Source organism: Streptomyces sp. 3N207 (genome assembly GCF_052246355.1).
Taxonomy (GTDB): domain Bacteria; phylum Actinomycetota; class Actinomycetes; order Streptomycetales; family Streptomycetaceae; genus Streptomyces.
Map to the genome: position 1 here is coordinate 1 of NZ_JBQQBV010000013.1, position 113,427 is coordinate 113,427.

The 113,427-nt window shown below is 69.2% G+C and carries 97 protein-coding genes, 1 tRNA gene and 7 pseudogenes (1 of these 105 only partly in view); 60 read left to right on the plus strand and 45 right to left on the minus strand.

Annotated elements, in window-relative coordinates; genetic code table 11:
• A pseudogene (locus ACTWP9_RS20640) lies at positions 1-127 on the plus strand (IS630 family transposase); the annotation flags it as partial.
• Positions 128-249: 122 nt separating this feature from the next.
• Here the strand turns inward: ACTWP9_RS20640 and ACTWP9_RS20645 are convergent.
• Positions 250-990: a class I SAM-dependent methyltransferase gene (locus ACTWP9_RS20645; protein WP_443247708.1), complete on the minus strand. Its 741-nt coding sequence runs from the start codon at positions 988-990 to the stop codon at positions 250-252.
• A gap of 678 nt (positions 991-1,668) precedes the next feature.
• Between ACTWP9_RS20645 and ACTWP9_RS20650 the strand changes: the two genes are divergently transcribed.
• Positions 1,669-1,983: a hypothetical protein gene (locus tag ACTWP9_RS20650; RefSeq protein ID WP_443247709.1), complete on the plus strand. Its 315-nt coding sequence runs from the start codon at positions 1,669-1,671 to the stop codon at positions 1,981-1,983.
• Positions 1,983-3,713: a hypothetical protein gene (locus ACTWP9_RS20655; protein WP_443247710.1), complete on the plus strand. Its 1,731-nt coding sequence runs from the start codon at positions 1,983-1,985 to the stop codon at positions 3,711-3,713. Before ACTWP9_RS20650 ends, ACTWP9_RS20655 begins: the two co-directional genes overlap by 1 nt.
• A 115-nt stretch (positions 3,714-3,828) precedes the next feature.
• Here ACTWP9_RS20655 and ACTWP9_RS20660 read toward each other — a convergent pair whose 3' ends face one another.
• From ACTWP9_RS20660 to ACTWP9_RS20670, 3 genes are all read right to left on the minus strand, one after another.
• Positions 3,829-4,413: an AAA family ATPase gene (locus tag ACTWP9_RS20660; RefSeq protein WP_443247711.1), complete on the minus strand. Its 585-nt coding sequence runs from the start codon at positions 4,411-4,413 to the stop codon at positions 3,829-3,831.
• Positions 4,410-5,720, minus strand: coding sequence for an MFS transporter (locus ACTWP9_RS20665; RefSeq protein WP_443247712.1), 1,311 nt, complete (start codon positions 5,718-5,720; stop codon positions 4,410-4,412). The genes ACTWP9_RS20660 and ACTWP9_RS20665 overlap by 4 nt, the downstream gene beginning before the upstream one ends.
• A gap of 124 nt (positions 5,721-5,844) precedes the next feature.
• Positions 5,845-6,492, minus strand: a complete 648-nt coding sequence (locus ACTWP9_RS20670) for a bifunctional 4-hydroxy-2-oxoglutarate aldolase/2-dehydro-3-deoxy-phosphogluconate aldolase (protein ID WP_443247713.1) — start codon at positions 6,490-6,492, stop codon at positions 5,845-5,847.
• Between the two features lie 103 nt (positions 6,493-6,595).
• Here ACTWP9_RS20670 and ACTWP9_RS20675 point away from each other — a divergent pair, with 103 nt between their 5' ends.
• The 3 genes from ACTWP9_RS20675 (at position 6,596) to ACTWP9_RS20685 (ending at position 10,704) form a co-directional block, all read left to right on the plus strand.
• A complete protein-coding gene (locus ACTWP9_RS20675) occupies positions 6,596-7,402 on the plus strand; it encodes a DeoR/GlpR family DNA-binding transcription regulator (protein ID WP_443247714.1) in 807 nt (268 codons plus the stop codon).
• Between the two features lie 846 nt (positions 7,403-8,248).
• Complete coding sequence (locus ACTWP9_RS20680) at positions 8,249-9,598, plus strand: protein kinase domain-containing protein (RefSeq protein WP_443247715.1); 1,350 nt, start codon at positions 8,249-8,251, stop codon at positions 9,596-9,598.
• A gap of 317 nt (positions 9,599-9,915) precedes the next feature.
• On the plus strand, positions 9,916-10,704 hold the full coding sequence (locus ACTWP9_RS20685) for an alpha/beta fold hydrolase (RefSeq protein WP_443247716.1): 789 nt from the start codon (positions 9,916-9,918) through the stop codon (positions 10,702-10,704).
• A 57-nt stretch (positions 10,705-10,761) separates the two neighbouring features.
• Here the strand turns inward: ACTWP9_RS20685 and ACTWP9_RS20690 are convergent, their stop codons facing one another.
• The 3 genes from ACTWP9_RS20690 to ACTWP9_RS20700 are packed head-to-tail and all read right to left on the minus strand — an operon-like array spanning position 10,762 to position 15,253.
• Positions 10,762-11,958: a fumarylacetoacetate hydrolase family protein gene (locus tag ACTWP9_RS20690; protein ID WP_443247717.1), complete on the minus strand. Its 1,197-nt coding sequence runs from the start codon at positions 11,956-11,958 to the stop codon at positions 10,762-10,764.
• Positions 11,959-12,002: 44 nt separating this feature from the next.
• The gene (locus ACTWP9_RS20695) at positions 12,003-13,739 is read right to left on the minus strand and encodes an IlvD/Edd family dehydratase (protein ID WP_443247718.1); all 1,737 of its coding nucleotides are present in this window, start codon (positions 13,737-13,739) and stop codon (positions 12,003-12,005) included.
• A 53-nt stretch (positions 13,740-13,792) separates the two neighbouring features.
• Positions 13,793-15,253 (minus strand): Nramp family divalent metal transporter, encoded by a 1,461-nt coding sequence (locus ACTWP9_RS20700; protein ID WP_443247719.1) that lies wholly within the window; start codon positions 15,251-15,253, stop codon positions 13,793-13,795.
• A 118-nt stretch (positions 15,254-15,371) separates the two neighbouring features.
• Between ACTWP9_RS20700 and ACTWP9_RS20705 the strand changes: the two genes are divergently transcribed.
• The gene (locus ACTWP9_RS20705; protein WP_443247891.1) at positions 15,372-16,064 is read left to right on the plus strand and encodes a FadR/GntR family transcriptional regulator; all 693 of its coding nucleotides are present in this window, start codon (positions 15,372-15,374) and stop codon (positions 16,062-16,064) included.
• A gap of 192 nt (positions 16,065-16,256) precedes the next feature.
• Here the strand turns inward: ACTWP9_RS20705 and ACTWP9_RS20710 are convergent, their stop codons facing one another.
• Together ACTWP9_RS20710 and ACTWP9_RS20715 are read right to left on the minus strand one after the other, a co-directional pair.
• Positions 16,257-17,393 carry a PP2C family protein-serine/threonine phosphatase gene (locus tag ACTWP9_RS20710; protein ID WP_443247720.1) on the minus strand — a complete coding sequence of 379 codons (1,137 nt, stop codon included), beginning with the start codon at positions 17,391-17,393 and terminating at the stop codon, positions 16,257-16,259.
• Between the two features lie 319 nt (positions 17,394-17,712).
• Positions 17,713-18,171 carry a GNAT family N-acetyltransferase gene (locus ACTWP9_RS20715; protein ID WP_443247721.1) on the minus strand — a complete coding sequence of 153 codons (459 nt, stop codon included), beginning with the start codon at positions 18,169-18,171 and terminating at the stop codon, positions 17,713-17,715.
• Positions 18,172-18,173: 2 nt separating this feature from the next.
• Here ACTWP9_RS20715 and ACTWP9_RS20720 point away from each other — a divergent pair, with 2 nt between their 5' ends.
• On the plus strand, positions 18,174-18,404 hold the full coding sequence (locus ACTWP9_RS20720) for a hypothetical protein (protein WP_443247722.1): 231 nt from the start codon (positions 18,174-18,176) through the stop codon (positions 18,402-18,404).
• A 301-nt stretch (positions 18,405-18,705) separates the two neighbouring features.
• On the opposite strand, the gene ACTWP9_RS20725 is transcribed toward ACTWP9_RS20720, so the two are convergent.
• Positions 18,706-19,911 carry a SufS family cysteine desulfurase gene (locus tag ACTWP9_RS20725; RefSeq protein ID WP_443247723.1) on the minus strand — a complete coding sequence of 402 codons (1,206 nt, stop codon included), beginning with the start codon at positions 19,909-19,911 and terminating at the stop codon, positions 18,706-18,708.
• 172 nt (positions 19,912-20,083) lie between these two features.
• The gene (locus ACTWP9_RS20730) at positions 20,084-21,469 is read right to left on the minus strand and encodes a family 2B encapsulin nanocompartment shell protein (protein ID WP_443247724.1); all 1,386 of its coding nucleotides are present in this window, start codon (positions 21,467-21,469) and stop codon (positions 20,084-20,086) included.
• A gap of 855 nt (positions 21,470-22,324) precedes the next feature.
• Between ACTWP9_RS20730 and ACTWP9_RS20735 the strand changes: the two genes are divergently transcribed.
• From ACTWP9_RS20735 to ACTWP9_RS20750, 4 genes are all read left to right on the plus strand, one after another.
• On the plus strand, positions 22,325-23,629 hold the full coding sequence (locus ACTWP9_RS20735) for an extracellular solute-binding protein (RefSeq protein WP_443247892.1): 1,305 nt from the start codon (positions 22,325-22,327) through the stop codon (positions 23,627-23,629).
• 42 nt (positions 23,630-23,671) lie between these two features.
• Entirely contained in the window at positions 23,672-24,610 is a 939-nt protein-coding gene (locus ACTWP9_RS20740) for a carbohydrate ABC transporter permease (protein WP_443247893.1), read from the plus strand.
• Between the two features lie 104 nt (positions 24,611-24,714).
• On the plus strand, positions 24,715-25,500 hold the full coding sequence (locus tag ACTWP9_RS20745; RefSeq protein WP_443247894.1) for a carbohydrate ABC transporter permease: 786 nt from the start codon (positions 24,715-24,717) through the stop codon (positions 25,498-25,500).
• Positions 25,501-25,548: 48 nt separating this feature from the next.
• The gene (locus tag ACTWP9_RS20750) at positions 25,549-27,150 is read left to right on the plus strand and encodes a beta-N-acetylhexosaminidase (RefSeq protein ID WP_443247725.1); all 1,602 of its coding nucleotides are present in this window, start codon (positions 25,549-25,551) and stop codon (positions 27,148-27,150) included.
• A gap of 53 nt (positions 27,151-27,203) precedes the next feature.
• Here ACTWP9_RS20750 and ACTWP9_RS20755 read toward each other — a convergent pair whose 3' ends face one another.
• Entirely contained in the window at positions 27,204-27,821 is a 618-nt protein-coding gene (locus tag ACTWP9_RS20755; protein ID WP_443247726.1) for a lysophospholipid acyltransferase family protein, read from the minus strand.
• Between the two features lie 176 nt (positions 27,822-27,997).
• A pseudogene (locus ACTWP9_RS20760) lies at positions 27,998-28,528 on the minus strand (GNAT family N-acetyltransferase); the annotation flags it as partial.
• 84 nt (positions 28,529-28,612) lie between these two features.
• Here ACTWP9_RS20760 and ACTWP9_RS20765 point away from each other — a divergent pair.
• Entirely contained in the window at positions 28,613-28,819 is a 207-nt protein-coding gene (locus tag ACTWP9_RS20765) for a hypothetical protein (RefSeq protein ID WP_443247727.1), read from the plus strand.
• Between the two features lie 156 nt (positions 28,820-28,975).
• On the plus strand, positions 28,976-29,326 hold the full coding sequence (locus tag ACTWP9_RS20770) for a VOC family protein (protein ID WP_443247728.1): 351 nt from the start codon (positions 28,976-28,978) through the stop codon (positions 29,324-29,326).
• Between the two features lie 430 nt (positions 29,327-29,756).
• Here the strand turns inward: ACTWP9_RS20770 and ACTWP9_RS20775 are convergent, their stop codons facing one another.
• Entirely contained in the window at positions 29,757-30,089 is a 333-nt protein-coding gene (locus ACTWP9_RS20775; RefSeq protein WP_443247729.1) for an ArsR/SmtB family transcription factor, read from the minus strand.
• A gap of 145 nt (positions 30,090-30,234) precedes the next feature.
• Between ACTWP9_RS20775 and ACTWP9_RS20780 the strand changes: the two genes are divergently transcribed.
• Positions 30,235-31,431, plus strand: a complete 1,197-nt coding sequence (locus tag ACTWP9_RS20780; protein WP_443247730.1) for an MFS transporter — start codon at positions 30,235-30,237, stop codon at positions 31,429-31,431.
• A 17-nt stretch (positions 31,432-31,448) separates the two neighbouring features.
• On the opposite strand, the gene ACTWP9_RS20785 is transcribed toward ACTWP9_RS20780, so the two are convergent.
• Both ACTWP9_RS20785 and uppS read right to left on the minus strand, forming a co-directional pair.
• On the minus strand, positions 31,449-32,411 hold the full coding sequence (locus ACTWP9_RS20785; protein ID WP_443247731.1) for a squalene/phytoene synthase family protein: 963 nt from the start codon (positions 32,409-32,411) through the stop codon (positions 31,449-31,451).
• Positions 32,408-33,328, minus strand: coding sequence for a polyprenyl diphosphate synthase (gene uppS, locus ACTWP9_RS20790; protein WP_443247732.1), 921 nt, complete (start codon positions 33,326-33,328; stop codon positions 32,408-32,410). The genes ACTWP9_RS20785 and uppS overlap by 4 nt, the downstream gene beginning before the upstream one ends.
• A gap of 381 nt (positions 33,329-33,709) precedes the next feature.
• Here uppS and ACTWP9_RS20795 point away from each other — a divergent pair, with 381 nt between their 5' ends.
• From ACTWP9_RS20795 to ACTWP9_RS20805, 3 genes are all read left to right on the plus strand, one after another.
• Positions 33,710-35,086 carry an MFS transporter gene (locus ACTWP9_RS20795; protein ID WP_443247895.1) on the plus strand — a complete coding sequence of 459 codons (1,377 nt, stop codon included), beginning with the start codon at positions 33,710-33,712 and terminating at the stop codon, positions 35,084-35,086.
• 106 nt (positions 35,087-35,192) lie between these two features.
• On the plus strand, positions 35,193-35,894 hold the full coding sequence (locus ACTWP9_RS20800) for a response regulator transcription factor (RefSeq protein WP_443247733.1): 702 nt from the start codon (positions 35,193-35,195) through the stop codon (positions 35,892-35,894).
• Positions 35,891-37,267, plus strand: coding sequence for a HAMP domain-containing sensor histidine kinase (locus ACTWP9_RS20805; protein ID WP_443247734.1), 1,377 nt, complete (start codon positions 35,891-35,893; stop codon positions 37,265-37,267). Before ACTWP9_RS20800 ends, ACTWP9_RS20805 begins: the two co-directional genes overlap by 4 nt.
• A gap of 88 nt (positions 37,268-37,355) precedes the next feature.
• On the opposite strand, the gene ACTWP9_RS20810 is transcribed toward ACTWP9_RS20805, so the two are convergent.
• From ACTWP9_RS20810 to ACTWP9_RS20830, 5 genes are all read right to left on the minus strand, one after another.
• Complete coding sequence (locus ACTWP9_RS20810) at positions 37,356-38,327, minus strand: TAXI family TRAP transporter solute-binding subunit (protein WP_443247735.1); 972 nt, start codon at positions 38,325-38,327, stop codon at positions 37,356-37,358.
• Between the two features lie 94 nt (positions 38,328-38,421).
• Positions 38,422-39,558, minus strand: coding sequence for a substrate-binding domain-containing protein (locus ACTWP9_RS20815; RefSeq protein WP_443247736.1), 1,137 nt, complete (start codon positions 39,556-39,558; stop codon positions 38,422-38,424).
• Entirely contained in the window at positions 39,555-40,652 is a 1,098-nt protein-coding gene (locus ACTWP9_RS20820) for an ABC transporter permease (RefSeq protein ID WP_443247737.1), read from the minus strand. The genes ACTWP9_RS20815 and ACTWP9_RS20820 overlap by 4 nt, the downstream gene beginning before the upstream one ends.
• Positions 40,649-42,208, minus strand: coding sequence for a sugar ABC transporter ATP-binding protein (locus tag ACTWP9_RS20825; RefSeq protein ID WP_443247738.1), 1,560 nt, complete (start codon positions 42,206-42,208; stop codon positions 40,649-40,651). The genes ACTWP9_RS20820 and ACTWP9_RS20825 overlap by 4 nt, the downstream gene beginning before the upstream one ends.
• A 79-nt stretch (positions 42,209-42,287) precedes the next feature.
• On the minus strand, positions 42,288-45,134 hold the full coding sequence (locus ACTWP9_RS20830; protein ID WP_443247739.1) for a SpoIIE family protein phosphatase: 2,847 nt from the start codon (positions 45,132-45,134) through the stop codon (positions 42,288-42,290).
• 602 nt (positions 45,135-45,736) lie between these two features.
• Between ACTWP9_RS20830 and tgmA the strand changes: the two genes are divergently transcribed.
• The 3 genes from tgmA to ACTWP9_RS20845 all read left to right on the plus strand — a co-directional run bounded on the left by tgmA (position 45,737) and on the right by ACTWP9_RS20845 (position 48,002).
• Positions 45,737-45,928 carry a putative ATP-grasp-modified RiPP gene (tgmA, locus tag ACTWP9_RS20835; RefSeq protein ID WP_443247740.1) on the plus strand — a complete coding sequence of 64 codons (192 nt, stop codon included), beginning with the start codon at positions 45,737-45,739 and terminating at the stop codon, positions 45,926-45,928.
• Between the two features lie 11 nt (positions 45,929-45,939).
• Positions 45,940-46,875, plus strand: coding sequence for an ATP-grasp ribosomal peptide maturase (gene tgmB / locus ACTWP9_RS20840; protein ID WP_443247741.1), 936 nt, complete (start codon positions 45,940-45,942; stop codon positions 46,873-46,875).
• A 143-nt stretch (positions 46,876-47,018) separates the two neighbouring features.
• The gene (locus tag ACTWP9_RS20845) at positions 47,019-48,002 is read left to right on the plus strand and encodes a cyclase family protein (protein WP_443247742.1); all 984 of its coding nucleotides are present in this window, start codon (positions 47,019-47,021) and stop codon (positions 48,000-48,002) included.
• A gap of 116 nt (positions 48,003-48,118) precedes the next feature.
• Here the strand turns inward: ACTWP9_RS20845 and ACTWP9_RS20850 are convergent, their stop codons facing one another.
• The gene (locus tag ACTWP9_RS20850) at positions 48,119-49,111 is read right to left on the minus strand and encodes a D-2-hydroxyacid dehydrogenase (protein ID WP_443247743.1); all 993 of its coding nucleotides are present in this window, start codon (positions 49,109-49,111) and stop codon (positions 48,119-48,121) included.
• A 485-nt stretch (positions 49,112-49,596) separates the two neighbouring features.
• Between ACTWP9_RS20850 and ACTWP9_RS20855 the strand changes: the two genes are divergently transcribed.
• From ACTWP9_RS20855 to ACTWP9_RS20870, 4 genes are all read left to right on the plus strand, one after another.
• On the plus strand, positions 49,597-50,961 hold the full coding sequence (locus tag ACTWP9_RS20855) for an MFS transporter (protein ID WP_443247744.1): 1,365 nt from the start codon (positions 49,597-49,599) through the stop codon (positions 50,959-50,961).
• Between the two features lie 60 nt (positions 50,962-51,021).
• Positions 51,022-51,687, plus strand: coding sequence for an HAD-IA family hydrolase (locus tag ACTWP9_RS20860; protein WP_443247745.1), 666 nt, complete (start codon positions 51,022-51,024; stop codon positions 51,685-51,687).
• 43 nt (positions 51,688-51,730) lie between these two features.
• Positions 51,731-53,122 carry an NAD(P)/FAD-dependent oxidoreductase gene (locus tag ACTWP9_RS20865; protein WP_443247746.1) on the plus strand — a complete coding sequence of 464 codons (1,392 nt, stop codon included), beginning with the start codon at positions 51,731-51,733 and terminating at the stop codon, positions 53,120-53,122.
• Between the two features lie 131 nt (positions 53,123-53,253).
• A complete protein-coding gene (locus ACTWP9_RS20870; RefSeq protein ID WP_443247747.1) occupies positions 53,254-54,915 on the plus strand; it encodes a PucR family transcriptional regulator in 1,662 nt (553 codons plus the stop codon).
• 144 nt (positions 54,916-55,059) lie between these two features.
• Here ACTWP9_RS20870 and ACTWP9_RS20875 read toward each other — a convergent pair whose 3' ends face one another.
• Complete coding sequence (locus ACTWP9_RS20875; RefSeq protein ID WP_443247748.1) at positions 55,060-55,467, minus strand: RidA family protein; 408 nt, start codon at positions 55,465-55,467, stop codon at positions 55,060-55,062.
• A gap of 84 nt (positions 55,468-55,551) precedes the next feature.
• Here ACTWP9_RS20875 and ACTWP9_RS20880 point away from each other — a divergent pair, with 84 nt between their 5' ends.
• Positions 55,552-56,202: a TetR/AcrR family transcriptional regulator gene (locus tag ACTWP9_RS20880; RefSeq protein WP_443247749.1), complete on the plus strand. Its 651-nt coding sequence runs from the start codon at positions 55,552-55,554 to the stop codon at positions 56,200-56,202.
• A 143-nt stretch (positions 56,203-56,345) separates the two neighbouring features.
• Positions 56,346-57,680: an MFS transporter gene (locus ACTWP9_RS20885; RefSeq protein ID WP_443247750.1), complete on the plus strand. Its 1,335-nt coding sequence runs from the start codon at positions 56,346-56,348 to the stop codon at positions 57,678-57,680.
• Positions 57,681-57,788: 108 nt separating this feature from the next.
• On the opposite strand, the gene ACTWP9_RS20890 is transcribed toward ACTWP9_RS20885, so the two are convergent.
• Entirely contained in the window at positions 57,789-59,078 is a 1,290-nt protein-coding gene (locus ACTWP9_RS20890; RefSeq protein ID WP_443247751.1) for an MFS transporter, read from the minus strand.
• A 108-nt stretch (positions 59,079-59,186) separates the two neighbouring features.
• Between ACTWP9_RS20890 and ACTWP9_RS20895 the strand changes: the two genes are divergently transcribed.
• The 3 genes from ACTWP9_RS20895 (at position 59,187) to ACTWP9_RS20905 (ending at position 61,688) form a co-directional block, all read left to right on the plus strand.
• Positions 59,187-59,639 carry a winged helix-turn-helix transcriptional regulator gene (locus ACTWP9_RS20895; protein WP_443247752.1) on the plus strand — a complete coding sequence of 151 codons (453 nt, stop codon included), beginning with the start codon at positions 59,187-59,189 and terminating at the stop codon, positions 59,637-59,639.
• A 211-nt stretch (positions 59,640-59,850) separates the two neighbouring features.
• Positions 59,851-60,873, plus strand: a complete 1,023-nt coding sequence (locus ACTWP9_RS20900; protein ID WP_443247753.1) for an ATP-binding cassette domain-containing protein — start codon at positions 59,851-59,853, stop codon at positions 60,871-60,873.
• Positions 60,870-61,688, plus strand: coding sequence for an ABC transporter permease (locus ACTWP9_RS20905; protein ID WP_443247754.1), 819 nt, complete (start codon positions 60,870-60,872; stop codon positions 61,686-61,688). The genes ACTWP9_RS20900 and ACTWP9_RS20905 overlap by 4 nt, the downstream gene beginning before the upstream one ends.
• On the opposite strand, the gene ACTWP9_RS20910 is transcribed toward ACTWP9_RS20905, so the two are convergent.
• The 3 genes from ACTWP9_RS20910 to ACTWP9_RS20920 form a co-directional block, all read right to left on the minus strand.
• Positions 61,669-64,812 (minus strand): ATP-binding protein, encoded by a 3,144-nt coding sequence (locus tag ACTWP9_RS20910; RefSeq protein ID WP_443247755.1) that lies wholly within the window; start codon positions 64,810-64,812, stop codon positions 61,669-61,671. The two genes, ACTWP9_RS20905 and ACTWP9_RS20910, sit on opposite strands and share 20 nt — an antisense overlap.
• Before the next feature lie 131 nt (positions 64,813-64,943).
• Positions 64,944-65,780, minus strand: coding sequence for a hypothetical protein (locus ACTWP9_RS20915; protein ID WP_443247756.1), 837 nt, complete (start codon positions 65,778-65,780; stop codon positions 64,944-64,946).
• A 380-nt stretch (positions 65,781-66,160) separates the two neighbouring features.
• A complete protein-coding gene (locus ACTWP9_RS20920; protein WP_443247757.1) occupies positions 66,161-67,810 on the minus strand; it encodes an MFS transporter in 1,650 nt (549 codons plus the stop codon).
• A 189-nt stretch (positions 67,811-67,999) separates the two neighbouring features.
• On the opposite strand from ACTWP9_RS20920, the gene ACTWP9_RS20925 reads away from it, so the two are divergent.
• The 11 genes from ACTWP9_RS20925 to ACTWP9_RS20975 all read left to right on the plus strand — a co-directional run bounded on the left by ACTWP9_RS20925 (position 68,000) and on the right by ACTWP9_RS20975 (position 80,596).
• The gene (locus ACTWP9_RS20925) at positions 68,000-71,275 is read left to right on the plus strand and encodes an AfsR/SARP family transcriptional regulator (protein ID WP_443247758.1); all 3,276 of its coding nucleotides are present in this window, start codon (positions 68,000-68,002) and stop codon (positions 71,273-71,275) included.
• Positions 71,276-71,361: 86 nt separating this feature from the next.
• Positions 71,362-71,577: a hypothetical protein gene (locus tag ACTWP9_RS20930; protein WP_443247759.1), complete on the plus strand. Its 216-nt coding sequence runs from the start codon at positions 71,362-71,364 to the stop codon at positions 71,575-71,577.
• A gap of 557 nt (positions 71,578-72,134) precedes the next feature.
• Positions 72,135-72,458 carry a hypothetical protein gene (locus ACTWP9_RS20935; RefSeq protein WP_443247760.1) on the plus strand — a complete coding sequence of 108 codons (324 nt, stop codon included), beginning with the start codon at positions 72,135-72,137 and terminating at the stop codon, positions 72,456-72,458.
• Entirely contained in the window at positions 72,455-74,560 is a 2,106-nt protein-coding gene (locus tag ACTWP9_RS20940) for a bifunctional polysaccharide deacetylase/glycosyltransferase family 2 protein (RefSeq protein ID WP_443247761.1), read from the plus strand. Before ACTWP9_RS20935 ends, ACTWP9_RS20940 begins: the two co-directional genes overlap by 4 nt.
• Positions 74,557-75,792 (plus strand): LCP family protein, encoded by a 1,236-nt coding sequence (locus ACTWP9_RS20945; protein ID WP_443247762.1) that lies wholly within the window; start codon positions 74,557-74,559, stop codon positions 75,790-75,792. Before ACTWP9_RS20940 ends, ACTWP9_RS20945 begins: the two co-directional genes overlap by 4 nt.
• 95 nt (positions 75,793-75,887) lie before the next feature.
• On the plus strand, positions 75,888-76,457 hold the full coding sequence (locus ACTWP9_RS20950; protein ID WP_443247763.1) for a hypothetical protein: 570 nt from the start codon (positions 75,888-75,890) through the stop codon (positions 76,455-76,457).
• Between the two features lie 241 nt (positions 76,458-76,698).
• The gene (locus ACTWP9_RS20955) at positions 76,699-77,496 is read left to right on the plus strand and encodes a thymidylate synthase (RefSeq protein WP_443247764.1); all 798 of its coding nucleotides are present in this window, start codon (positions 76,699-76,701) and stop codon (positions 77,494-77,496) included.
• Positions 77,493-77,996: a dihydrofolate reductase gene (locus ACTWP9_RS20960; RefSeq protein WP_443247765.1), complete on the plus strand. Its 504-nt coding sequence runs from the start codon at positions 77,493-77,495 to the stop codon at positions 77,994-77,996. Before ACTWP9_RS20955 ends, ACTWP9_RS20960 begins: the two co-directional genes overlap by 4 nt.
• 345 nt (positions 77,997-78,341) lie before the next feature.
• The gene (locus ACTWP9_RS20965; RefSeq protein ID WP_443247896.1) at positions 78,342-79,340 is read left to right on the plus strand and encodes an inorganic phosphate transporter; all 999 of its coding nucleotides are present in this window, start codon (positions 78,342-78,344) and stop codon (positions 79,338-79,340) included.
• Positions 79,341-79,366: 26 nt separating this feature from the next.
• On the plus strand, positions 79,367-80,005 hold the full coding sequence (locus tag ACTWP9_RS20970; protein ID WP_443247766.1) for a hypothetical protein: 639 nt from the start codon (positions 79,367-79,369) through the stop codon (positions 80,003-80,005).
• An 87-nt stretch (positions 80,006-80,092) separates the two neighbouring features.
• On the plus strand, positions 80,093-80,596 hold the full coding sequence (locus ACTWP9_RS20975; RefSeq protein WP_443247767.1) for a hypothetical protein: 504 nt from the start codon (positions 80,093-80,095) through the stop codon (positions 80,594-80,596).
• 157 nt (positions 80,597-80,753) lie between these two features.
• On the opposite strand, the gene ACTWP9_RS20980 is transcribed toward ACTWP9_RS20975, so the two are convergent.
• The 3 genes from ACTWP9_RS20980 to ACTWP9_RS20990 form a co-directional block, all read right to left on the minus strand.
• Positions 80,754-81,827: a polyprenyl synthetase family protein gene (locus tag ACTWP9_RS20980; protein ID WP_443247768.1), complete on the minus strand. Its 1,074-nt coding sequence runs from the start codon at positions 81,825-81,827 to the stop codon at positions 80,754-80,756.
• Positions 81,828-81,918: 91 nt separating this feature from the next.
• Positions 81,919-83,013, minus strand: coding sequence for a terpene synthase family protein (locus tag ACTWP9_RS20985; RefSeq protein WP_443247769.1), 1,095 nt, complete (start codon positions 83,011-83,013; stop codon positions 81,919-81,921).
• A 155-nt stretch (positions 83,014-83,168) separates the two neighbouring features.
• Positions 83,169-84,551 carry a cytochrome P450 gene (locus tag ACTWP9_RS20990; RefSeq protein ID WP_443247770.1) on the minus strand — a complete coding sequence of 461 codons (1,383 nt, stop codon included), beginning with the start codon at positions 84,549-84,551 and terminating at the stop codon, positions 83,169-83,171.
• 539 nt (positions 84,552-85,090) lie between these two features.
• On the opposite strand from ACTWP9_RS20990, the gene ACTWP9_RS20995 reads away from it, so the two are divergent.
• Together ACTWP9_RS20995 and ACTWP9_RS21000 are read left to right on the plus strand one after the other, a co-directional pair.
• Positions 85,091-86,521, plus strand: coding sequence for an SWIM zinc finger family protein (locus ACTWP9_RS20995; protein ID WP_443247771.1), 1,431 nt, complete (start codon positions 85,091-85,093; stop codon positions 86,519-86,521).
• Positions 86,522-86,711: 190 nt separating this feature from the next.
• Positions 86,712-89,141: a DUF7824 domain-containing protein gene (locus tag ACTWP9_RS21000; RefSeq protein WP_443247772.1), complete on the plus strand. Its 2,430-nt coding sequence runs from the start codon at positions 86,712-86,714 to the stop codon at positions 89,139-89,141.
• Between the two features lie 244 nt (positions 89,142-89,385).
• On the opposite strand, the gene ACTWP9_RS21005 is transcribed toward ACTWP9_RS21000, so the two are convergent.
• From ACTWP9_RS21005 to ACTWP9_RS21015, 3 genes and pseudogenes are all read right to left on the minus strand, one after another.
• Positions 89,386-90,186 carry an SAM-dependent methyltransferase gene (locus tag ACTWP9_RS21005; protein ID WP_443247773.1) on the minus strand — a complete coding sequence of 267 codons (801 nt, stop codon included), beginning with the start codon at positions 90,184-90,186 and terminating at the stop codon, positions 89,386-89,388.
• A 648-nt stretch (positions 90,187-90,834) separates the two neighbouring features.
• Positions 90,835-90,978 (minus strand): annotated as a pseudogene (locus ACTWP9_RS21010) (IS5/IS1182 family transposase); the annotation flags it as partial.
• Between the two features lie 263 nt (positions 90,979-91,241).
• Entirely contained in the window at positions 91,242-91,424 is a 183-nt protein-coding gene (locus ACTWP9_RS21015; protein WP_443247774.1) for a hypothetical protein, read from the minus strand.
• A 457-nt stretch (positions 91,425-91,881) separates the two neighbouring features.
• Here ACTWP9_RS21015 and ACTWP9_RS21020 point away from each other — a divergent pair, with 457 nt between their 5' ends.
• Positions 91,882-94,074, plus strand: a complete 2,193-nt coding sequence (locus ACTWP9_RS21020; RefSeq protein ID WP_443247775.1) for a tetratricopeptide repeat protein — start codon at positions 91,882-91,884, stop codon at positions 94,072-94,074.
• A gap of 216 nt (positions 94,075-94,290) precedes the next feature.
• On the plus strand, positions 94,291-94,869 hold the full coding sequence (locus ACTWP9_RS21025) for a MepB family protein (protein WP_443247776.1): 579 nt from the start codon (positions 94,291-94,293) through the stop codon (positions 94,867-94,869).
• Positions 94,870-95,218: 349 nt separating this feature from the next.
• Here the strand turns inward: ACTWP9_RS21025 and ACTWP9_RS21030 are convergent, their stop codons facing one another.
• Entirely contained in the window at positions 95,219-95,383 is a 165-nt protein-coding gene (locus tag ACTWP9_RS21030; protein ID WP_443247777.1) for a hypothetical protein, read from the minus strand.
• Between the two features lie 541 nt (positions 95,384-95,924).
• On the opposite strand from ACTWP9_RS21030, the gene ACTWP9_RS21035 reads away from it, so the two are divergent.
• Complete coding sequence (locus tag ACTWP9_RS21035) at positions 95,925-96,671, plus strand: DUF1838 family protein (RefSeq protein ID WP_443247897.1); 747 nt, start codon at positions 95,925-95,927, stop codon at positions 96,669-96,671.
• 96 nt (positions 96,672-96,767) lie between these two features.
• A complete protein-coding gene (locus ACTWP9_RS21040; RefSeq protein WP_443247778.1) occupies positions 96,768-97,142 on the plus strand; it encodes a hypothetical protein in 375 nt (124 codons plus the stop codon).
• Here the strand turns inward: ACTWP9_RS21040 and ACTWP9_RS21045 are convergent.
• Positions 97,093-97,509 (minus strand): DUF6069 family protein, encoded by a 417-nt coding sequence (locus tag ACTWP9_RS21045; RefSeq protein WP_443247779.1) that lies wholly within the window; start codon positions 97,507-97,509, stop codon positions 97,093-97,095. The two genes, ACTWP9_RS21040 and ACTWP9_RS21045, sit on opposite strands and share 50 nt — an antisense overlap.
• On the minus strand, positions 97,506-98,126 hold the full coding sequence (locus ACTWP9_RS21050; protein ID WP_443247780.1) for a TetR/AcrR family transcriptional regulator: 621 nt from the start codon (positions 98,124-98,126) through the stop codon (positions 97,506-97,508). The genes ACTWP9_RS21045 and ACTWP9_RS21050 overlap by 4 nt, the downstream gene beginning before the upstream one ends.
• A gap of 301 nt (positions 98,127-98,427) precedes the next feature.
• Between ACTWP9_RS21050 and ACTWP9_RS21055 the strand changes: the two genes are divergently transcribed.
• Entirely contained in the window at positions 98,428-98,910 is a 483-nt protein-coding gene (locus ACTWP9_RS21055) for a hypothetical protein (protein WP_443247781.1), read from the plus strand.
• Positions 98,911-98,947: 37 nt separating this feature from the next.
• Positions 98,948-99,132 (plus strand): annotated as a pseudogene (locus tag ACTWP9_RS21060) (response regulator); the annotation flags it as partial.
• Positions 99,133-99,176: 44 nt separating this feature from the next.
• Here ACTWP9_RS21060 and ACTWP9_RS21065 read toward each other — a convergent pair.
• Positions 99,177-99,347: a hypothetical protein gene (locus tag ACTWP9_RS21065; RefSeq protein ID WP_443247907.1), complete on the minus strand. Its 171-nt coding sequence runs from the start codon at positions 99,345-99,347 to the stop codon at positions 99,177-99,179.
• A gap of 76 nt (positions 99,348-99,423) precedes the next feature.
• Here ACTWP9_RS21065 and ACTWP9_RS21070 point away from each other — a divergent pair, with 76 nt between their 5' ends.
• Positions 99,424-99,762, plus strand: coding sequence for a hypothetical protein (locus tag ACTWP9_RS21070; protein ID WP_443247782.1), 339 nt, complete (start codon positions 99,424-99,426; stop codon positions 99,760-99,762).
• A 238-nt stretch (positions 99,763-100,000) separates the two neighbouring features.
• Here ACTWP9_RS21070 and ACTWP9_RS21075 read toward each other — a convergent pair whose 3' ends face one another.
• Complete coding sequence (locus ACTWP9_RS21075; protein ID WP_443247783.1) at positions 100,001-100,810, minus strand: hypothetical protein; 810 nt, start codon at positions 100,808-100,810, stop codon at positions 100,001-100,003.
• 286 nt (positions 100,811-101,096) lie between these two features.
• On the opposite strand from ACTWP9_RS21075, the pseudogene ACTWP9_RS21080 reads away from it, so the two are divergent.
• Positions 101,097-101,437 (plus strand): annotated as a pseudogene (locus ACTWP9_RS21080) (helix-turn-helix domain-containing protein); the annotation flags it as partial.
• A 680-nt stretch (positions 101,438-102,117) separates the two neighbouring features.
• Positions 102,118-102,441 (plus strand): hypothetical protein, encoded by a 324-nt coding sequence (locus ACTWP9_RS21085; RefSeq protein ID WP_443247784.1) that lies wholly within the window; start codon positions 102,118-102,120, stop codon positions 102,439-102,441.
• 466 nt (positions 102,442-102,907) lie between these two features.
• Here the strand turns inward: ACTWP9_RS21085 and ACTWP9_RS21090 are convergent.
• Both ACTWP9_RS21090 and ACTWP9_RS21095 read right to left on the minus strand, forming a co-directional pair.
• Positions 102,908-102,993 (minus strand) — tRNA-Trp (locus tag ACTWP9_RS21090).
• A 77-nt stretch (positions 102,994-103,070) separates the two neighbouring features.
• Positions 103,071-103,362 (minus strand): annotated as a pseudogene (locus ACTWP9_RS21095) (transposase); the annotation flags it as partial.
• 129 nt (positions 103,363-103,491) lie between these two features.
• Between ACTWP9_RS21095 and ACTWP9_RS21100 the strand changes: the two are divergent.
• From ACTWP9_RS21100 to ACTWP9_RS21110, 3 genes are read left to right on the plus strand one after another with little or no spacing between them, the layout of a single operon-like run.
• On the plus strand, positions 103,492-104,292 hold the full coding sequence (locus tag ACTWP9_RS21100; RefSeq protein ID WP_443247785.1) for a helix-turn-helix domain-containing protein: 801 nt from the start codon (positions 103,492-103,494) through the stop codon (positions 104,290-104,292).
• A gap of 10 nt (positions 104,293-104,302) precedes the next feature.
• Entirely contained in the window at positions 104,303-104,704 is a 402-nt protein-coding gene (locus ACTWP9_RS21105) for a VOC family protein (protein ID WP_443247786.1), read from the plus strand.
• Positions 104,676-105,119: an integrase core domain-containing protein gene (locus ACTWP9_RS21110; protein WP_443247898.1), complete on the plus strand. Its 444-nt coding sequence runs from the start codon at positions 104,676-104,678 to the stop codon at positions 105,117-105,119. Before ACTWP9_RS21105 ends, ACTWP9_RS21110 begins: the two co-directional genes overlap by 29 nt.
• A gap of 595 nt (positions 105,120-105,714) precedes the next feature.
• On the opposite strand, the gene ACTWP9_RS21115 is transcribed toward ACTWP9_RS21110, so the two are convergent.
• Together ACTWP9_RS21115 and ACTWP9_RS21120 are read right to left on the minus strand one after the other, a co-directional pair.
• Positions 105,715-106,044 (minus strand): Imm49 family immunity protein, encoded by a 330-nt coding sequence (locus tag ACTWP9_RS21115; protein WP_443247787.1) that lies wholly within the window; start codon positions 106,042-106,044, stop codon positions 105,715-105,717.
• An 854-nt stretch (positions 106,045-106,898) separates the two neighbouring features.
• Positions 106,899-107,131 (minus strand): annotated as a pseudogene (locus ACTWP9_RS21120) (NF041680 family putative transposase); the annotation flags it as partial.
• A gap of 170 nt (positions 107,132-107,301) precedes the next feature.
• Here ACTWP9_RS21120 and ACTWP9_RS21125 point away from each other — a divergent pair.
• The 3 genes from ACTWP9_RS21125 to ACTWP9_RS21135 all read left to right on the plus strand — a co-directional run bounded on the left by ACTWP9_RS21125 (position 107,302) and on the right by ACTWP9_RS21135 (position 109,189).
• Complete coding sequence (locus ACTWP9_RS21125) at positions 107,302-107,832, plus strand: hypothetical protein (RefSeq protein WP_443247788.1); 531 nt, start codon at positions 107,302-107,304, stop codon at positions 107,830-107,832.
• A 36-nt stretch (positions 107,833-107,868) separates the two neighbouring features.
• The gene (locus tag ACTWP9_RS21130) at positions 107,869-108,393 is read left to right on the plus strand and encodes a hypothetical protein (protein ID WP_443247789.1); all 525 of its coding nucleotides are present in this window, start codon (positions 107,869-107,871) and stop codon (positions 108,391-108,393) included.
• 583 nt (positions 108,394-108,976) lie between these two features.
• Positions 108,977-109,189: a hypothetical protein gene (locus ACTWP9_RS21135; RefSeq protein ID WP_443247790.1), complete on the plus strand. Its 213-nt coding sequence runs from the start codon at positions 108,977-108,979 to the stop codon at positions 109,187-109,189.
• Between the two features lie 92 nt (positions 109,190-109,281).
• Here ACTWP9_RS21135 and ACTWP9_RS21140 read toward each other — a convergent pair whose 3' ends face one another.
• Positions 109,282-109,539 carry a hypothetical protein gene (locus ACTWP9_RS21140; protein WP_443247791.1) on the minus strand — a complete coding sequence of 86 codons (258 nt, stop codon included), beginning with the start codon at positions 109,537-109,539 and terminating at the stop codon, positions 109,282-109,284.
• A gap of 484 nt (positions 109,540-110,023) precedes the next feature.
• Here ACTWP9_RS21140 and ACTWP9_RS21145 point away from each other — a divergent pair, with 484 nt between their 5' ends.
• Entirely contained in the window at positions 110,024-110,230 is a 207-nt protein-coding gene (locus tag ACTWP9_RS21145; protein ID WP_443247792.1) for a hypothetical protein, read from the plus strand.
• Between the two features lie 59 nt (positions 110,231-110,289).
• Here the strand turns inward: ACTWP9_RS21145 and ACTWP9_RS21150 are convergent, their stop codons facing one another.
• Complete coding sequence (locus ACTWP9_RS21150; protein WP_443247793.1) at positions 110,290-110,880, minus strand: peptidase inhibitor family I36 protein; 591 nt, start codon at positions 110,878-110,880, stop codon at positions 110,290-110,292.
• 622 nt (positions 110,881-111,502) lie between these two features.
• Between ACTWP9_RS21150 and ACTWP9_RS21155 the strand changes: the two genes are divergently transcribed.
• Positions 111,503-113,101 (plus strand): ISL3 family transposase, encoded by a 1,599-nt coding sequence (locus ACTWP9_RS21155; RefSeq protein WP_443247794.1) that lies wholly within the window; start codon positions 111,503-111,505, stop codon positions 113,099-113,101.
• A gap of 74 nt (positions 113,102-113,175) precedes the next feature.
• On the opposite strand, the gene ACTWP9_RS21160 is transcribed toward ACTWP9_RS21155, so the two are convergent.
• A protein-coding gene (locus ACTWP9_RS21160) for a hypothetical protein (RefSeq protein ID WP_443247795.1) crosses the window boundary here: on the minus strand, positions 113,176-113,427 show its 3' end. It continues 1,725 nt past the right edge of the window; only the last 252 of its 1,977 coding nucleotides appear in the window; its start codon lies off the right edge, out of view — the gene reads right to left on this strand; its stop codon occupies positions 113,176-113,178.

A 113,427-nucleotide genomic window follows, 5' to 3' on the forward strand; every position in this document is an offset into this window, starting at 1 on the left:
GGACATCCGCGGCTGGCTCGCCGACTGGAACGAACACCCCAGGCCGTTCATCTGGACGAAGACCGCCGACGAGATCCTCGACAAAGTAGCCGCCTACTGCCGACGAATCTCTGACTCAGGTCACTAGAGATAACCGAGGCGGTCGATCAGGCGCACGCGATTCTCTTCTGACGTGCCGCCTCCTTCGCTCGAAGAAGGCGGCACGCGCGCCTCGTAGGGCAGGCCGCTCAGGGGGAGTCCGGTCCGTTGTCAGGCGCGGCAGCGCAGCATCTCCAGCGGGGGATTGGCGCGGAAGTCCGCCCAGAAGTCCGCACCGAACTTGCGCACGCCGGCGTCGGACACCTCCAGCGGGACCCAGGTCAACTCCCCGAATCCCGCCGCCTGCAGGCACTTTTCGTAGACCTCGCGGCGTGGGCGGTTGGCGACGAATGAGACCGGCGGGTCGAGCAGCGCCGTGGTCAGGACCTGCGGTCCGGTCTCGGCCTCCTCGCCGGTGAGCTCGCTGCGGAAGCCGTACCTTTCCGGGGTCGGCCCGTCGAAACGGAAGTCGGGCGACTGGTTGAGCAGGAAGAACTCGGCACCGGGCTTCAGGCTTCGGTGCACGTTGCGGCACATCCGCTCCGTGGTGGGGGTGTCCTCCGCATAGTTGAGCAGCTGGACCGCCAAGCCGATATCGAAACGCTGCTCAAAGGGCCGCAGTTCGGCCACGTCGCCCACTTCGTAGCGCACACCCAGCGGATCGGACTCCTCCAACTGCTGTGCCACAGCGACCATTTCACCGGAGATGTCGATTTCGAGTACCTCGGTGGCGCCGCGCCGCCTGAACTCCCTGCTGTAGAAGCCCGTGCCGGAGGCCAGATCGAGGACCGACTTGCCGCGCACGTCCCCGACCATGGCGAGGAAGCTGGGAACCACCGCGTACTGCTCCAGCGGCAGGGCCTTGAAGCCCTCGTACGCCTCACCGATCTCGTCATACTGCTGCACGCTCATCGTGCCGTCCTTCCGGTGCTCGGTCACGTTCTGGCCCGGGCCTCCCGTCCCCGGGGCACGCCACGGCCTGTGACGGGCAGTCTCTCCACATCCCGGCAGACCCTCGTACTGGCAGAAGCCACAAAGATGCGGACACCGTCCCGGCCTCCTCTACGGGCAGGCGTACGCGCCTGCCGGCCGCCGCAGTGATCGTCCACGCGATCCGGCGGACCCCAAGCCCCACCGCCCGGGGACAAGATGGCGTTGGAGGTCCACTCCCGGCTCTGCTACGGGGCGACCTCGGCGAGCCTGCTGTGGCCGTCCGGCGTCGGCCGACTGGAGCATCGAGCTGGGGCCGAGACGGGCTTCGCCTTCGACTCCCGCGCCGCCGCAGTCACAGCCGGCAGCCGACCAGCATCAAGGCCGTGAAAGTGACACCGCGGGAGCGGGTGAACGGAAGGACCCCATTTTGGCGCTCCGTGCTAAGGCGTCGCGGAGGGTTTCCGGGAAGGCTGAGGGGTGTTCGGGCCGGCGGACAGTACTGCCATGGATGGGGAGACCCTTGAACGCTGTGCAAAGGACGGCTGCCATGGCCGCCCGTGCGGCCACAACTGCAGCCGAGGGATCACCCACAGCGGACGGGAGATCGCTGTTGAGGTGTGCGGGGCGTGCGGGGCGTGCGTCGAAGAGGGGGCGGATATGGGGACGATGAGGCCGGGGGAGACACCGGAGCAGGCGCGGGCACGTGCGGGGCGGCTGCGGCAGCGCGCGGCGCAGGCCCGCAGCATGGCGGGTTCGTTGGGTTCCGCACTGGATACGGGGGTGGCCAGGGCGACTGCCGACGGGGTGTGGTCGGGCCCGTACGCCGAGCGCGTCACGGGTGAGCTGCGCAAGCGGCAGCGTGCGCTGGAGGGCTTGGCGAACGGGGTACGTGGCACTGCCAGGCGCTGGGACCAGGAGGCCGAACTGCTCGACCGAGAGGCGGCTGCGGCAGCCCCGACCGGAGGTAACTGATGGGCGGCTTCCAGGGCTTCGACCCGGCGCGCGTACGGGAGCTGGCAGGGCATCTGGACTCGGTGGCGGGCTCCATCGTGCCGATGCACCGTCAGCTGTCGCAGATTCTGGAGGCGGCAGCCGCCGATATGGCGCCGCAGGAGGCGAGTACGAGTCCGGAGCTGCAGCCGCTGATGGACCGCCCGGGGGTGCCGATGGCCACGGGCGCGATGCCGATCTCGAAGGTGTACGGCATCCCGACGGGGTACCTTCCGGGGCCCAGGACGCAGGGTGAGGCGCTGGCGGGCGGGCCGCTGCCGGGCTCCGTCGATCCGTTCCTGAGACAGACCGCAGCCGACATCCGGGCCCGGTGCGATCGGCTGGAGCAGGTCCGGAAGGCAGCTCCGCCCTCCGTCAAGCTGGACGCGGGTGCCCTCCTGGCCGCCGACCCGGTCGACCTCAACGCCGTACCGAAGCCGAACGCAGGTGAGCAGGCGATCGCCATGTGGTGGGCCGGACTGAACCCCGCGCAGCGCGAGCAGTTCCTGTATCTGAAACCCGAGGCGCTGCAAACCCTCAAGGGGCTTCCCGCAGACGTGCTGCAGCGGGCGACGCAGCTCGCCTACTTCAAGGTGGTGCCCTACAAGACCTCCAGCCATGAGAGCGGGGGCGGCACCAAACTCTCGATCGGCATCTTCGAGATCGGTGACGGCTACGCCCTCCGCACCGAGCAGATGAGCGACGGCACCTACCGCGTCACCATGATCGACAACGAGCAGCTCGGAGCCAAGGCCGCCAGACCCGACAAGAAGGGGATCTCGATCGGCGGCACGGTGAAGTTCGAACTCGGCGACACCTGGGTGTTCAAGAACAAAGCGGAGGCGGAGAAGCTGCAGAAAGACATCGACGAGGCGTACTTTCTGCACAGGCAGCTGAACGGCACAAACCTCATCGGCGTCATGTTTGCCAAGGCCCGGCTCCCGGATGTGCTGAAGCGGATCGGCCAGCCGAAAATCAAGGCCACGACGGTAGGCATCGAAGTGGACGGGTCGATCGGCATCGGAAACGTCACCCCTGGGATCAAGTTCGGCGGCAACCTCTCCAGCATCACCAGCACGATGGACCCCCAGCGGCCCTCGGTGACGCTGAGCAGGGACTTCACCGTGGAACCCTCGCTCGCCCGGGGGAAAGTGGTGAAGACCGAGTTCGGTCAGGTCGTCAACGGCACGATTCAGGTGGTCCGGGACAAGAACAACCCGGACCCCAACACCAACATCACCACCGTCCGGCTCATCCAGACAGTGGAAGGGAAGTTCGGCGGAACGTTCGGCGGTGAAATCGGGGGCGACAAGGCAGGCGTCTCCGGCTCGTACAAAGAAGGGCGCACCCGCACCCATGTGGTGACGGTCAATGTGCCGATCGGTACGAACCCCGAGGAACAGTCCGCCGCCCGGAAATGGCTGAAGGCGCCGCCCCCTGCTGCCCTGGCCGCCCCCGCCGTGCCTACCAATCCGCCTGCTCCCGACGGGGACCTCTTCTCCAGGCTGGCACACAACCGTGGGCAGGTCAGCGCCGTCTCCTACAAGGGGAAAGCATCCGAGCTGAAGCTGGGCGGCAAGCTCACGATCGACGGCATTCCCTTCGGCTTGGAGGCCAAGGCGGAAGAAAAGGGCGACCGCGTCGTCGACCAGCAGTACCTCGGAGCACCCGACCCGAAAACCGGCAAGCGTAACTTCGTACCCATCAACTGACCTGCCCGTCCCACAGGTCGACCGTCGACCGGCACGAGGTCCCGCGCGGGGCGGACCGACCGGGCCGGTTGCCGGGTCGTGGGTCGGTGGCCTCGGCAGCCCGTACGGTTCCTCGTCAGGTCAGGCCGTCCAGGGCGTGTGCTACCGCCGCCGCCGTCACGGCGCCGTCGGCCCGGTTGTCGAACACCAGCCGACGCGCGCCCGTCCACTCGCACTCGTTGTCCTGCGCCTTCTTCCAGAAGGCGTCCCAGTCGGCGAGCTTGGACAGGTCCCTGGTGTAGCCGCGGGCACGGACCCGCTCGCGGGCGGTCTCGGAGTCCACATGGACCTGCACGACGACGGGTTCGACATGCTGTGGCCAGGAGTGCCGTTCGGCCGCCTCCTCCAGATATCCGGGCCGGGGGTAGTAGCGGCCGAACGGGGCGTCCAGCACGACCGGGCGGCCTACCGCCAGATTGTCCCGGGCCAGGTCCAGGAGCGTCAGATATTCGAGGTCCATCGCCTTGGACTGGTAGTACGGGTTGAGGTCGCGCTGGGCAGGGTCCGTGCCGGCGAGTTCGAGCAGCGCTTCGGTGAGCCTCGTACAGACGGTGTCCTTGTCGAGGTAGGCAGCACCGGACATTTCCGCCAGCAGCCTGGCCACGCTGGTCTTCCCGGAGCCGGCCGGCCCGATCACGAAGAAGGCACGGAGAGTGCTCATGCCCGGCGCTCCTTGACGAAGAACTGGTAGGAGAGGGCGCCGACGAGCAGCAGCGCGCCGCCGACCAGGAAGACCAGGGTGTAGTTGTTGCCCGTGGCGTCGAGGATAGCGCCGGTGACCATCGGCGCCAGCGCGGCGCCGAGGAAGCCGCCGAAGTTCTGGATGGCGCCCAGCGAAGCCACCTGGTGCGGCTCCGCGATGTCCGAGGCGAGCGTCCACAGGCAACCGGTCGGCACCTGCGCGGCGAAGTAGCCGAGGGACAGCAGGGCGATGGCGAGCGGGGTGCTCTCGACGTACGCCACAGGCAGCACCGCCGCAGCCGCCAGCACCGCGCCCCCGACGATGGGCACCTTGCGCGAGGAGACCGCGGAGAATCCCCGGCGGATCAGGCGCCCGGACAGGAGACCGCCGAAGAGGACGCCGACGATGCCGCAGAGGTAGGGCAGGGACGACAGCCAGCCGGTCTCCGAGAGGCTGAAACCGCGCGAGGTTTCCAGGTAGCTCGGCAGCCAGGTCAGGTAGACCCAGACCGTGTAGAAGATGCCGAAAGCACCGAGCATCATGAAGTAGGTGTTGGGCTGCCGGAACAGCGTTCCCCAACCCGCCTTCTTTTCACCGGACGCGTCGCGGGCCTCGGCTGCCGCCTGCGCCGCCTCCTCGCCCTTGATCAGCGCCTGCTCGCGCAGGGTGGGATCCCGGTAGACGCGCAGCCACACCAGCATGACGACGATGCCCAGTGCGCCCACGGTGACGAACATGCCACGCCACCCGAACGTCAGCAGCAGGGCGGTGAGCAGGGGTGGGGCGATGGCGTTGGCTATCTGTGACCCTGTGTTGACGATCGAGACCGGCAGGGCGCGCTCGTTCTTGGCGAACCACCGCTCGTTGACCTTCAGACTGGCGGTGAAGAACGGGGACTCGGCGACACCGAGAGCGACCCGGCCCGCGTAGAGCAGGCCGAAGTTGTGTGCGGCTGCCGTGACCATCGTCATCAGCGACCAGAGCCCGGCCGCCCAGGCGTACATGCGCTTGGGGCCGAAGCGGTCGACGAGGTAGCCGGCCGGGAGGTTGGCGATGGCGTACGGCCAGGAGAAGGCCGCGAGCAGCAGGCCCATCTCGGTGGCGCTCAGGCCGAACTCGTCGGCGATGGTCGTATTGGCGACGCTCAGGGTGGCGCGGTCGAGGTAGTTGACGACCCCTCCGATCACCAGGAGGGCCACCAGGACCCAGCGGATGCGGATCGACTTCCACGGAGCGACGCCGTCGGCGGGGTCGAGCGAGGGGGACGTGAGGGACTGCTGGGCCATGGGGAGCTCCTTGAAATGACCACCGTGCAGGTTGGGGAGGTGAGCGGAGAGGGGGTGAGCGGAGGGGCGAGCCAATGGGGGGGGGGAGCAGGGAGCGAGCGGAGAGGTCCGGCGGCCCGGAGGGTCAGGCACGTGCCCCTTCGATGGCGCGCAGCGTGGTGGCGGCGGCCTCGGTGACCCGTCCGTAGTTGCCGTCGACCCGGGCGGCCTTCGTCACGAAGCTGCCTACTCCGACGGCGACGACGCCGGCGTCGAACCACTCCTTGACGTTGTCGGGAGTGACGCCCCCTGTGGGCATCAGGGGTGCCTGCGGGAGTGGGGCCCGGACTGTGCGGACGTAGTCAGGCCCGACGAACTCGGCCGGGAAGAGCTTCACGATGTCGGCGCCCGCCTGCATCGTGTCGACGATCTCCGACGGAGTGAAGGCCCCGCTGATGGTGACGGCCTGGTAGCGGTTGGCCGTCTCGATCATCGCCGGGTTGAGGTTGGGGCTGACCAGCAACCGTGCCCCCGCCAAGATGCAGGTCCGGGCCGTCTGCTCGTCCAGCACCGTGCCGGCGCCGACGACGACCCCGTCGTCGCCGTAGCGGTCGGCGAGCGTCGAGATCACCCCCAGCGCGCCCGGCACCGAGAGGGTGATCTCCAGCGCCTGGATACCGCCCTCGATCGCCGCTTCCGAGACGGCCAGCGCCTCCTCGGCGCTGTCCAGGCGGACGATCAGCAGGGCGCCCGTACGGTTGATCGTATCCAGGGCGTTAAACTTTGTTACCATAGCGGCACACCGTAGAACACGGATTCACATGTTGTCACGCCCCGCGTTGTACGAAGTTAGGCTGGCGCCGATCCGCACCGAGGCTTCGAGGAGACGAGACGCAGTGAGCAGGGCCGACCGGGCACCCTTGATCCCCGAGCAACGCCATCAGGAACTGCTGCGCCTGCTGCGGAGCAGCGGAGTGCTCAGCATCCGCGACCTGACCACCGCGCTGAACGTCTCGCATATGACGGTGCGCCGGGACATCGCCGCGCTGGAGAAGAGCGGCCGGGTGGTCTCGGTGCAGGGCGGGGTACGACTCGCCGACGGGACCGGCCACGCACCGCCCCGCGAGCGCGCTTCGCGGGCGGCGCTGGAGATGCCCCGTAAGCGCGCCATCGCCGGGACAGCCGCTGGGCTCGTCGAGGACGGCATGGTCATCTTCCTCGACGCGGGGACGACCTGTCAGTCGGTGGTGCCGCTCCTCGCCGCCCACCAGGACCTCACCGTCGTCACCAACGACTTCCACGCCGCGCTGGCGCTGTGCGACCTGCCGTCCGCGCACGCCGTCCACACCGGTGGCGAGGTGGATGCGGCGAGCGGTTCGAGCAGCGGGCCGCTCGCCGCCCGGACGATCAGCACGCTCAACATCGACCTCTGCTTCCTCAGCGCCGGCTCCTGGGACCTGACCCACGGCGTCACCAGCCACTCCACCGAGAAGGTGCTGCTCAAGCAGACGGTGATGGAGGCCGCCTCCTCCGTCGCGCTGCTCGCCGACAGTACGAAGTGGGGCACCGTCGAGCGGTTCAGGGTCACCGCCCTCGACCGGCTCGACACCGTGGTGACCGACGCAGGTCTGCCCACCGAGGTGGCCGACCGGATCATGGAAGAGGGCCCGTCCGTGCTGCGGCCGGATGTGGCAGCCGGTTGACGGCGGAGACCGGCCGTGCAGCCGTATGACGACGTGTCCCGGCGGACGTATGGGGACGGGACCAGCCTGTGCGGGCTCGTTGTGAGCAGCATCGCGTGGCGGTGCCAGGTGGTATGCAGGGCTGACCGAGTGCCTGATGCGAGTTGTGGGGGCATCGTAGGGACGAATCCCGGCGTGGTGGCACAGGATCGGTTTCTGCTGCGCATAAGGCTTTCTCGCAGCCCGGCGAAGGGGCCCGCATCGCTGAGTGCTTGGAGGTCCGGGATGTTTGGAAAGGCTCTGTTCTGTGCCGCTGTAGTGGTGGTGGCGTCCGCTGGTTCGGCCCTTGCGGCCCAGCCGACGCTCCCTCAAAGTGCCTCGTGCGCCCCACAGACGGGGTTCACTCACTGTCAGCAAACGGTGTCCCAAGGCGCCGTGCACTTCCGGGCCGCCTTGGGAGGCGGCGGCGGGGCCCTGTGACGCACACGAGCCGGAAACCGGCACGGTGCCCCCCTGACCCGTGCCGAGGGGTGCACCGGGAGTTGTCCGCGGCCGAGTACCGGGTCGGCATGGTGGACTTGGCGCTCTCTCCTCACGTTGAGCCGCATGTACGCGTGCGGCCCGTCTCGGAGTTGCGTCGGTCACCGATCAGCGAGGGTGTGACGATCAGCGGACCGGTGGCGCTGTGGAGGGTGAGCCGACTGGTCATCGGCGAGCCGGATCCGCAGGTTCCCCGTGCGTGCGGATCTGCCCCCGGCGCGGGCGAGGTTGAGCCTCGTCCGCGCCGGGTCTTGTGGTGGTAGTACGCCGTCGAACCGCCCGCGGGGGAGTTGCTGGCGTAGGGGAGCAGAGGAACGGTGTGAGGTCATGCTGGAGTCAGGGCGGTATCGGCTGGTCGAGGTGCTCGGCCGTAGCGGTACGGGCGAGATCTGGCGCGCCGAGGACACGACGCTGGGCCGACAGGTCGCCATCCAGCTGCTGCTGGACGAGGCCGCCCCTCCCGAGGCCAGGGAACGCTTCCGGCAGGAGGCATGGAGCGCTGCAGCGCTGATCCATCCGAACATTCTGGCGGTCTACGACTTCGGCGAGGTGCAGGGCCGCTGCTACCTGGTGACGGAACTTGTGCACGGACGCAGCCTCCGGGCCGAACTCGCCGAGCGCAGCGGGCTGTTGCCGATGGAAGACGCGTGCCGGTATGTGCGGCAGGCTGCAGCGGGCCTCGCGGCGGCACACAGCGCCGGGGTCGTGCACCGAAACGTCAGGCCCGGCAATCTCCTGCTCGCCGAGAGCGGTGTGAAGGTTGCCGACTTCGTGAGCACCCGCGCCGTCGGCCAGGCCGACGCAGCCCCGACCTCGACCGGGGAACTGCTCGGCACCAGCTCCTACCTGGCGCCGGAGCACGGCATGGGCGCACCCGTCGGCCCCGCGGCGGACGTGTACGGGCTGGGCTGCGTGCTGTACGAGCTGCTGTGCGGGCAGCCGCCCTTCACCGGGGAGGCAGGCGCCGTTGCTTCCCAGCACATCGAGGCCGCCCCCGTTCCTCCCCGGCGGCTGCGCCCGGAGATACCCGCCGGGGTGTCCGCGCTGGTCCTGGAGATGCTCGCCAAGGACGGGACCGCGCGTCCGACCGCGGCACAGGTCGCCGAGCGTCTGGAGGCCGGGTACCTGCGCGTTGCCGTCCAGGGTGTCCGGAGCCAGGAGGTCCCGAGCGAGCCGCCCACCGTCCGGAGGGCCGAGCAGTCGTCGACCAGTGGGCGGCAGCCTCGGCGCACCGTTGCTCTCCTCGCGACCTCGGTTGCCGTTGTCCTCGGCGCCTCGGCCGCCCTGGGCTACGTCCTCTTCGACGGCGATGAGCCACCACCGTCCTCCCGGCCCGCCCCCGGCACGCCTGATTCCTCGCCCCCCGAATCCAGTACCCCACCGAAGCGCGAGGCACCCCGGCCCGCCACTTCACCGACGACGCCGGAGCAGGCCGAGGGTGCCGGAACGGCCGAGGATACGAAAGAGGCAGCGGTAGCCCGGAAGGAGACGGCAGAAGAGCGGCGGCCGGAATCGACCGAGGAAGCACGGAATCCGCAGACGGAAGCGGGGGAAATGACTGTCGAAGAGCGCAAGAAGGCCGCGAAGGAGACACCAAAGCGGCGCGGAAAGGGCGCGAAAAAGGCGGCCGAGGGTACGGCGAAACAGGGCGAGGGCGCCGCAAAGAACACCCCGTAGCACCGGTTCAGGCAGCAGGACTGACGGCTGGTCAAGTGATCTAGATGCTCGGAAAGTTGGGTCCCGTGTTCACACTCGGTCGCGGGCGAATGTCGAGGGTGCCGTGCCGGGTGGGGCGACGGTTGACCCTGACGCAGGGGCAACCTTTCAACATGGTGGCCATGACTGCGAGAAACAGTGCGAGTGAGGGCTCCGGACAGCGCACGTCGTACAGCGCCCGCGCGGCAGCGGACGGAGTCGAACAGGGACCTCACCTTCGGGCAGGCACCGGGATACCGACGGCGAGTGGGGAACGCAGCGAGAGGGGCGACTGCGCTGTGCGGCACTTCACGGTCCACCACGACGGCGTCACGATCCCGGTGTCCCGCGGTGGCCTGGGACGGCCGCTGGTCCTGTGTCCGGGGCTGAACTCGACGCAGGCCGACCTGCACGAGCTGACCGGGCTGCTGCGGCGTGACTACGACGTGGTGACCTTCGACCTGAGGGGGCATGGTCTCGCCTCGGCCGCCGACCGGTACTCCTTCGACGCGTTTCTGAGCGATCTCGTCGCCGTGCTGGCGGGGCTCGATCTGCCTTCGGCGCCTGTCCTCGTGGGCTACTCGCTGGGCGCGGACCTGGCGGTGCACCACACCTCCGAGCATCCTGGCGACATCGCCGAGCTGGTCCTCATCGACGGCGCGAACCCGCTGCCCGAGCCGTTCATCACCGACACCGACCTGGCGGTATTTCGCGCCATGGCGGACGACCTGGCCACGGAGGCCGAGCGGTCCAAGGGCACCGCGCACCAGGTATTGCTCACCGCACAGGACATCCACGACCTGAACCTCGAAATGGATGAGGTCCGGTCCGCGATTCTCGACCAGTACCGAAAGATCGACCACCCCATCCGCGCGATCATGTCGGCATCGATCGCCGGTGACAGCACCGAAGGGCGAGCGCCACGGCACAACCGGCTCTGGCGTGCCGGCATGGAGCAGCTCGTTCGCGAGCGGCCGCAGATCTCCGCGTCGTGGCTCGATGCCGATCACCGGCTGGTCTTCACCCACGCTCCGGAAATCGCTCGGATCATCCGGAGCAACCACGGTGCAGCCAGGCCGATTTCCTGAATCAAACTGGGGGACCGGCCTGGCGGTCCGCGGGAGAACGACGAAGGAGGCCGGGGCTCACAGCACGCCGCGCTCGGCCAGGTTGTGCATCAGCGCGCGCAGCCCGAATTCCCACGGCGCGGCCTGCTCGCTGGAGGCGACGGTGTTGACCAGGGCACCGAGCCGGGGGCTGGAGATCCGCACGATGTCGCCGTGCTCGTGGGTGAAGCCGGCGCCGGGGGCGTGCCGGTCCTCGGTGGGAGCGAAGAGTGTGCCGGTGAACAGCACGAAGCCGTCGGGGTACTGGTGGTGCGGGCCGTGCACGGAGGCGACGAGGTCGAGCACGTCGCGGCTGATCTCCCGCATCGAGCTGCTGCCGTGCAGCACATGGCCGTCCCGGCCCTCGACCCGCAGTTCGATGCCCAGCCCGCGCACGTCGTCCAGGCCGAAGCCGTCGTCGAGCAGCCTGAGGAACGGGCCGATCGCGCACGAGGCATTGTTGTCCTTGGCCTGGGACAGCAGCAGCGCGCTGCGCCCCTCGATGTCGCGGAGATTGACGTCGTTGCCGAGCGTGGCGCCGCGTGGCCGGCCCCGTGAGTCCACGGCGAGTACGACCTCGGGCTCGGGGTTGTTCCACACCGAGGCCGCGAGCACGCCGATGTCGGCCCCGGTGCCGACCGCGGACAGCACCGGCGCCTTGGTGAACACCTCCGGATCCGGACCGATGCCGACCTCCAGATACGGCGACCACAGACCTTCGGAGATCAGCAGCTCCTTGACCTTGCCGGCCTCCGGCGACCCGGGGCGCAGCTGAGCGAGGGCGCCCCCGACCGCGTCCACGACGCGCTCGCGCACCCGGGCGGCCAGGGCCGGATCGCCGCCGGTGCGCTCCTCGATGACCCGCTCCAGCAGACTGCGGGCGAAGGTGACGCCCGCGGCCTTGATCACCTGCAGGTCCACGGGGGCGAGCAGGTGCGGGACATCCCGGCGGCCGGTGGCTGTGGCCTCCAGCAGCTCGCTGAGCTTCCACGAGCGTCCGCCGGGCGCGTCGCGCACGATCGCGGCAATCGTGTCCGGGCCTTCGCGTTCCAGCAGGTCGCAGACGGTGGGAGCGAGGGCGGTCAGGTCGACGACGTCCTCGCCCCGCACCGCGGCCACACATGGGCCGCCCCACTCCGGCTCGTGCACGCGGGCGACGAGGGTTGCGCGATCGGCGTCCTCCGGCAGGACGGAGCCGGGCGACAGGGCCGGACGGTGGTGGGCTGCCGGGTTCACGGTGTTCCTCCTGAGAGCCAAGGGTGTTGCTGGGCGCGCGCGGGTCAGTGCGAGTCGCGGGGTACGTCATGGCCCCGGGAGCCGCGGAGGAAGTCGAAGTCGGCACCGCGGTCGGCCTGTTCGACGTGCTGGGTGTAGAGCCAGGCGTAGCCGCTGGTGTGCCGTGGGGTGGGCGGCTTCCACGCGGCCCGGCGCCGCTCGAGCTCGGCGTCGTCCACGTGCAGGCGCAGGGTGCGGCTGGGAACGTCGAGGACGACCGGGTCACCGTCGCGCACCAGGGCGAGAGGCCCGCCGACGGCGGCCTCGGGTGTCACGTGCAGGACCACGGTGCCGTAGCCGGTGCCGCTCATCCGGCCGTCGCAGATACGCACCATGTCCGTGACGCCCGCCTTCAACAGCTTGGTAGGCAACGGGACGTTGGAGACTTCGGGCATGCCGGGATAGCCCTTGGGCCCGGCGTTGCGGATGACGAGCACGGTGTTCTCGTCCACGTCGAGGTCCGGGTCGTCGCAGACCGCGTGATACGCCTCGGGAGAGTCGAAGACGCGCGCCGGACCGCGGTGGGTGAGCAGTTGCGGTGACGCGGCGGACTGCTTGATCACCGCGCCGTCGGGGCACAGATTGCCGCGCAGTACGGCGGTGCCGGTGCCGGCCGGCTGGAACGGGGCTTCCAGGCCGGTGATGACCTCGGGGTCGACCCGCTCGGCGTCCGCGACGTTCGCGCCGATGCCGCGGCCGGTGACGGTGATCTGCTCGCCGTGCAGCAGCCCACCGCGGAGCAGCTCGCCCAGGACGGTGGGCAGCCCGCCCGCGTAGCAGAAGTCCTCCATCAGGTACTTTCCGCTGGGCATCAGATTGACCAGAGTCGGCACCGCACGGGCCAGGGCGTCGAAGTCCTCGGGCGTCAGCTCGACGCCGACTCGCCCGGCCAGGGCGGTGAGGTGGATGATGGCGTTGGTGGAGCCGCCGATGGCCGCGTTGGTGCGGATGGCATTCTCGAACGCCTCCCGGGTCAGGATGTGTGAGGGCCGCAGCTCTTGGTGCACCATCTGCACGATGCGCTGCCCCGCCGCCTGTGCGGTCTCCATCCGCCGGGAGTCGACGGCGGGCCAGGTCGCGGATCCCGGGAGCTGCATGCCGAGCACCTCAGCCATGCAGGCCATCGTGGAGGCCGTCCCCATTGTCATGCAGTGGCCTGCTGAGCGGGCCATGCAGCCCTCGGCGAAGAAGCATTCCTCCTGGGTCATCCTGCCGGTCTTCAGGTCCTCTTCGAACTTCCACACGTGAGTGCCGGATCCGACATCCTCGCCCCGGTACTTGCCGTTGAGCATCGGGCCGCCGGTGACCATGAGCGCTGGCAGGTCGACGCTGGCGGCGCCCATGAGCATGGCGGGCGTGGTCTTGTCGCAGCCGGACAGCAGCACGACGCCGTCGAGCGGGTTGGCCCGGATGAGCTCCTCGACCTCCATGGCCATGAGGTTGCGGTAGAGCATGGCGGTGGGGCGCATCAGCGTCTCGCCGGTGGCCATGGTGGGGAACTGCAGCGGGAAGCCGCCGGCCTGCCAGACGCCGCGCCCCACCGCCTCGGCGACGCGGGTCAGATGGGCATTGCACGGGGCGAGTTCCGAGGCGCTGGTGGCGATGCCGATGACCGGGCGCCCGTCGAACACCTCATGGCCGAAGCCCTGGTTGCGCATCCAGGACCGGTACACCATCCCACTGCGGCCGCTCGCCCCGAACCACGCCTGGCTGCGGCGGGCCGTCTGCTTCTCGTCCGTCAAGAGTGCACTCCTCTGGCTCGTGAGCCGTTCGGTTCTGGGTTGGTCGAGTGGAGTCAGCCGAAGAGGTCCTGGATCTGCTGCCGTACGGTCAGGACGGAGAGCACGCCGAAGAGCCCGACCGCCCAGACCAGGGCGGCCGCCCGGTAGCTGCGCACCTTCAGTGGCGCCGGCAGCGCCTTGCGGTTCATGAAGAGCAGCAGGCCGGAGTAGACGAACATCATCAATCCGGCCACGCAGGCCGAGATGACCAGCAGGACCAGCGGCTGGTCGAATCCGAGCGCCAAAATAGTGACGCCGATGGCGACGAGCCCCCACACGAGCCGGAAGTACAGCCGGCTCTCGGAGTGCCGCGAGCCTCGCAGATACGTCGACTTGAGGACGTCGGCGGCGAGCCTGCTGGTGTAGTCGACGATGCCGGTCGCCGCGCAGAACAGGGAGAAGGCGCCGATCAGCCAGAACAGCACACCGAACCAGTTGCCCGCCTGGGACTGCAACACCTCGCCTTCCTCCCGTACGAAGCCCACGTCGTTGGCGAGACCGGGCGTGCCGAAGAGGGTGGAGTGCGCCATCAGCGAGGCGAGCACGATGGTGACGACGGTGGTGAGGCCGAAGGTCACGGCCTGTTCGGTGTTGGCGAAGCGCCACCAGCGCTTCCACCGCACGAGGTTCTCCCCTTCCGGCACGAAGACGTATCCGGTGGCCGGGCCGGAAGCAGCATCCTCCCTTCCGGTCACCGGGCTGACCAGCCGCGGCACGTAGTGGCCCATGCCGAAGCCCTTGTCGCGTATCCAGTTGCTCTGGCACAGGTTCTGCCCGCCGCCGGCCCCGGCGTAGGCGATCGCTCCCATCAGCACGGCGATGCCGAGTTCACTGGGGAACCGGCCGACGTGAGTGGCGGCCTGCGGCAGTTCCTTCCAGCTCGCCGCCTTGATGACCAGGATCACCGCCAGCACGAAGAATCCGCCGATCAGAGCGATCTTGACGAACAGCAGCCGCTCCAGCGCGGTGTACACGACGGGTGCGAGGGTGAGGATCGCGCCGATGAGCAGCAGCAGGCCGACGGCGATGAGGGTCGGCTCGCCGCCGAAGACGTAGGAGAGCATGGTGGCGGAGCTGGTGGCCCAGCCCGGCCACAGGTTCGCCGCGTACGTCAGCACGGCCAGCACCGCGCCCCAGTGCCGCCAGTAGCGGTTGAAGCCGGTCATGGCCGTCTCTCCGGTGGCGAGCGTGTAGCGCTCGATCTCCATGTTGAGAAACCACTGGGTGACGAGGCCGACGACCGCGCCCCACAGGAAGACGAGCCCGGCCTGGGAGGCGATGTACGGCCAGAGGATGAACTCGCCCGAGGACAGCCCCACTCCGGCAGCGACGATGCCAGGCCCGATGATCCGCCAGGGCTTGCGGGGCGGAGCCGGCAGCGTCCGTACTTCGGGCAGCGGGAGGTGGCGGCTGTTGAGGGGGAAGGGGGCGTCGGCACTGTGGGGGGTGCCGACTCCGTCGTCCGCGTGCGTCATCGGGACCGCCTCTCTCCGGCTGGTTGAGCTCGCGGGTCTGTACGATGCGGGCAATCATTAAATGATTCGATGATTGGCGTCCAGGGGGTGAACAAAGATCGTGGAGCACTACCGGACCATGCATCAGCGGGTGGTCGACGAGCTCGGCCGACGCATCGTGGGCGGCGCCTGGCAGCCGGGGCAGCCGCTGCCGGTCGAGGACGTGCTCGCCACCGAGATCGGCGTCAGCCGCGGCGCGTTGCGAGAGGCGGTCAAGGCCCTTGCGGCCAAGGGGATGCTGCGCGTACGCCCGCGCACGGGTACGCGCGTGCTGCCACCGGAGCACTGGAACCACCTGGACCGCGACGTGCTGCGATGGCAACAGTCCGGTGACTCCGCGGCGTTGCTGCGCGACACCAGCGAACTGCGCCGGATCGTCGAGCCCGAGGCCGCCCGGCTGGCGGCCGGCCGGGCAGCCCCCGACGAGGTACGAGCCCTCTACGACGCCTTGGCCGCCATGGAAGCCGCAGCGGTGCGGCCCGGACGCAGCGGCTACGTCGAGGCCGACATCACCTTCCACCGCGCCCTGCTGGACGCGAGCGGCAACCGCCTCCTCGGTTCGCTGGGCCGCGCGGTCGACGTCGCCTTGGAGCACAGCTTCGCCGTGAGTACGCAGACACCCGGGGCGGTCGAAGACTCGTTGCCGGCCCACCGCGCCGTCGTGGAGGCCGTCGAACGCGGCGATCCGGAGGCGGCGTCGGCGGCCATGCTGGGGATCATCGACGCCGCCGAGCGGGAGATCACCAAGTCCTCCGGGCTGTCGCAGCGGTGAGTACCGAAGCCCGGTCGATCGATCGTCGCGGTGAGCCACCGGTCGCCCACCCGGATACCCGCCCGGTCACCGGACGCTGTCCCCGCCCGGCCTTCCGTATCGCGATACCGGCGGCGACAGCGGGGCCGTCTCCCGGTCAGCACGCTGTGGACTCGGCGAAAGGCCAAAAATGCGGAGTCGACCCGGCGCAGCTCAGGTTCCGGTCGGCGTGTGTTCAAAGGCCGGTGGGCGCTTGAGGGCAATTACGGCGGCGTCGTCGCCGAGGCTGCCGCCAGTGTGTGCGAGCAGGTCGTCGCGGAGCCGTTGGACGAGGGTTTCGGGGTCCTCCACGGTCCACGAGGTGATCCGGGCACCGAGCGGATAGAAGACGCCGGTCTCGTCGCGGGCCTCGATGACGCCGTCGGTGTAGAGCAGAAGGAAGTCACCGACCTCGAGCGGGAAAGTGTCGGCGTCGTAGGAGGTCGCGGCGAATTCGCCCAGGCCCAGCGGGGTTTCCTGATGTCGGGTGTGCAGCGGCGTGACCTGCTGCTCGTGTACGCGCAGTGGTGGCGGATGCCCGCAATTGATCATGTGGATGACGGGTTCGTCGTCGGGGATCTCGAGGACGGCGGCGGTGATGAAGTCCTCTTCGGTGTCGTCCTCGGTCGCGGTGAGCTCGGCCAGGCCGCGGCTGACGCTCGCCTCCAGCCCGCGCGCGAGTCCGGAGAGGTCGGCATGCTGGTGGGCCCCTTCACGGAAGGCGCCGAGCAGCAGCGAGGCGTCACTGATCGCGCTCAGACCCTTTCCCCGTACGTCGCCGATGATCAGCCGGGTCGCCCTGCCGGTACGGGCGGCGGCGTGGAGATCGCCGCCGATCTGTGCTTCGGCCTCGGCGGACAGATAGACCGAGGCGACCTCCAGGGGGCCGATGCGGCGGGGAAGGGGCCGCAGTACGACCCGCTGGGCCGCCTCGGACACGGAGCGTAGCTGCGTCAGCTGCCGCTGGTGGCGCTCTCGCAGATAGCAGAAGCCCACGATGACAACCGTGACGAGAGTCAGCGAAATGACCTGCACCTCGTGGTTGAGAGAGAGCCACCCCCTGCGGACCGTGCCGATGACCAGCTGCGCGGCTACCGCGACGACGCCGACGAAGGCCACCAGGCGGGAGCCGCCGATCGCCGCGGTCAGGGCGGGGGCCGCGACGAGCAGTGGGCCGAGATGGACCTCGGGCGGCGCCAGGATGTCCACAACCGTGACGGCCACGATCAGCCCGAGCGGGAACGCAAGCAGCCCGTGACGGGCTCGCCAGGAACCCGGGCCGACCGGAAGATCTCGCTGCTGGAGGCGCACGCTTCCTGGTATACCTCCCCGCCCGCCCCACCGCCTGCCGAGACCGGCCCGAGGGGCCCGCTGCCGCGGGCGCCGGGAACGGCAGAGGGCCGGGGCGGCCGGCCACATCTGCGACCAGCTCCGCCCTCGGATCCGTACCGGCGAAGGGCACCTACGGCTCCGTCGTCCTGCCCCGCCGCTATGAGGTCGAGCGCACGATCGGCTGGTGCATGAACAGGTGATCCAACAGGTGCTCCCCCGATCGAGTACGTTCTGGGCGCGACGGATGTCGTCCTGTTCACGGACCCGGCCAACCCCAGCCGACACCACGACTCACGGGTCACAGCGCTCGGCGAAAGACCACGCGGTCCAGCGAGGGCCCGTCGTAGTCCGCGACAGGGGCCGAGGCTTCGAAGCCGAGGGCGGTGTGGAAGGCGATCGAACGGGAGTTGACCGGGGAAGTGATCGCTTTCACCACTGTGCGTCCCTCCTCACGGGCCCGCGCGAAGAACCGTTCGTACAGCTCGCGGGCGAGCCCGGAGCGGCGCATCCGGGGCGCGACGCCCGCGAAGTGGATGTAGGCGTGGCTGGATTCCGACGGGGAGAGGAAGCCGACGAGGAACCCCGCGAGCGTGCCGTCGGCCTCCTCGGCGATCAGGCTGGTCGCATAGAAGTGGTCCAGGAAGACCCGGGTGAGGTCGCGGGACGCGGGGCGGCCCCACCAGTCGTCGACCACGGCGATAACGGTGTCATAGTCCTCGGGGCGTGCGGTTCGTATGGCGCAGAGGGGGGCGTTCATTCTTGGACGCTATCCCCACGGCGCACCACGCACCTCTGCCCCATCGTCGCACCGACAAGGCCGTGTACGCCGCGGCGTCATATGGGCACCGCGTCGATGCGCAGACCATCACCACCTCGATGTCGGCGACCCGCAGCAAGGCGTACGACCGCCGCGTCGAGCGGGCGATCGTTGTTCACTTCGGCTGGGCCCACCGGGGCCGAGGGGCGAACACCGAGACCGCCCGCGGGTGAGGGTGGCATCTCCGGGACCGGCCCATGACAGCCGAGTGTCGGAAGCGGTGCCTCCCGTGCCCGTGTCGGAGCGGCGGCCGTTGGCGCGAAGCAGAGAGCGCCGCCCGCAGCCTGGCAGCGTGAAGCCCGACGCCGCGGGCGCCGGGCTTCGAAGGGGGCGGGTCACCGGAGCAGGAGCGACGACGACTGTCTCCCCGTTGCCGACCGAGCTGGGCAAGGCGGCGGTGCCCCGTTGATCACCCGGTGGCCGTATCTGTTCACAGTCGGGTGTCACCGCGAGCCCCGGAGACCGGACCGGGCGTCAACCGCCCGGTTTCTGCCCCTCCCTTCGCTCCAACAGGCGCACTAACGAAGCCGTCAACCGGTCGATATCTTCCCGGGTGTTGTAGAGGGCCAGTGAAGCGCGGACCGCACTGGCCAGGCCGAAGTGGCCAAGCGCCGGCTGGGCGCAGTGGTGCCCTGCACGGATGGCGATGCCGTCGTCGTCCAGCCGGCTCGCCGCCTCCTCGGGCGTGCAGCCGTGGAGGGTGAAGGTCAAAACGCCCACCTTCTCCGCTGTCGGGCCCAGCACTTGGAGACCGGGCACGGTCTGGAGGGAACGCTGGGCGTAGGCCGTCAGCTCCGCCTCGTACGCTGCTACGGCCGCCCGGTCGAAGCCCTGGAGCCAGTCGAGCGCCGCATGGAGTCCGATCACGCCCGCGATATGGCCGGTGCCCGCCTCGAAGCGGTGCGGTGCGGGCGCGAAGGTCGTACGGGCGAACTCCACGGACTGGATCATGTTGCCCCCGCCCTGCCAGGGGCGCATGGCCTCCAGCCGCGCTCTCTTGGCGTAGAGGGCGCCGATGCCCGTAGGGCCGAAGATCTTGTGACCGGAGAAGGCGTAGAAATCGGCGTCGAGTTCCTGGACATCCACGGGGAAGTGGGCCACTGCCTGGGCGCCGTCGACGAGCACCGCGGCGCCATAGCGGTGTGCCAGCGCGGTCATCTCCCGGACGGGCGGAATGGTGCCCAGCACGTTCGACGCATGGCTGAGCACGACCAGTTGGGTGCGGTACGACAACAGGGCCGCGTAGGCGTCCTGGTCGATGGTGCCCTCGGGAGTGAGGGGCACGGGGACCACGCGGGCTCGCCGCTCGGCCGCAATCTGCTGCCAGGGGACAAGGTCCGAGTGGTGTTCGAGGACGGGCACCAGAATGTCGTCCCCGGGACCGAGGTTGTCACGCGCCCAGGTCTGCGCCACCAGATTGATCGCCTCGGTGGTGCCGCGTACGAAAACGATCTCGTCCGGTGAGGCTGCACCGAGGAAGGAGGCGATCGCGGCGCGGCCCGCCTCGTACGCCACTGTTGCCTGGCGCGCCATGGTGTGTGCGCCGCGGTGGATATTGGAGTTGGCGGTGGCGTAGTAGGTGCTGAGCGCCTCGATCATCTGATGCGGCTTGTGGGTGGTGGCGGCGTTGTCCAGCCAGACCATGGGGTGGCCGTTGACGGTCCGGTGCAGTGCGGGCACCTCGTCGCGGGCCCGCTCGGGGTTGAACGCGCCCCCGCTGACGGGGCGCTCGACTGCGTGCTCCGCCGCTCTCTCGGCTGCCGGGGCTGTCGCCGGTATCTCCTCAGGGGTGTACGAGGAAGTATCGGCCGGGGCGGTGGCGGGCGCGGCCCGCGGGGTGCGCGGGACCAGCTCAGGAGTAGTCATGATAGGTCCCCACCTCGACGTTCTGCAGCACGGCGATGGCGTCCTCGACCAGGACTGCCGCGTTGAAGTACGCCGTCATCAGATAGGAGGTGATGCCCCTGTTGTCCATGCCCATGTTCCGCATGGACAGACCGGGTTCGACCTCGTCAGGGACGCCGGAGGGCCGGAGCCCGACCACGCCGCGTTCCGCCTCGCCGACCCGGATGAGGAGAATCTCCGAGGTGCCGGCCCCCCGGAGCCCGGTGAGCTGCACCTTGTCGGAGGGAAGCAGCGGCACGCCACGCCAGGTCAGCAGCGGGCTCCCGAAGCGTGAGTCGATCACCGGGGGGACGCCCCGGCGCGTACACTCCCGGCCGAACGCGGCGATGGCCCTGGGATGGGCGATGAAGTAGCCGGGCTGTTTCCACACCCGGGAGAGCAACTCGTCCAGGTCGTCCGGGGTCGGCGGTCCCGCGAGGGTCTGCACCCGCTGGCCCGGGGCGACATTGTGGAACAGACCGAACTCGCGATGGTTGAGGATCGACCACTCCTGGCGCTCGCGCAGCGCCTGGATGGTGAGGTCGGCCTGGGTGCGTGTCTGGTCCATGGGCTCGTTGTAGAGGTCCGAGACCCGGGTGTGAATGCGCAGCATGGTCTGGGCGAGCGTCATGTGGTACTCGCGGGGTGCGTCCTCGTATTCGACGTAGCTGCCCGGCAGCTCCGGCTCACCGGTGTGCCCGGCGGTGAGGTCGACCGGTACCTCGGTGCCGGGGGTGGGGCGCTCGGTGGAGATGTACGTCTGGAGTTGGGCGTTGAGCGACTCGTCCCGGTCGGCGACCCGTGCCAGCGCGGCGCGGTCCAGACAGAGCGCCGAGCCTGCGGTGATGGCCTTGACCCGGTAGGGCATGGCCGCGGAGCGGCTCCACGCGTCCAGGTCGAAGAATTGACCGTCGCCGATGACCTCGATCAGCGTGTCGTCGTCGTACCGGCCGGTGGCGCGCTTCTCGGCACGCCCGTGCACCAGCACCCACAGCTTGTCGGCGGACGCGCCCTCCGCGATCAGTTCCTGACCCGGGGCGAAGGTCACCTCCGCAAAAGCCTCCGCCAGCTCGGAGAGGAGCGCACCGTCGGCGTCGCTCAGATACGGGACCTCGCGCAGGTCCTCCGCGAGGATGCGGCATGCACCATCCTGGGTGTAGCTGCTGATCCGGTTGTCGCCGAGCACGAACGAGCGGCGGCGGTTGACGCGGTAGATCCCGGCCCCGACATCCACCCAGGGCAGGGCACGGAGCAGATACCGGGGCGTGATGCCACGCATCTGCGGGCGGGTCTTGGTGGTGGTCGCGAGCTGCCTGGCGACATCGGGACTGAGGCTGAGCTGCTGATCGGACATGAACGGCTCCCCGGAGTGGGACGAACGATGCCTTGCCGCCTGATCGTCTGTCTCGGTCGACCGCGCTCACAAGAGGTCATCATGCGCTCACGGTCCGGATGCATTCGAAAGGGGGAGCGGCGAGTCGTAAAGAGGTTCGGCAGGGCATCGGCCGAGCTTTCGTGACCACGGGAAAGATCAAAGGCAAGAGTCTTCGGAATATGCCACAGGCACTCGGCGCCTTGCTGCGCTGCCGGTGAAACGGCCTGTTTACGACGAGCCGGCACTTGAACTCCGGGGAGCGGACGCTCCGTTGGCGATCCTGATCCGTGGCGACGCGGCAGTCGAGGACTTGTGTGAGCGTGCGTGGAGGCGGGCGTGCGCCATCCGGGCGAGGGGTGCTTCGACGACCCAGTGGCGGGACAGTACGACGAAGCCGGAGGCGTCCCGGGGTCGGTGCTTGGGCAGCGAAGAGCGGGGGGACTGGCAGCCGCCGTCACTCGCTGGTGGACCTGTCCAGAAATACGCCGTCGATGGCCTTTGCGGTTCACCGTGATGCCCGATGACCGTTCACTGCCTGCTGCCGGTGATTGACCAGCTCCGACCCGGTCGGACAGTCACGCTGGTTGCGGCCGAGATGGGCATATCGCGCACCACGGCGCACAAATGGATACCTCCTGTTCGCGGCAGGGGGGCACAGGCGCTGCCTAACGGGTTCGAGGGTTCGGTGAGGGGCCCCGGTGTGGGGTCACGGATCGGTCAACGCCTATTGTGGGACGCCGAGTTGGCCTCGTAGCCTCCTGCGCACCTTGTTCAAACGTGATGCTCATGTTGCGCGTTTCGCGGCATAAGAGGCAGGGAGGTCCCATGATGAACATGCCTGTGCGGCGGCGGCTGTCTGCCTTAACTGCTGCACTGGGGCTGGCGGCTCTACTGGTCGCCGGATGCGCCCCGAAGTCCTCGACCAATGGGTCGGGGAAGGACGAGAAGACGGGCACAGTGCGTGTCTGGCTCTTCAAGGAACTCAACAACAAGCCCAAAGAGAAGGTGATCGACCGCGCAGTCGACCGCTTCGAGAAGAAGCATGACGATGTCAAGGTCGATGTGACGTACTATCCGGCGGAGAATCGTGCCGCGAAGCTCAAGGGCGCGCTCAACGATCCCGAGTCGGCGCCCGATGTCATCGAGTACGGCAATACGGACACGGCCGGATACGTCAAGGACGGCGCGCTCGAAGACGTGAGTTGGGAACTTGGACGCTGGGATTCCGTCCTCGACACCGACACCACGGCCAAAGAGTCCGTGACGGTGGATCAGAAGCTCTACGGTGCCCCGTTCTACGTCGGTGTCAGGGCGCTCTACTACCGCACCGACGTCTTCAAGGATCTGGACCTCGAGCCGCCCAAGACGCTTGAAGAAGTCAGCGAGACCGCGAGGAAGATCAGGTCTGCCAAGCCTGATATGTACGGCATGGCCGTGGGCGGTGGCAATACGTTCGCCGCGATGCCGTATATCTGGGCGAACGGCGGCGACATGGCGAAGCCGGCCGCGACGGTGTTGAGCTCGACCATCAACGACAAGGCCGCGCGGAAGGGAATCAAGGAGTACACGTCCCTCTTCAAGGAGGACAACTGCCCCGCCCATACGTGCGCCAAGTGGGACGGGACCGAGGTGACCGACGCGTTCGCGAACGGCAAGGCCGGAATGGCCATCGGTGGTGACTTCAGCCGTCAGGTGATGGACGACGGCAAGGTCAAGGGCAAGTACGCGGTTGTTCCGCTGCCCGGCGAGAAGAAGGGCTCGATCGCGCCTGCCTTCGCCGGTGGCAACAACATCGGTGTGATGAAGTCCAGTTCGCACCGGACCCTGGCCATCGATCTGATGAAGGAAATCGCGGGGAAGCGCTCCCAGGAAGACATGCACAAGGCGATGGGCTTCCTGCCGACCTTCTCCGATGTCCGGAAAAAGGTCACCAAGGGGAAGCCGTTCTTCGAGCCGTTCGCGAAGACCCTGGACGCCGACACCCGCTTTGTGCCCATCACCCCCACGTGGAACGAGGTCGATGCCTCGATGGTGCTGCCCACGATGTACCAGGAAATCGCCAGCGGCAAAAAGGATGTGGAGACCGCCTCGGACGATGCGGCAAAGAAGATGAACAAGATATTCAACAAGAAACAGTGAGGTAAAGCGCTAGTGAGTCAAGTGACCGCCGCCGCGCCGGCCGTGAACCACCAACCCGGGGAACCACCCGGGAAGCGGGCGAACCGGCGGCGGGCACCGCTCCGGCGGTACCCCCGCCGGACACCCTGGATCTATCTCGGCCCTGCCCTGGTGGTGCTGGCGGGGCTGCTCGTCTATCCCATCTACCAGCTCGTCCTGATCTCCTTCATGGAGTACACGCAGGCCCAGGTGAGCGGCGGCGAGCCCGCCACTTTCCAGGGGCTTGGCAATTACACCGAACTGTTCGCCGACCGACAGTTCTGGGATGTCCTGCTGGCCACGGTCCTCTTCGCCGCAGCCTGCGTGCTGGGCACGCTTCTGGTCGGCTGTTCCCTGGCCGTACTGCTCAGTCGGATACGGGCGTTCCCCCGGCTGGTGCTGATGCTGGCCGCGCTCGGCGCCTGGGCCACTCCTGGAATCACCGGTTCCACTGTGTGGGTCTTCCTCTTCGACCCCGACTTCGGACCCGTCAACAAAGTTCTGGGGCTGGGGGATTTCTCCTGGACATACGGCCGCTACAGCTCGTTCGCGCTCGTCCTCTTCGAAGTGGTCTGGTGCTCCTTCCCGCTGGTGATGGTGACGGTCTACGCGGGAATCCGCGCCATTCCGAAGGAGCTGCTGGAGGCCGCCTCGCTGGACGGCGCGAACATGTGGCGGACCTGGCGCAGTGTGATGGCTCCCTTGCTGCGGCCGATCCTCATCGTGGTCACCATTCAGTCGATCATCTGGGACTTCAAGGTCTTCACCCAGATCTATGTGATGACGGGCGGCGGCGGCATCGCGGGCCAGAACCTTGTGCTGAATGTGTACGCGTATCAAAAAGCCTTCGCCTCCTCCGAGTACAGCCTCGGATCCGCGATCGGAGTGGTGATGCTGCTGCTCCTCTTCGCGTTCACCCTCGTCTATCTGTGGCTGCTGCGCCGGAAGGGAGAAGAGCTGTGAGCACCCTCGCAAACGGCGCCGAACAGCGGGGCGCGCACCATGCTGCACGGGCTCGGCGGCGTCGGGTGAGGAAGCCGTGGCGGCTGGCGGCGGAGTGCGCGGCCATGCTGATCGCGCTACTGGTGGCCTTTCCGCTGTACTGGATGGCGCTTTCCGCCTTCAAGCCCTCGGACGAGGTGCAGTCCGAACGACCGATGCCGTGGACGCTGAAGCCCACACTGGACTCTTTCCGGCGGGTCTTCGAACAGGAGGATCTGGGGCGGTACTTCGTCAACAGCGTGATCGTGGCGCTGTGCGTGGTCGTGGCCTCCGGGCTGATCGCATTTCTCGCCGCGACGGCCGTGACGCGCTTCCGCTTCCGCCTGCGCACGACGCTGCTGATTCTCTTCCTCGCCGCCCAGATGGTGCCGGTCGAGGCACTGACCATCCCGATGTTCTTCTTGATGCGGGACTTCGGCACCCTCAACTCGCTGGGCTCGCTGATCCTGCCGCACATCGCGTTCTCGCTGCCCTTCGCCATCTGGATGCTGCGGGGCTTCGTACGCGCGGTGCCGGATTCGCTGGAGGAGCAGGCGTACCTCGACGGCGCGAGCAGGACGCGCTTCCTGTGGCAGATTCTCTTTCCCCTGGTGTTGCCGGGGCTCGTCGCGACCAGCGTCTTCTCGTTCATCGCCACCTGGAACGACTTTCTGTTCGCGAAGACCTTCATCATCAGCGCGACCGAGAACTCGACGCTCCCGATGGCGCTGCTGGTCTTCTTCGACGAGGAGACCCCCGACTGGGGCGGAGTGATGGCGGCGTCGACGGTGATGACGGTGCCGGTGCTGGTCTTCTTCATCGCGGTGCACCGCAGACTGGTGTCGGGTCTGGGCGGAGCAGTCAAGGACTGAAGTACCGGAGAGCTCGGTTCCGATGGAAACGGAAGGCAGGGGCGAGGCATGAGTGCGCTGGTTCCGCGCGTGGTCAGCGAAGTGGCCGACGTCGGCGAGGGGTTCGTTTGGGGGAGCGGCACCGCGCTGCGGGTCGCTCCCGGCACCGAGGGGGTCGCCACCTGGCTGCGGGGCTGGGCACCACGGGAAGAAGGAGGCGGGGGCTCCGTCGATCTGAGCCTCGACGAGGGACTGGCTTCCGAGGCGTACCGGCTCGACATCGCCGCCGACCATATCCGCCTCGTGGGTGGCAGCGCGGCCGGGGTCTTCTGGGCAGCCCAGACCCTGCGCCAGCTGCTGCCGCCCCGCGTCTACCGGCGGGCCGGAGCGTGGGGGCCCTGGCGCCTCGCACCCGTCCGTATCGACGACGAACCCCGCTTCGCCTGGCGAGGGTTCATGCTGGACGTCGCCCGGCATTTCATGCCCAAGGACGGTGTGCTGCGCGTCATCGACCAGCTCGCCGCGCACAAGCTGAACGTGCTGCACTTCCATCTGACGGACGACCAGGGCTGGCGCCTGGAGATCACACGTCACCCCAGGCTGACCGAGGTCGGCGCGTGGCGCGCGGGAACACAGGTCGGACACCGGGCATCCACTCTCTGGGACGCCCGCCCGCACGGGGGCTACTACACCCACGACGACATCCGCGAGATCGTCGCCTACGCCGCCGAGCGGCACATCACCGTCGTACCCGAGATAGACATCCCGGGCCACTCGTCGGCGGCGATCGCCTCCTACCCCGAGCTGGGCTGCACCGATGTCGCCGACACGGCGGACCTGGAGGTGCCGGGCCACTGGGGGATGAATCTCCATTTGCTGTCACCGTCAGATGCCACACTCCGCTTCTACGAGGAGGTGCTGGAGGAGGTCCTCGACCTCTTTCCTTCGCCGTTCATCTGCGTCGGTGGGGATGAGTGCAAGAAGGACCAGTGGCGCGAATCGGCCACGGCGCAGGCCCGTATCAGTGCCGAAGGGCTGGCCGACGAGGACGCGCTCCAGGGCTGGTTCATGCGGCACTTCGACCGCTGGCTCGCAGTACGCGGACGGCGGCTCATGGGCTGGGACGAGATCCTGGAGGGTGGCGTACTGGAGGACGACTTTCCGGGCGGTGGCCTCACCGAGGGCGCCGCTGTGCTGTCCTGGCGCGGCTACGACGGCGGGATCACCGCAGCGCGCGCCGGACACGACGTGGTGATATGCCCGGAACACGAGCTGTATCTGGACCGCCGCCAGGACGAGAGCGCGGACGAACCGATGCCGCTCGGATACGTCCAGACCCTGCGGGATGTCTACCACTTCGAGCCGCTGCCGCCTGAGTTGGCGGGTACGCCCGAGGCGCGGCACGTCCGCGGTGTCCAGGCCAACCTGTGGAGCGAGTGCACCGAAAGCCAGCAGCGCGTGGACTACCAGGTCTTCCCCCGACTGGCGGCGGTCGCCGAGGTGGCCTGGTCGCCGTTGGAACCCGCAGCGGAGCGGGACTTCGCCGACTTCGAGCGCCGCCTGGACGAGGCGCACTACGCTCGCCTGGACGCCATGGGCGTCGACTACCGCCCGCCTTCCGGCCCTCGCCCCTGGCAGCGCCGCCCCGGTATCCCCGGCCGCCCACGCTGACCCGGCGGCGCGGGGCCGGTGGCGGGATCTCGTCGTCCGAGGGGGCGAACGGTTCAGACATGAGCGGGGGCCTTCGTGCCGCGGATCGCCGCATGGGCTGCGGCGGCGAGCGTGCGGCGGTCCTGTACCGGGCGCAGTACGGGATGGGCCGTGACGCGGACTGTGAGGTCCCGGGCGCTGATCACCCGGTGAAGTGAAGCGGTGAAGGTGTCCTCGCCGAGGAACGCTGCCACCGTGCTGGGCATACCGCACTGCAGGTAGCTGACCGTCACCGGCTGGACGAGGGCGCCGGAGTCGATCGCCGCCTGGAACATGGCGCGGCGGAATCCGCTGCCCGACTCGGTGCACCAGGTGGTCCCCTGAGGGAAGACCATGACCGAACGGCCGCCGCGCAGGGTGGCCGCCACCTGCGCCACGGTGCCGGGCAGGCTTCGGATCCGGTCCCGGTCGATGAACTGCACCCTCGCCTGTGTGGCCAGCGAGCCGAACAACGGCCACCGTGCCACCTCACGTTTGGCAAGCGCGGTTGCCGGTTCGACCGCGAACAGCGCGAGGGCGTCGAGCCACGAAATGTGGTCCGACACGATCAGCGACCCCGGCCCCTCGGGGCGGTGTGGCTCGCCGAAGCCGGACACCGGGGTCTCCAGCTGCAGCCCGAGGGCACGAATCACCCCCCGAGCCTGGGTGCGGAGCACATCTCCCCGCGCCAGGCGCGGCCCGGTCGCCAGTCCGCGTATCAGTGCGCGGGCCAAGGCCGCGTACCGGCGCGCCTGCACAGCAGCGGCGACCGGCGGCACTCGGTGGGCAGCGCATCGAGCCGTACAGGGCGAGGAGACCGTCCAGAGGCTCACCGCGACTCTCCGAGGAAGTAGCGGTAGTAGCGGTCGTTCAACTGCTCCATGTCGAGGATCACGAAGAAGTCCGCGACCCCGAACTCGGGGTCATGGGCGGGAGCACCGCACACCCAGGCTCCGAGCCGCAGGTAGCCGCGGAACAGCGGCGGGAGCTGGGAGTAGCGGGTCGCGGCTGTCCAGGCCGGTGCCGGCGCCGGTGCCGTCGGCAGCCACGGGCGGCGCGGCGAGACCGTCATCTCGGCGGGTGGTGCGTGCTTGGCGGAGCACAGGGCCCATGCGCCGGCTGCCGCCTGCCCGCCGTCGGCCAAAGGCACCGATGCGCAGCCCGCGAGATAGCGGTGCCCCGACAGCAGCACATAGCGGGCGAGCCCGGACCACATCAAGTTGATCACACGTCCGGCTTCGACCATCGATGAGCGGATCCCGTCCAGCGCACCCAGGTCGAACTCGCCGTCCGAATACGAGCGTTCGGCCCTTCCCGGAGGCAGGAGGCGGTATGTCCCGACGACGTCGCCTGTCGTGGTACGTCAGCGTAGAAATGGAGACCGGCGCCCGTACATACCTCCTGGTCGACGACGAGAAGGTGGGCGCCCTTTCGCCGAGAGGTGTTGTCCTCCGCGTTCCACGAGGCGTTGGGAGTCTTCGCCTCCTTCCCGCGGCTGGTGGTGGAGGGCTACCTCAGGCGCCACGGCTTCGAGGTCCGAGAGGACGACCAGAACGCCATGCACGCGCGCTGCGAGCGCTACACGGTCTCCATACGCTTCGACGATCAGGACCGCGTGATCGCACTGAGCCACGGCGAGGACAGGGACTGACGGCCGGCCGGCTCATCGGCGGCGTACGGACAGCCCTGCGTTCCCTGGAGCGCGTCGTGCTGGCAATTCAGCAGCAGGCTGCTCCTCAGCCGTGGTGGGTGGGCCGGCGGGTGCGCCGACGAATACGTCGCCCTGCGGCGTGGTACAGGATCGGTCATGTCCTTCACACATGTGCTCGCGGTCGCCCCGGTGACCGACATCGAGGCCGCCGTGACCTGGTACGAACGGTTCTTCGGCAGGCCCGCCGACACGAGGCCGATGCCGGGGCTCGCCGACTGGCACGTCTCCTCCTCCGGCTGGGTGCAGGTTTTCCAGTCCCCCGAGCACGCGGGCGGCACTCTCCTCAACCTCGCTGTCGAGGATCTCGACCGGGCGCTGGAGGACCTCGCGGAGCGCGGCGTCACGACCGCGGGCGAGATCCAGCCGGGCGCACAGCAGGTGCGGTTCGCCGCGGTACACGACCCGGACGGCAACCGGATCACACTGATCGAGAACCCCGTCGCATAGCGGAGCCACCGACCGGGACGAGCAGCCGGACGAGCAGCGGGGCGCGACGGTGGGCCCCGCGCGCGGTTCACAACGCGCAGTGGGCGTGTGCTCGGGCTGCGCGCAGGGCAGACGGCCGTGTTCGGCGACCTGGTGCTGGCCTGCTCCGGTGACGAGGTACGTCAGAAAGCTCGCGGCCAGGGAACGGGTCGGCGGCCGGCCGTAGGTGTAGGCGTACTCGGTCTCCCGGAACGGGTAGTCGCCGACCGCCACCGTGCCGGTGTCCGCCTGCCGACCGTCGATCCACACCCGCTCGACGCCGAGCCGGGCGTACCTCTCCAACGACCGTACCGGTGCGTGGCGGGTGTGGGCTGGAGCATCGGTTCTGAGGTGCCGTTTCCTGCGAGCAAGGGGTTGCTGAGGTTGCCGCGAGGATGAAGGCGGGTGGGGGTCAGCCTTCGGCGGCTGGGGGTGTGTGGCGAGCTCCGTTCAGTACGGAGTCGAGCAGGCCGGGGAACAGCGCGTCCAGGTCGTCACGGCGAATCCGCACCAGCCGGGATCGGCCCTTGACGGTGGTCCAGGTGACTCCTGCCTCGCGCAGCACCCGGTAGTGGTGGGAGAGCGTCGTCTGGTGAACGTCCAGGTCGCCGCCGATGGCGTTGCAGCTTTCCTCACCGGCCATGGCGAGCCGCTGGATGATCTCCAGCCGCACCGGATCGGCCAGCGCACGCAGCACCTCCACCATCCGGATCGCCTCGGTCGCCGGCTGGGACACCTCACGCATCGCTGCCTCCCTCCGTGCCAAGAGCCTCATCCCTTCACGCCAAGGCCGAAGCCTACCCACTCATTGATACATGGACAAGCATCCATGTATCTCCTACAGTGCCGATCACCTACCTCCGCGGCGCTTCGAGAAGGCGGCACGATCCATGCTGAAACGACTCCTCCCCCTGGCCCTGGCGACGTTCGCCGTCGGCACCGACAGCTACGTCATCGCGGGCCTGCTCCCCTCCATCGCCGCCGACCTGGGGGTATCCACCCCGGCAGCGGGTCAGTTGGTGACGGTCTTCGCCCTGACGATGGCGTTGTCGGCGCCGGTCATGGGGGCCCTCACCAGCGGCCTGGACCGGCGGTCGGCGCTACTGATCGCGTTGGGCGTGTTCGTGGTCGGCAACGCCGTCACCGCGTTGGGCACCAGTTACGAGGTGGTGATGGCCGCCCGCATCGCTACCGCCGTGGGAGCGGGCACCATCAACTCCGCCGCCTCCAGCACGGCGGCGGCCATCGCTCCGCCGGAACGCCGTGGCCGGGCGCTGGCCTTCGTGCTGGGTGGTCTGACCTTGGCGACCGCGCTCGGACTGCCGCTCGGTACGCTGATCGGCCGCGCCGACTGGCACATCACGCTGTGGGCCGTCGCCGGGGTCGGCCTGCTGGCGGCCGTCGGTATCGCCGTCGGCCTGCCCGGGGTGACGCTCCCCGCCGCCTCGCTGTCCGACCGCCTGCGTCCGCTCAAGCGGGGCCGCGTACTGGCACTGCTGGCGGTCACCTCCCTGGCCTTTCTGGGCGCCTACATCCTTTACACCTACATCGCCCCGACCCTGCGGGACGCCACCGGCGGCAACGAGTCGCTACTGATCCTGATCCTGCTGGCCTGGGGCGTCGGCACCCTGGCCGGGAACATCACCGCCGGGCGCCTGGTCGACCGCCACGACCCGGCCCACATCCTCACCGGCACTCTCGCCCTCGCCACTCTCGCCCTGGCACTGACCCCACTGGCGACCCGTGCCCTCGCGCCCGCCTTGCTCTGGGCGGCGGTCTGGGGCGTGACCGTCGGCGTCATCGTCGTCCCGCAGCAGCACCGGCTCATCGCCCTCAGCCCTGCGGCTGCACCTGTCCTGCTCGGTCTCAACTCCTCCGCGCTCTACGTCGGGATAGCCCTCGGCGGCGGTCTCGGCGGACTGGCACAGAAATGGCTCGGGCTTGCCCCGGCCCAACTGGGGCCGGTGGCTGCCGGCGTCACAGCCCTCACCCTCCTGTGGCACGTGAGCACCACGCGCCGCCCCACCACACCCGCCACCGTGACACCGGCGCCGACCTCGGCCGACCCGGAGAACTCCAAGGCGTGACCGGGGCGGAGGTGTGGTCAGGTGAGGTGGAGGCGGTGGTGGAAGGTACGGAGGGTGTCACCGATCAGCTGGGTGGGGGAGAGCCGGAAGCGCCAGAGAGGGCTGGGGCGGAGCAGCGCGGCACCCTGGTGTTCGAGGCCCTTCATGGCCTGGGAGAGGAGCATCAGAACGGGTCGGTAGAGGAACTGGACTGCTGGGTCGGCGTCGTCCAGGGCAGCCTGGGCTGCGTGGAAGGCGGCGCGGGCCTTGCCGCAAGCATCGGCGAGGAGAGCTTCGACGGCGGGGGTGTCACGGCCGGCTTCCAGGTCGGTGCGGGTGACGCCGAAGTGCAGCAGATCCGTCTCGGGGATGGTGAGCAGGCCGCGTTGCAGGTCGTCGGCCAGGTCGGCGAGATCGTCCCAGCGTTGCGCGGCGTCGAAGGCCAGTCGTGAGGCGGTCTCGTTGCGGGGGTGGGGCGGAACGCGGCATGCGGCGAGCAGAATCCGGGCGGCAGGCATGTTGCTGCGCTCGTTGTTGTCGTGGTGGTCCTGCTCGGTGGCGTACCCCGTCAGCCCAAGGCGGCCGACTTGTCCTGCCAGGTAGTCGTGGACGTCGGAAGGGGCGACGGGCCGCACTTGCGCAGTGTGCAGGAAGGCCCGCAGGAAGGGCTGTTGGGCGCGGCCGGTGGCCAGCCCCTGCCGGACCTGCTCCGCCCAGGCGTCGAACACTGCCCGGTTGTGCTGGTGCACCGGCACATCCGCCAGGCAGTCGGCGTAGATGATGAGGGCGCCCACCGCGAACAAGTGGGGCTGCCAGGTCGGCGGGCTCAGTAGGCGCCCGGGGGGATAGAGGCCCGGATATCGGCGGGCTGCCAGATGCGCTGCCGCGGTGTAGTCGTCGCGCAATCGGCCCTGGGGAATCCCCGCCAGGTGCAGGGTGCGCTGCCACGGCAAGGCCCCGTTCAGAAGCTGACGCAGCAGTGTCAGACCGGGCGCGGTCATGAGGGCCGGCTCGAACGCCCGGGCTTCGTCGACTCCGTGGTGAGCTGGTGCACGGTGAAGCGGGCCGTCTCCCTCAGCCCGTCCCACAGGGTGGTGCCCAGATGAGAGGCGATCGCCGTGGGCAGGCCGAGCAATGTGGCGGGGCCGGGCAGGGGGGAAGGGCTTTCGACTGCCACAGAGGCGGCTGCGTCGGGTGCGTCGGCTGCGTCCGTCGGGTCCAGAGCGCCGAAGCGGCGCCCGCGCTGGTGATACAGCTCCAGGGCATGCCGGAAGTGCGAGGTGCGGAAGTCGGGCCACAGCACATCGAGGAAGACAAGTTCGGCGTAGGCACAGTGCCACAGCAGAAAGTTCGACAGCCGGTGCTCGCCCCCGGTACGCAGGAGCAGGTCGACATCGGGGAGTTCGGGTATCTGCATATGCTGGGCAAAGGTCTCGGCGGTGATTTCCTCGGCCGGGACACCCTGGGCGACCAGGGAGCGTGCGGCCTCACACACGTCTTGGCGTCCTCCGTAGTTGAACGCCAGGCTCAGCTGCAGCGTGCTGTTGTCGCGGGTGAGTTCCTCGGCCTCGCGCAGCCTCTCCGTCGCCTCCGCAGGAATGCGTGGATCCCCGCCGCCCAGCAGCCGCAGTCGTACCCCGCGCCTGTGCATGTGCTGGGTTCCCCGGCCGATGACGTGCTGGGCGAGGAAGCGCACCAGGAAGCTGACCTCTTCTTCCGGGCGTGACCAGTTCTCCGTGGAGAAGACGAAGAGCGTCAGCCACTCGACCTTCTCCTGCAACGCGCCGTCCAGGACCGCTTCGAGGGCAGTCCGGGCGGCCATATGGCCGTGGGTGCGCTCCAGTCCGCGGTGCTGGGCCCAGCGGCCGTTGCCGTCCATGATGCAAGCGACATGCCTGGGAGGGGTCCTGGGCGTCATCCGCCCTCCATTCAACACGTAGAGCAACAGTGCCAATTCGGAGAGTAAATGCCCCGGTGCAGGTATTCATATCCCTTCGCTGCGACACTCCCATGAGGGAATTCGGACAGGTCGCCGCATGACAGGTCGGCCCCGAGTGCCTCAGCGGCCCCAGGCAAGACAAATGGAGAGTGTCCGGAGAACGGCGCCAGGACCGGCCGGGGGTCGCATTTGTTAGCGGGATGTTAGATCTGGGTGACGGGCCTTGAACGGGTGTGGCGGCCACGCCCATGCTCATGCAGCACTCCCCACTCCCCGTCTCCGGGGCACCTCCCCCTCCCACCAGGGACTTTCCCTCCCAGGGACCTTCCATCTGGAGCCGCCATGTCCTCGTCCCCGGCCATGCCCGCACCCCGGCCCGAAGAACTCCGTGCGAAACGCCGCCTCGCCCTCGTCGGCGGGTCACTGGGCAATCTCGTCGAGTGGTACGACTGGTTCGTCTACGCCAGCTTCGCGATCTACTTCGCCGACTCGTTCTTCCCCGGCGACAACCCGACCACCCAGCTGATGAACACCGCCGGCATCTTCGCGGTCGGCTTTCTGATGCGGCCGGTCGGCGGGTGGGTGCTCGGTCGCGCCGCGGACCGGCGCGGGCGGAAGAGCGCGCTCACGCTCACCGTCACCATGATGTCGGTGGCCGCCCTGCTGATCGCCGTTGCCCCGACCTATGGGCAGGCAGGCTACTTCGGCGCCGTGGTGCTGCTGTTGGCACGGCTGCTGCAGGGCATGAGCATCGGCGGCGAATACGCGGCCAGCGCCACGTATCTGACCGAGGCATCCGCTCGCAACAGGCGCGGTCTGGGCTCCTCCTTCCAGTACGTGTCGATGACCTGCGGACAGCTCCTCGGCCTGGGCATCCTCATCACGATGCAGCGCACGATGACCACCGCCCAGCTGGAGAGCTGGGGCTGGCGCATCCCGTTCGTGCTCGGCGCGCTCTTCGCTCTGGTGGTGTTCTGGCTGCGGCGCAGGCTGACGGAGACCGACGCGTTCACCGAGGAGACCGGCGAGGGGGGGCCTGACGACAGCACGCGCGGCACCCTGAAGGCGCTGTGGCAGCACCGCCGCCAGGCGGGCCTGGTCATGGCGCTCACCCTTGGTGGCACGGTGGCCTATTACACGTACACCACGTACCTCACCAAGTACCTGATCTCCAGCGCGGGGATGGCGAAGTCCACGGCCACGCTGGTGAGTTTCACCGCGCTGATCGTCTTCGCCGTGCTCCAGCCCTTCGCCGGGATGCTGTCGGACCGGATCGGCCGCCGCCCGTTGCTGATCACCTTCGCGCTGGGCTGCACCGTCGGCACGTACCCGATCATGACCGCGCTGGGATCGGCGTCCTCCTACTGGCCCGCGGTGGGGCTGTCCCTGCTGGCTCTGGTGATCGTCACCGGGTACACCTCGATCAACGCGGCCGTGAAGGCGGAACTCTTCCCGACCCGGGTACGCGCCCTGGGCGTGGCGCTGCCGTACGCCATCGCCAACGCCCTCTTCGGCGGTACGGCGGAGTACGTGGCACTGTGGTTCAAGAACAGCGGCCACGAGACCATGTTCTTCTGGTACGTGTCCGGGTGCGCGACGATCTCCCTGATCACCTATCTCCTCATGCCGGATACGCGGGACGCCAAGCTCACCCGCGCCGAGTCCGAGACCGAGGCGGACGCTGACCGTGGCCGTGACCGGGATGCGGTGGCAGCTCCGGTGGAAGCGGTCCGCTGAATCCGCTGAATCCGCTGTGACCTGGGCGGGCCGCTTCCGCTTCGGCTTCCGTAAGCTGCTGCCCAGGTCACAGCGTCATAGCGGCACAGCGTTATAAGGACTTCCCATGCACGCCCTTCTGGTCGAGGACGACGATCGCATGGCCCACGCCCTCGGTACGGCACTCGCGCAGCGCGGGCACACCGTCCGCCGGTTCGGCCGTGCACTGGACGCCCTGCGGCATGTCAACGAGGCCGACTTCGTTCTGCTCGACCTGGGGCTGCCGGATCTGGACGGGCTGGAGCTGCTGCGGCGGCTGCGGACCGTGTGCGATGCGCCGCTGATCGTGGTCACCGCCCGCTGCGAGGAGCGCGACATCGTGCAGGGGCTGCGCGCCGGCGCCGACGACTACGTGGTCAAGCCGTTCCGCATGAACGAGCTCATGGCCCGGATCGACACCGTCCGCCGCCGCACCAGGACACCCGCCGGCCGCGCGGACAACGGAGGGCCATCCGTACGCACCGGCGACGTGGAGATCGACATTGCGGGCCGCGCGGTCACGGTCGCCGGGGCCGAGGTGCGGCTCACCCGCCGCGAGTTCGACGTCCTCGCCTTCCTCGCGGCACGGCCGGACGAGGTGCACAGCCGCGAGGAGATCCTTGGCCGGATCTGGGGCGACGCCTTCCTCACCGCCTCACGGTCCCTGGACGTCCATGTGGCGGGCATCCGCGCCAAGACCGGCCGGGCCGGCCTGGTCCGCACCGTGCACGGCTTCGGCTATCAGCTCGGCTGCCCTCCCGTGGGCGACGAACGTGCAGACGGCCGATGAGACGCAGGCTCCTCGCCGTACTGATGTTGCTCATGGGAGCCGCGGCGCTGCTGCTCTCGCTGCCCCTGGCCGGCTCCTACGCAAGCGCGCGTACCGAGCATCTGCTGCTCCACCGGCGCTCCGAGGCGGTACGGTTCGCCGATCTGGCCGACCGGGTGCGCACCGACTCCGACCGTACCGAGCTGTCTGCCGAGATCCGGCGGTACGCGGAACTGTACGGCGCCGCCGTGACCGTGGTCGACGCGGCGGGGCGGACAGTCGCCCGGGCCGGGCCGGACTCCCCGGCGTCCTCCGGCGCCGCTGCGAAGGACGCCATGGGCGAGGCGCTGACCGGCCGGTCCACCGAGCGGCTGCCGACGATTCGGCCGTGGGGACCGGACACCGTGGTGCTGGCCGAACCCGTCGGGCGGGACGAGCGGGTGAGTGGAGCGGTGCTGCTGGCCGTCCCCACCGAGGCCGCCCGCCGGGATGTGACGGCCCGCTGGACGCTCATCGGGGCCGGCGCGCTCGCCGCTTTCTCGTCGGCGGCCCTGGTCGCCATGGGCATCGCCCGATGGCTGATGCGCCCCGTCCGCGATCTGGACCGGGCTGTGGAGAGCCTGGCGTCCGGAAGCCTTGAGACGCGGGCCGTCTCCGACACGGGGCCGCCAGAGCTGCGCCATCTGCGGCGGCACTTCAACATCATGGCGGAGGCCATGGCCGATTCCATCGGCCGCCAGCGCGACTTCGTCGCTGACGCCTCCCACCAACTGCGCAATCCACTGGCCACCTTGGTGCTCCAGCTGGAGAACGTCGAGCCGCACGTCGCCCAAGGCCCCGGCCGGGCCGAGCACGCCCGCGCCCTGGACGAGGCGGAACGGCTGGAGGAACTGCTCGACGGCCTGCTCGCGCTGGCCCGCGTGGAATCCGGTGCTCCGGAACGCGTCGGCCAAGACGTGTCGCGGGCGATACGCGAACGAGTGGCGGCCTGGGAGCCGGTCTTCCGCGCCCTGGACCTGGAGCTGACTGCCTCCACCGTCCCGGAGAGCCTGCGGGCCCGCGCCCTGCCCGACGCGGTGGGCCGGATCCTGGACGCGCTCCTCGACAACGCCGCCAAGTTCGTGCCGTCCGGCGGCCATGTCGACGTACACGCGACGCTCCGCGACGGCGAGGTTCTCGTGCGCGTCAGCGACGACGGACCCGGGGTGCCCGAGGAACAGTTGCCGCTGCTGCTGCGGCGTTTCGCCCGCGCGCCCGGGCACCAGAACGTTCCGGGCAGTGGGCTGGGCCTGGCCATCGCCGATGAGACCGCCCGCATGAGCGGAGGCCGACTCGGTGTAACCCGTAACACGCCGCACGGCCTCACTGTGGAACTCGGACTCCCGTCCTGCTGAGTGCTGTGGGCCTGCTCGGCCGGGTGCCTGCCTGTTCAGCGGTACTCCGCCCCCTCAGTACGCGACTTCAGCCATGCAGTACGCGACTTCAGTCGTACACCGACCGGTAGTACGCGACCGCGCCGGGGTGAAGAGGCACCGCACCTGTGGAAATGGCGAACCGGGGCTCCAGCCGCGCACCAGCCGTCACCTCCCGCAGCAGCACGCGCCACCGGTCGAAGACCACCTGGAGCACTTCGCGCACCGCGGACCGCGGCACATCAGAACGGGCCATCAGATAGTTACCGACACCGATGGTGCCCACAGGCTCCTTCAGACCGTACGTCCCGGCCGGAATCGTCACCGCCGTGTAGACGGGTCCGTACCGCCTGCGCAGCGCGCTCACCTGCCGCTCCAGCGGCAGAAACCGCAGCGGCAGCTCGCGCGCCAGCTTCGACAGAGCGGGCGTCGGCACGCCGCCGGACCAGATCAGCGCGTCGACCGTGCCTTCGCGCAGTGCCTTCACCGACGCGGCGAGTTCGAGCCGCCGCTCCCGCACCGACCGCTCGCCGGTCAAACCGGCCACCCGCAGCAGCCGCCCCGCCGCCACCTGCACCCCGGAGCCCCTCCCGCCTGCGGCAACCGGCCTCCCTGCGAGATCACTCAGCGAACGCACCGGCCCGTCCGCAGGCACGACCAGGTGCGTGTAGTTGACGTAGAGCCGGGCGAGCGACGTCACCTCGGCCGGATGCGAGAACGGCCCCCGCCCCAGCACCGCGTCCTGCGCCGCATCCGCCATGGCCAGAGCCAGCTCCGCCGAGTCGTCGTCCAGCCTCCGCAGATTGTCCACGCTCGCCGAGGTACTTATCGGTGCGATCCGCAGCCGTGATGTGTTCTCGGCGACCGCCGTCGCCAGGGCCCTCCCGAAGGCGTTGTACGGCCCGCCCTCCGGCCCCGTCGCGAGCCGCAGCCGCTGTGCCGGCCCGGTGTCCTGGACGCACCCGGCAGCCAGGGCCACCCCGCCGAGCCCGGCCCCGAACACCCCGAGCATCCGTCGTCGGCTCACCACTGTGCTGGTCACCAGCGAAGGGTAACCACACCGGCGAGCCGCAGCGCGCCGCCCGCAGGGCCCTCTGTCTCACCCGGGCGAGGTTCGGCTGTGCCTGGCGCCGGTGTCATTTGCGCCAGATCTTCCGGTAGGCCGCGCGATAGCCGGACGGGTCCCAGGCCGTGGCTCCGCCGCTGTTGGCGGCCGTGGAGATATGGATGGGGGCGATGTATCCGCTGGCATCCCGGCCGGAGAACGCCCGGTTGAACTCATCGATGACCTGCCAGCCTTGTTGGGACAGCGGCTCGGGAACGGTGGCGGCCTGGTTCTGGTCGCTGTTGATGCGCTGGAAGGCCGAGGGGTCGCCATCGCCCGCTCCGATGTTGAAGGGCGGGCCGGAGCCCGGCTTGCCGGCCGCGCGGAAGGCAGGGGCGGCGTCGGCGAAGTAGAGGTCGTTGATGGCGATGGAGTGGGTCCATTCGTCCTGGAAGCGGGAGAGGAGGAAGGAGACCTCCCGGGGGGTGCGGCTGCTCGCGTCGGGGAGCGGGATGTTCTCGTACGACAGCAGCTTCGCGCCCGCGCAGGTGGAGAGCTCTTTCCTGATCAGCTCGGACTTGTGTTTGGCGAACGGGATCGAGGCGTCGGTGAAGATGACGACCCCGGCGCGGCCGTCGGACTGTGAGATGACCCAGTCCGCGCTGATCTTGGCCACGTCCTCGACTCTTGTGGTGACGTTGGTGAAGAGCTTGGGCTCTTTGCTCGGGCCGGGGGCTGCGACCGCATGCCAGCCGATCAGAGGGATGCCCGCCGCATCGGCCTCTGCGACCTGCCGCGCGGTCGATTCGGGGTCGAAGCCTCCGATGACGATGCCGGAGGGCTTGAGGGCAACGGCTTCGCTCAGGGCCGCCTGGATGCCGGCGGGAGTGCCTCCGCCATCGATCACCCGGACGTTCCAGCCGATGACCTTCGCGGCATCCCGCACGCCGTTCGCGACTCCTGCGACGCCCGGATTGGTCACCGTCTGCGCGACGTAGACGATGGTCCTCTTGCCGGATACCGCCGCGGGGCCGCTGGTCGGGCCGTCCCAGGGCACATCGGCCTGCTCGGCCTGCTTGACGGCCGCTTCGGCCCTGGCGAGGGTCCGGGGGCAGCTACCGGGAGAGGGGCCCGTGGAGTCGCCGCGTTGGCAGCTGCCGACGACGGCTGCTGCCAGCACGGCGGCTGCGAGTGCGGCCTTGCCGTGCTTGCGGCGCGGGCTGGTCATGGAGCGTTCCCAGGGGTGCCGTTGCCGCCTTCGGGTGCCGCGGTCGGCGGCGTACCCGTCGATCCGCGGTCTGCGACGATGCCGGTTCGCAGCCGACGACGGGCGGAGTAGCCGGCCAGACCGACGGCGATGAGAAGCGTGCCGCCGTTGAACAGCGGGACGACCCAGAACTGGGCACCGAGCTGCCCGATGCCGGTGAGGCCGATGGCGAGCACGGCGACGGCGACGACGGTCCCCATGGCGTTGGGGCGACCGGGTTTGATCGCGGTGGAGCCGAGCAGGGCGCCGACGAAGGCGGGCAGCAGGTAGTCGATGCCGACGCTCGGGTTCCCGATCTGTTGCTGGGCCGCGAGAAGCACGCCTGCGAAGCCGAAGATCAGCCCCGATCCGGCAAAGGCGTAGATCGAGTACCTGCGGGTGGGGATGCCGACGAGGTCGGCGGCGCGGGCGTTGGAGCCGATGACGTACATGTGCCGGCCGAGCGGCAGCCGCTCCAGCAGCAACCAGAGGGCGGCCGCGAGGGCGAGGACATAGAACGCGGGGAGCGGAAGGCCGAAGACCTTGGTGCCGTAGATGTCGGTGAATGCGGCCGGAAGGCCCTGTGGCGGCGGGACGATCCTGCCGCCGTTGGTGATCCAGCCGGTGAAGGCCAGCATGATGCTGCCGGTCCCCAGCGTGGCGATGAAGGAATCGATTCGGGCGAACTCGACGATGATGCCGTTGAGGGCCCCGACAACCGTCCCTCCGAGGATCACGGCGAGGCAGACAACCGGCCAGGTCCACCCCTCGTTGACGACGAGTTGCATCACCACGACATGCGCCAGGCCGAGACCGAAGCCGATGGACAGGTCGAACTTGCCGGTCACGATGGGAACCATCGCGCCCAGCGCGAGGATCGCCGGGATCGAGTGGTTGGACAGCGCCGCGGAGATGTTGTCCAGCGTCGGGAATGTGTGGGGCAGAACGATGGAGAAGACCAGGACGAGCAGGACGGCCAGGGCTACGAGCCCGTAGGCGCCGATGAAGTGCGCCGCCGACCCGCCCGGCCCGGACGACCGCTTCAGCCGGGATCGGGGCGAGGAGGAGGTGGTCATCGGTCCGTCGCGGTTCCGGAGGCGGGCAGGGCCGAGGCCGCCCGGGTGAGTCCGGCGACGGTGAGGTCAGCACCACTCAGCTCGGCCGTCACGGCCCCGCGAACGAACACCAGGGCACGGCGGCACACACCCGCAACCTCCTCGAAGTCGCTGGAGATGAGCAGCACCGCGAGGCCGGCGGCCAGCGCGTCGTCGAGCAGGCGGTAGATCGCGGCCTTGGCCCCGACGTCCACGCTGGCGGTCGGCTCCTCCAGGATCAGCAGGCGCATGCCCAGCCGCAGCCATCGTCCGACCACGACCTTCTGCTGGTTGCCGCCGGACAGCGTGGCGATGGGGACCTCGCTCTCGCGGGGCCACACCGAAAACCGTTCGATCAACGTCCTGGCCTCGGCGCGCTCACGCCGAGGACTGATCCAGCGCAGCGCCCGGAGGCCACCTGCGCGCGGGTTGGCCAGCAGGTTCTCGCGCACGGTCAGTTGGAGGGCGCATCCCTCCTCCAGCCTGTTGCCGGTTACGAAGCCGACGCCGCGGCCTACGGCGGCGGCGACCGAACGGGGGTGGTACAGGCGACCGTCGAGAAGTGCCCGCCCGGCGAGGAGCGGCCGGGAGCCGGCCAGGGCGCGGCCCAGCTCCATATGTCCGGCGCCGGTAAGCCCCACCAGGCCCAGGATTTCCCCGGCATGCAGCTCCAGGCCGACCGGTCCGGCCCTTGCGGTGCGTACACCGTCGAGGGCGAGGACGGCCCGGTCTCCGGCGGGGAGGGCGGCGGGGCGGTGGGGGATCAATTCGCCGCCCACGATGTCGTGCACGAGGCGGGCAGGGGTGTGGCCCGCCAGCGGCCCCTGGCTGATGAGGCGGCCGTCGCGCAGAACCGCGAAGGCGTCGGCGACCTGGTAGACCTCGTCCAGGCGGTGGGTGACGTAGAGGATGCCGTGGCCTCGGTCGCGCAGGGTGTGCAGCACGGCGAACAGACGGGCACAGTCCGCGACCGGGAGGCTGGCGGTCGGCTCGTCGAGGACGATGAGCTGCGCCCGTGTCGCCAGGGCGCGGGCGATGGCGACCAGCGATCGCTCGGCAGGAGCGAGGTCGGCGATTCTGGCGTCGGCGTCGAGGTGGCCGGCGACGATCCCCAGCACCTCGACGCAACGCTGCCGGGTCCGACGCCAGGAGATCAGTCCGCCACGGCGCGGATAGCCAGTGCCCAGTGCGATGTTCTCGGCGACCGTCATCCAGTCCACGAGACCGAGGTCCTGGTGGATGAAGGACATGTTTCGAGAGGCGGCTGCGGTCCCGAGCGGATGCCCGGCTACGGTCACCTCTCCTTCGTCGGCACGGTGGATGCCGCTGAGGACTTTGATGAGGGTGGACTTTCCGGCTCCGTTCGGCCCGAGAAGCGCGAGAATGCTGCCCCCGTGGATGTCCAGATCAACCGCGTCCAGAGCGAGGGTTCCGCCGAAGTGCTTGCTGAGACCGCGAATGCGGGCGAGAGGATCCGCACCGAAGCACGTGGAGGCGTTCACGGAGGTGTCGGCGGGAGAGTCGGGGGCGTCATGCACGGATTTCTCCGGGGTCGGCCTGTACTGATGAGACTCATTACCGCACTGCCGGCACGCCTGCTGGGCGCGCCACGCGACGCTATGGCATGTCGAGGGCGCATTCGACCCAGATGACCTTGCCGCCGGGGGTGTAGCGCGTGCCCCAGGTCTCGGCCAGCTGCGCGACGAGGAACAGGCCACGGCCTCCCTCGTCGGTGGTGGCCGCACGGCGCAGATGCGGCGCTGTGCTCCTGGTGTCGGAGACCTCGCAGATCAAGGTGCGGCCGTGGAGCAGGCGCACTTGGATCGGTCCGCTGCCGTGCCGGATGGCGTTGGTGACCAGCTCGCTGAGCAGCAATTCCACGACGAACGCGGCCTCGTCCAGCCCCCATTCCGTCAGCTGCCGGAGGGCGTCGGCACGGACATCGCCCACCAGAGCCGGGTCGGCGGGCAGGTCCCGGGTGAAGATCCGGTCGGCGTCCAGAGCGTGAGTGCGGGCGACGAGCAGCGCGATGTCGTCGCTGGGGTGGGCGGGTGCCGTGGTCTCCAGGACTGTTTCACAGGTGTCCTCGGGCGCGCGGTCCGGGTGAGCCAGGCATCCGCGCAGCTGGTCGAGGGCCATGTCGATGTCCTTTTGCCGGTCCTCGATGAGCCCGTCGGTGTAGAGGACCAGCTGGCTGTGGTCGGGGAGGTCGATCTCGGCGGTCTCGAAGGGCAGGCCGCCCAGGCCGAGAGGCGGTCCGGCGGGCAGATCGGGGAACGTCACGGTGCCGTCGGGGCCGACGAGTGCGGGAGGCGGATGGCCCGCGCGGGCCATCGTGCACCGCTGCGTGGTGGGGTCGTAGATGGCGTACAGACATGTGGCGCCGATGCAGCCGGTGCTGTCGTAGGGAGCCTTGTCGCACTCCTCCCGGTCGAGGCGTGCCACCAACTTGTCGAGGTGGGTGAGGACTTCGTCCGGACTGAGGTCGAGTTCGGCGAAGTTGTGTGCCGCAGTACGCAGTCGGCCCATGTTCGCCGCGGAGTGCATTCCATGGCCGACGACGTCACCGATGACCAGGGCGACGCGGGTGCCGGAGAGGGGAATCACGTCGTACCAGTCGCCGCCCACCCAGGACTCCGCGGGCAGATAGCGATGGGCGACCTCGACAGCGTCCTGATCGGGCAGCCCCTGGGGGAGCAGGCTGCGCTGCAGCGTCAGGACCATGGAGTGTTCGCGTGTGTAGCGGCGGGCGTTGTCGATGCTGAGGGCCGCACGGGTCGCCAGCTCCTGGGCCAGCGAACGGTCGTCGTCCCCGAAGGGAGCGGGGTCCTGGGAGCGGTAGAAGGCGGCGATGCCCAGGACGACACCGCGGGCGACGAGGGGCACGGCGATGAGGGAGTGGACATGGCCGAGGAGCCGTTCGGTCAGCTCGGGGTCTTGGGCGAGCCAGGTCGCTGCGGCTTTCAGATCGGGTTCCAGCACCGCCTGACCGCTGGTCAGGCACCGCAGGTGGGGCGTGGTCGGGCTGAATTCGACCCGCTTGCCCACCGGGAAGAAGGGGCAGTCGTCGCGGATGCCGTGCACCACCGTGCGGAGCAGGTCGGCACGGGGTTCGGTGGATTCCTCACCCCGCACCACCGCCTCGGACAGGTCGATGGTGACGAAGTCGGCCAACTGCGGGACGGCGGTCTCGGCGAGTTCCTGGGCGGTACGGCGCACATCCAGGGTGGTGCCTATGCGGCTGCTCGCCTCGGACAGCAGTTCCAGGCGGCGCCGGGCCGCGACGGCCAACGACGCCACTTCCGGCTCTCCCACCAGCACCAGACCTCCGGCCGGGACGTCTGCGGTGTCACCGGCCGTGCGGCCGGGACCGGCAGTTGCGGTCTCCAGGCCAGGAGCAGTGTCAGGAGCATGTCCGGCTGACGGGGTGGCGGGGATGACCAGGGCATGCTCGGCACGGAGGCCGGTCGGCTCGGCCCGGTGCGGGACATCGGGGCGCCGCCCAGGTGAGTCATCGGGGACGATGGCCTCCACGGCGATGCCCTCCGACCCGGCGATGCCCTCCGACCTGGAAGGGCTCGTCACCGGGCGAGCCACGAGGGTGACCTGTCGGCCGTGGGACAGGGCCACCTCGACGGCGCCCCGCTGCCCCGAGGCGAGCAGTTCGGCGGCTTTCCCCCTCAGGGTCGCCTGATCATCCTGGTCCAGCCGCTGTGCCAGGTCATCCACACCGATGGACGGGCTGGTGCCTGGCGGCTCGCCGGTCCCTGCCCGGTGGGTGGCTTCGAGGTATGCCTGCAACAGGCCGTGCTCCCGCGCCGAGCTCTGCTCCAGCAGCCTTCGCTCGATGGCTTCGGCTGCTGTGCGTGTCAGGGTTGCCAGCGCCGGGTTCGCGATGCTGCGCGGATAGCCGAGGCACAGAATGCCCTCGATGCGCCCGCTGAGCGGGTCGCGGACCGGAATCGCGGAGCAGGCATTGGATTGAGAGCGTTCGGCGAAGTGCTCCGCACCGTAGACCGTGACGAGTTGGCGCTCGGCAAGTGCGAGACCGATGCCGTTGGTGCCGGCGAATTGCTCGGCGAACACGGCCCCCGGAACGCTCTGGAACGGCGGGAGAGTCCTTGCCATGGACGGTTCTCCGAATCGGCGTTGGAGAACCGTGCCGCGCCCATCGGCAAGGGAGATGTTCATCGGGCTGCCGGCGAACCTCGATCGCAGCTGGTCGAGCACGGGACTTGCCGCGCGGACGAGCCGACCCTCCAGGTCGAAGTCCTGCCGGAAAGGAAGCTCGGACTGCTCCGGTGACAGGCCCAGAGACCGGCAGCGCTGCCACGAATTCAAGATCGGGCTTCGCACCCCTGTCTCGACCGGCTCACCCTGCAGAAACCGTTCGCGGATGCGTGCGGGACCCGTGTCGTCTGCCGCAAGCCGCAGCTGCATCGGTTTCTCACCGAGCCTCACCATGATTGGCCTCGCTCACGCTGGCGTTACCCTGCATGGTCAAGAATATCGTGATATTGGCGCAGAAGCGGGTCGTGGTGAAAAGCGACGGATACGTTGCGGAGTTCTGGGGATACTTTCGGTAACTACAGCTCTCTGGGTTTCCACCCCGCGTTTCTCAGATCCGGCTGATGTCGCACGTAGGCGTGACGTGACCGCGATTCACGGGCATATCCCGGAGCAGCCGACGACCGGAGCACAAGGGTCGATGCAGGACTTCTGCAGCGGCAAGGCGGCCCCGTGCAAGGCGGTGCCGTTGAAGGAATGAGCGGATCCTCTTGCAGACCGTGCGTGACGCAATGTAACTGGTCCTGCTCACAGCGGGTCCCGTTCCGTGTCCTGGCAACCGAACCGGGCCGCTTGCCGTCTAACAGAGCGAATGGCCGCCCCTTGGGCGGAGTGACCCGCACGGGAGTCCTGACCAAAGGCACTCGTGCCAACAGACGTGTGCGGGGTCGGCGTTCGACCAGCGTCGGCCCCGTAGCAGCACGCGCGGCACCGCAGCCGCGTCGGAAGGGGGGTTGTGCGGGGACGCCGTCGCCCTCCGTGCAGCAGGAGGAGATGTCATGCGACCGTTCGCGTTGCAGTACGCCCGGCCGGCCGTGCCCCCGCCCAACGCGGCTCCGTACGGCTACGACGCCGCCCGACAATTGAATGTCCTGCCTGACGGGCGCCCGGCCGTCGCCGACCGGGGCCTGCTGCTGGCGGTCGGCACCACCACCTCCACGGCCGGTTCCAAGACGCACTTCGACGACTGACGGGCGCGCCCATGACGGTGCTCATCCTGACCTGTCCGGAGGACGTGACCGCGGACATGGTGGTGTCTGTCCTCAACGACCAGGGCGTGCCGGTCGTACGCCTGGACCCCGCCGATCTCCCGGGTGAGGCGGCCATGTCGGCGGAGTATGTGAAGGGGGACTTCGACGGCCATCTGTCGTTCGGCGGCCGGGTGCTGAGCATGAGCGGACTGCGGTCGATCTGGGTCCGCAGACCCGGCACGCCCGCGGCGCACGCGGCTGATCGCTCCACGTGGCTCACGGCCGAGTCCCAACAGGCCCTGTACGGAACCCTGTATTCCACGGCGGCCCGCTGGGTCAATCATCCGGTTGCGGCCGCGCAGGCCCGTTACAAGCCGTGGCAGTTGCGCGTCGCCCACGCCAGCGGCTTCGCCGTGCCGCCCACCCTGATCACGACCTATCCGAAGATTGCACGCGAGTTCGCGGCCGAGCACCGGGATCTTGTGGTGAAGCCCGTCTCCGGCACGCACCCTGCCGACCCGCCGATGGCTCTGCCCACGACACGTATCGGCCCGGACGCGGACTTCGCGGGGGTCGCCGCAGCGCCCACGCTCCTGCAACGGTGGGTGCCCAAGCGGGCGGACATCCGTCTGACCTGTGTCGGAGACGAGATGTTCGCCGCCCGGAAGTCATCCGGTCCCGAGCAGGTGGACATTCGTTTCGACGATGACGGTGGCGCTTGGGAGCCCGACGAGGTTCCGGCTCGCATCGCCGAGGCCGTCCAGGCATACATGCACGCCACCCAACTCGCCTACGGTGCCTTCGACTTCGCTGTGGACGACGAGGACGGCACCTGGTGGTTTCTGGAGTGCAACCAGGGCGGGCAGTTCGGCTTCATCCAGCTGGAGACCGGTCAGCCCATCGCCGAAGCCGTCGCAGCCCGCCTGGCATCTCCCGCAGCGCCCTGAACGGCTCCCGCAAGGGCCTGCAATGCAGTCACCCTCCGCTTCCGGGGCGGGCTTCCGCCCCAGTGTGACCCCCGACGGCGGCTTGCCTTCCGCATCGGCGAGCGTGCCGAGAACCGACACCGCCCGCGTTTACGGTAGCTCGGATGACCCGCAACAGCCCGGCGCCTTCCTCGCCCACTCCCTCATCTCCGCCACGAGTGCCCCCGGACAACGGGCCCCCGGTAGCGCGGGAAGAGTTCGACTGCGTTTTCGACCAGGTCCGAACCTGGGGCCGGTGGAGCGAGGCGGACCGTGGCGCGTGGAACCGCGTCACACCGGATGTGTCCCGGAACGCTGCGTCTTCGGTACGTACCGGGACTGCCGTGACCCTGGCCCTGCCGTGGAACACCGTGCCCGGGCCCGACAACGCCAAGCCCGCGCTGCACCACATGACCGACCTGGGCGACATCGAGGCCCCGGAGCCGTCCACGCACAAGGACTTCATCGCCGTCGACTACCACGGCAAGGCGGTCAGTCATCTCGATGCCCTCTCGCACATCGCCTATCGCGGGAACCTCTACGACGGTCGAGCGGCGCGGCAGGTCATCGACGCGGGCGGCGCCCGGTTCGGAGCGGTGGACCGGCTCGGCACACTCGTGACCCGCGGAGTCCTGCTGGATCTGCCACTCACCTGGGGCGTTGACTGGCTCGAACCCGGCCAGGCCGTCCATCCCGAGGCGGTGCTCGCCGCCGAGGAGCGGTTGAAGGCGGAAATCCGCGAGGGCGACGCGGTGTTGCTGCGGACCGGTCACCACCGGCGCCGCCGGGAACTCGGCCCGTGGGACCCCTCCGAGGCGAGCGCGGGCTTCCACATCGACGCCATGCCGCTGTTCGCCGAGCGCGGCATCGCGCTGCTGGGCGCGGACGGCGACAGCGACGTGCGGCCCTCTCCGGTGGAAGGGCTTCATTCACCAGTGCACGCCCTTGCCATCGCCGCCATGGGAGTGCCGCTGCTCGACAATCTCGACCTCGAAACACTCGCCGCGGCCTGCGCGGAGGCCGGTCGCTACGAGTTCATGATGGTTGTGGCCCCGCTCAACATCCCCGGCGGCACTGGCTCGCCCGTCAATCCCGTGGCGATCCTCTGACGCTCGGCCCCACGGCATTCCTTGAGGAACCGGAAGGGATTCTCACAGGGAATCGGCGCGGCCTGCCGCACCCTCCCGCGCTCGGTTCAGTGGCCGCCGCTGAACGGCCGGTGTGTTCAGTGACCGGCTGCCGGGTCTGCGGATCCGTCCATGACGTAGCCGAGTTGCTTGTCGACCACGTTGTGAAGGGGACGGCCGTCGATCCAGCGCGTGAGGTTGTCCAGGAACAGGTCCGCCAAGTCCCCGCGCCAGTCGGTCACTTCTCCTGCCGTGTGCGGGGAGACGATGACCCCGGGCAGGTCCCACAGCGGCGAGTCGGCGGGCAGCGGCTCCTGCGTGAAGACGTCCAGTGCCGCGCCCGCCAGCCTGCCGTCGGCCAGCGCGTCGGTGAGCGCCTGTTCGTCGACCAGCGGCCCGCGACCGACGTTGACCAGGCGGGCTCCCGGTCTCATGGCCGCCAGCACGGAGGCGTCGACCATGCCTCGCGTGGCCGGAGTCAACGGGGCCGCGAGGACGACGTAGTCCGCCTCGCCCAGCGCGGCGCGCAAGCTCGTCGGACCCTGGACCGTCCCGAAATCCGGATCAGCGGTGCGCGCGGTGCGGCCCGCGCCGCTGACCCGCATTCCGGCCGCGCGCAACAGGCGGGCGATGGCGCGGCCGACGGCTCCGGTACCCCAGACAAGGACCGAGCGACCGCCGATGCGCTCGCTGTCGCGAGGGCGCCATTCACGCCGCCGCTGGTGTTCCGACGTGCCGGGGAAATCCTTGGCCATGCACAGGATCAGTCCGAGTACGTATTCGGCGATGGGCTCGTCGTAGACGCCACGTGAGTTGGTGAGGACAGTCGGTGAGCCGGTCAGTGCGGGGAAGAGGTAGGGGTCCACACCGGCGGCGGCCACGTGTACCCAGCGGGGGGCTTTCGCGGGATCAGCGGGCCACGAGGCGGCCACCGCGGGGGAGAGGGGCCACCAGGCGAGCAGGATGTCCGCGCCGGGGAGGAACAGCGGCAACTCCCCCTCGGTGACATACACGGTCTCCGCGAGGCATTCCAACCGCTCCCGGTTCGGTGGCAGGTGGTCCTTGTGCAGCACGATCAACCGGTCAGCCATGCCTTCCTCCGGCAGAGAGGGCGGGACAGTCGTACCCCCGGAATTCGTCGGGCCCGCACGGGAAGGCCACCGTGCGCGGTGGGACACCTGGAGTAAACGGTTGCACGGCATGTCTCCCTCGGACATGAGCGGACCGGCGGGACACCTCCAGCCTCGCCACAGCATCTTCCCGGAGGCAACGAGCGAACTGTTCGCATTGGGCACGCATTGTGGACGGTTTGTTCCGGGGTGCGGCCCCGAGCGGCCGCAGGGCGCAGGAAGACAGAGTGTCCACCAGCCGACGTGCAGCGGAACACAGTGGACGTTGACTGGGGCCTGGGGCTGAACGAAGGTGAGGGCCATCCGAAAACGGGTCGACGGTGCCCCTGGAGCAGACCCAGCTCCCCTCCCCGCCCACGACGCCGTGCACACCCGTGAACGTGACACACCGCAGTACCGGCCCGGCGCCTCCTCCCTTCCCCAGGAACTTCCCCAGGAGTCCGACCATGCCTCTGCCCGGAACATCCAGCGACGCGAGCAGACCCCCGACAACGAGCCTCGACGACGCCCCCGTCACTCCCTTTCACCGCAGGTTGGTCGCCGTCGCCATGGGCGGACCGTTCTGCGACGGCTATCTGCTCGGCGTCATGGGCGTCGCGCTCAGCCTGATCACCCCGGCCCTGAAGCTCGACACGCTATGGAGCGGGCTCATCGCCGCTTCCGTGCTCGTCGGTGTCTTCCTCGGTGGCGCGATCTTCGGTCCGATCACCGACCGCGTGGGGCGCCACCTGATGTACGTGCTGAACCTCGCGGCGTTCGCGGTCCTGTCCGCCGCGCAGTTCTTCGTCACCGAGGCATGGCAGCTGCTGGTGCTCAGGCTGCTCATCGGCATCGCCATCGGTGCCGACTACCCGATCGCCTCGGCTCTGACGACGGAGCTGGTGCCGCGCCGGATGCGTGGTCCCGCTTTGTCGGGTCTTGTGGTGGCCTGGTGGGTCGGCTACGGCCTGAGCTACTGGGTCGGCTGGGCGCTGCTCAACGTCGGCGACGACTCGTGGCGCTGGATGCTCGCCTCCGGAGCGATTCCGGCCGTGATCTTCTTCTTCATGCGGACCGGGATACCCGAATCGCCCCGGTGGCTGGCCTCCCGCGGACGTGTGGAAGAGGCCCGGGAAGTCGTCCGCCGCCATCTCGGCCGGGACGTCAGCGCGGAGGAGCTGCTGTCCGAGGGCCAGGACCAGCGCGGCGGCTCGGGTCTGGGCAACCTGCTGGAGGTCTTCCGGCGCGGTTACGCCGTACCCGTAGTGTTCTGTTCACTGTTCTGGATCTGCCAGGTCGCACCGGCCTTCGCCGTCCGGTCCTTCCAGCCGCAGATGCTCGAATCCTTCGGCGTGACGGGAACGATCGGCGCCAGCGCGCTGATCACTACGATCGCCGTCGTCGGGACGGCAATCGGACTGCTCGTGGTCAACTGGATGGGCCGGCGCCCCCTGCTCATCAGCAGTTTCCTGTGCGTCACCGTCTCACTGGTCGCCCTGATCGTGCTGCCGTCGCACCTCGCGATTCTGATCGTCGCCCTCTTCGCCGCCTTCCAGTTCTTCGAGGCTGCCGGCAGCGGACTGCAGTTCGTGTATCCCAGCGAGCTGTTCCCCACCGATCTGCGGGCCACCGGCGTCGGTATCGCCACCGCGATGAGCCGGGTCGGGTCGGCGTCCAGCACATTCCTGCTGCCGATGGCCACCACCGATCTGGGCGTCCGCGGGACGCTCGCCGTCGGCGCGCTGATCACCCTCATCGGCTTGCTGGTCTCGGTCTTCATGGCCCCCGAAACGAAACACCTCGGCCTGGTGGAAGCCAGCAGCCGCGCCTGAGCCACTCAGCCACTTTCTTTCCTCATTCCTGCATTCCTGCATTCCTGAAAGGAATATCCCATGCGCAAGGTCGTGTCGTTCGACTGCTACCGCACACTCATCAACTTCGACACCAAGAGCGCCACCCACGAGATCGTCAAGGACCGGCTGGCCGAGGCGGGTGTCGACGCCGAACAGTTCCACCACGACGCGTACGTCATGCGTTTCCAGGGCGTCGTGGACGAATACCGGCCCTACCGTGAGGTCGTCCGCCGCACGCTGAAGGCCGTCATGCTCCTGCACGGACTGGAGTACCAGGACGAGGACGGCGACGCGCTGATCGAGGCCATCAAGAAGTTCCAGCCTTTCCGGGAAGTGCCCGAAGCACTGCGCCGTCTGAAGAGCGAGTACGACATCGCGATCCTCTCCAACAGCGAGGACGAACTGATCACCTACGCCGTCGATGCTCTGGGCGTGGAGTTCGACTACGTCCTCACCGCCGAGCAGGCCGGCGCCTACAAGCCGTTGCCGGAGGCGTTCGAGTACCTGATGAAGGCCACAGGGCGCGGCCCCGAGGACATCATCCACGCCGCCCAGGGCTGGGAGTACGACATCATGCCGACCAGACGGTATGCGGGCATGCGGCGGATCTGGGTGAACCGGTACGGCTTCCAGGGCTCGGACGCCTTCCAGCCGTACGAGGAGATCTCGGACCTCTCGGAACTGCCCGGCCTGCTCGGGGTCTGACAGGTCTGCCCCCTTCAGCCCCGCGCACCCAGCGAGAGGAACCATGACCGCCAGAACTGATCTTCCGGCGCCGATCAACGGCCGTATCGCCCACTGGTTCGCCGAAGTTCCGGAACCGCGCCCGTCACTGCCCGGCGACCGTGACGCGGACGTGTGCGTCATCGGCGCCGGACTGACCGGGCTGTGGACCGCGTACTACCTGAAACAGGCCGATCCCACACTGCGGATCACCGTGCTGGAGGCCGAGTTCGCCGGATTCGGCGCTTCCGGCCGCAACGGAGGCTGGGCCTCCGGACTCGTCCCCGGGGCCCGCGACCGGCTGGCCGACCTCCGCGGTCGTTCCGCGGTGCTCGACTGGCAGAAGGCGATGAACGAGGCCGTGGACGAGGTGATCGCGGTCGCCGCCCGCGAGGGCATCGACGCCGACATCGTCAAGAGCGGCACCCTGCGCGTCGCACGCACCCCGGCTCAGGCGACGCGGCTGCGCCACAAGGTCGAGCAGGACCACCAGTGGGGAGTCACCGACTCCGTGCTGCTCAGCCCGGACGAGGCCGCCGAGCGCATCCGCATCGACGGGATGACGGCAGCAGCCTTCACCCCGCACTGCGCCCGGCTGCAACCGGCGGCCCTGGTGCGGGGCCTCGCCGACACCGTCGAACGACTGGGTGTCACGGTCTACGAGAAGTCCCCGGTCAGCGTCATCGAGCCGGGACGCGCGCGCACCGCACACGGAACCGTCAGCGCGCCCGTCGTCCTCCGCGCCACCGAAGGATTCACCGCCTCCCTCAAGGGCCTGCGGCGTGCCTGGCTGCCGATGAACAGCTCGATGCTCGTCACCGAACCGCTGACCGCACAGACATGGCAGCAGATCGGCTGGGACGGCCGGGAGACGCTCGGCGACACTGCCCACGGCCATATGTACGCCCAGCGCACGGCGGACGACAGGATCGCGATCGGCGGGCGCGGAGTCCCCTATCGCTTCGGGTCCCGCACCGATGACGCCGGGCGGGTCAGCGAGCGCACCGTCACCCAGCTCATACGGACGCTGGAGGGGATGCTGCCCCAGGCCGCGGGGGCCCGCGTCGACCACACATGGTGCGGGGTGCTCGCCGTGCCCCGCGACTGGTCCGCCACGGTCGGCCTGGACCGGGCCGGCGGGATCGGCTGGGCGGGCGGCTACGTCGGCCATGGTGTGACGTCCACCAATCTCGCCGCGCGCACCCTGACCGACCTGGTGCTGAAGAGGGACACGAGGCTCACGCGACTACCATGGACGGGGCACGAGCCGGGCCGTTGGGAGCCGGAGCCGTTCCGCTGGCTCGGGGTGCGTGGCCTGTATCTCGCCTACCGACTCGCCGACCGGCACGAGGCGCGCGGGCGCACCCGCACCTCGCCCATCGCGACCGTCGCCGACCTCATCGCCCGGCGTCCTTGAGGCGTCCTTGAGGACGAGTGCCGCCGGCTCCCGGAGACCTGGACCGCTCGGAGACGAGGACCGCCCGGAGATCTGGACGCCGACGCCATGCGGCCTGCGAAGATGAGACATCCTGAGGGGAGCCCGTCGAGATGTCTTTGCTCACGGTTGGTGATGTCCTGCGACTTCCGGTCATCGTCGCGGGACTGCCGCGGGTCCTGGCCGGAGAGGAGCAGCTGGCCGGCCCGGTCCGCTGGGTGCACGTCACCGAGCTGCTCGATCCGGCCTCGTTCCTCGAAGGCGGCGAGCTGGTCCTGACCACCCTTATGCCGCAGCCGAACGACCCGACCCGGCTGCGCGGTTACGTCGACCAGCTGGCCGATGTCGGCGCGGCCGGGCTCGTCGTCGAGCTGGGCCGCCGGTACCAGCAGGTGCCCTCCGATCTGGTCGCCGCCTGCCGCGCACGCGACCTGCCCCTGATCGTGCTCTCCCGCGGTATCCGGTTCATCGAGGTGACCCAGACCGTCCACGCGTTGATCTTGGACGCACAGGGAGAACTGCTGCGGAAATCCCAGCAGGTGCACGAGGTCTTCACCGGCTTGACGCTGCGCAGCGCGGCGCCCGAGGAACTCGTACGTACCGCGGCCGACCTGCTGGGCCATCCCGTGGTCCTGGAGAGCTTGCTGCACCACGCCGTCATCTCCTGCACGGCTGGTGGCTCGCCGGGGCAGGTTCTCGAAGCGTGGCCGCGCCGGTCGCGTGCGACGCCGACCCCGGACCATGCGGCGATCAGCGGACCGGAAGACTGGCTGGTGGCCCCGGTCGAACACAACGGGCAGCGTTGGGGGCGGCTGGTGGCCCTCCCCGACGCGTCCGGGCCCGCGAGAGGCCCCGAGCACACGATGATCCTCCGGCGCGCTGCCACAGCGCTGACCCTGGCGAGACTGACCGGACACACCCGGTGGGACCGCGACGCCCACGCCTCGGCGCTGCTGGACCTGGTGCGCTGGAACTACTCCAGCCACACCGAAGCCCGCATCCGCATAGAGGCCCTCGGTATGCCGACGGTCAGCCACCGCCTCATCGCCGTCGTCATCGGGCACCGGCATGGCGCGGCCGACGAGGCCGTCCTTGACGACCCGCTCGCCGAACAGCTGCGCAGCGCCGGTATCCGCGCGCTGGTGGGCCGCATCTCGGCCGACCGCACCGGTGTCCTCCTCGCTCTCGCCCGATCCAGCGCATGGCAGCCTGCCGTGGACCGCGTGGGGCGGCTCACCGGGGAGATTCTCGGTGCGGAAGCCGTCGTCGCGGTCGGCCCCGGAGTGAGCGAACTCGACCAGGTGGCACGGTCGTTCCGGGAAGCGGAGGAAGTCGCCGACGCCATCGGCCCCGCAACCCCCCAGCGGCCGTACCACGTGCCGTCGGACATCGGACTGCCTGAGCTGCTGCACGCCCTGCGCGACGACGTCCGCATGCAGAAGTACGTCGAGCGTCAGTTGGGCCGGCTCCTCCGCCACGACGAGCTCCACGGCGGCGACCTGCTGACCACACTGCGCCACTACCTCGCCGCCGCGGGCAACAAGTCGATCGCCGCGAAACAGCTCAACGTGTCACGGCAAGCCTTCTACCACCGCCTGAACACCATCGAACGCATCCTCGGCTGCAACCTCGAATCCGGCGTCCAGCGCACCCAACTGCACGTCGCCGTCCTCGCTCTGACCTCCCTGACCACGGCCGACGAAGGCCAGGCGGAATCCGCCGGCGGCACACAGCCAGTCCTCGGCGTCGATGTGACGGGTGCACCCTCGACGTGAACACCGGCGACTGCGACGGCACCGGTGCGGCGGCAGGAAGGCGTCTTCACCCGCAACGGCTCCGGCACCGCCCACTCGTCATCGGCGAGGTCTACCTGCTGAGCAGGCCCAGCACAGCCAGCGCCCCCGGCCGGGGAGATACGGCTATGCGATGACCGCGGTGGCTTCGACCTCGACCAGGAGGTCCGGTTCCCCCAGTGCCGCAACGCCCAGCAGAGTGATCGGCTTGACCGGGTCGATGCCAAGCTTCGCCGCCGCACGGCCGACCCCCTCACCCAGCAGCGGCATCTTTTCGGGACTCCAGTCGACGACGTAGACGGTCAGTTTCGCCACGTCATCGAAGGAGCTGCCGATCCCGGCCAGTGCGGTGGCGACATTGAGATAGCACTGCTCGACCTGTGCAGCGAAGTCCCCTTCGCCGACGGGCCGGCCGTCGGCGTCGCGGGCGACCTGCCCGGCAAGGAACACCAGCTTCGATCCGGTGGCGACCGACAGTTGCCGGTAGACCTCGGGCTTCGGCAGCCCCTCGGGGTTGATCAGCGTCACAGGCATGAGGGTGTCTTCCTCTTGGCGTCAGGCAGCAAGATCAGCATTCCAGCGACGTAAGCATAGCGGTGCTATGTATTGTGTGGAGCCATGGCGAGGACGAAAGATCCAGCGGTCCGCTCCCTGCTGCTCGAACGAGCGGCTCAGCTGCTGCGGACGAGGCAACCGGTCACGCTTCGCACCCTGGTCGCCGGAACCGGCGTGTCAACGATGGCCGTCTACACCTACTTCGGCGGCATGGACGGCCTGTGGAACGCACTGCGACAGGAAGGCTTCATCCGCCTGACCGCCAAACTCACGGCCGTCGAGTTGTCCGAGGACCCGGTGCGAGACCTCGCAGCCCTGGGGGCCGCCTACCTGTCCAATGCCTTGGAGAGCCCCGATCTCTACCGCGTCATGTTCGACGCGGGCTTCGACCTCGAAGACACCGACGCCGCGGATGAAACCCTGCACTGCCTCGTCCGCGCCATCGAACGGGCCAAGACGAGCGGCCGGTTCCGCGGCGAGGTCGACCCGCTGGAACTGGCGACCCAGAGCTGGACCATCGGACACGGACTCGCCTCACTCGTCGCCACAGGCCCCCTGCCCCACCAGGCACTCGTCCACGGCGTGCCCATGCTGACCGCGCTGTTCACCAGCGCAGGCGACGAACCCGGCCGCTGCCGCCGGTCGGTTGAGCACGGCTGGAAACGGACAGCCCCAGCCGGGTCCAGCTCTCGTGATCGGGGAGAAAGGCCCTGACCCGACTGCGGCCTTCCCCAGGGGCGGTCACGCGGTGGCGCCGCGTCCGCATGCCGGGACGGTGCCGGTGTGCAGGAATGGAGGTGCGGCGGAGTCGGGTTACCCGGTGCGATCAGCAAACGCACCGGAGAGGAAACCGATCGATGACGCAGTCGAAGGAGTGGTCGCGGGGGACGGCCCAAGGGCCGAAGCAGGGTCGGCCGGACGGGGAGGGCGACCGTCCGTCCCGGCGGTCGGGCCGGCAGTTGGTGGCAGCCTCCATCGGGAACGGCGTCGAGTGGTACGACTGGTTCGCGTACTCGTTCCTCGCCACCTACATCGCGGACGAGATCTTCCCCAAGGGGACGGGCAATTCGCTGGTTCCGCTGCTGTCCACCTTCGCTGTCTTCGCCGTCGGCTTCTTCATGCGGCCGGTGGGCGGGCTGCTGTTGGGGGCTGTCGCCGACCGGGCCGGGCGACGGGCTGCGCTGACGCTGACGATTCTGCTCATGGGCGGCAGCAGCCTGCTGGTGGCGGTCACCCCGACCTACGCGCTCGCCGGAGTGTTCGGACCGGTGGTGCTGGTGATTGCCCGGCTCGTGCAAGGGCTCTCCGTGGGCGGGGAGTTCGCCGCCTCGACGACCTTCCTGGTGGAGTCGGCTGGCCCGGGCCGGCGCGGGCTGTTCTCCAGCTTCCAATACGTATCGACCACAGCGGGCCAGCTGGCCGCCTCCGGTGTCGCCGCGCTGTTCGTCTCCACGCTGGACGACGGACAGATGCACCAGTGGGGCTGGCGGGCCCCGTTCGTGGTGGGAGCGCTGTTGAGTCTGGTCGGTTTCTGGGTGCGGCGCGGGGCGCAGGAGACGCGGAGCGAGAAGCACGCGGACGGACCGCGTCCCGGGCTCTTCGACGCGCTGCGCAGCCATCCCCGCGAGTCCCTGCTGATCGTCGGAATCACCGCCGGCGGGACGATCGCCTACTACGTCTGGACCTCGTACCTGCCGACCTACGCACAGGTCAACGCCGGTCTCGCCAAGGGGGATGCGCTCGTTGTCGGCACAATCTCGCTGGTGTTCTTCATGCTGCTCCAGCCGCTGGGTGGGCTGCTGTCCGACCGGGTGGGCCGCAAACCGCTGCTGCTGGCCTTCGCGATCGGGTTCGCCGTGTTGTGCGTACCGCTGCTGCACGCGGTCAGCGACTCCTACGTCTCGCTGCTGCTGGTGCAGTGCGCCGGCATGGTGCTGCTCACGGGCTACACGTCGATCGCGGCGGCGGTGAACGCCGAGGTCTTCCCGGCCCGGGTGCGTGCCGCGGGCATCGGCTTCCCCTACTCGCTGGCCGTGGCCCTCTTCGGCGGCACCGCACCCTACGTCGGCACCCTCCTCAAGGAGCTGAAGGTGCCGGACGCCTTCCCGTGGTACGTGTCCGTGCTGTGCCTGCTGTCGGCGCTGGTGTATCTGCGGCTGCCGGAGCGGGCCAAGGAGGAGCTCGACCGGTGATCGGTGGGTGGGCACGTTCGTTCGTCAGCCCTTGATTGCCATCGTCGATGCCGGCGCTCCGGGCCCATTCCCTGACGGGCTGCAGTCCTCTGACCTACGGCGTGCCCGTCATTCAACGTTCGGCGAGAACGCCCAGCCTTCGCAGCCGGAGGCCATCTTGGCGGTGGGGTCCGGGGTGCTGTGTCGAGTGAACGCCCACAGTGCGAGCCCGAGGCAGCTGAAGGCGGCACCAAGTGCACATACGGCGCCCCAGCCGGCCACCGTGTAGAGGGAGGTCGCGGCGATGGCGCCGGTGGCGCTGCCGATCGAGTAGAAGACCATGTATCCGCCGATCAGCCGGCTGCCCGCGTCCGGGCGCAGCGTGTAGATCAGGGTCTGGTTGGTGACATGGACCGCCTGCACGGCGAGGTCGAGAAGGAGCACCCCGACGACCAGGGCCCAGAGCGAGTTGCGGGTGAAGGCCAAGGGCAACCACGAGGCGGCGAGGAGTGCCAGGGCGATGCCGGTGGTCCGCCGGGAGAGTCCGCGGTCGTTCAGGCGGCCCGCAACGGTCGCGGCCAGGGCACCGGCGACACCGATCAGCCCCAGTGCCCCGATCGCGCTGTGGGGCAGGAAGTACGGGGCCTCGCTGAGCGGCAGCGCGACGCTGCTCCACAGGGTGCTGAAGGCGGCGAAGATCAGCAGACCGAACAGGGCCCGGAGCCGTAGCAGTCGTTCCCGTGCGAACAGGGTGACCGTGGAGCGAAGGAGCTGTCCATAGCGCAGGGTTGTCGGCGAAGCGGCAGTGTGGCGCGGCAGCACCCGGTACAGGACCAGGGCGAGCAGTGCGGTGAGCGACGCCGAGGCGAGGTAGACGGAGCGCCAGCCCGCGAGATCGGCCATGAGGCCGGATGCGGTGCGGGCGAGCAGGATTCCGATGACCACGCCGCTGGTGACCAGACCGACGACCCGTCCGCGCCCGGCGGGAGGGGCCAGTGATGCCGCGAAGGCCACCAGCGTCTGCGTGACGACCGCGAGAAGCCCTGTCGCGGCCATGCCCGCGAGCAGGATCGCCGCCGTGCCGGCGGCGGCTACCACGGCCAACGCCACCATCAGGAGCAGCAGCTGGGCCACGATGAGCCGTCTGCGGTCGGCCACGTCGCCCAGCGGCACGAGGAGGAAGAGTCCCAGCCCGTATCCGACATGCGTGAGGGTGACCACGCTGCCGACAAGTGCCGGGCTCATGTCGAGGTCGTGGCCCATGGTCACCAGGAGCGGCTGGGAGAAGTAGACGTTGGCCACCGCGGCCCCACAGGCGACGGCGAACAGTATGACGACGCCGCGGGACAGGGCGAATGCGGAACCTTCCCCGCTTGGGGCCTCGGTCCGTGGTGTCACAGCCTCACCGTTGCCGGGCATCGGCACTCCTCCGGGTATCTGGTTTCATCTTGCTACCAATGGCGACGGCGACGGTAGGCCTTTTTGGTAGCATGTTGCAACCGATGTGAGAGTGAGGGACGTGACGCCATGGTGACCAGGACGCGTTTCGACGACAGCGAATGTCCCGTCGCCCGGTCGGTGGACGCGATCGGCGACTGGTGGTCCCTGCTGATCGTGCGGGACGCCTTCGACGGAAGCCGGCGCTTCGGGGAGTTCCAGCGCAGCCTCGGAGTCGCGAAGAACATCCTCACCGCGCGTCTGCGCACCCTGGTCGCCGGCGGTGTCCTCGAATCCGTCCCCGCCTCGGACGGCAGCGCCTACCGCGAGTACGTACTGACTCCGAAGGGCAAGGCGCTCTTCCCCGTCATCGTGGCACTGCGGCAGTGGGGCGAACAGAACTTCTTCGCCCCCGGCGAACCACACTCACAGTTGGTCGACCGCCGGCAGGGACAGCACCTCCGCGCACTGGAAGTGCTGTCTGCGGACGGGCGACGGCTGAACCCCGACGACACCACCGTCCACAAGGTCTCCACCCAGTGATACAGGCCGGCGACCCGGTGTCGGCACGCCGCTCTGCCGACGATTCCGAGGCCGCCGGTGCGCTGCGGAGCCCCGGCCGAGCTGTTCAGCGAGACCTCATCTGACGTAGAAGACGCGCTGACCAGCCCATTTCACCGTGCTGCCGGTTGGCGGCGGCTGACGAAACCGCGCTGAAAGGGCGTTGAGCGCGGCGCCCCGCAGACTCCGGGCCATGACGACAACGACCCGCGCATCCGCCATCGCAGCCACGGGGCTGCGGAAGTCCTTCGGGGACAAGCTGGTTCTCGACGGCATCGACCTGCACGTGCCCGCGGGCACGATCTTCTCCCTGCTCGGCCCGAACGGCGCCGGCAAGACCACCGCCGTCAAGATCCTCTCCACTCTCATCACCGCCGACGCCGGCAACATCCGCGTCGGCAGCCACGACCTGGCCGCAGACCCGCAGGCGGTACGCGCCGCGATCGGCGTCACCGGGCAGTTCTCCGCCGTCGACGGGCTGATCACCGGCGAGGAGAACATGCTCCTCATGGCGGACCTGCACCACCTGTCCAAGCGCGAGGGACGGCGGGTCGCCGCCGAACTGCTGGAGCGCTTCGACCTGGTGGAGGCCGCGAAGAAGCCCGCCCAGAGCTACTCCGGCGGTATGAAGCGCCGTCTCGACCTCGCCATGACCCTGGTCGGCAACCCGCGGATCATCTTCCTCGACGAGCCCACCACCGGCCTCGACCCGCGCTCCCGCCACAACACGTGGCAGATCATCCGCGAGCTCGTCTCCGACGGCACCACGGTCTTCCTCACCACGCAGTATCTGGAGGAGGCCGACGAGCTCGCCGACCGCATCGCTGTGCTCCACGACGGCAAGATCGCCGCCGAGGGCACCGCCGATGAGTTGAAACGCCTCATCCCGGGCGGGCACGTCCGGCTCCGCTTCTCCGACCCGGCCGCCTACCAGAACGCCGCCCCCGCGCTGCGCGAGGTCACCATCCCCCAAGCTCTCGGCTCCGCTCGAGCAGGGGGTGCCCCCATCGACGAGTCCCTCACATTGCAGATCCCCAGCGGCGGCAGCCAGCGCGAACTGCGCTCCATCCTCGACTGGCTGGACTCGGTCGGCATCGAGGCGGACGAGCTGACCGTGCACACGCCCGACCTCGACGACGTGTTCTTCGCCCTGACCGGCTCCAACGTCCCGAAGCAGCCCAACCAGCCCAACCAGCCCAAGGAGAACGTTCGATGAGCTCCCCCCTGGCTCCAGCCCGCCCGACCCGGATCTCCCTCGCCGTGCGCGACTCGTCCACGATGCTGCAGCGGAACCTGCTGCGCGCGCGGCGCTACCCGTCCGGGACGCTGAACCTGCTGCTCACGCCGGTCATGCTGCTGTTGTTGTTCGTCTACATCTTCGGCGACACCATGAGCGCCGGCATCGGGGGCGGCGGCGCGGACCGCTCCGAGTACATCGCCTACCTCGTGCCGGGCCTGTTGCTGATGACCATCGGCAGCACCACGATCGGCGCCGCGGTGTCCGTGGCCATGGATATGAGCGAGGGCATCATCGCCCGCTTCCGCACCATGGCGATCCACCGCGGTTCCGTGCTCATCGGGCACGTCGTCGGCAGTGTGCTGCAGTGCGTGCTGAGTGTGGTGTTCGTCGGGGCCATCGCAGTGGCCATCGGCTTCCGCTCCACGGATGCCACCGCCCTGGAGTGGATCGCCGCGTTCGGGCTGCTCGTGCTGTTCTCCCTGGCGCTCACCTGGATCGCGGTCGGGATGGGCCTGGTCAGCCCGAACGCCGAGGCGGCCAGCAACACCGCGATGCCGCTGATCTTCCTGCCGCTCATCTCCAGCACCTTCGTCCCCATCGACGCGATGCCGGGCTGGTTCCAGCCGATCGCCGAGTACCAGCCGTTCACCCCGGCCATCGAGACCCTGCGTGGCCTGCTGCTCGGCACCGAGATCGGCCACAACGGGTGGCTGGCGATCGCCTGGTGCCTGGGCCTGACCGTGCTCGGCTACCGCTGGTCCAAGGCGTCGTTCAACCGCGACCCGAAGTAGCCGACATGAGCACGCGGGCCGCCTCCCGCAGCTCGTCCCGCCCCAGGGCGGCGTACTCCGACACCGCGTCGGCGTACGCCGCCCCGTCGGCCTCCTCGGCGGCCCGCCGGGCACGGTCGGCGGACATCGTGGGGAACGTCTGCGGCACATGCATCCGCTCCGCCAGCGCCAGCAGCCGCACCGCCGACACGTCGTCGCCCGCGGCGAGCCGGACCAGGCCGAGGGCCAGCACGTCGGTGCCGGACACCGGGATCTCCCCGGGCGGGCGGGAGTCGTCGGCGAGCAGCGTACGCAGCCGGCCCTCCAACTCGGCCACCAGCCCGGCGACCGGCTCCAGCCGCCCCGCGTACGCGTGCGCCGCCACCGCGTAGGCTTCGATCGCCCGGGCCCACGCAACCATGGTGGGGTCGGCGGGCGGCGAGTCGCTCGCGCGTACCCGCTCCACGGCCGTCCGCCACCGCTTGAGGCCCAGCTCGGTCAGCCCGCGGGCCAGCGCGATCTCGGCCGATGCGGCCAGGTCGGTCGTGAAGGCCGAGATCTGCTCCGCCAACTGGCTCTGCTCCACCCGACGCAGCCACTCCTCGGCCTCGTCCGGTTCGCCGCGCTGCAGGCAGGCCAGTGCCAGCCCCCGGCGCAGGCCCGTCGTGGGCGACTGGTCGCTCAGGTGCTCCAAAGCGTCCAGCGCCGCCAGCAGATGCCGGTACGCCTCCTCGCCGAGACCGGCGTCCGCGCACAGCTCGCTGTTGCGGGAGTGGCCGAGCAGCCTGAGCGACGGGTTGGGCACGGCGTCGACCATGGCGAGCATCCGGCGGGCGGAGGACAGCGCACGCTCCGGCTCCTGCTCGTGCTCCCAGAGGTAGCTGGCCACGCACTCGGCGACGCCCGCCAGCAAGGGCGCGTCGCTCGCGCACAGTTCCTGCAGCGCCTCGTAGCCGGGCGGGCGCATGTCCGGAACGGCGCACAGCACGACGGCGAGCGCCCGCAGCAGCGTGTCCGGCTCCGCGGGCGGCAGCCGGCGCAGGGTGACGAGATGGCGCAGCCGGGGCGAGCCGTACCCCACGAACGGGGCGACGATGCAGGCGGCACAGAGGGCGCGGGTGACCTCGGTGTGCCGGGCGTCGGGGCGGTAGTGCGACAGCGGCGCCGCGGTGTCGGCGGCCAGGGTGAAGACCCGGTGGAAGCTGGCCGAGTCGGTGGTCCAGACGCCGGCCAGCACCGCGCCGGCCGCCGCGGTCGTGGCGTGGTCCTCGCGGGCGAGGGCGAACCGCAGGGCGAGCACGAGATTGTCCTGCTCCGCGCGCAGCCGCGCCCAGTGCCGCAGCGGCTCACGGCCGAACAACGCGTCGTGGTTGGCCAGCCCGAAGTCCCGTGCCCAGCCCAGGAACCGGTCGACGACCGCCTCCTCCTCGCCGGCCGCAGCCCGCCGGGCGGCGCTGAACTCCCGTACCGTCTCCAGCATATGGAAGCGGATCCCGGCCGCGGTGTCGGCGACCTTCAGCAGCGACTGATCCGCCAGCTGCTCCAGCAGGAACAGCGCGTCGCCGCCGTCACCCAGCAGGTGCTCCGCCGCCTCCTCGGTGAAGCCGCCCGGGAAGACCGACAGCGCCCGCAGCGCCGCCCGAGCGTCTTCCTCCAGCAGATTCCAGCTCCATTCCACGACCGCGTGCAGGGTGCGGTGCCGCTCGGGCGCGTCCCGGGTCCCGCCGCGCAGCAGCGCGAACCGGTCGCCGAGACGGCGGGCGATCTCCGGTACCGACAACACCCGCACCCGCGCCGCCGCCAACTCCACAGCGAGCGGCAGCCCGTCCAGCTGCCGGCACAGCTCCGCCACCGCGTCGCGCGGCAACTCGACACGGTGGCGCGCGGCCCGGGCCCGCTGCTCGAACAGCTCGATCGAGGTGGCCAGGCTCAACTGCGGCAGCTGGTACACCGCTTCCGAGCTCAGCCCCAGCGGCGCCCTGCTGGTGACCAGCACCCGCAGGTCCTTGGACAGCGCCACCAGCTCCCGCACCAGGTCGGCGGCGCCCCGGACGACCTGCTCGCAGTTGTCCAGCACCAGCAGCGCAGCTCCTGCGCCGAGGGAGGCGACGATCCCGGCGGGCACATCCGCGCCGCCGCCGTACGCCCCGACGCCACCGCGTGGCGCCTCCCCGCCGCCGAGCGCCGACGCCACCTCGCCGGCCACGTCCTCGTCCGTACGGACTCCGGCCAGCGAGATGAAGTGCACCACTCGCTGCCCCGCCTGTCGGCTGACGGCGTGCGCGAGCCGCGTCTTGCCAAGACCGCCGGGGCCGACGATCGAGACCAACCGCGAGGAGTGCAGCAGCCCCGCCACCGCCGCGAGATCCTCATCCCGCCCCAGCAGCGGATTCGGATCGTGCGACACCCCGTACCGGACCTCGGGCGCCTCGTCGTGCAGCAGCTCCTGATGTACGGCCTTGAGCCCGGCGCCCGGGTCGGTGCCGAGGTCGTCGCGCAGCTCGCGCCGGTACGCGTCGTAGCGGGCAAGCGCCGTCGATGGCCCGGCCGTTGCCGCCTCGGCGCGCAGCAACTCGGCCAGTACTTCCTCGTCGCGCGGGGCCCCGGCGAAGACCTCGGTCAGCGGCGCCATGGCCTCGCCCCGTCGCCCCAGCCGCGCGAGGGCGAGCGCACGGGAGCGTACGAGGGAGCCGTGGAGCGGCGCCCGCTCGGCCCGCAGCTCCGCCACCGGGTCGCCCGGCGCGGCGTCGGCGTCCGGGACCGCATCCCAGAAGGCGAGGCCCTCCTCCGCACTCGCCAGGGCGGCAGCATGATCCCCCGCCCGGGCGTGCCGGGTGCTCGCCTCGGCACACCGCACCACCGCCGAACTGTCGACCTGCTCCTCACCCAGCGCCAGCCGGTAGCCCGTCGGGGTGCTGACGACGACGTCGGCCCCGAGCTGCGAGCGGGCCCGGGACACCAGGATCCGCAGCGCGTTGGCCGGGTTGGCCGGCAGCTCGCCCTGCCACAGCCCGTCCACCAGCCGCGCGGTGCTGCAACCGGAACGCAGCTCGCCTGCGAGCAGCGCGAGCAGCCCGCGCAGCCGGGGCGCGGTGATCTCCCGGCCGCGGTAGGCCACGCGCGACAGGAGGATCAGGTCGGTCATCACTCGGTCAGGTTATCGACAGCTGGTGCTTGGGCGACTGCTCAGGCCGGGGACCGCCGGACCGGGTACGGGGGTTGGAGCCGCCATCAGCTTTGCTGTCCATCCTCCTCGCTTCCCTCGGATGTGCTTGCTCAGCGAGCTCCGATGTGAAGGGAGGCCGGCAGCGGGGTGGTGCATGTGGGGCATTTGTGCTGGATCTGGCGGAGCAGCCGGGTGAGGCTCTCGATACCTGGCGGGCCGAAGGAGGCTGTCATGGCGATCTCGGCGCTGATCCGGTAGGAGTCCTCGTTGCGGACATCCGTGAACCACCACAGCACCGGGGCGAGCGTGCCCAGTTGAGCTGGAAGCTCGTCCTCGTTCTGCATGGCCCAGCGGTAGAGGTCGGTCAGTTGCTTGAAGCGCTGTTCGGAGGGGGTGGGCTGCAGGCCGAACTCCGTACGGGCGATCTCGTCCCCGTGATCCAGCGAGGTCTGCTCTGCCTTGCTCCATTCCTCGTCGTGCCGGGGACGTGAGTCGAGGCGCCCGGCCGCCAGGTTCGTCAGGTAGGTGGACCAGCGCAGGGCACCGGGGTTGCCGTACACGTCTGCTTCGGGGTCGAGCCCATGTGCGAGGCCCCGTTCCATCGCCTCCAGCAGGCCCGCGTTCGTCACTGACATCCACGTCCCCGGATCGCCGAGCCCTCGGTCCCGCGCCGCTGACATCACTCCCGCGATCGCGGCCCAGCGCCGGAAGCCCGGCTCGAAGGCCGGGCCGTGCTCCCGTTGCAGGGCGCGGACCAGTTCCACGCGGTCTGCCATGGACATACGCTCCAGCTCGGCCAGGTCGCAGCGCAGCGTCGTCGCGCAGTCCCCTGCCGGGGCCTGTGCCTGGGCGGCCGAGGCGACCGGCACGGGTCCGGCCAGCATGGCCAGCAACGCCAGCGCCACCACGACGACCCGAGCCGACCATGACAGCTGACCCGTGTGCATGGGGCCCCCTCTCCAGGGACCGCCGTGTGAAGCCCCGTATGCCATTCCAGCAGCTCCTCCCCGAACTGCCCAGGGCGCACGTCGAGTCGGGAGAACAGCTGAACGCGCCATACGCCCCGGGGGGGGGGCCGATCCCGGGCGCCCCGTCCCTTGCCCGATGCGGCCTTGTCTCTCAGCACCACGACTGCTCCGGCAAAGGATCCCGGTCGCACCACATTGCGGCCCGGCCACCGACGAACGCGGCCCGGCGGAGCTCGCCCAGGGGGAGCGCATCGCCTCACTGGAGCTTGTCCAGCCGATCATGGGCCTGTCCGACGGCTGGCGCCCGCACCGATCCGCCGCTCCCTTGTGGGCGGGTGATGTTCAGGTTGCGCCACGCCTCAGCGGTTGTCCCCGGCAGTCACCGGTTCCGCCGTCGGCGCGGCCTCACCGGTGCCATCGGGCTCACCGGTGCCATCGGGCTCACCAGCGTCACCGGTGTCACCGACCTCACCGGCCTCCTCGTCCTCGGTACCGCCCACCGGCACGTGTCGTAGCAGCACCATGGCGGCGACAGCGATCACGGCCACGATTGCGCCCGCGGTGCCGGCTGCGAGGTTCAGCCCGTTGGTGAACGCCTCCCTGGCCTGCTCCAGGACGTGGGTGCCCAGCGAGTCGGACATGGCGTCGGCACCGGCGAGCGTGTCGCGTGCCGGGTGGGCGGCCGACTCCGGGAGGCCCGGCGGCAGAGCTTCGCCGATCCCGTCCTGGTACACGGCGGTGACGAGACTGCCGAGGCCGGCGATGCCCAGCGCGATGCCGAACTCCATCGCCGTCTCCGAAATCGCCGCGGCGGAACCGGCTTTTTGCGGTGGCGCCGAGCCGACGACCAGGTCCGTGCCGAGGACCATCATCGGGCTGATGCCGGTGTAGACGAGTACGAAGCCGGTCACCAACAGCGGCAGTCCGTCGGTGCTGTCGACCAGGCTGATCAAGGCGTAGCCCGACACCGAGAGGAACAGCGCGCCGCCGACGACGTACCCGGGGCGCACCTTGCCGGCGATCACGGGCGTCAGCGAGGAGGCCACGATCAGTGCCGCGGCTGCGGGCAGCAGCCACAGCCCCGCCGTGATCGGTGAGAGGCCCTCCACCAACTGGAGGTACTGCGTGATGAACAGATACAGCCCGCCCATCAGGCCGAGACCGAGCAGCAGCACCAGCAGCGCGGTGGTGAACGCCCGGTTCGAGAACAGCCGCAGATCCAGCAGCGGATCGGCCAGCTTGCGCTGGCGCAGGACGAACAGCACGCCGAAGACCGCGCCGATCAGCAGTATGACGACAGCCTGGGCGTCAACGCCGTGCTCGGCCAAGCGCTTGATGCCGTAGATCACCGGCAGCACCGTCACCAGGGACAGCACCACGCTGGTCGTGTCGATACGGCCGGCCTGCGTGTCCTTGTACTCGGGGATCAGCAACGGCGTCGCCACCACAAGCACCACCATCACCGGTACGGCGAGCAGGAAGACCGAACCCCACCAGAACCACTGCAGCAGCGCACCGCCCAGGACTGGGCCGACGGCGATACCGACGGAGAAGCAGGTCACCCACACGCTGATCGCGACCCCGCGCTGCCGGGGGTTGTTGAACATGTTGCTGATCAGGGCCAGCGTCGAGGGCATCAACGTCGCGCCGGTGATGCCGAGCAGCGAGCGGGCCGCGATCAGCATCTCCGGGCTGGTGGACTTCGCGGCGAGGACCGAGGCCAGGCCGAAGCCGAGCGCCCCGATCATCAGCAGCCTTCGACGGCCGATGCGGTCGCCCAGCGTGCCCATGGTCACCAGGAATCCGGCGATCATGAATCCGTAGATGTCGACCGTCCACAGCAGTTCGGTGCTGGTGGGCTTGAGGTCCGCGCTGATGTGTGGGACCGCAAGGTTCAGCACGGTTGCATCGAGGGCCAGCAGGATCGTGGGGAGCGTGAGCACGAAGAGCCCGAGCCACTCCCGGGGCCCGGCCCGCAGATCCGCGGGGGCCTGAGCTTCTGTCGTCATGTGAACTCTCCATGGTTCGTGAACCGTCTGCGCCCTTGGTGGTTCGGGGCAGGGGGAACGGGGATGAGGGCACGGTGGTGCACAGGTCCCAGCTTGCGTCGGGGCACTCACCACCGGCTCACCACCGGCTCACCACCGGCTCACGGCCGACTCCCGGTACCCCACGGGGGCTGCATTACCGTTGCGCCCATGCGATTCGGCGTGCTGGGGCCACTGGCCGTCTGGGGGGCGGACGGCAGCCCGGTCACCGTGCCAGGACTCAAAACCCGGGCGCTGCTGGCCGCACTGCTGTCGTACGAGGGGCGCCCGGTGTCCGCGGACCGGCTCGCAGACCAGCTGTGGGAGGAGGGAGAGCTGCCGGGAAATCCTTCCGCAGCCCTGCAGACCAAGGTCTGGCAGTTGCGGAAGGTGTTCGAGGAGGCGGAAGCGGGCGGCCGTGAGCTGCTGATGCTGCGCGACGACGGCTATCTGCTGCGTACGGAACCCGAGAGCGTCGACATGGATCGGTTCGCAGCCCTTACGGCGCGGGCCCGGGCTGCCGAAGCGCCGCGCACCCGCGCAGCGCTCCTGTCGGACGGCCTGGCACTGTGGCGGGGCACGGCGTTCTCCGGCTTCGAGGACGCCGCATTTGCCCGCCCGGTCATCACCCGCCTCGAAGAAGCCCGCCTCGCCGCCCTCGAAGCACTCGCCGAGACCCGGATCGGACTGGGCGAACACCTCGACGTGGCGGGAGAACTGCACGAGCTCGTCGTGCGCCACCCGCTGCGCGAGCGGTTGCGGGCCCTCCATATGCGCGCTCTGTACGCCGCCGGCCGGGTGGGCGAAGCACTGGCCGGCTACCAGGAGCTGCGGACCCGGTTCGCCGACGAACTGGGCCTCGACCCCGGCCCCGAACTCACCGCTCTGCACCAGGCGATGCTGGAGCAGGACACGCAGCTGAGAACACCCACCGGCGACGCGGCCCCGCTGCGCCGCACTGTCTCGAACCTGCCCGCTCCACTGACCGAGTTGGTCGGCCGCCAAGAGGCGGTGGCCGAGGTGAAGGGCCTGCTCGCCACCGCGCGGCACGTGACGCTCACCGGCTCCGGCGGCGTCGGCAAGACCAGGCTCGCACTGGAGACCGCAACCCAGCTCGCCGCTGACTTCCCCGACGGCGCCTGGCTGGTGGAGCTCGCGGCGCTGGGCCGTACCGGCAGCGCGAAAGCGGTGGACCCGGTGGCGGAAGCCGTCATGACGGCGCTCGGCATCCGGGAGGAACCGCGGTCCGCGGCCCCCGGCACGAACAGGCCCTCCTCACCCGCCGAGCGTCTCGCCGGGGCGCTCGGCGGCAAGCGGCTACTGCTGCTCCTCGACAACTGCGAGCACATCGTCGACGCGGTCGCCGAACTGGCGGCGCTGCTGCTGAAGCGCTCCCCGGGCCTGCGCCTCCTGGCCACCAGCCAGGAACCGTTCGGCATTCCCGGCGAGGTGGTCCGGGCGGTGCCCCCGCTGGCGCTGCCCGACCCGGCCCGCGAGTCGGGACTCGACGAGGTGGCACGCTCCAGCGCCGTCGAGCTGTTCGTCGCGCGGGCAGCCGCCGCGGCACCCGGCTTCGCGCTCGACGCCGGCAACGCCCGGGACGTGGCGGTGATCTGCCGTCGGCTCGACGGAATTCCCCTGGCGCTCGAACTGGCCGCCACCCGGGTGCGCGCGCTCGGCGTACGAGAGTTGGTCCACCGCCTCGACGACCGCTTCCGGCTCCTCGCTACCGGCTACCGGGGCGCCCCGCCCCGCCAGCAGACACTCCGAGCCATGATCGACTGGAGCTGGGACCTGCTGACCTGTCCCGAGCGTGCCGTGCTGCGCCGCCTCGCCGCCCATGCCGAGGGATGCACCCTTCAGGCGGCGGAGGCTGTCTGCGCCGCGGGAGGTGTGGACCCTCACGACGTTCTCGATCTGCTCGCCCGCCTGGTGGACCGTTCGCTGGTCGTCATGGACGACAGCGGCGACGAACCCCGCTACCGGCTCCTCGAATCCGTCGCGGACTACGGCCTCGCCCGCCTGGACGAGGCCGGCGAGAGCGAGGAGGTACTGCGGCGCCACCGCCGGTACTACACCGAACTCGCCGAGCGCACAGCCCCGCTGATGCACGGCCCCGACCAGCGACACCAACTGCGCCTCTTGGACGCGGAGACCGCCAATGTCCGCCGGGCGCTCGACCACGCGGTACAGCACGGTGCCGTCGAGGACGCTCTGCGGCTGGTCAACGCTCTGACCTGGTACTGGTTCCTGCGTGGCCGACTCCGGGAGGCGGGAAGGTCACTGGAGGCGGCGCTCGCCGCGGCAGAACGCACCGAGACCGCCCGGAACCCGAAGGCCGCTGCGTCCCTGTGGGCCCAGGCCCGGGCGTGGCGCGCGGGGTTCGCCGTCCTCGTCGGCGACGGCACCGAGCGGACGCAGTACAGCCGCGTCGCCGTGGAGCTGTCCCGGGAAGTGACGGACCGGCGCGAGCGGGCCGGAGCACAGTGGTTCCTCGGCTTCGCCCTGTTCGGCGTCGGCGACCAGGCCGCCAGCGAGGAACTCATCGAACAGGCGCTCGAAGAGTTCCAGGCCCTCGGCGACACCTGGGGAACCGCTGCGGCGCTGAGCGTACGGGCCAACCAGGCACATGTGCGCGGCGATCTCACCCGGCTCGCGCACGACGGACAGCGCAGCGCGCAGCTCTTCTCCGAACTGGCCGACAGCTGGGGGCAGTTGCAGACCATCGAACCGCTCGCCTCGCTGGCCGAGATGGCCGGTGACTACGCACGCGCGGCGAAACTCCATCAAGAGGGGCTGCGCCTGGCCGAGGACCTCGGATTGTGGCCGGAGGCCGCAGACCGGCTGACCAGCGTGGGCAGCACCGCCATGCTCACCGGTGACCACGCCAGGGCACGGGAGTTCCATCAGCGGGCGCAGCGTCTCGCCGCCGAGCACAGCTTCAAGCCGGGAGAGATCCACGCCGAGGTCGGCCTCGGCCTCGGTGCTCGCCGCGAAGGACGGCTCGAGTCCGCCGAGGCCCACATGCGCCACGTGCTGCGGTGGCAGACCACGATGTCCTTCGAACCCGGCCGCGCGCTCGCCCTGGCAGAGCTCGGCTTCATCGCCGAACAGCGCGGCGACGCGGACCAGGCATTGCGCCTGCACCAGGACGGCTGGACCTCGGCCCGCAACACGGGAGACCCCCGGGCGATGGCACTGGCCCTGGAGGGCCTGGCAGGCGCCCACACCCTCGCGGGGCGCCACACACACGCCGCCGTGCTCCTCGGCGCCGCGCACGCGGCGAGGGACTCCGTGGGCATGCCGCTTCCCCCGGCCGAACGAGGCGATGTCGACCGGATCACGAAGGCGATACGGCAGCACCTGGACGAGGACGCCTACCGGACCGCGTACCGGTGCGGCAGCGCGCTGACCCCCGAAGAGGTACTGTCCGCACAACCCGGCTGACCCGCCCGCCCCTGGCGTGTCCCACCCCCTCACAGGCCGGGATGGCGCGCCTGGGCGCGCGGGGGACAGGGCGCCGGGAGGGGGCAATGCGCACACTGTCCGGTGTCGCGGAGGTGTGTGAGGCCGCCGAGGAGACGTGGGACGAGTACGACCGCCGCAGCGGAACCGCGGCAGTCACGCTGGCCGCCCCGCATGTCGGCCGTCGCCCCACAGGCGGCCGGCACGGGCTGGACTGGATGTCCCAACTGCCCATCTGCCGCCTGGCGGATAACGTCGACAGCTTCTCCGGGAATGGCAGCTGAACTCTGCTGAGGGCATGCTATTCGCGCGGCCGAGGCCGAATGCAAGATCGGGATATCGACCGCCGATGAAGTAGCCATGTCCGCTGTATTTCCGTCTCCTTTCCTGTCGTACTGGCCGTAGTGCTGTTCCCGCCGTAGTGCCGTTCCCGCGCACCACGTTCCCGCCGTACCGCGTTACCGAGGCCCGGAATGGGACGGAGGCGGGACCGAAGCGGTTCCGTGTCGACGGTGCGACGGGCGGACGAACTCCGCTCCATGCTGGTACGACCCTGCTGACCTGCGAAAATCCCGCCCGCCGCAGGCTACTTGGGTGGAATCGGGTGAACAGGGAGAACCCGACTTCGCGGGAAGGTGATCGCCGGTGCCCCATCTCGCCGCCGGTCATGTCAACCGCGTCTACGCGCGGTGATGCGCTCTTGCTCAGGGGCGAATAGGTCTGGTTAAACTCAGCCTTCATGCAGCACACCCCCCACGGTACGACGCAGAACAAGCAGGGCAACTGCCCGATATTCATTGAACATTCAGGTAAACGCAGGAGGGTGCTCCGGCCTATTGCCGTGGCACTCGGAACTGCCTGCGGCGCGTATTTGATGTTCGTCGCGGTTGTCCTCGCCGGGATCTGGCAGCCCGCCGGGCAGCAGCAGCCTCCCCGCACCGGCGAGGCCGTCCCCACCGGCCCCGCACAGCAGGGGAGTGCCCCGCGCAGCGGCACCGATCTCAGCGACACCGAACGGGGCGCCGCCGCGCGGCACGGCACCGACCGTGCGGACGACCCTCGGCGGGACACCGGCGCCGGGGCCGAACGGCGCGAGTCCGGCTCCCGGCCGCCCTTCCGTACCCCGTCCCCCGTCGAGTCGCCGCAGCCGGCCCTCCGCGGATGAGCGCCCGGCACGCACTGCGCCGTCCCCCACGCGGGCACTGGGTGCTGTTACTGCTCGTCCTCACGGTCGTCATCGTCACTCTCCTCTTCGAAGGCTGGACCACGCACGAAGTCGACGCCGCCCGCACCAAACGTCCCTGCGCCGAGCCCATACCGCGCAGAGCCGACACCGGGCAGCCGGTCCTGAGATTCACCGGGGACGGCGTGGAGACGGCCGCCATGCCCGCGCATACGGCGGCCCTCACCTTCAACGGCGGTCCGGACCCCGTCCGGACCCCGCGGCTGCTCGATCTGCTGGCCGCACACCGCGCCCGCGCCACCTTCTTCGTCTACGGCAAACAGGCCGCCCGGCACCCGGAACTGATGCGGCGGATCCGTGCGGACGGACACGAGATCGGCTCGTACACCTACACCGGCGGCGACCTGGGTGCCGCGTCGCCGTTACGGGCCCGCATGGAGCTGTCGTTGACGCAGACAGCGCTGGCCGGCACGGCGGGTGTGCGCACCCGGCTGCTGCGGCTCCCGCACACCACCGCGGCGGACACGCTGTGCGGCCCGGAATGGTCCGCGGCCCGGCGCGCCGCCAAGCAGGGCTATCTGGTCGTCGCCGCAGACCGGAAGAGCCGCAAGCCCGGCGACGGCGTCGTACGCCAGTTCAGCCACACCGACCTCGGCTACCGCGAGGCGCGGGCGCTGCTGCGCGACCGGCACGTGGAGAGGTTCACCACCGTCTCGGCCGGGCTCGGGCAGCTCTCTTTCACCACGCCCGCGCCGCTCCCCGAACGGATGAAGGGAGAGGGCCTGATCCGTGCCCAGCAACTCGGCCGGATCTTCTCCCGGGCGATGGCCTGGGCACTGGTCGTGGCGGGCGTGCTCGGGCTGCTGCGGCTGGCGATGCTGGCCTGGTTCGCCCGCCTCCACGTCCGCCGCCGCGGCCGGTGGCGACCCGGCGCACCGCGGTTGCGCGAGGTGACCGGCCCGGTGACCGTGCTCGTCCCCGCGCACAACGAGGAGGCGGGCATCGGCGCCACCGTGCACTCGCTGCTCGCCTCCACCTACCAGGAGCTGCAGATCATCGTCATCGACGACGGCTCGACGGACAGCACGGCAACGGTCGTGGACGGCATCACCGACCCACGCGTCACCCTCGTGCGCCGGCCCAACACCGGCAAGCCGGGTGCGCTCAACACCGGGCTGGCGCACGCGCGGCACGACATCGTGGTGATGGTCGACGCCGACACCGTCTTCGAACCGGACGCGCTCCACCGTCTCGTCCAGCCGCTCGCCCACCCCGCCATCGGAGCCGTCAGCGGGAACACGAAGGTCGGCAACCGCCGCCACCTGCTGGGCAAATGGCAGCACCTGGAGTATGTGCTGGGCTTCAACCTGGACCGGCGCATGTTCGAGGTGCTGGAGTGCATGCCGACCGTCCCCGGCGCCATCGGCGCTTTCCGGCGCGACGCGCTGATGGGCGTCGGCGGCGTCAGCGAGGCCACCCTCGCCGAGGACACCGATCTGACGATGGCGCTGTGGCGGGCCGGGTGGCGCGTCGTCTACGAGGAGTCCGCCGTCGCGTGGACGGAAGTCCCGGACAACCTGCGACAGTTGTGGCGGCAGCGTTACCGCTGGTGCTACGGCACCCTCCAGTCGATGTGGAAGCACCGGCACGCCGTACGCGAGGTCGGGCCGGCCGGCCGGTTCGGCCGCCGCGGGCTGAGCTATCTGGCGCTCTTCCAGGTCGTACTGCCACTGTTCGCCCCGGTCGTCGACGTTTTCGCGCTGTACGGCGTGTGCTTCCGCGACCCGACAGAGGCAATCGCCGTCTGGCTGGGATTCCTCGCCGTGCAGATGGCCACCGCCGGATACGCGCTGTGGCTGGACGGGGAGCGGCAGCGTGCCCTGTGGTCGCTCCCGCTCCAGCTGTTCGTCTACCGGCAGTTGCTGTACCTGGTCGTCATCCATTCGGTGATGACGGCCTTGCTCGGCTCGCGCCTCAAGTGGCACCGCATACAACGCACCGGCACCGCCGATCCGTACCAGATGGAGGCAGCGGCGGCCGAGCGCGGCCTGCTGCCCCAAGGACCGAGGGGAGAACTACCATGACCCACCCGCTCGACGTCCCCGGTGTCCCCGGTGTCCCCGATGTGCCTGACGCCCTTGGTGCCCCCGACGAGCCCGACGCCCCCAACCCGCCCGTCGAGATCGAGAGTGAGCCGAGGGCCGCGGCCGTCGCGTCCGGCCGTCCCGCCCCGCCCGTGCTCGGCGCCCGACGCGAGGTGTACGGCTGGCGGGGCACCGCGCTGGTGCGCATGCGCACGCCCGCGCAGAGACACGCCCGTCCGCGGCGTCGCCACCGGGTGCTGCGGCCGGCGCTCGCGCTGCTGGTCGCCATGCTGGCCACCGCCTGCGGCACCTACACCTGGGCGGAGACCGAGCTGAACCGGGAGGTGAACCTCGGCGCCTTCGGCGGGCGCCACCCGGCGGGGGAGGGGACCAACTACCTGATCGTCGGCTCCGACAGCCGCGAGGGCCTCTCCGACACCGACGTGCGGGATCTGCACGCGGGCGGCGGCGGAGGCCGCCGGACGGACTCGATGATCGTCCTGCACAAGGGTGCGCACGGCACGGTGATGGTCAGCCTGCCGCGCGACTCGTGGGTCACCATCCCCGGCTTCCACAACCCGGTCACCGGCAAGCAGGTCCCACCTGCCAAGAACAAGCTGAACGCCGCGTTCGCGTACGGCGGTCCGGAACTGCTGGCCCGCACGGTCGAACACAACACCGGCCTGCGGATCGACCACTACGCGGAGATCGGCTTCGCCGGCTTCGTGAAGATCGTCGACGCGGTCGGCGGGGTCCGGCTCTGTCTCGACCGGGACATCAAGGACGAGAAGTCCGGAGCCGACCTGAGACGCGGCTGCCAGACGCTGCACGGCCGGGAGGCGCTCGCCTTCGTCCGGCAGCGCCACCAGGAAGCCGAGGGCGACCTCGGCCGCTCCCGCAATCAGCAGCGTTTCCTCTCGGCACTGGCGCACAAGGCCGCCAGGCCGGGCACCGTCCTTGACCCGTCGCAGCTCTACCCGGCACTTCACGCGGGCCTGGAGACGCTTGTGGTGGACCAGGACATGGATCTGCGGCGGCTGGTCGAGATGTTCCGTTCGGTGCAGGGCGCGGGTGGCAGCAAACCGCAGCGGGTCACCGTGCCGGTGGACGCGGTGGGACTCCCCACGTCCAAGGGCAACGTCATCCGCTGGGACGCCGAACGCTCCGCCCGACTGTTCCGGCAGCTCCGTCAGGATCACCCGGTGACCGTCACTGGCGGACGCCGCGGCTGACCGGGGCCCGGGTGCGCCGTTGGCGTACGGGCCTCGACGGCCGCGCGCAGTTGGTCACGCCCACCGGCTACCCCTGCCATGGGGTCACCTCACTGGTGCGGACCGCCGACTGCACCAACGCCAACGACCCGTCGATCGCTCTCCTGCAGCGCATCAGCGAGAACGGCGACGCGTCACGTCAACTCCTGACCGGGCCCGATGGTTCCCGGCACGCCAAAACGCTGGTCGACAACAAGTGGCAGACGCCAGGCCCCCAGCCGCTCGACGACGCCAAGTGGCCGGCCGCCGTCATCACTGCAGCCACCATGGACCGGACCGGCCACCCGAAGGAGTCGGCGGCAGCGGCGGCCAACGTCATCAACGCCGGGTCGACCGAGTACGGCGACGAGGGGAAGACGAGCGACTACGAGAAGGAACAATATCCGGGAGCGAACGGGCAGATTCAGATCCAGTCACAACAGGATGTGACGGATCTCAACAGCTGTGGAAGATCGTCGCCCCGCAGCAAGGCGGTCGGCTGGACAACTTCGACGACGAGATGGCCACCGCCTTCAACCGCGGCAAAACAGCCAACTGACGACAACAGCGGGCACCGACTGAGAATCCGGACGGCTCAGTTGACGCTGCCGAAAAACACCCGGACAGACGGCGGTGCCTCCCGCTGACGAAGGCGGCACCGAAGGCTGACCCCAAGGGCACCGCCGCCCGGCAGCCCCGTTCGGCCGCAACTACCGGATTTCTACAGCCAGCCGGCCCGAGGTGCGTCACGGGCTCCACGGCTGCTGCTCCGAATTGTGAACCAGCGCCGACCGATCCGCGAATTCAGACTTGCCAGTACTCCCGGAGACTCTGCTCCAGCTGCGGGCCGTCGAGTCCGCGTTCAGGTGGCCAGTAGACTCGACGGCTGTGGCGGACACCCAGTACGAAGACCTGTTGCGGCTGGTGCTCACGTCCGGGACGGCCAAAGCCGACCGGACGGGCACCGGAACCCGGAGTATCTTCGGGCACCAACTACGCTACGACCTCTCGCAGGGGTTCCCGCTGGTCACCACCAAAAAGGTGCATCTCAGGTCCATCGTGTACGAGCTGCTGTGGTTCCTGCGTGGCGACTCGAACGTCGGCTGGCTGCATGAGCACGGCGTCACCATCTGGGATGAATGGGCCGACGCGAACGGCGAACTCGGCCCGGTGTACGGCGCGCAATGGCGCTCCTGGCCCACCCCCGACGGCAGGCACGTCGACCAGATCAGCGAGGTTCTCGACACCCTGCGCCGCGACCCGGACTCCCGCCGGATGATCGTCTCCGCCTGGAACGTCGCGGAGCTGGACAAGATGGCACTCGCGCCGTGTCACGCCTTCTTCCAGTTCTACGCCGCCGACGGCAAACTTTCCTGCCAGCTGTACCAGCGCAGCGCGGACCTGTTCCTCGGCGTCCCGTTCAACATCGCCGGCTACGCCCTGCTCACGCACATGGTGGCGCAGCAAGCCGGCCTCAAACCGGGCGACTTCATCTGGACCGGCGGCGACTGCCACATCTACGACAATCACGTCGAGCAGGTGACCGAGCAGCTCTCGCGCACCCCGTTCGAGTTTCCCAGGTTGCGCCTGCACAAAGCCGACTCGCTTTTCGACTACGCCCACGACGATGTGATGGTGCTCGACTACCAGCACCACCCGGCCATCAAAGCTCCGGTCGCGGTGTGAACGTCGGGCTCATCTGGGCGCAGACCCCCGATGGCGTGATCGGCGCGAACAACGCGATTCCGTGGCGACTTCCTGAGGACATGGTGCATTTCAAGGCAACCACCCTCGGGCACCCAGTGGTGATGGGGCGCAAGACATGGGATTCGCTGCCTCCGCGATTCCGCCCGCTGTCCGGCAGGCGCAACATCGTGGTGACTCGCGATCCACAATGGGTGGCCGAAGGCGCGGAACGTGCCGGGTCCATCGCCAAGGCTCTGGAACTCGCAGCCGAGCCGTTGGAGCCGCCCGCCCCAACCGCGGCATGGGTGATCGGCGGCGGTGAAATTTACCGTGCCGCCCTGGGATACGCCACGACGCTTTCGGTGACTGAAGTCGACTCGACGGCCGACGGCGATATCTACGCCCCGACACCGGACCCGACGTGGAAAGTCGCCGAGGACAAGGGCTGGCAATCCTCGACGTCCGGGCTGCGCTACCGCATCCGCACATACACACGGTGATGGTTAACTCACAACCCTGATTCACTTGATTCACTTCCGAAACACGCTTCCGAAACAGGCCCTGCTGGCCACGCCACCGCAAGCCCAGCACCGGTCCGGCACCCTCATTCGTCCCTGAAGCCCTCAGCTCCACCGGTGCCGGGCCCACAGTCACGGGCCGGCACCACCCCGGCTACCTGCGGCCATACGAGGCATCCGCTCACAGCAAGCCGTCCCACCGCCAAACGGGCATGCCTTCGCGCTCGGGTCGATGCCCGACTGGCGAGTCGCCGTTCCCCGGTCTGCCGTATCGGCCATGGTTCGGTAGGCAGAGAGGGTGCCGGACAGAAAGGCGTGGCCGTACCCATGGAACTTGCTGGGGTCATTGCGATCATCGTCGTCGCGTTGATCTTCGACTTCACCAACGGTTTCCACGATGCGGCGAATGCGATCGCCACCTCCGTCTCCACCAGGGCACTGACTCCCCGGGTCGCCCTGGCGATGGCGGCGGTCATGAATCTCATCGGGGCCCACATGGGCACGGGCGTGGCCAAGACAGTGGGCAGCGGGATCATCGAGACGCCCACCGGCAGCGGTGGTCTCACCATCGTCGCCTCCGCCCTGGTGGGGGCGATCGGCTGGAATTTGCTCACCTGGAGACTCGGGCTGCCCACCTCCTCCTCGCACGCGCTCATCGGCGGCCTCATCGGTGCCGCACTGGCCGCCGTCAGCGGGGTGCAATGGATGGGCGTCCTGGAAAAGGTCGCTGTGCCGATGCTGCTCTCCCCGCTCCTGGGCTTCCTCCTCAGCTATGTGGTGATGGTGGGGATCCTGTGGCTGTGCCGACGTGCGAACCCGCGCAAGGCCGGAAGACGGTTCCGCTTCCTGCAGACACTTTCGGCCGCCGCGATGGGCCTGGGACACGGCCTGCAGGATGCCCAGAAGACGATGGGTGTGATTGTGCTGGCCCTGGTCACCGCGGGATACCAGAGCGGGTTCGAGGTGCCCGAATGGGTGATCTTCTCCGTAGCTGCTGCGATGGCGCTGGGTACCTACAGTGGAGGTTGGCGGATCATCCGCACTCTTGGGAGGCGCATCGTGCAGCTCGATCCTCCCCGAGGCTTCGCCGCAGAGGCGACCGCCTCGACGGTCCTGTATGCCACCGCGTTCATCTGGAAGGTACCCATCTCCACCACGCAGACCATCACCTCAGCCGTGATGGGCGCGGGGGCCACCCGGCGCTTCTCCGCCGTGCGCTGGGGCGTCGCCCGCAATATCGTGATCGCCTGGGGTTCGACCCTGCCCGGGGCGGGTCTTGCCGCCGCAGCAGTCTTCTGGATCTTGCACCACCTCCTCGGAATCTGAGCCGCATCTTCCCCTCGGAGACGGTCATGTCCGCACACCGCACACCACCTGACCTCACCACCCCCGACGGTCTGCCGACACCGCGCCCCTTCGGTCATCTCTCCCCGCAGGACGGGGCCTGCCTGATGGAAGCCGCCTCCCTCCTGACGGGCGGCTTCACCGACAGCCCTCGCACCACGCACCCGACGCTGGCTGCCCTGGCCCGCGTGGTGAACGACACCGTCGACGACTCCACCCGTCACGGACTGTGGCCGCTCGTCGCCGACCTGGCTCGGGCGTATCCCTGTGCGCGTGACTTCGCACCGATGGTGATCGCAGAGGTCCTGCGGGAGGCCCAACGAGTCCGCCCCCACGCGTGGACATTGCATGTGCGCCGGACGCTGTGCAGACGCCGGGCCCTGAGGGTCGGTCAGGCCGGTCCCACTCCGGTGGTCCGGCGCCTTGATGCACTGTGGTGGCGCGGCCCCGGACGGCACCACCTCGAACATGCTCTGCGGGTGCTGCTGCGTGCGCCAGACGTCGACGAACGCCTCGCGCGCCTGCTCCGAGAAGCCGTCGCCCTCGCCACAGGACGAGCACCGGCCGCGGAGGCAAACCCCTCGGACCGCTCGGAGCCATGCTTCCCGGAAGCCGGGGCGGCTGTGTCCGGACAGCAGGGGCGCTGACCGGTCCACGTATGCCACCTGGCAGGTCGTCGCACCGATGGCGTGCCAACCGTCGAGGCGGCGCCGCTCCGGCGCCGCCTCATTTCCGTGAGAGCAGTGCCGGTCTGTGCGCCGAATCCCTCGTCCGCTCCGGCGGGCACGGCGATCACCGCCGAACAGGAAAATGGCGGACATAGAAGCAGCGACCGTCTCCGAACAGCTGGCCGAGGCGTCGCCGCTACGACAGGTGGCCGACCGCTTCGCCGGCGACTGGCCCGCTGGCTCGGCCCTCAGCGCGACCGCACCCGCGCCCGCCTGGAAATCATTCTCCTGACGGGCCGCCACCCCCAAGGGGAGCTGGGCACCGAACTGCTCCGCGTCCGGGAGAGCTTCGTCAGCCAGGCACAGCTGCTGGCAGCGACGCTCGGCAGCCCGGATCCGCAACAGGACGGGCGGATCGTTGTCGCCTTCGCCGAGGGGCTCACCTACGACGGGGTGACCCGGCCCGGCCCGGACACCACCGACCGGGCGGCTCTGCGACAGATGCTGGAGAGGGTCCTGCTCACCCTGCCCGGTAGCGGCGCGTTGAAGGGGAGCGCCGGGCGGCAGTAGTCCCGGCCGCCGGCCCACCGATCTGTCTGGAACATGTCGTCACCGCCCCAACCTCCACCGGAGCGGTTCGCGAGAGCGTGCAACCCCCCATGCGGCGCGAGGGCGTCGTGCCGGCGCAGGTACGCCGGTGCGTCCAGGGCACGTTGGTGCGGCGCGGTCAGGGAGCTGGGGGCACGGCTTTGTCGGCGAGTTGGGTGAGGACCTGGGTGGCGGCGGGTGGGAAGGGGGCGGAGTCGAGGGCTGCGAGGGCCTGGCGGTGTCTGGCCGTGATCATGTCCTCGACGGCGGCGCGGGCTCCGGTGGTGGTGAGAATGGCGCGGATCTCCTCGGCTGTCTCCTCGGTGAGGCCGGGTCGGCCGACCAGGGCGCGCAGGCGGTCGGCTTGCGCAGGAGTGGCGTGGGCGAAGGCGAGGGAGAGCAGGACGGTGTTCTTGCCGTCGCGCAGGTCGTCGAGGCAGGGCTTGCCGGTGCTGCCTGGGTCGGCGAAGACGCCGAGGAGGTCATCGCGCAGCTGGTATCCCTCACCGAGGGGAATGCCGTAGGCGGTGCACACCTCCAGTACGGACTGCGGGGGATCGGCGAGCAGGGCTCCGAGGTGCAGGGGGCGTTCGACGGTATAGGCGGCTGTTTTCTTCCGGGCGACGGACAGGGCCGTATCGATGTCCGCAACGGCGCCGCCGGTGGTGAGCAGGTCCAGGTACTGGCCGGTCATGACCTCGGTGCGCATGGTGTCCAGGCACTGCAGGACGGCGCCGCGCTGGGGTTCGGACAGGTCGGTGGTGTGCAGGAGTTCGTCGGACCAGGTCAAGGCCAGGTCGCCGAGGAGGATGGCGGCGTTGGTTCCGAACCGTTCGGCCGCGTCGCCGCCCCGGGTGCTGGGCGAGCGTGCGGCCAGGGTGCGGTGGACGGTGGGACGTCCGCGGCGGACGTCGGAGGCGTCCATGACGTCGTCGTGGATGAGAGCGAAGGCGTGGAAGAGCTCCAGGGAGGCGGCCAGGCGCGTGACCGGGGTGAGGTCTCCTTCCCCGGTGGCGGCGTACCAGCCGGTCACGCACAGCAATGGGCGCAGACGCTTGCCTCCGCGGAGGAACTCCTCGAGCAGTTCGGCGAGTTCTGCCTGATGGGCGGTGGCGGCAGTGCGCGCTTTGCGGGCCAGAAAGCCGCTCAGCAGCGTCTCGATGTGACTGCGGGTCTCGGTGAGGAAGACGTCGGCCGCCGTGCCGGGGGTCATGTGGCCTCCTCGGTCTCTCGCTGCTGGTCGGCTGGGTGTCCGGCCAGGCACCGGCTCGGGTGTCGGTCTCGGTTCAGGTGCATGGGCCGGTTCACTGGTCGAGGGGGCCCCACCACCAGGTGATGGAGGGGATCGGCGGCGGGGAGGTGTCGGCGGGTGGGGTCCGGGTCCGGGTGCCGGTGGTGGTGACGGCGCCGGGTGAGCGGCCGTCGGGGTTGCGGTAGCGGTCGGCGCTCAGGCCCCATGCGAGGTTTCCGGGCAGCAGGTGGTCCAGGTGGTCCAGGTAGGCGTGCAGCGGACCGCTTGCACGTGGGGCGGCCCGCTCGCGGAGCTCGATGTAGCGGTGGGTGAGCCGGTTGCACAGCTCCGTTGCCGCCTGTAGTGCTTCCTGCTGGGAGCAGCTGCGCTCGCGGCGCAGGATCTCCACGAGGCCGAGTCCCGATGGCGGAGCGCCTTCGCTGCGGGCCACCCACAGTTCCTTGCCGTAGGAGAAGAGGTCGTCGTCGAACGCCGCAGTGGTGAAGGCGAGTTCGGTCAGCGCTTGCACAAGGGGGGAAGACAGCTCCCGTTCGGGTATCTCTTCCCCGTCGATGATCTCCGCCCAGGCCAGCGTGGCGGCGCCCGCCGCGGTGTGCCGGCGTAAGTGGGCGTAGTCGTTGAGCGCCGGTGTGCTCTGTGCGGCGCGGTGGCCGAACTCCCACAGCATGGCGAGGAACCAGGCTCGGTGTGCTTCGGCGCAGCGCCGTATCTGGGTGGGGGTGGCCCACCGGTGGGCTCGCAGCGCCAGGTCCCGCGTCGGCGGCATAAACGTGTCCTCGGGCCTGTCCACCCGCGCGTCGGGAGCCTCCAGTACCCGTACGAGCCTGGTGGCGAGGTCCGCGAAAGCGCCCGCGTGATGGGCGGCGGGTCCTTCGTCGTGCACGTCGTCGAGGTGGAACATCAAGGTGCACCAGTCCACCGCCAGTTGCAGCCGGTCGGCCGGGGCGCGGGGCGTGATCCGCCCGTAGAAGCCGGGGCAGTCGTTGCCGCGCGCGCGGGCCTTTTGTCCGGGTGTCAGCGCTGGTGCGAACTGGCTGATCCAGTCGGCGGTGTGCCGGGCCAGGACGGCCTCGTCGGGGTGCCGGACGGTGGGCAGCGGGCAGTAGCGGGGCGGGAGTTCGACCAAAAGCGTGTCGGTGGTTCGCATGGTGCCTCCCGGAGGGGCTGAGTGAAGCGGGGGCGGGACCGAAGAGGGCCATCGGGCCATCGGCCACCGGGCCACCGGGCCACCGGGCCGTCGGGCCGGAGCCTGTAGGACGGTGCCCGGGCTGCTGCCTGGGCACGTGTGGGGTGCTGTGGCGTTCACGACTGCCCGTCCTCCGCTGGATGCGCGTCCCGGGCGGAGATCTCCATCAGCAGACGGCGGGGACGCAAGGCGGTGGACAGGGCCACCGGGCGGACATCGCTGCCGTCAGCGCGCCGCAACTGCCACCGGCCGACGATGGCAGCGAGCAACAGCGTGCTCTCGGTGAGGCCGAAAGCGTCGCCGGCGCACTTGCGGGCACCGCCGCCGAAGGCGGCGAAGGCCCCTTTGGGCAGGGCGCGGGCGCGCTCGGGCAGCCACCGGTCGGGGTCGAAGGCGTCTGGGCGGTCATACAGCCTTGGGCACCGGTGCACCGCCGGGGCGCAGAACGCCACGGTGGTGCCGGGCGGCAGCTGGTGGCCGCCCAGTTCCGTCCGCTCAGTGGTGACACGCGTGAACAGCCAGCCCGGCGGATACAGGCGCAGCGCCTCCGTGACCACCCTCGCTGTGTACGGCAGACCGGGCACATCCCCGCCGCTCGCCGGCCTGCCGCCGAGGACTGTGTCGACCTCCCGGTGGAGCCGGGCCAGCGCTTCGGGGCTGCGGTCCAGCAGGTGCAGCGACCAGGACACGGCCGCGGCGACACTGTCGGAACCGGCGGCCAGCATGGTCAGGACCTGGTCGTGGATCTCGGTGTCGTCCAGGCTGCCGCCGCCGGGCGCAGCGTCGTCGCGTGCCGCCTCGTCGCGCGCGGCGACAAGGGCGGAGAGCAGATCTCCGCGGTCCGTACCGCCGCACCGGTACTCGGCGACCAGGCTCTCGATGCCGCGCCGCAGGCCGGCCACGGCGCGGTCGAACCTGCGGTTCCCCGGCAGCGGCAGACGCTGCAGCGACCGTGGCAGGAACATCCGGGCGGTGAGCTGGTTGAGCACCGTCTCCACCGGCTCCCGGAACCGGTCCACCGCCTCGGCGTCGAGCCGGGTGGCGAACAGGCTGCGCAGTACTGTCCGCAGGGCGGCGCCGTACAACGACCGGTAGACGTCGACGACCTGCCCGTCCTCCCAGTCGTCCGTCAGCGAGGCAGCCTCCTGCTCCATCACCGTCGCGTACCGCTCCAGCCGCTCGGGGTGGAAGGAGGGCTGGATGAGCCGGCGCTGTCTGCGGTGCTCGTGGTACGGGCAGCTGCCGACCCCGTTGCCGATCGTGCTGCGCACCCGGTCGAAGAACGGACCGCCCTTGTCGAACGTACGGTCGTCCGTCAACACCCGCCACAGCAGGTCAGGATGGCAGGGAACGTAGGCGCGCACCGGACCCAGGCGCACCTCCACCAGATCACCATGGCCGGACAAAGACCCCGCGAACTGCAGGGGGCGGCGCATCATCGGCCAGCCATGGCCGATCACCGGGAGAGCCCCAGGGACTGCCGCTGTCGTATAGGTCATCGGCCCTCCAACAACGCTCCGCGTGTCCGCCCGCGCGCCGCCGCGCCCCGCTCCGGCATCGGCACAGCAAGGCCGTCCCCTTCCACCTGTCTCACTGGACGGAGGGGGGGAGCAACCCAACGTCGGTGCAGGTGTGTTGAACGTGTTGAAAGCACAAGCGAATGCCACCGGCACGCTCTCCTGCTGCCGTCCGGGCACAGGCCACCAGTCGGACACGGGAATCGGATCAGGGCAGGGGCCGGCCTCACGGGGTGTGCGGGAACTGAGAAGTCGCAGGAATGCTGGTATCAGGGCTGCCTTTTCACGTCGTCACATCGCTGTCCCTCACTCCGGTGGATCACCTCGCCCACAGGTGTTCACCCTTCTCTGACGGATATGGGAGGGGTGGCAGTTCTGGGGCCGGCCCTCACGCAGGTGACCACCACCGGGATTCGGCTGCTGGGCGGCAATCTGGTGCGCCGGGCAGTGCAGTGACGCCGGGCATGAGACGGCAGCCGCGAGCAACGGGAGTGTCAGACCCAGGGGTTAGGTTCCGTCACATGTCCGCAGCCACCACGACGTACACCTATCGCGCACCGTCCGCCTTCGACGCAGCCGGGCACGCCCTTGCCCTGCAGACCAGCGGGGGACGCACGCCTGCCGGGGCCGCCGCGAATCCCCGCTTCTTCAACGGGGCTCTTACCGAACCCGAGGCGTCCGCCGCGGCGTTGCTTGCAGTCGCCGATGTGGCGGCCTCCCGGTACTACGATCCCCGGCTGACCGGGGCTGCGAGCCTCGATCCCGTGGTCACGGCCGGGGGCGGGCGGCTGCGGTTCGAGTCGTTCTCCGGCTGCTGTGGGGTGCACGCCCGGCTGGATGTGCCCCCAGCCGGGCTGGACGGCGGGGAGGTCGGCCGCGGCACCACAAACGTCGACGTCAACCTCCCGCTGCGGGACGCCCTCGGGCGGCTGACTGCCCGTGAGCCGCTGGCCCTCAGCGTCGGGCCCGACGAACTCGCCGTCCAAACGGGCGGCGACCGGATCGTCGAGAAGAAGGTCCCGCTGCCCGACCGCTGGATACGCGGCTTCGCCGAGACAGCGGTCATCTCCTCCCGGTTCGACCTCCGCGCCGAGTTGCCTGCCGCCGAGGCGCTCCGCTTCCTGCGCACCCTCCCGCGGGCCGGTTCCGGCAACGCCTCGCGCGGCGCGGAGTGGGTCGTCGCCAACAACGGGCGACTGCGCACCACGTCCCGGCCCGTGCCGGGGGCCGTATGCCTGCCGGGGCCGCAGCGCCTCACCGCGCTGCGCCGGGTGCTGCGCCACGCCCGCGGACTCCGCCTCTACGGGCCGCCGGTGACCGCCCGCAGCGCGACGCAATCCGCGGCGTGGGAGATAGCCCTCCCGGCCGGCCTCCGGCTGACGCTCACGCTGTCACCAGAGACGGGACGGGGGTTCTCCGGGGAGGGGGCGGTGCTCGACGATCTCGCCGGTCCGGACGTCGAAGCCGATGCCGAGCTGCTGTCCGTCCTGCTCGCCTGGGACTCCCGGATCGACACGGCCGAGCTCGCCGCCGAGGCGGGGCTGACGGTCGAACGCACCCGCGCCGCGCTCACCCGGCTCGGGGCTGACGGCCGGGTGGGCTACGACCCCGCCGCGGCTGCGTACTTCCACCGCGAGCTGCCGTTCGTCCCCGGCCGGGCCGAGGACCACAACCCGCGGCTGCGGGCCGCGCGCGCAATCGTCGCCGCGGGCGGCGTGCGCAGCCTGGGCCCGGGCCTCGCGCAGGTCACGGCGACCGACGGGCGCACGCACCGGGTGCGGGGTGGCGCCGGAACCACCCGTGGGGCGTCGGCGTGTACGTGCCAGTGGTGGACCGAGCACCAGGGCCGCCGCGGGCCCTGCAGCCACGCCCTCGCCGTACGCATCGCGGCAGACGGCGCGGGGACCGCGACGACCACCCCTGGCAACACCGGAGCAGTCCACGGCCGCTGACCATCCGACGCACCCGAGCAGCACGCCCGGCGCGCACCACACCACACCGCATGGCCTTGATCCGCACCGCACTGCCCTTGATCCGCACCGCACTGCCCTGGATCCGCACCGCACCGCCCTCGATCCCCACTGCACCGCATCGATACGCACCGCACACCGACCGAACCACCGCACGGGAGTGCCGCCCCACATGTCCGACCACCCGCTGTTCACGCTCATCGACACCGGCGACTACCGTGCCGTCCCCGATGCCCTGGCCGCCATGACGGTGGACGAGCGCCGCGCCGCCGTCCCCGAGCTGAAAGCCGCCCGCGCGTCGCTCAGCAGGGTCACCCTGTGGACCTACGACGACCCGCGCCGCATCGCGGTCCAGCTCGCCGGCGCAGGGTGCCTCACCACCGCCCCAGCCGTCGCCGAGTGGCTGCTCAAGGGCAAGACCCGGGTCACCTCCATACCGGGCTGGCGGCCCGACGCATCGCTGATCGCCTGTCTGTTCGCCGACGGGCCCGACACCCGCGACACCGACTTCCAGGCCGAGCTCGTCCGCCGGATCGCCGCGAGCCGCCTCGACGAGGGCGAACTGCCCTACTACCGCCTGGCCCTCGAACTGATCCGGCGCTCCGGCTGCCCCGTCCCGACCACCGACGCGTTCGTCCTCACCTGGGCCCGGGAGTCGGCCGGCCGCTACAACATCGACACCACCCCGCCGACCTGGGACGAGCGCCCGCTCGCCGTCATCCTCGCGGACAGCCCGTTCCTTCAGCCCCTCGCGTACCGCCTCTTCGAGATCGACGGGGTGCCGGGCTACACGAATCTGAGCACGTACTCCCGCGACGACCCGGACTACTCCTGGCCTGCCGCGCTCGCGGCGCTCGCCGACGACGGTACGCTCGACGCCGGCCGCCTCCACGACGCCGTACTCGCTTCGTTGGTCCGCGGCACCGGAGCGGCCGCGGACGTCCGGTTCCGGCTGTGGACGCTCGAGAAGCTCGCGCCCTCGACGGAAGAGCGCGCGAAGTACGAGGACGACTACGTCCGCCTGCTGCTGGACGGCCCGTCCACCGTCGCCGCCCACGCACAACAGGTGCTGAGCGGAGTGCTGGCGCCCGCCAGGGTCGTCGAGGTGTCGCGCGATGCGCTGCTCCGCCCGGAGAAGAAGCTGGTCCGGGCCCAACTGACCTGGCTGGACCGGGCTGTCCGGCAGGAGCCCGCGACTGCGGGGGCCGCGGTCGCGGTACTGGTGGAGGCACGGGACGCGCTGGAGGACGCCGCGCTGCGGGAGCGGGTCGAGCGGCTGATCGCCCGTCATTCGCCGCTGAGCGTCGAGACGCCGTCCGCGACGCCGGAGTGCGAGCCCGACATCGCTCCGCCCCCGCCGCCGGAGGCGGCCCGCCTGGACGGCCAGGAGGACGACACCCCGGAGGATGTCGCCGCGGCCCTCCGCATCTGGTGGCGCCGCCACCAGGACGACGGCCCGTTCGAGGACGCCCTGCTGGACCGCCTGATCCGCCACGCCCACCGGGACCGCGAGGGGCTCGCGGCGGCGCTGCGGGCGGAGATCGCCGATCACCTCGACTGGTTCTCTCATGCCGGGCACGAACCGTGGAACCCCCTCGGGGTGGCGGCGGCAGTGTGCGGGGTGCCGTATCCGGGTGGCGCGTCGATGTTCGACACCATGGTGGAACTGCGGGGCCGGGAGCTGATCGCTCGGCTCCAGAGCGGTGTCACGACGCCGTTCCCGCTGGCCACCGCCACACACGACAACGGCACGGTGGAGGCGGCCGAACTCGTCGCACGGATCGCCGAGTACGAGAGACTGGAGACCGAGCCCGGGCCGGTGGACCTGGCGCAGGCACTGCTGCGGGTCAGGCCGGAGGACGATCCGGACGTGCGGGCAGCCGCCAACGCGCTTGCCTCTTCCGCGGGAAGCCGCCTCGCGGACCGGCTCCGGACCGGCGGACGGGACACGGATCCGGCCGCCTACCCCGAGCCGTTCGCCACCCTCCTGTCCGGACCCGGACCTACCAAGGGACGCAGCCCCGTCCACACCCGTTCGGTGTTCCCCTGCCGCCCGGAGGACCTCCCGTGCAATCCGGACCTCCAGGCCGACTGGGCGTGGTACGTCACGCGCCGCAGTGGCGCACGTATGGACTGCCGGACCCTGGAGCGGCTTGCGGCGCTGCCCGGCGTCAAGGGCGAGGCGATGCACCGCGCATTGGCCGAGGGATTGAACGACGGCCGCCGCGAGGACCGGGCGGCCGCGGTGGACGCGCTGATCGTCATGGTCTCGCGCGGAGAACTGGACTCGGCGCTGCTGGCCGCGGCTCTCGGAGAACTGACGGTGCCGGTGGCCTCCCGCCTCGCGTCCGGGCTGAGGGACGCCTCGGCGGCGGTGGGGGCACGGGCGGTGTGGCCAGTGCTGTCCGGCCTGCTGCCGCAACTGCTGCCGTCCGGTGCGCGCATCCACGGCCTCAGCGATCTGCTGGCGCTGGCGACGGACCTCGCCACTCGCGCCGGGGCGCGCGGGGAGATACCCGGTCTTGCGGAGGTGGCGTCACGGCCGCCGAAGTCCCGCCTGGTGAAGGAGGCGTGCCGACTGCGTGGCATCCTCACCGGGTGACGGGCCGGGCGTTGGGCGAGTCTCTCATCGGGATCACATCGGTGGACGAGGAGAGCACCGCCACGCACGGGGCGTCGCCGCGGCCGTCGCCGCGGCGGCGTTCCACCCTGGCGTGGTGGCCGAGTAGGCCACTGTCTGCATGAGCTGTCTGCGTGAGCCTTACATCACGAGGAGCGCGCCTGCGTACTCGTCCTGTCCCGGCGAGCGGCCTCGGCCATGTTGTGGCCGGGGCGTGTGCCGTTCGTCATGGCTTGCGCGCGACTCCGCCCCAGCCCGCCCGGTCGGTGGCTGTCCCAGTGTCCGGTTCGGGCATCCAACGGGGCCAAGAGGTGTACCCAGGGGGGTCGATCAGCTCAAGGCCGTCGAAGAGCTGCACTGTCTTGGAAGGTTCACGGAAGATGTAAGGGATCGCACCGCTCCGGTTGTACTCCTCCTGGACCTCTCGGTGTTCCTCGTCGGCTGCGGTGGAGTGGCTCATGGCCAGCCAACTGCCTGACGGAAGCCTGTCCATCACGCGCCGCACCAGCCCGACAGCCTCGTCCCAGTCCACGATGTGCCCCAGCACGTCACTGATGACCACGGCGACGGGCTTTGACAGATCCAACGTCTTGCCGGCGCCTTGAAGCACGAGGTCGGTGTTTTCCATGTCCTCCTCGACGTAGGCCGTAGCGCCTTCCTCCGTGCTGGTGAGGAGTGCCTCAACGTGAGTAATGACCAGCGGGTCGTGGTCGACGTAGACCACTCGGCACTCCGGGGCGATGCGTTGTGCGATCTCGTGGGTGTTGTTGCTGGTAGGAAGGCCGGAACCGAGATCCAGGAACTGCCTGGCCCTCTCATCCCGCGCCAGAAAGGTCACGGCACGCCGCAGCCAGTCCCTGCTCTCCGGCGGGAAGAGGCGCATCGGTGGGTAGTTGTCGATGTAGCGGTCACCGGCGATGCGGTCGACTTCGTAGTAGTCCTTGCCTCCTGTCCAGTAGTTCCAGATCCGGGCCGAGTGCGGGACCGTGGTGTCTATCCTGCGGCGAGGCCGTGGTTCGTTCGTCATGGCAGTTCTTCTCTCAGTCGGTGCGTTCCGGGCGCGGGATGAACCGGGCCTCTGCGTGGGCGAAGCCGGTGCGTTCAAGGAGTTCGGCCGGGGGTGGGGTCCGGCGAGGGTACGCCAGCGCAGCACGGTCGGACCCGCTCAGTGCCCTGAAGCCACTCGTCATGCATCTGCTTGGGGTATCGCAGGCGTTGCAGGGCTCTACAGGGGAGAACACCCGTACCCGCCAAGGTGGGGCGGCGGCACCGGAATGCAGGTCATCAGTTCCTCCCGGTCGGTGAACCGGCGTCCTGATCGGAGGACACCGCGTCGAACCTTGCAGCGGTCGCAAGCATGCGGCTGCCCGCAAGGAGATCATCCAGTATGGCAAAGGAGAGTAGGGCCTCCACCGCCAAGTCCCCCTACAGGAAGGCACTTTCCGCCTGCTGCATACGCCTGCCTGCACTACTCCCGGCCGACGACCCGATCGCACCCACCGTGCTGGCCCGTGATGTCGACGCGGGCGAGGGGGGGCCGAACTTCGCGGCCACGGCTCCGCCTTCAGGGCCGGCTGTTGCGATCAGCTCGCACGCCTGGGCGATGAAGCGACAAGCAGGTCCGGTCCGGCAGTCCTCGTTCCCCCTTGCTCAGCACCCGATGCGGCGACGGTCGAGCAACGAACCCCGTCTCATCAGGCGTGTCCTGTGTTCCGCCACCCTGCGGCCGTTCCTTCGACGGCGGGATCAGCGGCTTCGCGATCTCCCACAACCCGTCCGGAACAATCCAACTCCCCGTTCCCGGCCCGCCCCATGCCACAGACCAACGTCCGCCTCACCACATAGGACAACGGTCTTAAGGAACAAGCTCAACGGCCGCCGGAGAGCAACCAGATCGGGAGGGCCGTCCACACGATGCCGATCGCCAACACAAGCACGATGCCCCCGATGCGTTTCGAGGACAGGTCGAGTCGTGCGCTCTTCGGGGCGCCGGGGAGGTAGAGCACTGGGGCCCGACTGCTCACGGGGAGGCCATTGACTCCGGAAAGATTGGACTCGAACTCGTGCTGATTGCCCTGTGCATCAACGAAAATTGACCACCGCGAAGTAGACGGGCTTTCCTTGGCTTCGCTTGATGCGGTGGCGGACCACCAGCCCATCGGTGCGAATCCCTTCGCGTAGGAGGCGGCGTTGGAGCGCCGCCTCGCGGATGCCGATCCCGATGATGACGGGACCTGACAGTAGAAACAGCCACAGCAACCACATGGTCGCGTTCCTTCCGCACTGGACGGTTCTTCATGCATCTCCTGTTGTACGAATGGACAATGGGACGAGTTGATGCGGTGTGGTGGGACCCTCGCCCGTCGACCGTGCCCGCCCCGGGCCGGATACTGGCTGCGTTCGTGGTCGGGGCCGGCCTGGAGCGCTCCTCGACTGCTTCTACGACCTGATGTACCACCAGCCCACCTCGTTCCACCGTCTCCGTCGACGTATGGCGACACGGCACGCTGCGGAGTCAGTGCGCACCACAACTCCGGGCGTGCCCCCCGGCCCCGGCTCGATCTCTGCGCATTGACGCTGGGCCCAGCAGTGAGCGAGTCCGCCTGGTCGTACGGGCCAGGAGCAGGCGAGGCAGCAACGCACTCCGGAACCAGTGGGGCAGTCGACATCGTCACCCAGCGGTATGAGGGGACCAGGGAACAGGGCGGCTCATGCTGTCACAGTGGAGGAGATACTGGAGGAGTCGGCGCTGAGGGCCGGCTGGACGGCGGCGGACAGTGAGCCGACCGGATCGTTCCACGGCCCGAACGGGGCACGGGTGCGTTTCGTACGCGAAAGCGATGGTGTCGCCCCTGACCGCTGGGTGATCCTGCTGGAGTGCGCTTCTGCGGCCCGTCCGCGGTGTGCCTTCGCGATTCCCGTAATGTCCCAGCCGGGGGGACTGTCCGGTGAGCAGCACCGCCGACGTATCGTTTCGGTCGCCCTGGCGGCACCCGCCCTTGTGCACGCAGGAGCCGCACGACAGTGGTGGGAGGCGCACGGCGAGCTCCCGATGTGGGCACGGCAGGACGACGGCCCTTGGTTGCCAGTGGTGAAGGCGCGAGGTGCGCAGCGGAGATCCACCGTGGTGCCCGCCCCTGACGAGGCCACCACCGTACGGATCGACAACTTCTGGGAGGAACTCGCGGGAGATCCGCTGCCCGGGGCGATATCCCGGGCGGACCGTACGCGCACTGTGCTGAAAGCAGCGGGATGGCGGGACACCACAGGGCGCTCTGCCAGGCGCAGGCATGGGCGGCGGATAATCGCCGCGTTTTCGTACCGGGATCCGCGCGGTGGCAGCCACCGCTGTGCCTACGTGCTGACGGGGGACCCCCGTCTGCCCGAGGCACTGTGGTGGCACTGTGATCTGCCTGCGCCGCCAGGCAGCGCGGACGATGACCGGGTAAGGGCGGAACTCCTGCTGGACGTCACAGGGGAGAATGACCCTGACCTCCCGTTCGCCGCCCCCGCCGGCGGCGTGCCGGGAGCCGATGCGCTCGGTGGACGCGGCGACGCCCGGCTGGGCAGTGTGCTGCGGCTGCTCACCGAACGGGTGCCGGAATCCCCCGCGACGTACGCGCAGTTGGTCGACGACCTCACCCTCACCACAACCGTGGTGGACCTCGGACGACCCAACCATCCGGCCCGCCATTTCAGTGGGTATCTGCGCTCAACCTCGCGTCCTTCGATGGATCCCGGTCCCTCGACGAGTGCCGGAACCTGGGATGAGTGTGTGGCAGCCCTACGAGCGCAGCCCCGCAGCGCAGCGCACTGGCGAGCAATGGGGGGCCGGGCGGCAGGCGACCGGCGTGCTCACCTGGCAGTAGCCGCGTACCGGCAGGCGCTGGCCCTGGAGGGGGATGACGGCGAGACACAGCTGATGCTCGCCTGGTTCCGGCACCGCACTGATCCGAACGGCGCGCTGGTCGAGTTGGAGCGGGCGGAAGAGGCGGGGGCGCCAGGGACGTGGCGACTGCGGGCAGAAATCCAGCTCGATCACCTCGGCGACCCGGAGGGTGCATTGACCACACTCCGGGCCGCCGTCGAAGAGGACCGTGCCACTCCGTCCGATCCCGGGTCCTGGCAAGCATTGGGGAGCGCCTTGCTGGACACCGGCCGGTCGGCGGACGCGGCGCGAGTACTCGCCGAGGGCGCCGGCCGACACCCTGACCAGCTGCCGCTGCTGCGACAGCTGGTCACCGCCCGTCTGAGCGCCGGGGAGCATGAAGGGACCCTCGATGCGCTGGAGGACCTCGTGAGTCACACGCCGTCCGAAATTGACCGCGTGCTGCGCCGTTTCGCCGGGAGCGGTCTGGGCGCCGAACTCCGCTTCCAGCGGTTGCCCGCAGTTGCCCTCGCGGCGCAGCGCGACCGGCACCGGCGCGTGCGGGAGGCCGCACGACCCGCGGTGACACCGGAGCTCGGGTCGGCGGACGCCCGAGTGGAGGCGTTCGCCAACCTCTGCGCGGACGCCGGCTTCCAGCCCTGCCCGCTCACCCCCGACGCCCTGGACAGCGACGTGACCGAACCTGTGCTGCGGCGCTTGTTGTGCGAGGTCGGCATGCCGACTCGGGTCACGGGGGTCGACTTCGTGCGTTCGGTGACCCGCAAAGTACCGCGTCTGATCGCCTGGCAGCGGCATCGAGGCGGGTCTGAGTCCTCGATGTACGACAGGGACTTCGCCATCCACGGGTTGTGCCGCTTCGGCAACGCTGGTGCACCCGACAGAGCTCTGGCGGTGGACGGGGCGTCGGGTGACGTCTTCCGGGTCGTGGTAGGCCGCCCTGGCAGCTCCCGGCTGACCTGGCTCGCTCCGGGGATGGACGTCTTCTTCGCATCGATCCAGCGCGTCGCTGATTCGGGCGACGACTGACCGCGGCCGGCGCGCGTGCGGCCACAGTCTCCTGCCCCTCGGGGCGTACTCGTTCCCGACGTCGTTCCCGCAGCTCGCGTCGATGGCCTACTGGGTGCGGTCCAGCTCGCCCGCGTCGCCGAACGTCGCTGATGACCGACCATCCGGCACCCCTGGGTCGTGCCCCGGGTCATGGTCGGTGGGCCACTGTCGGGTCCGGCCAGAAGGGGTGTCAGGATGGGGCAAATGATGTCGAAACACGATGGTTGTTCGAACTCGCCGGTCCCGGAAATCGAGCCTTCGCTTGGCCTGGGCCCGGTCCACGCTGACCTTCTTGCCGCGAAGAAACTGGTCTACGACCCGAACGGGTTCATATGCTCGCAGGCGGTGGCCGAAGCCGAAGGCGCCGAGTACGGGGCCCATGAACTGACGGTGAACGGTCTGTCGGTGCGGTTTCGTGCTGCCAAGACCACCCCCACCAAGGTCGGCCAGTTCGTGACCGTGTGGAAGAGATTCGCGCAGGGACCGATCCAGCCGTTCGACGCCGGAGATCCCATCGACCTCATCGTCGTCAGCTGCCGTGACGGTCACCACTTCGGACAGTTCGTTTTTCCACGGGACGTGCTGTGCGAACGGGGCATCCTCTCGCGAGGCGGTGTCGGCGGGAAGCGCGCCTTCCGTGTCTATCCGCCCTGGGTGACCACGACCGCCCGCCAGGCCCGCAGCACGCAGGCATGGCAGGTCAACTACTTCCTGGACATTCCTGAAGACCACCCTGCCGATTCCGCCCGTGCTCGGACGCTCTACCACCCCTGAAGCCACGGCCGTTTGCCCTGGCATCCACAGCACTGAACCGATGTAAGTCTGCTACTCGACCACGTCCGGGAGAAGGAGGGCCCCACGGGCCGCACGGTCTACCCGTCGGTGGCGGCCGTGAAGCCCTCGGCGGCCTGTCGGGCGGCGTTGTGATGCGGCCTCCGGCTCAAGCCTCGGCCGTCCCGGTCAGGATCCGTACGTCCAAGTCCGTCACCGCGGCCGCCTCCAGCGCGGCTGTGAAGTGGGCGCGCGCATGCGTTCCACCGTGGCGGGCGTGAGCCCGTTGAGCAGGGCACGGGTGCCGCTGCCCACCGCCAGGTCCCAAGCGGTTGGGGCTCACCCCTCCTGTTCAAGGCAGCGTCCTGGCGGCGGCCGGCCCGGCCTCCGGAATGACGGCCATGGCGCTGAACATCTCCGGGCTGTACCTGGGGACCGGACTGGCCGGAGCCATCGGCGGCGTGGTGATCAGCACAGGCGGTATCCAGTACGTGCCCGTAGCAGCCGCGGTGCTCATGGGGCTGTCCTTCGCGTTGACACTTGTCCCCGCCAGGACACCCCATCAGTCGACTCACGCCATCTCGCCGACGGCCTCTGTCGAGGGGTAAGCAGGACGTACCGGGTGTCTTGCCATCCCGGCAAGACCGGCGACGGCGGAGACCACGACCGTACCCGCGGCCTCCGACTCGGGCATCAACACGCCCAGTACGGGGTCGAGTTCGTCTCTGCGGCCCGACGCAAACGTCCGTCCGCGGCCGAATCACCGGGCCACGGATTGTCGAACGCCGCCCCAGGCATCCATCCCCGCGGCCTGCACCAGCAAGTTGATGAAGAACTCCGTTCTGCTTGGGTCCAAGCACGATCAGATCAGCGGCCACGCTGTATCCGGGCATTGCAAACGCACGGCGCCACCACCTGTCGCCAGGCTGGTGGCACTGGTGCGGCGTCGCAGCGGTGACGTCCAGCGTGGCCGTTCCTGGCGGCTGCCGTTGGCGGAAAGGCGCCTCCTCGGCCTGGTCTGCTCGGCCGGGGGCGGCGGGCCGTGCAGGGTGGTCCCTATGACGACCCCCGCAGAACTGCTCCGTTCCTTCGCCCGCACCCGCGCCTCGCTGGACGGTGAGGAGGTCACGTACTGGTGGTCCGGAAACGTGTACCCCTGGGCTCCCGACGAGCCCTACCAGCGTATGTTCGGCTTCGAAGGGCTCAACGTCGCCCGCCTCGTCCAGGATGCCGAAGCCGGCCGGGACGCCTACCAACTGCTCACCCGCGAGGCCGCCTTCTTCCTGGACCCTGTCGGCCGCGAGATCCTGGAGACGTGGCAGGACCTGCCGGTGGTGCACATCTGGAACGACCCGGCGAACCAGAAGTGGCGCCCCTTCCCGATCCCGACGACCGATCTCGGCGGACAGGTCTGCTTCAGCTTGGAGATCCCGCTTTCCTACCCCTCGCCGCTGCCGGTGGCCGAATACCCCGACCACTCGGCAGGCGATACGTACCAGGCCCTGGAGTGCTTCCAGTTCTTCGCCGACCGCGCCGACCTGTCCGGCCCGGCGTCCAGCGTCCCGGCCTCCATGTCGTGGATGCGGATGTCTCCGTGGCTCCCGTGGATGTCTCGTGGCCGGCGGCCGGGCGGCCTCACCTTCCACTGCCGGGGCCGCAAGCTCGACTCCTACGCCCAGGTCCCCGAACGGACCCGTGCCTACATCGCTGACCATCACCCGGAGTTCGCCCACGCACCGGACAAGTGGAGCGAGCCGAACGAGACCAGTTGGACGTACTTCCGCAAGCTCCACCCGCCGAAGTAGCCACCCTCTGAGCCGGTCCCCAGGCCGACACGGACCACCTCGTGTCCACGCTCGGTGGCATACACCAGGTAGACCGCCACCGGCGGATTTTCGATCGTGCCCCAGGCGGCCCGGATCTACGCTGTGACCAGCGGCCACCGCCTGATCTTCAGTCTTCACACACCGATGATCAGCGGTGGCCGTACCTGTCTCCGACCCAACCGCGGACCTCCCCGGGACCTCGCCTACAGCTCCGACATCGCCGGCATCGGCCTGACCATCCCGGCGGTGGCCATCGCAGCGATCTGGCACGAGGGTCCGCTCCTGCTGGGCCTCGGCCCGACCCACCAGGTACCGCTCTTCAGCTCGATCGTGGTGGGCACTTGGACGGTCATCCCCGGCTACGCGACGCTCTGGCGGGGCTGCCTCCATCTCGTCCTGTTCACGGCGTACTTGGCACTCGCGGTGTCGCCGCGGCGGCGTCCTTGGTGAGCAGGCCCGGGATCAGTACCGCCGCCACAGCCAGGTGCATCAGGGCCAGCGCGGCCCGGGTGCCGCCGTCCATGCCGTCGCCGGTCAACGGCAGGAAGGACAGGGCCAGTACGGCGACGGCCACCCCGGTCCAGACGGCCCGGGCGCGCCGTACCCCGAACCGCTCCAGGGCGGCCAGCAGCCCCCAGCCGGCGAGGGCCGCCAGCAGCGCGACCAACACCACCGGCACCGCGCCGATGTCGAGCGTCTGCTCGCCGTCGACAATCCGTAGCCGGTGCCCCAGCACCGGGTCCGCGACCAGCCACACCAGGACAGGCGCCGGGACCGCGAGGCCCGAAGCCCCCAAGCGCCGTCTGCGCGCGCTCACTTGGCGCCGCCCGCGAGCGCGCCGTGCAAGAAGACCTCCACCAGCTCCTGCGTGGTCAGCTCCGGCTCGTCCTCCAGATGCGGCTGGGTGAAGAGCAGCCCGAAGAAGAGGGCCGCGATCTGCTCCGGCGGCCGGCGCAGCGCGGCCTTGTCCGGCTCCAGCAGATCCGCGAGGGCCGCGCGGATGCGGGTCGTCGACTCTTCGCGGCCCGCGCCGCGCACCGTGCCGGGGTGCTTGCCGCCGCGGTGCCCGGAGGCGTGCAGCGAGCCGGCGATCGCGCCCATCCGGGACAGGTGCGCCTGCAGCGCCTGGGCCGCCTCCGCGAGCCGGTCGGGCAGCGGCTGGGACACCTCGATCGCGCCGAGCTCGCGGACCGCGTGCTCGGGGGAAAGCGCCTCGGCCAGGCAGGCTTGCAGCAGCTCGTCCTTGTCGGCGAAGACCCGGAAGATCGTGCCTTCGCCGATGCCCGCGGCGCGGGCGATCTTCGCGGTGGTCACCGCGGCGCCGTACTCGGCGATCAGCGGAATGGCGGTCTGGATGATCATCGCGCGCCGCTGCTCCGGCGACATGCCAGGGGCGCGGCGGCGGGTGGCCTGGTTCTCCTTTGGTGCTGTCATGACGGCGAGAGTACGGAGTGAGGACTCACTCTGTCAATGAGTGAGTCCTCACTCCGTATACTCTTCCCCTACTCGGCCACTGGCCGCATTGGATGTCGTGAGCGTGGGTTGTCTCCTACGGCCGCCGTGCAGGGCCGGGCGCGCGTGCCAGCCATACCTGGCTGCTTCACCTCAGATCCCAAGGGAGCAGGCGCACGGGGACACAGTCACTTTGCCGGAAAGCATATGGGGGAGTGGAGTCAGGCTGCGGTTCGCCCCTGGGCAGTGACAGGGCCCTGCTTGATCGTTAACGTTTGGCACCATGGGAGCGATGGGGGTAGCTGAGGAACTGTACGGGCGGGTGCTGGACGCAGTTGCGGGGACGCCGTACCGGATGGTCCGAACAGAGCGAGGGTTCGATCTGACGGTGGACGTCCACGAGCCGCGGCGGACCGACAAACTGTGGACTTATCGTGTCGAGTTGCGTGCGGAGGAAAAAGTCTTCACGTTGACGGACGTGGTGCGCACAGTTGAGTACGGGCCGGGGGGAGTGCGGAAGCGAACGGAGACGTCCGTCGGGCGCAGCCTGTACAAGGTCAGATACCGAGCGGCGGACGGAACCGAGTGCAGCTTCTCGTCGGCCGATGGGCACCGCCTGATCCGGGGTATCGCCGAAGGGTTGGGGTGGCAGGAACAGCGGCCGGCGAGCGTGACGGGTGCTCTGTGGGCCGGGGTCGCCGGCGGGGCGGTGGCGTTGGGCGTCCTGATCGCCCTCGCGGTCGCTTACCTGCTCGGGATGTTCTGATGGGCACGTCTGCCTGAGGCGGTCCGCTCTTCGACTTCCCCTCATCTTCCTCACCGCCACGGGCACCGACGCAGCACCGACGCCTCCGCACGCGGCTACGCCGACGGCGCCGTCGACTAACTCGCCAAACCCTTCGATCCCTGGGTCCTGCGGGCATTGGTCGCCGTCTTCACCGGCATCCACCTCGAACGAAGCGAGCGAAGCGAGCGCGACAGCCGCTGAGGCCGCACACGGCAACATCGTGGCAGCGAACGGCGATGACACCCCTACGCCCGCCCCCCGGCCCCACCTACCGTGAGCTGGTCGGTGGCCCGCTGGATGGCCTGCTGCTCGATGTCGCCGACTGGAGCCTGCAGGAAGTCGACGCCGGCGTCGCGCTGCCCACCGAGGGTCAGTTCGGACCAGTGGAAGGGCTGCAGGCATGGCGAGTTCGGCACCCTTGTCGGGGGTCGGCCAAGAGGGGATAGTGCCGATGACATACATCTGAATCGGCACCCACACGGGGGATCTGTCTTGGGGTCCATCAAGCGCTCAGTGGCGGCATGCGCAGTAACCGCGATCTCGGCAGTGACGTTGATCGGCTGCGGAATCGAAGGAACGATCCAGGACTACGACACCGTAAGTGTCTGGCCGGCCGCAGACCCCAGGGGCCGCCAACCCATCGGCCAGCTCACAACGCAGTCCAAGGTGAAGGTCAAGTGCATCTCGCGCGGCCACGTGGACGTGAATGGGATGGGGTACGGGGACACGTACAAAATCGACTTCAATGGCGGCGACGGGTATATCGATACGAACACGTCGATTCTGACTGATGACGGTGTACTGGCCCCCGGCGACGTTGACGAGTGCTGAACTTCGGGCATGAGTCGTGCACCATGTGCCTCAGGGCGAGATAAACGGCCGCTTCCTTGTCTGCCTGGCACCACGACCAAGGCGGGGCGCGAGCGATGCCAGAGCGCCCGAAACCGGACACGTTCCCGACCCGATGCATGATCCGCCCGTATCGGTCGGTGTCGCTTCTCCGTAACTCCTCCTTCTGCTTTCCGGTTTCCGGTTTCCGGTTTCCGGTTTCCGAGAACTGTGAACGTCGTCAGTACGCCCCGAACGACCAGAAAACACCCACCTCCTCGTCGGTCACCGCGATCAGGCCAAGGTCATCGAAAAGATCGAGGCCATTGAGGTACTCGGAGGTGAGGAAGCCATGGGATTCAGTGCCCTGGAGGCCCGCTGCGAGGAAGTCCGGAGCCGGATCAGAGGCGGCGGTCGTCGCGTTGGTCCAGTAGCGCGCGGTGGGCCCGTACCGGTCGAGCAGGGTTCGGGCATCCGCCAGCACTGCCTCCCGGTCCGGACGGGAGCGGACAGGGGCGGGCTCCGACTGCCATTCCTCGGCCATGATGGCGAGCGCGGCAACCGCCGCCTCCGCTTCCAGGGGATACAGGCGGCCGGGCAACTCTGATGATTCCGGGGGATCGAAGGGGTACGCGGGCACCGTGCGGCGGGCAGCGTTGGTGCGGTCCCAGTCCAGCCGAACCCAGCCCCGGGGATCAGAGACCGACCGGTGCAGCACGGCGCGGACGTCGTGCGCCCAGTCCTCGCACCGCCGAGGGCCGGTAGCCGCGAACGTGTACGTGTCGTCCAGCAGCCGCAGCGCCGCCGCGTTCCAGGGACAGCGACGGTAGCGGAACTCCCACAACAGACTGCCCACTTGGCGGCCAAACGCGTCCTTCGGCTCGCTGGGTATGCGCCAAAGCTGGTCGAGGGCCCAGCGAACGAGCTCGCCCCCTCCCTCCGCCGCAAGGCGGACCGGCCCGTGCGCGAGCGGGAGGTCCGTTCCGTCCCAGAGCGCCTCCAGATGCGCATCGAGCAGGTCAAGGGCGGTCCGGTCGGCAGGCAGAGGCATTTCGCCACCTTAGGCCGTGCCTTTCGGGCCATGCCGGTCCGGGACTACCGCTGACGTTCGCTGCGGAGGAGCGACGACACGACACCGTGCGTCAGCTGGCGCCAAATGGGCGGGCAAGTCTCGGCTGGTGATGAAGAAACTCCGGTGCATTGCATGAAACGGATCGGTCCGGTTCATGCATCTTGTCCTGGGATCGGGAAGCTGTGCAGGCACCGCGCCAGTGATGATGTGGTTGCCGAGACCTACGAGAACCGCAACTCGGTTCGACACCGTATGCGGTGGGCGCTGGCGGGCTCGGTTCGCCGAGCACCGGATTGCCGGCCTGGGCGGCATGCCGCGCTCGGGCGGGCCCCGGACGGTCACCGACGAGCGGTCGCCGCCGTGGTGCACAAGACGCCGGAGGCCACGCCGAAGAACGCCACACACTGGTCGACCCGGGCGATGGCCAAGGAGATGGGCCTGTCGCAGTCGACCGTGTCACGGATCAGGCGGGCCTTCGGCCTGCAGCCTCACCGCTCGGAGACAGCACGGCGCCGAACCTTCAAGCTGTCGACGGACCCGTACTTCGTCGACAAGGTCCACGACGTGGTCGGCCTGTATCTTGATCCGCCCGAGCGTGCTTCGGTGTGCTCTTCAGCCGTACGGCGACGGCTACCAGCTCGTTCGCGTCGACGAACTTGCCGTCGAGCAGCGGAGTCCCCGGTGCGTGCCCAGCATCGTGCGGATCACGGCCGGGCGAAGCGGGCGAGAACCTGGTGCAGTACTTCGTGGAAATTCTCCCCGCAGCGGCGGATGTGTCACCCCGGTTCAACTGCCGAGGCGTTGGAGGCGGCGGTGGGGCCAGGTGCCTGTTCCGGCTGGAGGAGAGCGGCAGCCAGGCCCCCGAGATCAACCGCGGCTCCGCGCTGATGCGCTCGTGGGCCTCGCTTCGCTCAATGGTTCGAGGCCGAGTAACCCTACGGTCGCGAACCGGCCTTTCGGATACGGGGGAGTTGGGGCCCTGAGGGGGCGCTCCGGGGCGCTTGGGAGTCTGCGGGGCTGGGGGGCGTGACGCGCCGGCCGATTCGCCGAATCGGATCACTCGATGACCGCGCATGCCATGAATTTGTGTCAGAAAACGGACAGAGAATCTCGTACTCATCCGTGGATTAATGGTGATGTTCAGGGGAATAGTTGCTTATCCGCCTGGACTTCGGCGGTGCTGTACTGGGACACTAACCTCCCCCTGCTCGCGAGATGCAAAGCGTCTTTATGTCCGAGCACATGGGACCGTAATGCACTACTGAAGACTCATAAGGTACTGAACTGTGCGAAAGAATTTTTTGGGAACCCGGACCCTCGCCGTCGGCGGCGTCGCCGTTCTCGCTCTCACGCTGTCTGCCTGCGGCGGGCCCAGCGAGTCGGACGTGCGTGATGCGTTGAAGAAGGACATCGGCAAGGTTATGAAGGGGGTCCCGCAGGCCAAGCAGGACAAGATGACCGACTGCCTGACGGACGTCATGATGGAGGACGCGGACCAGGACGACCTTCAGAAGTACGTCGACGGCGAGATAAAGATCGACGACGTGAAGGCCGAGGACGGCAAGGACACCGACGACAGCTCCAAGAAGTGCGCCAAGGAAGCGATGTAACAGGCGAACGTCGCATCGGTCGCTGATCGAACGTCACGCACAGATTCCCGCATTCCGGGCGCGTGCTGCCCGGGAGTTCGGCGGCCTGCCATCGGCCAAGAAGACGGCAGGCTGAGCGACGCCGAAGCGTCCGCTCTCCGCCTCGTGGCCGCGCATACCGACCTGGTTCACACCTGCCGGTGCGGCACCGAAGTCGGAGGCCGCGCAGGTCACAGCCTTCCAGTCCGGTGGCGCTGCTACGCGCAGCGTTTTCGAGGGCAATAGAAACAGGCGAACGCCCTCGTGGACCTCGAGCTGAACGCCAGCGACGAGTAGCCGGGGCCAACAGGACACCCACGGCCTTCTCGCTCGACCACACAGGCTGGTCAACGCTGGAACTGAGTGGGACACACTGGCACACGCGATCACACAGAAGGGGCGTCCGTCGACCGGGCGCCCCTTCTGACGCGCGCCTTCTCTCCCAGTGCGGAGGCGGTGGGATTTGAACCCCACGAAGGTGTTGTCACCTCTACGGTTTTGGAGACCGCAGCTCTGGCCGCTGAGCTACGCCCCTTGGCTCCGCGCGTGTCGCGATGCCGCGGAAGCCCTTGAGAGCGTTCACGTTGCGCTCGACTTCGTTCCTGCGTGCGGTCGATCCGGCCCTCCGCGTCAGCATCGGCCTGGACGGCCCGCATGGCCTTCTCCCAGGTGTCATCTGCCGACCACCTTCGATGCCTGTCATGGCACGTCTTCCACTTCCCGAACCGAGTCGGCAGGTCCCTCCACGGGATATCCGTCCGCTACCGATCAAGATGCCGTTGATCACCTTGCGATGACACTTCCACCGCCCACCCCGACCGATGTTCCTCGGCAGCTCGGCTCCAACCGCGCCCATTCCTTGTCCGAGAGATCGCCCCACTCCGGTCCGAACGACTCGGGCATGAGCCGGTCACACAACCCCTCGGAGACCCCACAGTTGTTGCGGGACAGCACGTCAATGACGCGCCTGCGCGGGTCGGCTTCTACGACCAGACAGTCTTCAGGTTCGTCAGGCGATGCGAGAATGCAAGAGTGGAACTGTTCCAGGCATGTCGTGAGGCTGGCATTGGTGTGGTTGCCGCCAGCGAACATGTCGGTCCGCCTCGTTTGCACAGGGCCGTACCGGCTCTGTCCGCTCGACTGGTCGTCAGCCTGGGTGCTCCCATCGAGGTCCAATACGACGGACACGCCCGCCACATGCAGGCAGTTGTTGCCGGGCTGATGCGACCTGGGGCTGTCACCCCTTCCCTCACCCTTCGGTCGAACCAGCCGACGGTATACGTGGAACTGTCCCCTCTGGCCATGCACCGTCTCACTGAAATGCCCCTCGGTGAGCTGGATGCCGGGGGTATCGACGTCGATGCCCTCTTGCCGTGGGTGAGTCGGTTGAATGAGGAACTGGCGACTCACCCGGCCGAGCAACGAGAGTGGCTCATGCGAGTTCGTCTCCTTGAACGCCTGGAGCGAGCCAACCAGACCACCGTTCCCCAGGACGCCCTCGAACCGCTGAAGATCATTGCGGCAAGCGGCGGGCGGGTGTCTGTTGAGGAGTTGGCTCGACATGCGCACCTGAGTCCGCGTCACCTGCGGTACGTGATGCGGCGTGCGCTCGGTATCGGGCCGAAATTCGCCTCACGCGTTGCACGCTTGGCCGCCGCGGTGAGTCGGGCCGGCGATGGGGCCGACTCTTGGGCCCGGATTGCAGCCGAGAGTGGCTACCACGATCAGAGTCACCTCGTGCGTGACTTCAACGACCTCATGCAGACGACGCCGTCCGCTTGGTTGGCGGAGGAACGCCGAAATCTACAAGGCTGGCGCCGTCCGTCCCCGTGACCATCGGGCTATGACCAGTGAACTTCACCCCAAGCTGCTCGTGTCCGATGCCGAGGCAGCGATCGACTTCTATACCAAGGCCCTGGACGCGACGTTGGACCTTCGAGTGGCGGATGAGCAAGGCGTGGTGAACCACGCCGAGCTCACTGTTGGATCAGCGACTCTCGCCTTGGCACAGAGCGTCAAAGAGTGGGGGTGGAACGACCCCGACTCCGTGGGCGGCTCGCCCGTCCTCATCACAGCCAATGTGCCCGATCCGGATTCGACAGCAGCTCGCATGGTGCAGCTGGGAGCCGAACTGGTGATCCCGATCGAGAACCGTCCGTACGGCAAGCGACAAGGCAGGGTCCAGGACCCCTTCGGACACCTGTGGGTGATCAGTGGTGATCTCCGTCCGGGAGGCCGAGAGTGACGATCACGGAAAACGGTGCCTGCTACCGATCAGGCGACTTCGCGCACATCGTTGGCAACCACACCCGGCACCGGAGGACCAAGCGGTCCACCCCGCGCACAACGGGAACGCTGAGAGGCACAACCGCATCCTGGCCGAGGAACTGCTCTACGCCCACGAGTTCACCAACGAGGACGCCCGGGCCACCACGATCGCGGTATGGAACTCCCACCACAACTACCACCGACCACACGGCGGGGCGGTGTCGGTGGCCGACCACCTGCGTCAAGGCTCCAGGAAGGCGTCACCAACCTCCAGTCCTGCTACAGGCCCCGCAGGCTTAGCCAGCGTAGCTCTGCATCCGTGGTGTCCCGGCCGTTGTGCCGGGGCGCTGCCGACGGTGGGGTGGAGGAGCCCGCGGGTCAGGAGCGGATGACCGCCATGTTGACGACTGCCTCAGCGTGCGGAAACCGGCAGCCACGGCGTGCCGGTTCTGACCGGCAGCTCTAATCGGCACTGATGCCGGTCATGGAGGAGGTGTCGTTCTGGGACCTGAGCTTGTCCGCGATCTTGTCGAATGCGGCCACGTCCCGGATGGACTCAGCCCCGGGCGGCGGTCCCGCGAGGGCGGGACCGGTGCCGACCAAGTCGGCTGCGGCTGCCAGGACTGTGGCAGCGACTGCGGTACGTACGCGCAGCGTGGCTCCGGAAGCGTGACGCTTGCGCGAACGCTTCCCCGGGACCGGCGTCAGGCAGCAGACTCACTTCACGGCCTTCGTCTCGATCGGTGCACCTTGGTCGGAGCACATGATCAGACGAAGGCCGCTCCAGCGTCCGGCGAACGCCCAGGTGAGCGGCCTAGTTCGAGGCTCAATTCGACCTCGGACAGAACAAGCTGATGGTTCCCTAACGTCTTGTCGTCTCCCAGATCGAGTCGAACCGAGGGCCGCGCACACGGGGCGAGTCGGCTGGCCAGCAGTCAGGACTCAAGCTGAGGCAGCGCCCGTAGACAGTGCATTGCGGGGGCCGGGTCAGGCTTTGACCGGCGCCGCGCCTTCCGGGGCGCTCAGCAAATTCTGTGGCAGGTAGGCCGAGCGAATGCGCAGGTCCCAGCCGTGTACTTGGACTACTGGTGCGGCCAGAGCGATGGTCTTGTGCGACAGGAGGCTGCGCGGCGCCGCATCGGCGGGTGCGCTCTCCCGGTGCTGGATGAGACGCAGTTCCAAGGCCCGTTCGAAGGCCGACTGGTCATCCTCCAGGAGCACACGCAGAAGACGCTGGTCCGGTGTAAGAGCGTCGAAGGCGTCCAGTTGCCCAGTCCCCTCGGTGCGCTCGTCGGCACTCGGCTTGCACAGTGTCACCGACGGCCAGCCTGGGGTCAGGTGTGGGTGCACTGGGCCGCAGTACGCAGGACGATGCCTGACGAGGCGGTGTCGGGCTCGGGGTCCGCCACCGTACGGGCGGCTACGTGGTCGAGGAGTTCATCGCGCATGCGATGCGGCAGCGCATCGGTGTAGCAGTCGTAAAACATCGGCAGGCGCGGAACTGCGACCAGACACTCCGCGCGGCAAGTCAACCCACCAAAGGTTGAAAAGCAAGCTCAGCGAAGCGCACACGGTGAGTGACGACTGACGCCGGATCGGTCTCCGCTGCCAGGCACCTTGTCCCGCGGTCCGTCGCATGGGCCGCTGCGCATGTGCTGCGGCGGGTGTGCCGCCTGGAACAGGCGCCCGGTTGGCGGGGCTCGGTTGCCCGGCAGTCTGTCCGGGGGCTAAAGGTTCTCGACCACTGCTACCGCGTCGGCGAGTGGCACGTCGGGCACCTGCTTGCGCAGCATGCGGACGGCCTGGATGCGGCCCTTGGTGTCCCGGACGGTACGGATCGCCGTGCTGTCCAGAGCTTGTAGCAGGGCGTCGCGGGTTGGGTACGCGCGCTCATATCGCGCTCTGCGCTCGCGTGATGTCTTGCGGCTCACGATGGGGCCGAGGATGACAGTAACCCCGCCGCTGCCGAGGCTGATCAGTATGAGTACGAACGCGGTGTCGGCCGTGAGCCGGTAGTACGAGAGCGCAGCCCCCAAAAACGAGGCGAGCACCGTCACGGCCACCACCGACCGGAAGAGTATGCGCAGCACAGGAAGCATCAAGCGCAGAACTCTAACAGCCACCATGTGGCCCCGGACGTGACGAGAAGCCCCCCACAGGGCTGACGCCCCGGCCCTGTGAGCCTGGGTGTGGGCGGCGATGATCAGCCAGGTCCACAGGTCGGCCATGTCGGGATTCCTGACCTCGGGGCGGTCCACCCCAGGGTCTGTTTCATCAGCCGGAAGGTGTGCTCCAGGTCGAAGCGGCGGAGGAAGGACTGCCATCAGCGATCCATGACCGCCGGTGCGGCGGCGGTGGCCGAGCACCACAGCCAGACCGGTTTCGGGTCACGGTCACCGGGCAGACAGGGACGGCCACCGACACCCGGCTCTATGGAAGGCGACCGCGCAGGCGTGGGACCGGCTGCACCCGCGGCCGACGCGCCGGGCGGCGTGGATCGACCACGAGGGGCCGCTGCCCATCATCGAACGTACCGTTATCCGGCTTCGAGTGGAGAAGTTGCCCAGCGGAGGCGTGAACAAGCCGGTCTGGCTGTGGTGGTCCGGAACCGGCGGCACCGCTGAGGACATGGACCGATGCTGGCAGTCGTTCCTCCGAAAATTCGACATCGAGCACACGTTCCGCCTGCTCAAGCAGACCCTGGGCTGGACGAAGCCGCGGCTTCGTGATTCCTCGGCGGCGGACTGGTGGACGTGGCTGTTGATCGCCGCCCACACTCAGCTCCGCCTCGTCCGGCCACTGGTTGCCGACCTGCGTTGGCCCTGGGGAGGGAAGCCAGCCCCATCGAACAAGCTCACCCCGGCCCGGTCCAGCGGGGTTCAGGAACCTGTGCGCGAAGGCGCCGTCACCAGCGCGTGCACCAAAACCTTCCCGGCCCGGCCCCGGCTGCCCACCCGGTTCGAAGAACCAACATCCGTCACGACGCCACGACGCCACGACGTGGGACGAATCCTCGCCACCGGCGAGACATACACCCGCCCGACTCACCACAAGAAGGGCACCAAGCCCCGGCGCGTCATGGCCTCAACGACAAGCACAGGGTGACGACCTGTTTCCCCCATGCCTCGCTATCGTGTGCTGATGGCAGAGTGGATCAGTGTCTATGGCCTCCACCCAGTAGGGCTCAACGCAGAGGCGATGCGCCGCGACCTGGATACTGCCGACCTGTGGACGGAGGCAGAGATGCTCGGTTTGTCCGAGGACGAAGTTGACGCGGCGGCCGAGTCAGCGCTGTGCCACCTGAGGGTCGATCCCACCGGGGAAGACGGGGCGATCCAAGTGCGCTGGAAGCCCGAGGGAAGACCGATCCAGATCAAGAGCTTGACTGGCCCGGAAGCTCAGGATCAGATCGCCGAGACGCTGGCGGAGCACCTGCCGCCAGCTACTTGTCCGGGCCTGGCACGTGTGCGCGACCACGTAGGCCAGGCCCGACAGGTTGTGAACCTTGAGATGGGCATTGAGGATGCACAGCATCTGGGCGCGGCACTCAGTGGGCTGCTGGCATTCTCACTCGCTGAAGCCAGTGACGGGCTCGTATGGTTCTTCGACCGTGACTGGGCGGCACCCGCTGATCGAGCAGTGACGATTTGGACACCTGACGAGTAGACAGGCCCAAGCCTCCTTCCGGCTTGGACTTAAAAAGCAAGCTGAGTCCGAGCGCAGGTGGTGCCGAAGCGATGTGGGCCCCTCACCGGGGAGCCTCGCGTGCAGCCTCTTACCGTGTGCCTGTCCGGACGCAACGGCCCCGGCCCGAGGACGGGGAACCTTGGACCAGCTCACGATGTCGTGCCAGGTCCCGGCTGCGGCCCTGGCTGCTGGGCGTGGGATGGCAAGGGTGTCGTCACCTTCACCGGGGAGGCCGCTGAGCAGGCTGGCTCGACGCCGGCCGCGATTGACCGGTGGGCCGAGCGTCGTGCCCAAGGGTCGGAGGTCCCGTGAGGTTCCGGTAGGAGCCCTTCTCTCGCCGTGTCACGCTTCAGCGGACAGGCATCGACGCACCTGTCCGACCACTTCGGAGAGCCCGGCCCACGCGCATCTGCCGTCGTTCGCTTATCCGTGGGGTGGACGTTCGTGCACGCTGGTCAGCGAGCGTCGGCTTCAGCGCAGGTCGTTGGTCGGGGCACAGGATCGGACGACGGCCAGGTTCACCTCCCACGACCACGTTCGTGGCATCGTTCGAGATCGGACCATGGGCGCCGGAGCCGGCCGAGCGGTTCTCGCCGAGGACCTGGCCCGGAGCCCGTGGGACAGAGCGGTCTTCCGCGCTTCACTGCGCCATCTCCCGCCGCGGGTTCGCGCGGGGCGGCTCACCGAAGTTCCCGCCCCGGCCGCCGAGTCCCTGGACCAGGAGCTCGTGCTCCGGCTGCGCGTCCGGCTCGATACGCTCTCGCCGGTCACCTGAACCCTCCCCGCTCACGTCACCACCCGCTGGATCACGCGGAAGGTGAGAGCTCTCCGCCTCACTGGTTCGTCGCCACCAGCCGTTGGAGACCACTACGCGGCACAGGTCGGGCGGCGCAGCCGCACGCGGCCCGAAGCCACACGGTGGTGTCCCGCCCTTTCCACGAGGGCTTGGGCGCCGTCGCCGAGGAACAGTTCGACTTCGCCGAATGCGACAGTGCCCTTCACGTCCCACTCGCTCACCCCGTGCTCGGCGATGCGGTGGTGCAGCTCCTGGTGAGCCTGCTCCGCCTCGCCGGAGGGCGGCTGTCCCTCGCCCAGGGTGTCGGTGAACCGGCGTGGCCTCCGCACGAGTAGCAGGACGACACTCCGGTGTCCGGTCGCCGTACAGGTCGTCCAGGTACTCGTTCTCGTCGTCCGGGTCGAAGGCCGGGCCGTGCTCCCGTTGCAGGGTGCGGACCAGTTCCACGCGGTCTGCCATGGACATACGCTCCAGCTCGGCCAACTCGCAGCGCAGCGTCGTCGCGCAGTCCCCTGCCGGGGCCTGTGCCCGGGCGGCCGAGGCGACCGGCACGGGTCCGGCCAGCATGGCCAGCGCCACCACGACGACCCGAGCCGACCATGACAGCTGCCCCGTGTGCATGGGGTCCCCCTCTCCAGGGACCGCCGTGCGAAGCCCCGTATGCCCAAACATTCCAGCAGCTCCTCTCCTGAACTGCCCTGGGAACGCGTCGTGTTGGGAGATGGGGGAGCGGTGGTTGGAGGGGGCGTCGAGGCTGCCTCAGGAGAATGGGCCCGGCACCGCATACGGAGGCACCCTGCCCAACACCGGGGCTTGGCTTTCCGCCAGGTGGAGGGCGAGGCCCGGGCCGTCGTCCGCTGTGCTGCCTACGCGGGCCAGAACGTGAGCCTGAGCGAGTTGCGGCGGCAGGGTTTCGGCCTTCACGATAGACGCCGCCCGCCCGCCGACGCGGCCCGGGCCACCGCCTTTCGCGTCTCCACCGGTCCAGCCTACGAGGTCTTCTCCCGGCCCGAGCAGTAAGTGAGGGCCGGGAGAAGATCAGCGTGCCGGGTGCCTTTCAGTTGGCCTGGTGCGCCCCGTCACCGCCAACTGGCGACGCGGGATTCGCCGATTTCGCTGAAATTGAGCGCACCCGTATCGGGGTTCAGCGTTGCCCCGCGTCCCCCGCAGTCAGATTTCGGGTAGAACGTGTAGACGTCACGAGTGTGGTTGTAGACCGACGCGGCAACAAGAGGCGTAGCCCCACACGTCGGCATATTCCACGGGTCGACGTTAATTGGCGTCCCCCGGTAATCCGTGTCTGGATAGAAACAGACATGCTCTGCGGGGCACGACGCTTTGGCGCGAGCCACTGCGCTAGAAGGCGAGTCCGGGCTGTTTGAGGCCTGGGCGCCAGCTGTGAGACCGATGCTCAGCAGGCCGGCCAGCCCCGCAGTAACCATTGCTCGCGGCAACTTGCCTGCCAAGGTCCTCTCCCTCTTCTCCTGCCTGGGTGTAATGGCGTCAGTCATCCGCTTGGTGAAACGCATGTAGTGAACCCCCGGTTCCTCACGGATCGAGCGTGTTTCCGGCCTCGTTGTGCGCAGCTCATCAGCCGGAATCGAGTTCCTCCCCGTTTTGTTGACCTGGTGTTGGACGGTCTTTGAGCAGCTGAACAGCAGTTTGAACATCAAACTCCTCCATTCAGTATGTCCTTTCGATCGGACTTGGTGATGTCCCGCCTCGCCCGGCGGTGGACGCTGTCGGCGAGACCGGCTCGGGCGACGCGGGCTGGTTCCGCCCGAGCCTGGATGCTGGCTTGGCGGGGCGCCGCGGCTTGCCGAGCCGCACTGGGAGCCCACGTTCACGACGCCCATGACGTTACGGAACCGTAGGTCAGCCCCGCGATGGAGCACGCACCCGGATCGGGGGTTCGGAATTCCCGAACCATGGCGAGCAGTTCGAGAATGCTGATCGACGACACGGAAATCCGGTACCCATCGGCCCCCGTCCGCCCGCCAGGTGAACCGCCGCCAACCGCCCGACCATGCGCACCATGTATCCCTGGCAAGCAAGCCCCCCGCCGGACCGGAACGCTGTGGCGATGTCCGCGCGGATCGCTCGGGAGATGAGGTTGCGTCCAGGGAAGTTGAGCCAGAACCGAGTCGTGACGTCAGTTGTTCACGAGTTTGGGTTCTGGATCAGTTTCTGTGGTGCGACAACTCTGCGTGATGATTGATCTTGGTTCTGGCTCTCATGATGTCGCCCGAAAACAGTCGTGGGCAGCTCTGTCGTGGCTGACAGTTCTGCGCCGTGAACGAGATCCTGCTCCGCCTGGAGGAGTTGCTGTTCCTGTCGGCGCCAGAGGTTGCCGTGGTGTCGGCGGATGAAGACGGCGAGGTGATTCGGATTGGAGTCAGATGCCGGACGGCCGGGGCCCTGTGTCCGGGCTGCGGTGCCTGGTCAAGCCGGGTGCACGGCTCCTACCAGCGGTTTCCTGCTGATCTACCGAGCGCGGGGCGCCGTGTGGTGCTGTGCCTGCGTGTCCGTCGGTTCGCCTGCGCGGACGCTTCGTGCGACCGGCGGACGTTCGCCGAGCAGGTCCCGGGGCTGACACGTCGGCACAGCCGGTGGACGGAACAACTGCGGTCGGCCCTGGCTGAGGTGGGCCTGGCTCTCGCCGGCCGGGCTGGCGCCCGCATCGCGGACGTCTTCGGAATCTCGGGCAGCCGCAGCACGGTGCTGCGGCTGGTTGACGGCCTCCCGGAGCCGCCGCCACGGGCTCCGCGGGTAGTTGGCGTCGATGAGTACACGATGCGCAAGGGCAGGGGCTATGGGACGGTGCTGGTCGACGTCGAGACCGGCCGTCCCGTGGATCTGCTGCCGGACCGCGAAGCGCCAACGCTCGCAGCGTGGCTCAGCGAACGTCCGGGCATTGAGGTGATCTGCCGCGACCGGGCCCCGTTCTTCGCCGAAGAAGCCCGCACTGGGGCGCCGACGGCTCCCCAGGTCGCCGATCGCTTTCACCTATGGCACAACCTCAGCGAAGCCGCCGAACGATGCGTGTCGCGGCATCGGACCTGCCTGCGGTCACCGTTCACCCTGCCACGTCAGGAGGCCGCCAAGGCTCCTCAGCCAGCCGACGGGACGGGCAGGTCACCGTGGCCAACAGGGCACCGGTTCGCCGACCGCACACGTGAGAAACATGCAGTCGTCCACGCGCTGCTGGCCGAGGGGCACAGCAGGCGAGCCATCGGCCGCCAGCTCCACATGACCCACCGGACGGTCAAACGTCTCGCTGACGCCGCCGCCCCGGAAGACCTCTTTCAAGGGCAGTGGCAGAACCGGGCTACGAAGCTCGACGACTTCAAGCCCTACCTGCATGAACGGTGGGCCGAGGGCTGCACGAACGCATGGACGCTCTGGGAGGAGATCAAGGCTCACGGATACGCCGGCGGATACGGAACCGTGCGCGCGTGCCTTCTCCCTTTGCGCAGGTCCGCGTCGGCGGACACTCGCCCGCCCACACCACGGACGGTCGCCAGGTGGATCCTCACTCACCCCGATGCCCTCCCGGAGACCGACCGGCTCAAACTCAAGTCCGTCCTGGTGCACTGCCCTGAACTAGACGCCCTGACCAGCCACGTCCGTTCCTTCGCCCAGATGCTCACTCAGCTCCAGGGTGACCGACTCATCGAATGGATGGCGGCGGTTCACGCCGACGACTTGCCCAGCATGCACACCTTCATCAACGGCCTCGAACGTGATCTCGACGCCGTCATCGCGGGCCTCACCCTGCCCTGGAACTCGGGGATCGTCGAAGGTCATGTCAACCGAATCAAAATGATCAAGCGTCAGGTGTACGGGCGAGCTGGTTTCGCGCTCCTCCGGAAACGCGTGCTTCTGGCGTGATGCGAGCACAGAGCGTGATCGACCACAGAAACTGATCCAGAACCCGGCGCAACCTGCGGAACGTGCCGCCACGCTCAGTGGGGACGCGTCCGCCAGGCCCGGGCGAAGAGTTCGGGAAGGGGCCCGGCGACGGGCCGGGAGTAGACCTTGCGCCCGATGACCCGGACCCCGAGCAGCCCGGCCTTCCAGGTCTCCATCGGAGGGTAGAACTTGTCCCCGCCCGCCCAGTCGCCGGGCAGGAACACCCCCCGCCCGGCCCGGGCCCTGCGGTCGGCGACCACCAGACCGGCCTCGACGAGTCCGGCCGCAACGGCCTTGTGGTGCCC

Excerpts from the sequence above, each read along its gene's own strand:
- ACTWP9_RS21075 (WP_443247783.1), bottom strand. The coding sequence starts at position 100,810 with ATGCCTCTGCCTGCCGACCGGACCGCCCTTGACCTGCTCGATGCGCAT.
- ACTWP9_RS20795 (WP_443247895.1), top strand. The coding sequence starts at position 33,710 with ATGCCCGCACCCCGGCCCGAAGAACTCCGTGCGAAACGCCGCCTCGCC.
- ACTWP9_RS21025 (WP_443247776.1), top strand. The coding sequence starts at position 94,291 with ATGGGGCAAATGATGTCGAAACACGATGGTTGTTCGAACTCGCCGGTC.
- ACTWP9_RS20905 (WP_443247754.1), top strand. The coding sequence starts at position 60,870 with ATGAGCTCCCCCCTGGCTCCAGCCCGCCCGACCCGGATCTCCCTCGCC.
- ACTWP9_RS20970 (WP_443247766.1), top strand. The coding sequence starts at position 79,367 with ATGTCCGCACACCGCACACCACCTGACCTCACCACCCCCGACGGTCTG.
- ACTWP9_RS20705 (WP_443247891.1), top strand. The coding sequence starts at position 15,372 with ATGCATCAGCGGGTGGTCGACGAGCTCGGCCGACGCATCGTGGGCGGC.
- ACTWP9_RS20660 (WP_443247711.1), bottom strand. The coding sequence starts at position 4,413 with ATGAGCACTCTCCGTGCCTTCTTCGTGATCGGGCCGGCCGGCTCCGGG.
- ACTWP9_RS20775 (WP_443247729.1), bottom strand. The coding sequence starts at position 30,089 with ATGCGTGAGGTGTCCCAGCCGGCGACCGAGGCGATCCGGATGGTGGAG.
- ACTWP9_RS20680 (WP_443247715.1), top strand. The coding sequence starts at position 8,249 with ATGCTGGAGTCAGGGCGGTATCGGCTGGTCGAGGTGCTCGGCCGTAGC.
- ACTWP9_RS20735 (WP_443247892.1), top strand. The coding sequence starts at position 22,325 with ATGCCTGTGCGGCGGCGGCTGTCTGCCTTAACTGCTGCACTGGGGCTG.
- ACTWP9_RS20985 (WP_443247769.1), bottom strand. The coding sequence starts at position 83,013 with ATGCGAACCACCGACACGCTTTTGGTCGAACTCCCGCCCCGCTACTGC.
- ACTWP9_RS21150 (WP_443247793.1), bottom strand. The coding sequence starts at position 110,880 with ATGTTCAAACTGCTGTTCAGCTGCTCAAAGACCGTCCAACACCAGGTC.
- ACTWP9_RS20745 (WP_443247894.1), top strand. The coding sequence starts at position 24,715 with ATGCTGATCGCGCTACTGGTGGCCTTTCCGCTGTACTGGATGGCGCTT.
- ACTWP9_RS20980 (WP_443247768.1), bottom strand. The coding sequence starts at position 81,827 with ATGACCCCCGGCACGGCGGCCGACGTCTTCCTCACCGAGACCCGCAGT.
- ACTWP9_RS21035 (WP_443247897.1), top strand. The coding sequence starts at position 95,925 with ATGACGACCCCCGCAGAACTGCTCCGTTCCTTCGCCCGCACCCGCGCC.
- ACTWP9_RS20700 (WP_443247719.1), bottom strand. The coding sequence starts at position 15,253 with ATGACGCACGCGGACGACGGAGTCGGCACCCCCCACAGTGCCGACGCC.
- ACTWP9_RS20645 (WP_443247708.1), bottom strand. The coding sequence starts at position 990 with ATGAGCGTGCAGCAGTATGACGAGATCGGTGAGGCGTACGAGGGCTTC.
- ACTWP9_RS20865 (WP_443247746.1), top strand. The coding sequence starts at position 51,731 with ATGACCGCCAGAACTGATCTTCCGGCGCCGATCAACGGCCGTATCGCC.
- ACTWP9_RS20915 (WP_443247756.1), bottom strand. The coding sequence starts at position 65,780 with ATGCACACGGGTCAGCTGTCATGGTCGGCTCGGGTCGTCGTGGTGGCG.
- ACTWP9_RS20860 (WP_443247745.1), top strand. The coding sequence starts at position 51,022 with ATGCGCAAGGTCGTGTCGTTCGACTGCTACCGCACACTCATCAACTTC.
- ACTWP9_RS20875 (WP_443247748.1), bottom strand. The coding sequence starts at position 55,467 with ATGCCTGTGACGCTGATCAACCCCGAGGGGCTGCCGAAGCCCGAGGTC.
- ACTWP9_RS20885 (WP_443247750.1), top strand. The coding sequence starts at position 56,346 with ATGACGCAGTCGAAGGAGTGGTCGCGGGGGACGGCCCAAGGGCCGAAG.
- ACTWP9_RS20880 (WP_443247749.1), top strand. The coding sequence starts at position 55,552 with ATGGCGAGGACGAAAGATCCAGCGGTCCGCTCCCTGCTGCTCGAACGA.
- ACTWP9_RS21005 (WP_443247773.1), bottom strand. The coding sequence starts at position 90,186 with ATGACGAACGAACCACGGCCTCGCCGCAGGATAGACACCACGGTCCCG.
- ACTWP9_RS20715 (WP_443247721.1), bottom strand. The coding sequence starts at position 18,171 with ATGAACGCCCCCCTCTGCGCCATACGAACCGCACGCCCCGAGGACTAT.
- ACTWP9_RS20945 (WP_443247762.1), top strand. The coding sequence starts at position 74,557 with ATGACCCACCCGCTCGACGTCCCCGGTGTCCCCGGTGTCCCCGATGTG.
- ACTWP9_RS20900 (WP_443247753.1), top strand. The coding sequence starts at position 59,851 with ATGACGACAACGACCCGCGCATCCGCCATCGCAGCCACGGGGCTGCGG.
- ACTWP9_RS20750 (WP_443247725.1), top strand. The coding sequence starts at position 25,549 with ATGAGTGCGCTGGTTCCGCGCGTGGTCAGCGAAGTGGCCGACGTCGGC.
- ACTWP9_RS21030 (WP_443247777.1), bottom strand. The coding sequence starts at position 95,383 with ATGAGCACCGCGGCTGCTACGGGCACGTACTGGATACCGCCTGTGCTG.
- ACTWP9_RS20805 (WP_443247734.1), top strand. The coding sequence starts at position 35,891 with ATGAGACGCAGGCTCCTCGCCGTACTGATGTTGCTCATGGGAGCCGCG.
- ACTWP9_RS20990 (WP_443247770.1), bottom strand. The coding sequence starts at position 84,551 with ATGACCTATACGACAGCGGCAGTCCCTGGGGCTCTCCCGGTGATCGGC.
- ACTWP9_RS20895 (WP_443247752.1), top strand. The coding sequence starts at position 59,187 with ATGGTGACCAGGACGCGTTTCGACGACAGCGAATGTCCCGTCGCCCGG.
- ACTWP9_RS20855 (WP_443247744.1), top strand. The coding sequence starts at position 49,597 with ATGCCTCTGCCCGGAACATCCAGCGACGCGAGCAGACCCCCGACAACG.
- ACTWP9_RS21105 (WP_443247786.1), top strand. The coding sequence starts at position 104,303 with ATGACCAGTGAACTTCACCCCAAGCTGCTCGTGTCCGATGCCGAGGCA.
- ACTWP9_RS21135 (WP_443247790.1), top strand. The coding sequence starts at position 108,977 with ATGGGCGCCGGAGCCGGCCGAGCGGTTCTCGCCGAGGACCTGGCCCGG.
- ACTWP9_RS20730 (WP_443247724.1), bottom strand. The coding sequence starts at position 21,469 with ATGTCCGATCAGCAGCTCAGCCTCAGTCCCGATGTCGCCAGGCAGCTC.
- ACTWP9_RS20965 (WP_443247896.1), top strand. The coding sequence starts at position 78,342 with ATGGAACTTGCTGGGGTCATTGCGATCATCGTCGTCGCGTTGATCTTC.
- ACTWP9_RS20850 (WP_443247743.1), bottom strand. The coding sequence starts at position 49,111 with ATGGCTGACCGGTTGATCGTGCTGCACAAGGACCACCTGCCACCGAAC.
- ACTWP9_RS20665 (WP_443247712.1), bottom strand. The coding sequence starts at position 5,720 with ATGGCCCAGCAGTCCCTCACGTCCCCCTCGCTCGACCCCGCCGACGGC.
- tgmA (WP_443247740.1), top strand. The coding sequence starts at position 45,737 with ATGCGACCGTTCGCGTTGCAGTACGCCCGGCCGGCCGTGCCCCCGCCC.
- ACTWP9_RS21050 (WP_443247780.1), bottom strand. The coding sequence starts at position 98,126 with ATGACAGCACCAAAGGAGAACCAGGCCACCCGCCGCCGCGCCCCTGGC.
- ACTWP9_RS20800 (WP_443247733.1), top strand. The coding sequence starts at position 35,193 with ATGCACGCCCTTCTGGTCGAGGACGACGATCGCATGGCCCACGCCCTC.
- tgmB (WP_443247741.1), top strand. The coding sequence starts at position 45,940 with ATGACGGTGCTCATCCTGACCTGTCCGGAGGACGTGACCGCGGACATG.
- ACTWP9_RS20925 (WP_443247758.1), top strand. The coding sequence starts at position 68,000 with ATGCGATTCGGCGTGCTGGGGCCACTGGCCGTCTGGGGGGCGGACGGC.
- ACTWP9_RS20845 (WP_443247742.1), top strand. The coding sequence starts at position 47,019 with ATGACCCGCAACAGCCCGGCGCCTTCCTCGCCCACTCCCTCATCTCCG.
- ACTWP9_RS20890 (WP_443247751.1), bottom strand. The coding sequence starts at position 59,078 with ATGCCCGGCAACGGTGAGGCTGTGACACCACGGACCGAGGCCCCAAGC.
- uppS (WP_443247732.1), bottom strand. The coding sequence starts at position 33,328 with ATGACGCCCAGGACCCCTCCCAGGCATGTCGCTTGCATCATGGACGGC.
- ACTWP9_RS20655 (WP_443247710.1), top strand. The coding sequence starts at position 1,983 with ATGGGCGGCTTCCAGGGCTTCGACCCGGCGCGCGTACGGGAGCTGGCA.
- ACTWP9_RS21015 (WP_443247774.1), bottom strand. The coding sequence starts at position 91,424 with ATGTGGTTGCTGTGGCTGTTTCTACTGTCAGGTCCCGTCATCATCGGG.
- ACTWP9_RS20820 (WP_443247737.1), bottom strand. The coding sequence starts at position 40,652 with ATGACCACCTCCTCCTCGCCCCGATCCCGGCTGAAGCGGTCGTCCGGG.
- ACTWP9_RS20910 (WP_443247755.1), bottom strand. The coding sequence starts at position 64,812 with ATGACCGACCTGATCCTCCTGTCGCGCGTGGCCTACCGCGGCCGGGAG.
- ACTWP9_RS20940 (WP_443247761.1), top strand. The coding sequence starts at position 72,455 with ATGAGCGCCCGGCACGCACTGCGCCGTCCCCCACGCGGGCACTGGGTG.
- ACTWP9_RS21055 (WP_443247781.1), top strand. The coding sequence starts at position 98,428 with ATGGGAGCGATGGGGGTAGCTGAGGAACTGTACGGGCGGGTGCTGGAC.
- ACTWP9_RS20815 (WP_443247736.1), bottom strand. The coding sequence starts at position 39,558 with ATGACCAGCCCGCGCCGCAAGCACGGCAAGGCCGCACTCGCAGCCGCC.
- ACTWP9_RS20780 (WP_443247730.1), top strand. The coding sequence starts at position 30,235 with ATGCTGAAACGACTCCTCCCCCTGGCCCTGGCGACGTTCGCCGTCGGC.
- ACTWP9_RS20670 (WP_443247713.1), bottom strand. The coding sequence starts at position 6,492 with ATGGTAACAAAGTTTAACGCCCTGGATACGATCAACCGTACGGGCGCC.
- ACTWP9_RS20920 (WP_443247757.1), bottom strand. The coding sequence starts at position 67,810 with ATGACGACAGAAGCTCAGGCCCCCGCGGATCTGCGGGCCGGGCCCCGG.
- ACTWP9_RS20650 (WP_443247709.1), top strand. The coding sequence starts at position 1,669 with ATGGGGACGATGAGGCCGGGGGAGACACCGGAGCAGGCGCGGGCACGT.
- ACTWP9_RS20785 (WP_443247731.1), bottom strand. The coding sequence starts at position 32,411 with ATGACCGCGCCCGGTCTGACACTGCTGCGTCAGCTTCTGAACGGGGCC.
- ACTWP9_RS20770 (WP_443247728.1), top strand. The coding sequence starts at position 28,976 with ATGTCCTTCACACATGTGCTCGCGGTCGCCCCGGTGACCGACATCGAG.
- ACTWP9_RS20995 (WP_443247771.1), top strand. The coding sequence starts at position 85,091 with ATGTCCGCAGCCACCACGACGTACACCTATCGCGCACCGTCCGCCTTC.
- ACTWP9_RS20930 (WP_443247759.1), top strand. The coding sequence starts at position 71,362 with ATGCGCACACTGTCCGGTGTCGCGGAGGTGTGTGAGGCCGCCGAGGAG.
- ACTWP9_RS21000 (WP_443247772.1), top strand. The coding sequence starts at position 86,712 with ATGTCCGACCACCCGCTGTTCACGCTCATCGACACCGGCGACTACCGT.
- ACTWP9_RS20870 (WP_443247747.1), top strand. The coding sequence starts at position 53,254 with ATGTCTTTGCTCACGGTTGGTGATGTCCTGCGACTTCCGGTCATCGTC.
- ACTWP9_RS21130 (WP_443247789.1), top strand. The coding sequence starts at position 107,869 with ATGGCAGAGTGGATCAGTGTCTATGGCCTCCACCCAGTAGGGCTCAAC.
- ACTWP9_RS20830 (WP_443247739.1), bottom strand. The coding sequence starts at position 45,134 with ATGGTGAGGCTCGGTGAGAAACCGATGCAGCTGCGGCTTGCGGCAGAC.